Origin of the sequence: Pseudonocardia sp. Ae331_Ps2, assembly GCF_001932405.1 — a bacterium.
Lineage (GTDB): Bacteria > Actinomycetota > Actinomycetes > Mycobacteriales > Pseudonocardiaceae > Pseudonocardia.
The window spans coordinates 4,622,776-4,733,234 of record NZ_MCIM01000001.1 but is presented as its reverse complement, the minus strand read 5'-3'; the positions used below and the strand labels follow the sequence as shown (position 1 = coordinate 4,733,234).

Genomic DNA, 110,459 nt, shown 5'->3' with positions numbered 1-110,459 from the left:
GGCCGGTGGCGGATCGATCATCATCATCAGCTCGGCGGCCGGGCTGAAGGTCCAGCCCTTCATGGTGCCCTACACCACCAGCAAGTTCGCCATCCGCGGTATGGCGAAGGCGTTCGCCGCCGAGTTGGCCGCGCACCACATCCGGGTGAACACGGTCCACCCCACCGGGGTCAACACGCCCATGGGCTCGGGCGGCATGTTGGAACAGCTCGGCGAGGCCATGCAGACCTACCCGCGCCTGGGCGGCATGTTCACCAACCTGCTGCCCGTCGAGCAGATCGAGCCGGAGGACGTCGCGGACGCCGTGCTCTTCCTGGCCTCCGACGAGTCCCGGTTCATCACGGCCCACGAGATCGCCCCCGACGCCGGTGTCACCGAGTACTGACGGCGAGGGCACGTCGGCACGCGAGCGGATCCTCGCCGCCGCGGAGACGCTGTTCGCCGAGCGCGGCTTCGACCGCACCTCGACGTCAGCGCTGGCCGCGGCGGCCGAGGTCCCGCAGGGCCTGATCTTCTACCACTTCCGCACGAAGGAGGAGCTCCTGCGGTCGTTGGTCGAGGAACGGACGGCGGGCGAGCTGCGGGATCTGCTGCCCGACGAACCCGCGGTGTCGCTGGCGGCGGCGGTCGAGCTCGCCTGGACCACGGTGCTCCGTGAGTTCGGCACACCGAACCCCCTGCAGCGCATCGTCCTGCGGGAGATGCTGAGTCGCCCCGACATGCGGCGCGCGGCGCATGCGGCCCAGACCGCGATCACCGAGCAGACGGCCCGCTACCTCACGCGCAGCGCGGGCCGTTCCGGGGAGACGCCACCTGTCTTCCGGACCGTGGCCCGGCTCCTCGTGGTCGCCGCGTCGTTGTGCGAGACGACCTCCGACCCGCCACCGCCGGAGCTGGAACCGGGAGCGGTCGCCACGGCGCTCACCCGCGGACTCCCCGAGCCCGACTGACACCCGCGCCGTCGGCGAACCGATGCTCGGCCCGACCCGCGAGCGGCCCTCACCCTGACGGGGTGCCTGCCGGCGGTCGGACGTGTGCCTGCCGGCGCCCGTTCCCGGCCGCGGTGAGGCGGTCGATCGCCGGACCCGCCCCGAGCCCGTGCAGCAGCACACTGCCGACCACGCACAGGACCATGCCGGTGATGATCGTGTAGGCCGGGTCGCCGTCGGGGAGGCCGTTGAACGCCAGCAGCCCGAACACGATGGTGGTGGTCCCGCGGGGACCGAGCAGACCGGCCAGCAAGCGCTCGCGGCCGCTGAGGTCCGTGCCGATGAGCGCGAGCAGGACCGGGACGATCCGCAGCACCGTCAGCCCCCGGTCCCCCGACCTCCGCCGATCGGCGGGTCGACGCCGTCGTGACGTCGCTCCCGACACCGCTTGGGGTGGTCCCGCCCGGCACCGGGGCGGGAGCAGCGGGGACGCACGACGAGCTTGCACCTGCCGTAACGGTATGTGATGTCCTCGGGGCAACACCGAGAGAAGGGGTTCGCTCTGCCATGCCTCACCTAGTGATGTCTCCCCGTCGGGTCACGATCGGTGGCGCGGCCACGTTCGCCGGTACCACCCCGCGCGCGATCCGCCACTACCACCAGATCGGTCTGCTGCCGGAGCCCGAAAGAGGCGCGGACGGCCGCCGCCGTTACGGCTACGACGACATGATCCGCCTGCTGTGGATCCGCAAGATGGCGGAGGCCGGGATCAGCCTGCACACCATGCGGTCCGCCTTCGACGGATCGCAGGACATCGAGGAGACCCTGGGGCGACTGGCGGACACGCTGGCCGAGGAGGAGGCCGACATCAAACGACAGCGCGCGGCGGTCCAACGCCTGAAGGCGGTGGGCAGCCCGCTGGGGCTGCTCTCCTCGCTCGTGACGGACCGACTCAGCCATCTGCCCACGGGGGCGCTGCGCTCGTCCGACCTGGACGCACTGCTGGTGACGGAACGGATGTTCGGCCCGTTGGGAGCCGCCGTTCAGGCCAGCAGGTTCATCGCGTTGGCCACCCACCCGGAGCTGCGGGCCGAGGAGGACCGTCTCGACGCCGCCGACGCCGACCTCGACGACAGCGTCGACCCCCACGACCCCCGTGTCGAGGAGCTCGCTGCCCAGCATTGTGCGCACCACGAAGCCCTGATGGAGGCCATCGAGGCGGACGGGCTGGACGCGGCCGAGAAGCGTCTGCTCGAGAGCCACGACGACGGTCCGACGGACGACGGGGACGCCCGGATGAGCGTCGTCGACGCAGTGAGCAAAATGCCCTACGACTTCTCCCCCGCCAGGAAGCGATGTATGGAGCTGACGACACGACTCCTTGCCCGGCAGCAGGACGCTCCGAACGGCTCTTGATCGGGTGGTGGGCCAGGGCATCGTCATCGTCCGGCCGAGCTGTGTCCGGACAGCCGGCTTCTACGTACCGTAGAGCGCATGCGGGTTCTGGTCCTTGCTCCGGGCTCGACAGGTGACGTAGCCCCGTACACCGGATTGGGGCAGCGTCTCCGAGAAGGCGGTCACCACGTTGCCATCGCTGCGAACGAGCGGTTCCGTTCGATGGTCACCGGCGCTGGTCTCGAGTTCCGCCTGCTCCGCGGCGACCCGGAGCCGGGGAACACCGGTGAGTGCGGAAGGCGCTGGCACGCCGGCGGCACCGGCCCGCTCGGCCAGGCACGGATGGTGCGCGTTCTGCAGAACTACGTCGACTCGGTCAGCGAGGACTTCATCCCGGCGGTCCGGACCGGCACCGACTTCGTGCTGCTCAACACCGTCGCACTGTTCACCGGCTACGACGTCTGCGAGGGCCTCGGCGTCCCCTCCGCCGGCGCCTTCCCCTCTCCTGTCCACCCGACCGGAGACCTACCGCCCGCCGCGCTCGGCCTGCCGAGCCTGGGACGCACCGTCAACCGGGCTCTGGACCGGGTCGCACTCGCCGCAGGCGCACAGTCGTTCGGCCGGACCTCCCGCAGACTGCGCTCTCGGCTCGGCCTTCCCCACGTGCGGCCCGCCTCGCTGTGGTCCCGACTGCAGGCTCAGGAATGGCCGGCGTTCGACGGCTTCAGCAGCGCCATCCTGCCGCGGTTCAGCGACTGGCCGCCGTCTGCACAGGTGACCGGGACGTGGTGGCCCGCCACACCTGACGGGTGGCGACCCGACCCGCGACTGCAGGACTTCATCGACGACGGCGATCCCCCGGTGTACGTCGGACTCGGGAGCCGCTCCCTTCCCGATCCCGACGCCGCGCTCTCGGTCGTCCGCGAAAGCCTGCGCCGCGCAGGACTGCGGGGCATCGTGCAGTCGGGATGGGCCGGCCTCGACGGCGGAGAGGCCGACGACCGCATCCTGACCATCGGCGAGGTTCCCCACGAGTGGCTGTTCCCGCACATGGCGGCCCTCGTGCACCACTGCGGCGCCGGCACCACAGCGGCAGGGCTGCGCGCAGGCGTCCCCACCGTGGGCCTACCCGTCCTGGCCGACCAGCCGTTCTGGGCATCCCGCCTGGTGGAGGTCGGGGTCTCGCCCGGCGCAGTGCCGCTGCGTCACCTCAGCACAGACCGTCTCGCCGATGCGCTGACAGCCGCGACACGGGACGGCCGGTACCGGCGTCGAGCCGAGGAGCTGCAGCGGATCGTGAGAGCAGAGGACGGTGCCGGCCGTGTAGCGGAAGCCTTGCCGTCATTGGTGTGACCGCCGCAAGGTCTGGCTCAACCGCCCTACGGGCATGACGCCGGCCCCGGGGGACAGGAGGGCCCCGGGGGCCGTCGCTACTTCTGCGGCGTGGAAACCGCTGCATCGTGGCTCACGACCGGCGGCTCGATGACCGTCAGACGATGAGGGCGAACAGCCCACCGCCGACGACCGCGCCCAGCACAGAACCGACGACGACCTGGGCGGCCGTGTGGTCGTTGATCCGTACCCGTGACCAGGCCACAGCAGCAACCACCAGCAGCGACAGCCACCAGACAGGGCCGTAGGTGACGACCAGCACGACGGCGGCGCCGCCACACACCGCCGCGTGCATGGACACCTTCCACCTGGTGGTGATGGCGCCGGCGACGAAGAGGATCACCACCATGATCACGTCGAGCGCGATCACGGGCCACGGAGCGGACAGCACGACCAAGAGACCGAGGCCGAGCAGACTGAGCACGATGAGCACGAGGAACGGGATCAGGCGGCCATCGCGGTTGCGCACGTGGTGGCCGTCCCAGCGCCCGGACCGCGCTCCCCAGACGATCACGACCATGGGAAGGATGCTGCTGGTCAGCGCGACGAGCAGTCCCCAGCTCAAGGTCGGCAGGACCTGCCGTGTGGCGGCCCAGGCGACGGCGAGCGGGAGCATGGTGACCACGACCGACGGAGCGAACACCTCGGTCAGTACACGGGCCAGCCGATGAGTGGGGGTCGGCCGTGAGGCCGCTCGTTCGGTGTCGGCGTCCATGACGGTTCGGAGGTTACCGGGGTCTGCTCCTGGGCCGTCGGGCCGCCGCATTCTGGTCGTTTCTCCCCTGGTACCCGACAACGGCTCGTCTGCCGAGACGCGTGATCTGCTACGAGCTCGTTGTATCGCGGCTTTCCGAATCCGACCCACGACCAGCGAGGACGAGAACGACTACCGCAGCGACCGCCACTACGGCCGCGCCGACGAGGCTCGCGGTGCTGTAGCCGTGGACGGTCGCGGTGTCTGCACTACTGCCCGGTGCCGCGGTGAGTGCCTCGGCCGCACCGGTCGCGGCGATGGTGCCGAGCAGAGCCAGTCCGATGGAGGACCCGACCTGTTGCGCGGTGCCGGCGACCGCGCCGGCGACGCCGGAGACAGGTCCTGCGCGATGGGTGGCGGCGCTGTTGGCGGCGGGCTGGACGCAGCCGGTGCCGAGCCCGAGGAGCACGAACACGGGGAGGACGTGGGACCAGTACGGCGCATCGGGGCGGAGGAGCGACAGCACGAGCAGCGCTGCGGTGAGCAGGGCGAGGCCGAGGGAGAGGAAGACGGCGGGAGGTACGGCCGCCAGCGCCGGCCGGACCAGGCGCACGGTGACGAGGATCGCGGCGGTGTACGGAAGGAACGACAGCCCGGTGAGGAGCGGACCGAATCCGGCGACCTGCTGCAGGTACACGCTGAGGAACAGGAACGCGGGCAGGATCGCGACGCCCCAGGCCAGCATCGCCGCGAACGCCGCGCTTCGGAGCCGTTCGGTGAACAACGACAGCGGTATGAGCGGGCTCCTCGTGCGCGCCTGCCAGACCACGAAACCCGCGAGCACGATGACACCTGCGGCGAGTAGCCCGATCGTCGAGGGCGAGCGCCAGCCAGCGGTCTCGGCGGTGGTGAGCCCGAGAGTGAGCGCTGTGAGCCCGGCGATGCTGAGCACGCCACCGACCACGTCGATGCGTCCTTCGCCTCGGGCGTCGGCAGTCAGCGAGAGAAGCAGACCGACACCGGCGACGACGGCGACGGGAACGTTGATGAGCAGCGCCCACCGCCACCCCCACGAATCGGTGAGGATGCCACCGAGGAGCACACCGATCCCTGAACCTGCGCCCATGATCGTCCCGAAGACGCCGAACGCCCTGACCCGGTCCTGTCCGTCGGGGAAGGTCAGCGACAGCAGAGCCAGCGCCGAGGGAGTGACGAGGGCACCGAACAGTCCCTGCACCGCGCGGGCGGCGATCAACATCTCACCCGAGAGCGCAAGGCCACCCACGATGGAGGCGAGGGTGAACCCCGCCAGTCCGATCAGCAGGGCGCGGCGCCTGCCGATCACGTCCGAGACGCGCCCGCCGAGGAGCAGCATCGAACCGAAGGCGAGCACGTAGACGGTGAGGACCCACTGACGCTGCACATCGGACAGTCCGAGGTCGGCCTGGGCCGAGGGCACAGCGATGTTCATGACCGTGCCGTCGACGACCATCATCAGCTGCGTGGCCGACATCCATCCCAGCGCCCACCAGCGTGCGGTCGGTGCGCTCCTCCTCGACATCGCCTGATCCTGCATCCACGTCGACCTTTCGTTGGCTGAACCAATGTTGGTTGAGCCAACAATACACACCGTTGGTGGCGCCAACAATCGTGATAGGTTGACGGCATGGCGGAGGTCTTCGAGGGTGGGAGCAGGTCGCAGCCGGACAGATTGCGCCAGACCCCGAGTTGGCTCATCACCCAGACCGCGACCCTGACCCACCGGCTTGTCGGCGCAGCCCTCACGGACATCGGCGCGACGCGCTACCAGTACGCGGTCCTCGCCGCCGTCGAGGAGTTCGGACCGATCAGCCAGGCAGAGATCGGGAGGCGGTGCCACATCGACCGCAGCGACGTCGTCGCCACCCTCAACGAGCTCGCCGGCCACGGCCACGTCGACCGCACGCAGGACCCGGCCGACAAACGGCAGAACCTCATCACCCTCACCCGCACGGGGCGAGCACGGCTACGGCAGATCACCCAGGCCGTCGACGCGGCGCAGACCTCGCTGCTCGGCGACCTGCCCGAGGAGCACCGCACCCAACTGGTGGGGACTCTCCAGCGCATCCTCGACCACCACGTGCGCCCATCCGAGTAGGCGCGGGCGGGTGCCGACGAGCGATAGACCGACCCACCCGGGTCCGTACCGGCGCGCCGCGGTTCAAGCGGTCGGGGCCCCGGCCGGAGGGACAGCACATGACTGGAGCCACCGCACCCACGCACGATGAACGGCAGTCAGGAGGACCCTGTCGGCTCGCGGTCGGTGGGAGCCGGGCCGAAGGCGCGAAGGAACGTGGTGACCGCGGCCCGCACGACGGCCGACGATCGGTCGTCGGCCGGGATCCGAGTGCCCTGGGCGAAGTCGAACTCGAGTGGGCCTGCGACCAGCGCAAGGAACTGCTCGGCGGCGACATCCGGGTCCTGAGCGCGTAGCTCACCGCGCAGCGTCCAGCGCGCAATCTTGTCACCCAGCGCACGCCTGATCGGCGCCTCAGTGGCAGCCGTGACGACATGGTGCAGCTCGGGGAACTGCGAACTTTCGGCACAGGCCAGCCGCCGCAACGCCCACAGCTCAGAGTCGCGCATCGCAGCAGAAAGATCCTCGCCGACACCGAGCAGCGTCGTCTCGACATCCCCGACGGAAGAATCCAGCCGCGCCCGTACGGCTGACACCGACGGCGCCCCGATCCGCTCCGCCGCCGCCTCGACCGACTCGCGGAACAGGGTGGCCTTGTCGTTCATGTGGTTGTAGACGGTCGGCTTCGCGACGCCGGCCTCGCTCGCGATCTCCTTCACGCACGCGCTGGCATACCCGAGTCGTGCGAACACGGAGAACGCCGAGACCAGGATCGCGTTCCGCTTGTCGATCCGGCCTGACATCGGCCGTGCAGTCCGGACGCCCGGTTCGTCTGTGGTCACGCCTCGACCATACCCAGCGAGCGACTCAACTATCCTGGCTGGACAGGTCTACTGTACTCGCAGGTTCAGATAAACCTACTCTGAGGTGCGCTGCAATGACTCGAACCGACACAGCCCTCGACCCGAAGCTCCGGATGCTGATCGTGGCTGTCCTGCTGGGCGGCATCATGGCCATCCTCGACAGCACGATGATCGCCGTCGCCGTGGAGACACTCGGTCGTGAGTTCCAGACGGGCCTGGCCACCGTCGGGTGGGTCTCGACCGGTTACCTCCTGGCCCTCGTCGTGACGATCCCGGTCACCGCATGGGCGGTGAGTCGATTCGGGGCCCCCCGGATGTGGTTCGTCGGGCTGGCCGTGTTCCTGCTGGCGTCGCTCGCCTGTGCGCTGGCCTGGAACTTCCCCAGCCTGCTGGTCTTCCGGATTCTGCAGGGTGTCGGTGCGGGCATCGTCGATCCACTGGTGCTGATCCTGCTGGCCCGGCGCTGCCGGACCCGCCCGCGCCGGGCGCGTCATGGGTCTGATGGGTGTCGTTCTGTCCCTCGGTCCGGTCCTCGGCCCGGTACTGGGCGGTCTGGTTCTGGACAGCGCCGGCTGGCGGGCCCTGTTCTTCATCAACATCCCGATCGGGGCCGTCGCCGCCGTGCTGTCGTGGCGACTGATCCAACGGGACGCCCCGGCCGACCTCGGCTCGGCCGGGCGCCTCGACCTCGTCGGCGTCCTCCTGTTGGTGCCGGGCCTGGCCGGGATGATGCTCGGCTTCACCCAGATCGGAGAGACCAACACGGTCGTGGCCTGGCAGGTCCTCGTTCCCCTCGTGCTCGGAGCGGCGCTGCTGGGTGGGTACGTCCTGCACGCGGTGCACGCCCGGCGGGTGATGCCGCTGATCGACCTGCGGATGTTCGCGACGACGGGGTTCTCTCCCAGCGTCGTCGTCCAGGGGCTGGTCGGGACCGGGACGTTCAGCGTTCTGTTCGCGCTGCCGCTGTACTACCAGCTCCTCCACGGATTCTCGCCCTCCACGGCAAGGCTGCTGGTCGCGCCGCTGGGCGCCGGGGCCGCGCTGGCCATGCCGATCGCCGGCCGGCTCAGCGATCGACTCGGCGCGAAGCGCCTGGTACAGGGTGGTGGCACGCTCGCGCTGCTGGCCACACTGGCGCTCACCCAGATCGGCGGAGGGCCGGGCATCGGTACCGCGATCGCTGCAGGAGTCGCCGCGTTCGCCGTGGGCGTGGGCCTCGGGTTCGTCGGGGCACCGACGATCGGATCGCTCTACCGGATCCTCCCGCCCCAGCAGGTCCCCCAGGGAAGCTCGGTGCTCTACACCCTCAACCAGCTGGGCGCCGGGATCGGGATCGCAACCGTCGCAGTACTCGTCTCGACGGCGGGGGCGAACGACCCACTCACCGGCCTGCACGCGCTGTACTGGTTCACCTTCGCCGCCATTGTGATCATCCTGATCTGCAGCCCACGGCTTCCTGGCCGGCCCATCCCGGCCGGTGAGGGGTCCACTTAGACCACTACAGGACCCCGCGGCGTGAGCGCGGACGTCCTCAGACCGTGCTCACTCATTCTCCCGGTTGCGCTTCCGAGTGGTGGGCGAGACAGGTGGCCAGGACTCGCAATGTGGTCAGAGCCTCGTGCTCCCACTCGGTCCGGCAGGCAGGCAGGCAGGCAGGCCCACACCTCACCCGGCGCCCGTCGGTCCGGCCACTCGCTCCCGTCGCACCATCACCGCCAGCACCACGCTCACGGCGATGCCGGCGACACAGGCCCCCAGCACGAACACGAACGACGCCGCCGAGTCGCCAGCCGGCCCCTCGAGCACTCCGAACACCGACGGCCCGACGAAGGAACCGGTCAGGCCGATCATGTTCACGAAGGCCAGGCCGACGGCCGCCATCAGTCCGGACATCCGGGACATCGCGACCGACCAGAACAACGGCAGCGTGCCGATCACGAAGAAGTTCGTCGCGTAGAGCATCACGATCTGCCACACCGGGTCCGTCACCGTCAGGTACGCGCCCAGCGTGACCGTCGCCAGCACCGCGCACAGCACGATCAGGCCGGTGTCGTCGTGCACGTGGCGTCGGTGCAGCCACGGGAAGAACAGCACCCCGGCGAGCGCGCCGATCCCGAGACCGCCGGTGATCAGGCCGATCTGCAATGGGCTGTCCACCCCGAGCGCCTGGATCAGCGACGGCACGTTGAACCCCACCGCGGAGCCGATGAGCTGGTTGAGGAAGTAGAGACCGGACAGCACCAGGATCACCGGGCGCCCGAAGGCGTACCCGAGGTTGCCGCGCAGCCGGGCCGGCGACGGCCGGTCACCGGAGCCCGCCCGGGCACTGAGCTCGTCCGCCTCGGCCCGGCTGAGCCAGCGGGCGTCCTGCGGGCGGCTGGGCAGGGCGAACCAGACGACGGCGCCGATCAGCACCGTCACCAGCCCCTCGACCAGGAACATCCACTGCCAGCCGTACAGGCCCGCGGCCCCGTCGAGCAGCATCAGCGCTCCCCCGACCGGTGAGCCGATGATGATCGCCAGGGCGGGGGCGGTGTAGATCAACCCGACCACCGTCACCCGGTGCTGCGGGGCGAACCACAGCGTGACCATGTACATCAGTGCCGGGTAGAGACCGGCCTCGGCGGCGCCCAGCAGGAACCGCAGGACGTAGAACGACAGCTCGCCCTGCACGAACATCATCGAGGCCGAGACGATCCCCCAGGTCACCGCGATCCGCGTGATCCAGGCCCGGGCACCGATCCGGTGCAGGACCATGTTGCTCGGGACCTCCAGCAGCGCGTAGCTGAGGAAGAAGATCCCGGCGCCGAGCCCGTAGGCCGCGGCACTGATCCCGACGTCGGCCTCGAGCTGGGTCTTGGCCAGTGCGACGTTCGTCCGGTTCACATAGGACATGAAGTACGCGAGGCCCATGATCGGCAGGAGCCGGTACATGGCCTTTCGGGTGGCGACGGTGTGCAGCGTTGCGAGGCCGGTCGACATGGCTGGATCCCCCTGACATTCAGTGTCACCGCGTCGGCGATGACGCGACACCGAGTGCCAGCATGGACGGCGGGCGTCGTCGTGGCAAGGAGTTCGTTTCCTGTGAACGGCCGACAGCGCGAGCGACACTCGGTGCCACGAACGAACCTCGACGTGTCACACTGGCTCGATGCTGCAGCAGGACGAGGCCGCACCCGTCGTCGAGCTGCCCCAGGGGGCCGTGCGGGGGGCGCGGCACCGCGACGGCGTCGTCTACCGGGCGTTGCCCTACGCCGCGTCGCCGACCGGCCCGCTCCGGTTCCGGCCGCCCGAGGCGCCGTCGTCGTGGACCGGCGTCCGGGACGCGACGCGTCCGGGACCGACCGCGCCGCAGGCGGGCGGTCAGGGCGGGATGGGCGAGCTGATCCCGAACCGGGTCGATCCCGGGGACGACCACCTCCACCTGGACGTGTGGGCGCCGGAGGGGGCGAGCGGCGCTCCGGTGGTGGTGTTCGTGCACGGCGGCGCCTTCGTGACCGGCTCCAACGCGGTCGGCGGGTACACCGGCGGGAGCTTCTCCCGCGACGGGATCATCTACGTCGGCATCAACTACCGCCTCGGCGCCGACGGGTTCCTCTGGTTCGGTGAGGGCACCCCCAACCTCGGACTGCTGGACCAGGTCGCCGCACTGCGCTGGGTCCGCGACCACATCGCGCTGTTCGGCGGTGATCCCGACAACGTCACGGTGATGGGCGAGTCCGCCGGGGCGATGAGCATCGGCGCACTGCTCGCGATGCCCGCCGCGCGCGGGCTGTTCGGGCGGGCGATCCTGCAGTCCGGGGCCGGGCACCACACGCTCGCCCCGGACAGCGCGCACCGGGTGGGCGTGCGGCTCGCCGCGTTGCTCGGTGTGCCCGCCACCCGGGAGGCGGTCGCCGAGGTCGAGCCGGCGCGGGTCGTCGCCGCCCAGAGCCGGCTCGCCGCCGAGGTCGTGCGACGGCCGTTCCGCCGCGGCTGGGCCGAGGTCGTCGCCAACGTGATGCCGTTCGAACCCGTCGTCGACGGCGAGGTGCTGCCCCGGCGCCCGATCGACGCCGCCCGTGCCGGGGCCACCGCCCCCGTGGACCTGCTGATCGGCCATAACCTGGAGGAGGCCCGGCTGTTCCTGAGCGGTGTCGCCGAGAACGGCCTGCTCACCCGGCTGGCGACCCGGCTGATCGCCCGTCGCTACGGGCTCGGTGCCGGACTGCGGGCCTACCCGCGCACCGGCAGCGACCTGGACCGGTTCTGCGCCGTGCTCACCGATGCGGTCTACCGGATCCCCGCGCTGCGCCTCGCCGAGGCGCACGGGCGCGCCCACCTCTACCGGTTCGGCTGGCGCTCACCGGCCCTGGCCGGACGCCTGGGTGCGGCGCACGCGGTGGAGCTCCCGTTCGTCTTCGACGCCCTCGAGCACCCCGACTGGCACGGCCTGCTCGGCGACGAGCGGCCGCGTGAGCTCGCCCGGCAGATGCATGCCGCCTGGGTCGCCTTCATCCGCACCGGTGATCCCGGCTGGCCCGCCTACGGGACGGAGCACCGACACGAGCGGGAGTTCGCCGGTGCCGACCGGGTCGTCACCGACGTCGAGCCCGCTCGCCGGACCGCCTGGGACGGACGGCGATGACCGCCGCCTCGCAGCCGGACCCGGTCGACACCACGACGCACATCGCGCGGACCGCACTCGGCCTGTTCCTGGAGCACGGCTACGAGCAGGTGACCGTGGACGCGATCGCCGCGGCGGCCGGGGTGTCCCGGCGGACCGTGTTCCGGCACTTCGAGAGCAAGGACGAGATCCCGTTCGCCGACCACGCCGAGCGCCGGGAGCGGGCGCGGGTGTTCCTCGCCGCACCGGGCCGGGGCGTCGATCCGGTCCGCGACGTCATCGAGGCGACCGAGTACACCCTCGCCGACTTCCTGTCCGATCCGGACCTGGTGCTGCACCGCTACCGGCTCACCCGGGTGGTCCCCCGCCTCGCTGAACGCGAGATCCTCGAGCACGAGCGGTACCTGGTGCACAGCCGCCGGCACCTGCGGCTGCACCTGCCCAGCAGCAGCCGGACGTTCGAGCCGATGGCGATCGCCGCGCTCATCGACGGCATGCACCGCTCGGCGCTCGGGGACTGGATCTGCAGCGGGGGCACCACCGACGCGATGGCGGACCTGCGCTCCGGCACCCGCTGGGCCCAGCGGGCACTGGCCGCGGCGACCGACGACGCCGTCAGCACCTCGCTGCTGGCGGTCGTGCCCAACACCCCGACCGCCCGGCGGCTGCTGCAGGAGTTGGTGACGCTGGACGCCCCGGACCGGCCGCACCCGGCGGCCGGGGGCCCCGGCGGCGGCTGAGCGCCGTCTCACATCGTCGGCTGACACATCGTGACCGCGACATACGTGCGGCTGCGATGTGCTGGCGACATGAGCGGCTTGCTCGTCGTCAACTCCTCGGAACACCCCTCGTCATCGTGCGGAGCCCGGGGCAGCAGCTATACGCAGTCTCTCCGCAGAAGGGTCATCCGGGGATGCACTCCTTGGAGGAACTATCGACCGACAGAGCCGTCGACCTGTTCGCGCAGAATGTCAGCGTGGCCTGCATGGCGGGCGGTCTCGGTGATCATGTGCTGCAGGACCCAGCGGGCTGTTGCGCTGAGCTCACCACCTGGTGGCGGCGCCAGCACACGGTCGAGGTCGTCCCAGCAGTCGAGAACCGTGTCGGCCTCGGTGATGGCATCCCGGTAGTCGGCGACCGTGGCGCTGATCGGACGCCCCGGAGGGGGCGTCGACGCCTCCGCCCAGTCGTCGACGGCCACGCCGCAGAACCAGAACCGTTCGGACGCCGCGAGGTGGGTGACGATCCAGGCGATACTCGTCCCGGAGGGAACCCCGGCACGCCCACCGGCACCGTCGGGGACATCCAACGCCTTCCGGATCACTCCGTCCCGCATGTACCCCAGGAACTCTCTCAGTGTCGCCAACTCACCAGCGCCACCGAGAGCCTCCGTCGCCGCCTGATCGCCGGTTTCGACGGCCCGGCTCCGGGCGTCGTCATCGGACTGGTCAGCCGCGGAGTCGCTCATCCGACGAGTCTGCCCCACCGCCTAGCCTCGCGTACGGGGCCGCCTAGTGTTCCGCCCCGTCCCCACCCAGCGCCCTCAGCACCGTGCGGATGAGAAGGTCGATCCTCGCCGGGGTCGGGTCCTCGTCCGGTCCGGAGCGCGGCGGGAGTCCGGGCGAGTCCGCGGACAACGCGTTCACCTCGTCGAGCAGCGCCAGGTAGACCCGCCGGCACCAGACGGGGTCGGCCGCGGTGACGGCGCCGGACTCGCGCAGCCGGACGAACAGCCGGTCGAGCCCGTCCAGCACCTCCGGGGTCAGGGCGGCGGTCAGCCGGATGGCGAAACGGTGGCTGAGCTTGAGTTCGAAGACGATCTCGGTCACCCTGCGCAACGCGAACAGCGGCGGCGCCGAGTCGACCCGCGCCTCGGCGAGCCCGCGCCGGTAGCGTTCGCTCAGCTGCTCGGCCAGGGCGTCCAGCAACGCGGCCCGCGAGGTGAAACGCCGGTGGACGGTGGCCCGGGAGAGCTGTGCGTGATCGGCGATGCGCTCCAGGGATGCGGTCTCGTCCGCGGCGAGCACGACCTCCGCGGCCTCCAGGATGCGGGCAGTGCTGCGTTCGGCGTCGCTCCGTGTTCGACGGACCGCCTTGGTACCGGTCACCGCACCACACCTCCGCTTCTGGACGTCCACTCCACCTGCAACACAAGGGTGCCACAGCCAGCGGAAATGCGACAATCGCTCCCCACTTCGGGGACGGGGTTGCCGCTACCCCGGCACTCCGAGCGTGGCGCGGACACACTCCAGCTGGCCGAGGGCCGCCAGCCGCAGGCTGCGCTCGCGGTCCGGCTCCCGGGTGGCGGCCTTGGCCCACGCGAGTGCGGCGCGTGGGGCGCGACGGCCGCCCCGCACAGCACGTAGCCGCTCCACCACCGCGACCGACGCGGGATTCCCGTAGCGCTCCACCACTACTGCGCGCACCGCACACCTCTCGATTCGTTCCGATACAGATCGGAACGTTACCCCGTGGCTCTCGACGCGGGGTCGGGATCCTGCCGGAACGTGGACCAGCGGACCCCCGGGAGCCCGCGCCGGGCGACGAGCCATTCGGCGACGACGAGGTTGACCAGCCACCCCAGCCACGGCGCGATCGTGTGCATGGCGTTGTCGAACAGCTGCGGGAACGAGGCCCCGGGATCGAACGGCAGCTGAAGGGCGATGAGCACCGGGAGTCCGGCGCGCAGCGTGACCGCGGCGTAGGTCAGGGCGAAGTTGCGGATCGCCCAGGCCTGGTGTTCGCGGAACCGGCGACGGCGGGCCGCGCGGTAGGCCAGCCACGCCGTCAGACCCCACATGACGTCCAGCAGGGCGTATCCGATGATCCCTCGGATGCCCAGGGAGTTCCAGAGCGACGTGGGCAGCCCCGTGAGGGCGGCCGCCCCGACCGCGAGCAGGTACACCCGGCCGACGACGCGGTGGACCCGTGGGTTGCGTCTGCGTAGAGCCGAGGAGAACTGGAGCGCTCCGATCCCGAGAGCGAGCGAGGCGGTGCCGACATGGACGAGGAACAGAACACGGATGGGCGTGGGCATCGCACCGAAGTGCGACGCGGCACTGACGTTGTCCGGCGTCCGCGCCGCGACGGCGGCAAGCCCTTCGACGTACTGGCCTCCGAAGAAGCCGGCCACGGCCAACGCGGTCAGGACGACGACGATCCACGACCAGCGGCGCCGTCGCGGACAGACGGGGACCGCATCGCCGGGTGTGCCGGCGGGAGCGGGGGCGGTAGCGACCATGACAGACCTCTCGAGTGACGATGAGCCCGATTCGACGGGACGGGGCTGAGGCGGCGACACGCGGCGGAGCGCGATGGGGTACGACGCCGGCGGGCCTGCCCGGCTCGCGGCGCCGGCCCGTCGACGGGCCGGCCTCACGCCGGTAGGGACGACCAGAACTCGTGGAGCACCCGGGCGGCACGGATCGGGTCCTGCAGCATCCACCAGTGCCCCAGCCCGTCGAGGACGGCTGTCTGTGCTCCGGCCCGGGTGGCCGCGCGGCGCCGTTGCTCGATGCTGCCGACCGCGTGGTCGTGGGTCGCGATCACGGCCAGACCGTGCGGTGCCGCGGCAGGGAGATTCCTGCCCCGGTGGGCGAGGGCGGGTTGGACCGCGGACCGGTAGAGCGACAGGATCGCCTCGCCCATCCGCTCGTCCTGCCCCGCCGCGACCTCACCGGCGATGGGTTCCGGGATTCCCAGCTCGACCAGCGCGGCGGCACGCGCGGCGACGGGCGCGCCGACGAGCTGGGCGATGGCCTCCTCGCCGTCCCCGGGTGTCTGCCAGATCTGCGCCTGGGGATGCCAGACGTAGTCCGGCTCGAACACGCCGAGGACGTCGGTGACCCAGCTGCGCAGCAGCTCCGGATGCTCCATCGCCACGTTGGTCGCGTGTCCACCGCCGAAGTCGTGGCCGACGAGGTCGACCGGGCCGTCGAAGCCGGCCAGCTGCCGGGCGAGCCAGCCGCGATAGCCGTCGACGGTGGCCTCGAACCCGTACGGGACCTCGGCACCGAAACCGGGGGGACTGAGCCGGACGACGTCGTCGTGGCCGAGCTCGGCCAGCTCGGCGAGCACGGGTGTCCAGATGGCGGACGTCTCGGGCACACCGTGCACGAACACCGTGGTCATGTCGGGCCGCCCTGCCCCACGGCCCCGGGCCGGGAGCGTCGCGTGACGATGGCTCTCACACGGCCTTCAGCGAGCCGGCGTCCACCGCCCAGTTGGCGCCGATGACGCTCGGCACGACGGGTGAGGCGAGCACGAGGACGACCCGGGCGATCTCGGCGGGCTCGATGAGGTCCGCAGTGAGCATCCCGTTCTGCTTCGGCATCCCTGCCAACAGGGTCTCGTGCTCGATCCCCAGCTCGGCGGCGACATGGGCCGCGTAGGTGCCGGCCCCGGTCACCAGCGGGGTGCGCGTGGCCGAGGGCGACACCACGTTCACCCGCACCCCGGACGCCGCGGCCTTCTCGGCCAGCCCCCGCGAGAACGCGTTGAGCGCAGCCTTCGCGACCCGGTAGGGCAGGGGCTCACCCCCGACCCGCCGCGCACTGTCGGAACTGATGTTGACCACCGAACCCGAGGTCCGCTCCAGGGCGGGGAGCGCGGCCCGGGTCACGCGCAGCGCCGCGTCGAAGTTCAGCGCGAAGGTCCGGGCCCAGTCCGCCTCGCTCCCGTCGAAGATGTCGGTGAACCCCTCGGGGGGCATCTCCCCACCACCGGCGTTGTTCACCACGACGTCCAGCCGGGGGTCCCGGTCGAGCACCGCGGCCACCATGCGTGCCGGGCCCGCCGCATCGGCGAGGTCCGCGGCGACGAAGTCGGCACCGGTCGCCTCGAGCTCGGGCGAGGTCCGACGCGCGGTCGCCGTCACCGACGCCCCCTCGGCGAGGAAGGCCCGCACGATCTCGAGGCCCATCCCCCTGCTCGCACCGGTGACCAGGACGCGCTTACCACTGAGCTGAAGATCCATGACCGTCTCTCTCCCCACTGCTGTCGCTGACGGGCTTAACTACAACAACACTGTCGCAGTTCTGTCAATAGCTACGACATGTGTGTACCGTCCACGGGGTCACGGGGTGCCGCGCCGCGGAGGTCGTCGCGCACGGCCTCCACGACCCTGCCCACCACCCGCGCTCGTCGCGCGATCACACGAGGGGGAACGATGGCCGGCGCCGTCGTCACACCGAGCCGGGTCCGGCTCGCATTCGTCCTGGGAGCGCTGATCGCCCTGGGGCCGCTCACCATCGACACCTACCTGCCGGCGCTCCCGGCGGTCGGCCGGGACCTGGCCGCGCCCGGTGCCACGGTCCAGCTCACGCTGACCGGCACCCTGGCCGGACTCGCGCTGGGGCAGCTCCTGATCGGCCCGCTGTCCGACGCGTACGGCCGCCGCCCGCTGCTCCTCGCCGGGGTGGCACTGCACGTGGTCGCGTCCGCGCTGGTCACCGTCGCGCCCACGATCGAGGTGCTCGCCGTCCTGCGCGTCCTGCAGGGCGCGGGAGCGTCGGCCGGGACGGCGGTCGGGCTCGCGATCGTGCGCGATCTATTCACCGGACGCGCGGCGGTCGGCATGGTCTCGCGGCTGATGCTCGTCATGGGCGCGGCGCCGGTGCTCGCACCGACCCTCGGCGCCGGGCTGCTCACCTGGGTGTCGTGGCGCGGGGTCTTCCTGTTCCTCGCGGCGTACGGCCTGGTCATGCTGGCGGTGGTCACCTACGGCCTCCCCGAGACGCTGCCACCGTCCCGCCGACGCTCCGCGCGGCTGGGCCCGACCCTGCGCGCCTACGGCACGCTCCTGCGTGACCGGACGTTCGTCGGCCTGGTCCTCGTCGCCGGCTTCACGATGGGCGCGCTCTTCAGCTACATCTCCGGCGGCCCCTACGTCTTCCAGGAGCAGTTCGGCATCGACCAGACGACGTTCGGGCTCCTGTTCGGCGCCGGAGGGGTCTGGCTCGTCGTCGGTAGCCAGCTGAACCCGGTGCTCCTGCGCCGTCTCGATCCCCGGCAGGTGCTGAGCGGTGGCATCGCGGCGGCCGCGGGCGCCGGGCTCGTCCTGCTAGTCGTGACCATCACCGGCATCGGCGGCCTGCCCGCGATCCTGGCCGGGGTGTGGACGATGCTGCTCGCCGGCGGGTTCGCGATGCCCAACGCCCCGGCGCTGGCACTGGCCCGACACGGCGACAGCGCCGGGACCGCGGCGGCCCTGCTCGGAGCCCTGCAGTTCGGCCTGGGCGCGGCCACCTCGCCGGTGGTCGGCCTGCTCGGCAACGACGCGACGGCGATGGGCACGGCGATGTTCGCGTCGGTCGCGCTGGCGGGGCTGGCGCTGGTCCTGGTGGTGCGGCCGTGGACACTGCCGGATCTCCGCGAACGGTCCACCACCCGGACCACCACCGGTGCGGGCTCGAGGTGACGCACCGGAAGGCACGCCCGCCCGTGCGTCGACGACGAGTGGTCGTGGCCGGACTGGGCGACACCGGGATCCAGGTCATCGCCGCGCTCGCTCGACATCGCCGTCTCCTCGACGTCGTCGGAATCAGTCCGAAGCCCGGGTACCTCAGCGGGCGGCACCTCGGGGTCAGGCTCGCCCGTCCGACGCGGTGGGAGGAGAACCACCGCATCGCCTTCCACCGGTTCCGCCGGCTCGACGACGTCCGCACGGTCCACGGTCGACTGGTGGCGCTCGACACCCGGGCCCGGGAGGTCGAGGTGCGCCACGCCGACGGCAGCACCGCCCGTCACGGGTACGACATCCTCGTCGTCTGCACCGGTGTACGCGACGGCCTCGGCCGGACGCCGTCGATACAGGACGATGCCGAGATCGACCTCGCCTTCGACCGCGCCCGCGCTGCCGTCATCGCGGCCCCCTCACTGGCCGTCGTCGGCGGCGGACCGACCGCGCTGGAAAGCGCCGCCCAGATCGCGCAGGCGTGTCCCGGGAAGCGAGTGGACCTGTACTTCCCGGGCGAGCGGCCCCTCGTTCACCACCACGAGCGGGTCTGGGACGAGTGCCGACGAGAATTGCGACGCCTCGGCGTCGGCCTGCATCCCGGGCATCGCGCCGAGTTCACCCCCGGACAGACCGACCGCATCACCGCGGGCCCGCTCCGCTTCCGCACCGGACAGGCAGCGGTACCGGCCGACCTGGTCCTGTACGCGGTCGGCGGAGCCCGGCCCAACACCGAGTGGCTGCCGTCGTCGATGCTGGACGACGCCGGATTCGTGCGCGTCGACCCGGAGCTCCGGACACCCGGTCACGACGGGATCTGGGCCGTGGGGGACGTCGCCGCCACCGATCCTCTGCGCACCACGGCGCGGAACAGAGGAGCACAGCTCCTGGTGCACAACGTCCTCGCCACCGTGCGCGGGCGGAGGACACGGCGGTACACCCCTCGGACGCGGCGGTGGGGAACCGTCCTGCACGAGATCGGGACCGTGATGACCGTCTTCACCACCACCGGGCGCGCACTCCACCACACCCGGGCTTCGCAGGTGTTCCAGGAACGGTTCCTCCTGCGGCGTGTGGTCTACGGGGGTGTCCGTCCACCGCATCCGGGCGACTCGGCGAGCTCGTGAGCGGACTTCGGCGGCGGATCACCCGCCCGGGGCGTCGCGGGTCAGCCCCGGTCGTCGGTGACGGCGAACGGGTCCCAGGTGGGGTCCTGCCGGACCTCGAGCTCGATCTCCCAGGCGACCCGCTCGGCCTCGGCCGGCCCGAGGAGCTCGCCGATCAGGGCTGCCGTCATGTCCATCCCGGCGGCCACCCCCGAGGAGGTCCAGCGCGCACCGTCCTGCACCCAGCGCGCCCGCGGCATCCACTCGACCTCGCCGCGCAGCGACGACACCCAGGCGAAGGCACGCTTGTTCGACGTGGCCCGGTATCCGTCGAGCAGTCCGGCCGCGGCGAGCAGCGCCGACCCCGTGCACACCGACGTCACGAGGTCTGCACCGGCGCTCCAGGTCCGGAGCCACCGCAGGAAGTGCTGGTCCTCGACCAGGCTCCGGGTCCCGGGGCCACCGGGGACGAGGACGATGCTCGGCGTCGGCGCGTGCTCGTAGCCGTGGCCGGCCACCATCTGCGAGCCCTGTCCGCTGGACACCGGGCCCGCCTCCGGGCCGAGCAGCAGGATCTCGAACTCGTCGGGGCGTCTGCTCAGCAACTCCAACGGCCCGACCACGTCGAGCAACTCGAAGCCGTCGAACAACACGATGCCCACGGTCCGCTGCGCCATCGTTCCACCGTTCTCCTGTCGTCGGACGAGGTGCTGCTCATCGTGCCCCGGAACACCGGACCACGGCGCGGCCCGGTACCGACCGAACCGCCGGCAGGAGCGGCGACGCGACACCCTGCACCCGACTCCCCGACTTCCCGGAGAATGATCGACATGAAGTACACCGTCCTGGTCCCGGGCTTCTGGCACAGCACCTGGAGCTGGAATCTCGTCATCCCGGAACTCGCCCGGCTCGGTGTACCCGCCGTGGCCGTGGACCTCCAGGGCCAGGGCCTCGAGGCGGCGTCTCCCACCGCCCGGTGGACGCGCCCGTTCGACGCATCGGCCTTCGCCGCCGAGAGGTCCGGTGTCGCGGACGTGACCGCGACGAGCGCCGCCGAGAAGCTCGTCGCACAGCTGCAGAGGATCGGCTCCGGCGAGCCGAGCGTCGTCGTCGCACACAGCATGGGCGGTGTCGTCGCCACCCTGGCCGCGGAGATGGCACCGTCCCTGGTGTCGCACCTGGTCTACGTCGCGGCGTTCGCCCCCGTCACCGGCCGACCGGCGGGCGCCGACGTGGCGAGCGAGCTCAACGCGGGTGAGCTCGGCACGTCCCTGCTGCAGGCGGATCCGTTCGCGATCGGTGCCTCGCGCATCGACACCGGCGACCCGAGCTCTCGCGAGGCCCTCCGTGCCGCGCTCTACGCCGACGTCCCGCACGAGGCCGCGCAGGCGGTGATCAGCCTCCTCGGCACCGATGCGCCGGTCGGGATCGCCGCCGAGCCGATCTCGGTCACCCGTGAGCGGTTCGGCTCCGTACCGCACACGTACCTCGTCTGCACGGACGACCGCCTGGTACGGCCCGCGCTCCAACGGAAGATCATCTCCGACATCGACGGCGTCTCCGTGTCGGCCACGCGCACCGTGGAACTGTCCTCCTCGCACTCCCCGTTCCTGTCCCAGCCGCGGCAGGTGGCGGAGGTGGTCGCCGCGGCCTGGCGGTGAGTGGGCGTCTCCGGTGCGGCACCGCGGCCGCGGATCGGAGCTGGATCGAGCAGGGGTGCGAGAAGGGCAGAGTTCCAGCGGATCCTCTCGGTAGAAGGCCGTCCCCACCAGTGACGCCGTGTCACTTCCTCGACTGACACCTCGTGACTGCCGAGATGCGCCTGGCCGGGCTGTGCTGGAGCCATGAAGCATCCGATCCTCGTCACGCCCACCTCGAAGCCCCTCACCGACGACTCCTTCCTCCGCAGAACGGACGGGGGCCAGCGCGGACTCGTCGGGTGGGGCGAGATCGTCGCGGGCCTGGTGCTCATGGGGATCGCGGTCTACCGCATCCCGATCGCGCTGGAGCCGCAGGCCGCCGCGCTGGGACCGTGGTACGACCCGATCCTGCTGGCGCTGCCCGCCCTCGCCGCGCTGAGCGGCTTCTTCGCGGCAGCCCGGACCCGGCTCCGCGACCTCGGCGCCGTCGGGATCCGCCGGGCCTCGGGCCCCGCGCTGCTGGCGGGGGCCGGCCTGGGGGTCGTCGCGCTCGGGCTGACCGTCGGCGCGACCCTCGGCCTGGAACGCCTGGGGCTGCCGACGGGGACCGCCACGCCGAACACGACGGTCCTGGGCCTGGTGATCCTGGGCCTGGTGCTGCCGCTGACCTGGGAGCTGCTGTTCCGCGGGGTGGTGACCACGGCCCTGCTGCGCCACGGCGCGGTCGTCGGCGTGCTGGGCAGCGCGGTGTTCTCCGCCGCCGCGGCGCTGCTGGTCCTCTACTTCCTCCCCACGGCCTCGGTCGGGGTCGTGTCCGCCGTCGTCGTCGGCCTGATCGCCGCGGTCCTGCTGCGGCGCACCGGGTCCGTGTGGCCCGGCGTCGTCGCCCACGTGGTGTGCCACTCGCTCGCGCTCGGTCTGGTGGTGCTGTCGTGAAGCGGCTCCTCATCGCCGGTGTCCTGTCCCTGGTGCTGCTCGCGGGGTGCGGCGCCGCCCCCACCCCCACCGCCGCGGTCGCCACGGACACCCGGTCCGTCACGCACGCGGAGAACGACCGCGTCCCCGAGGGGGCCCGCTGGACCCAGCACTACTTCCCGACCTCCGACGGCGTCGAGCTCCACGCGGACGTCCTGCTGCCCGAGGACCTCCCCCCGGACGCGAAGGTGCCCCTCGTCCTGTCCGCGGGGACCTACTTCGGTCACTCCGGCCAGCTGAGCGTGGAGGGCTTCGCGCACACCGGCCCGTCCGCCCGGTTCGACGACCTGATCACCGAGGGCAGGCTGCTCGAACGCGGCTACGGCTTGGTGATGGTGGACCTGCGCGGCTTCGGCGGCTCCACCGGCTGCACCGAGGCGATCGGCGGGAAGGCCGACCAGACCGACGTCCGGGCGGCGCTGGACTGGGCCGCCGCGCAGCCCTTCTCCACGGGCTCGGTGGGCATGTACGGCAAGTCGATGGACGGGATCACCGCACTCGTCGGGAACAACCTGGACCATCCGGCACTCAAGGCCGTGATCGCGCAGGAGCCCATCTGGGACATCCAGCGCAACATGCGCTCCGGCGGCGTCCCGCGCTCCACGACGGTCTCCGTACCCTCGATCTACAACCAGCTCGCCACCCAGCCCCAGATGCCCGACGACGACCCCCGCTACCTCGCCAACGCCGCCTGGGACTCGCCCGCCGGGCCGCACCCGGAGTGCACGATCCTCAACACGGCGTCCTACATGGACCCGAACCCGGAGTCCGAGACCTGGCGCATCCGGAACCTGGCAGAGCACGCAAAGGGCACCGACACACCGCTGTTCGTGACCCAGGGCTTCCTGGAGTGGAACACCGACGCCGAGGGCATGCAGGAGTTCCTCGCGAACCACCAGGGCCCACAGCGCGCGTGGCTCGGGCAGTGGGACCACAAGCGCAGGGGCGAGCGCACCGCCGACGGCCGCCTGGAGCTGGGCCGCGAGGGCTGGTTCGACGAGGTGTTCTCCTTCTACGACCAGTACCTCAAGGGTGTCGCACCGACGACCGCCTACCCGAACGTGCTGGTCGAGGACAGCACCGGCGCCTGGCGGGCCGAGAAGAGCTGGCCGCGGGCCGACCGCACCGGGTCCGTGCCCTTGAAGGGCGGTTCGTACACCGACGACGGTGCGACGTCGTCGTACGTCCAGCGGTCCGAGCCGGTGGCCCGGCCCACCCGGCTCACCAGCTTCCCTCGGGTGTCACTGACCACCCGGGGCACCGGGAACGTCATGGTCCGCCTGCACGACGTCGCCCCCGACGGCAAGGCCGTCATGATCAACCAGCAGGTCTCCCTGCTCCAGCCCGGCGAGACGACGCTGGCGCTGCGGTCGACGGACTGGACGCTGCCCGCCGGGCACGCCCTCGCCGTCGAGATCGGGACGGTGCAGCCCGGCGCGCCGATGATCAACGACTGGCTGCCGACGGTGTCGAACCAGCGGGTCACGGTGCTGGGCGGACGGCTGGACCTGGCGCTCGACGACCCCTCCCGCGACACCGCGCAACCCGGGACGCCCGCGCCCTGGATGGAACTCTACCGGCTCACCCAGACGTCCACCCCCGCGGCCGGCGCCCCGACCTTCCGACTTCCCTGAGGTCCTTGACCGTGCCGCGACGGCACAGGTTCTGCTGGAGACACCGCCCCACGAGAGGAGCACACCCGGTGACCACCACCGAGCCCCGCCTGATCCCGCTCGAGGAGTTCTTCTCCGACCCGGAGTTCTCCGGCGCGAGCCTCTCCCCCGACGGCACCCGGATCGCCTACCTCGCCCCGGAGGGCGGCAGGCGCAACGTCTGGGTCCGCGGGATCGACGAGGAGCACGCCGACGCCGTGTGCGTCACCCACGACACCCGTCGCGGCGTCGGCAAGTACCACTGGACCGACGACCCGCGCTGGCTGCTGTACGAGCAGGACACCGACGGCAACGAGGACTGGCACCTCTACCGCGTCGACCTCGACGCTCCCGACGAGCCCGCCGTCGACCTCACCCCGTTGCCGCCGGGATCCCGGGTCGTCGGCGTCGATCCCCTGGAGGGCGTACCCGGCAGCATCCTCGTGCTGATGAACCGGCGGCCGCTGTACTTCGACTACTTCCGGATCGACGTCGCGAGCGGCGAGACCACGTTGCACCTGGAGCAACCGGGTCCGGGGGAGACGGTGCTGCTGGACCCGGCGGGTCTGCCCGTCTTCGCCTCCCGGCTGGTGGACGGCGAGTGGCAGTTCTTCGCGATCGACCCGGACGGGCGGCAGCGGCCGATCCACACCGCGGACGGGGCCGAGCACCCGGTGGGTGTCCTCCCCCAGCACGTCACACCGGACGGTCGGGGTCTGCTCCTGGGGTCCTACGGCGACGGTGACGACCTGCAGCTGATCCGGCTCGACCACGCGACCGGCGAGCGGACCGTCGTCGCCGCCGTCGCGGGGCACGACCTGGACACCCTCGGGGCGCTCGACCCGCGGCTGCCCCCGATCCTGTTCACCCGGCGCGGCAGCGGCGAGGTGCTGGCCGCCCGCTTCGTGGGCGACCGCGGCCACATCGAGGTGCTCGACCCGGAGTTCGCCCCGGTCTACGCGCAGCTCGCCACCCTGTCCGACGGCGTGCTGGGCACGCTGTCCTCCGACGAGGCGGGCCGCCGCTGGATCGCCACCTTCCTCCACGACCGCGAACCGGCCGTGACCTGGCTCTACGACCACGAGACGGGCGAGAGCCGGGAGCTGTTCCGGCCCTACCCGCACCTCGACGCGGCCGACCTGGCACCGATGCGAGCCGTCCACTTCCCGGCCCGCGACGGCCTGCCGCTGCACGGCTTCCTGAGCCTGCCGGTCGGCAGGCGACCCGAGGCGCTGCCGCTTGTGGTGCTGGTCCACGGCGGGCCGTGGGCGCACGACACCTGGGGCTACGACGCGCAGGCCCAGTTCCTCGCCAACCGCGGGTACGCCGTGCTGCACGTCGAGTTCCGCGGCTCCACCGGCTACGGACGGCGGCACCTCACCGCGGCCATCGGCGAGCTCGCGAGGGCGATGCACACCGACCTGATCGACGCCGCCGACTGGGCGGTGGCCGAGGGCATCGCCGACCCCGAGCGGATCGGCATCTACGGCGGGTCCTACGGCGGCTACTCGGCGCTGGTCGCCGTGACCGTCACGCCGGACTACTTCGCGGCCTCGGTCGACTACGTGGGGATCTCCGACCTCGTCGAGTTCCTGCGGTCGGTCCCGGAGTTCGCGCGGTTCGGCCTGGTCAACAACTGGTACCGCTACGGAGGCGACCCGGACGACCCCGAGCAGCACGCGGACCTGCTGGCCCGCTCGCCCATCACGATGGTCGACCGGATCCGGACGCCGCTGCTGGTCGCACAGGGCGCCAACGACGCCCGGGTGAAGCAGTCCGAGTCCGACAACATCGTCGCCTCGCTGCGCGAACGCGGGGTCCCGGTCGAGTACCTGCTCGCCGAGGACGAGGGCCACGGCTTCGAGAACCCGGAGAACCAGCTGCGGCTCTACCGGGCCATCGAGCGCCACTTCGCCGAGCACCTCGGCGAGCCCGACGCCTGAGTCGTGCGCGGTGCGACGACAGGGCCACGACGATCACACCGTCGATCGGCCACGGACCCGGCAGAGGAGCGACCGGAGCTGGCAAGGTGGCCGCCATGACGAACGCTGTCACGGTCGCGATGCTGGACGAGGACACCTGGCCCTCGTTCGCCGCGCTGGTCGAGGCGAACAACGGGGTCTGGGGCGGGTGCTGGTGCATGGGCTTCCACGTCAAGCTCGGCAAGGGTCGTAGTCCCCAGCAGAATCGGGACGAGAAGCGCGAGCTCGTCCGCTCGGGCGCCACTCACAACGTGCTGGTGCTCGACGGCGACGCGTGTCTGGGCTGGTGCCAGTTCGGCAGCCCGGCCGAGCTGCCCGAGATCAAGAGCCGGCGGCGGTACGACAAGGAGCTGACGCGACTGCCCGACTGGCGCATCACCTGCTTCTTCACCGGGAAGGGGCTGCGCAAGCGCGGAGTCGCCGACACCGCGCTCGGCGGTGCGCTGGCCGAGATCGACCGCCTCGGCGGCGGGGTCGTGGAGGGGTACCCGGAGGGGACGGACGACCGCACGGTGTCGGGCTCGTACCTGCACACCGGACCGATGGCCGTGTTCGAGCGGCACGGGTTCACCCGCACCCGGCCGATCTCCCCGCACCGCTGGGTGGTGACCCGCACCGTCTGACGCGGTGTTCACCCCCCGGCTGCCCGCGCGGTGCGGCGCCACAACGGCCCCCACGACGTGGCGAGGAAGGCGGCCAGCTCCCGCCAGGCGTCGTGCGGTCCTCGGGCGGTCCGCCACACCACGTGAGCGTCGGGGCGGACGACGACAGCACCCTGCGGGCCGATCTCCAGGCGCTGCGCCACCTCGGGATCGAGCCCGTCCGGGAGGTCGATCGACCGCACGACCAGCTCGACCGGCACATCGTCGGCGTGCTCGTCGACGAGCCGCCGCCACGGCTCCGCCGTCGGCGAGAGCAGCGTGAGTCCGCGCTGCTGCACGAGCCGGCGGGCGGGGACGACGGCGCCGTCCACCAGGACCGGGACGTGCGGAAGTCGGTGCCCGGGCCACGTGGTCGGCCGGTACTCACGGACGCCGTCGCCGATGATCGGGACGCCGCCCGGCTCCGACGCCACGAGTCGTCCCCGGTAGCCGTAGCCGAACTCCAGACCGGTGGCGACGAAGTGGTCGATCTGGCCCGGGACGGTGCGTCGGACGTGGGCGCGCAGCCGCTCGCTGCGCCGCGACGTGGGGTGCAACCCGGCCGTCCGGCCGAGCTGCAGGCGCGTGAGACGTTCGACGATGCCCGCCGCGACCGAGCCCGGCAGCCACGACAGCGGCGGACGCCCCACGCCCTTCGTCGCCACGAGCAGCGAGGCGTTGGAGACGCCGAACGGCGTGGTCACCTCGTCGAGCCGGAAGTGGTTGGTGACGCTGTAGTCGGCGAACCGCTCGATCACGGGACGCCGCTCCTCCTCGTAGGTGTCGAGCAGGGAGTCGTCGGCGGCCCCGTCGAGGACGGCCTCGAGCTTCCACGCGAGGTTCTCGGCGTCCTGGACCCCGCTGTTCAGGCCGAACCCGCCGGTGTGGGGGAACCGGTGAGCGGCGTCGCCGACGAGCAGCAGCCCGCCTTCGCGGAACCGGGTCGCCAGCTGCGAGGTCATGGACCACGTGCCGGTGGAGCGGATCGTCGCGTCGGGTCGGCCGAGGACCGACGGCACGGTGCGCTCCCAGTACGTGCGAGGGGACCGCGCGATCTCCTGCTCGGGGTGCAGGTAGATCGTCATCAGCACGTAGTGGTCATCGGCGTGCGCGATCATCACCCCGGTGAAGCCAGGGCGGTAGATCCAGGTCAGCAGCGGTCGGGTCTCCCCCGGCGCGTACAGACCGGGCGCGTGGACGAACGCGCTGCCCATGTGCGCCAGGACCGGTCCGTCGAGCTCGATGCCGGCGCGGGCGCGCAGCACGCTGTTCGCGCCGTCGGCCGCCACCACGAATCGGCTCGCGAGCGGTGTCGTCCCGCCTGCGACACGGACCTCCATCGCGCCGGCAGAGGTCGCGCGCGCGTCCTCCACGACGGCCCCGAGGCGCAGGTCGACCAACGGCTCGCGGTCCAGCGCCGCCCACAGCTCGGGCATGAGCTGATGCTGGCCGACGTGGGAGCGCAGGTACGGGCTCAGCGTCCGCAGCCGCACGAGGTCCTGAGGGTCGTCGCCCCGGATGTCCAGGTCCGCGATCGGGTCGGTGAGTTCGCTGGCCCACCGGATGGTCGTGATCTCCTCCAGCGGCGGGCTGAGGGCGGCGACCACCCGGGCGAGCTCGGGGTCGGCCTCCTCCCACGTCTCGAGCGTCGGCGCGTTGACGACGTGCGCCGCCGGGTGCTGCAGCGGCTCGGTCCGCCGCTCCAGCACGGTCGTCGCGATCCCGCGACGGGCGAGCAGGAGTGCCAGGGACGAACCGGCGGCTCCCGCACCCACGACCGTGATACGGTGCCCGCCCACCGTCAGAGCGTCTTCCAGGTGATGGTCTTCTTGTTCGCGCGCGGCTTCTGTCCGGGAGGGGTACCGGCGCCCGGCTTCAGCAGCTCGGCCGGGTCGTCGCCGCGGCGCAGCCGCGCGAGCAGGTAGTCGGGGTCGACGTTGGTCCCGATGGGGTTCCGCTCGAACTCCGCGCTGTCGAAGAAGGCCGCCGTCTCCTCGATGGTCGAGAAGTTGTCGACCTGCAGCTCCAGGCGGATGCCGTCGGGGTCCTCGTAGTACAGCGACGTCGTCGGGCCGTGGTTGATGGCCCACACCGGCTCGATGCCGAGCGGCTTCAGCCGCTCGTAGAGGGCGAGCAGCTTCTCGATCGAGAGCAGCTGGAGCGCCACGTGGTCGATCCCGTAGATCTTGCGGCGCAGGTGGGCGAAGGGGAAGAGCACCTTCAGGACGCGGGGCACCTCGATGAGTGCCAGTCGGTGGTGCTCGTGGTCCCAGGTCAGGAAGGTCAGGTCGTCGTCGGTGTGGACGACCCTCGCCCCGAAGACCTTCCCGTACCAGTCGATCATCTCCTGGCGCCGCGCGGTCTTGACGACCCAGTGCGCGACGAAGTCCGGGGCCTTGTCCCAGTCCCCGGGGGTCCTCTCGTCGGTCCGTGCGGCGGCGTCCATCGTGTTCCTCTCGTCAGCTCGCCGGCGGACCGACGATGGTGGTGCGCTGGGTCCCCAGGTCGACCAGGCCCTCGGGATGGGTGATGCTGGCCGTCACGACGCTCCCCGGCTCGAGGTAGGGGCGCTTCAGCTGCCGCGCGACGAAGGCCCGCCAGAGCTGCTGCTCGCTGAGCAGGGCCGTCGCGATGCGGCGGACGATCGCCGGCGGCGAGCTCGCGGTGATGCCCGACGGCGTGCCCGTGAGCAGGAGGTCGCCGGGGTCGAGGTCGCAGAACGTGCTGAGCTCGGTCAGGGTCTCGGCCGGCTTGTGCAGGAGGTGGGCGCTGGAGTCCTGCTGGCGCGGCACACCGTCGACCTCGAGTCGGAGGTCGAGCTCGTCGACGAGTCCGATCTCGTCGGCGTCGAGCACCGCCAGGTACGGACCGACGGGGCAGAAGCCGCGGTAGCTCTTGCCCTTGAGGAACTGTCCCTGCGGGAGCTGCACGTCACGGGCGGACAGGTCGTTGGCGATCGTGACGCCGAAGACGTAGTCGGCGAGGTTGTCGCGCGTCACGACCACGTTCTCGCGGACCCGGCGGCGCAGGACGAGGGCCAGCTCGATCTCGTAGTCCAGGAGTCGCACGTGGGCCGGGCGCACGACCGGGTCGACCGGTCCGGTGATCGCGGCGTCGGTCTTGTCGAAGAAGAGGTTGTAGGACAGGGCGTCGGGGTCCATGCCCGACTCGACGGCGTGCTCGCGGTAGTTGACGCCCTGGCACATGACGCGGCAGGGCGTGGTGACCGGCGACAGCACACGCACCGACGCCACGGGCAGCGTGCCGGTCTCGCCGCTGCGCGCGCGCCAGTCGTCCTCGCCGGCGGTGATGAGGTCGCCGGTCGTCTCGTACCGTCCCTGCAGGGGCGCGATCGCGGAGTCGTGCACCACGCCCCACGCCGGTGCGGCGCCGTCCTCGGCGACGTAGCGAGCGAGGTGGGTGACCATCCGGAAGTCCCTTCGACGGGTGCTCGTGAGCTGGTCCTCCCAGCCTGCCGACCGGGGGTCGCGCCGTCATCGGTCTGGAGTGCAAGACCGGAGGGCGTCGGTCGGACCGAAACCTCACGGCCCGATCCGTGCCATGGTCGGCGCATGACTCGCTCCCTCGTCACCGGCGCTACGGCCGGCATCGGTCACGGCTTCGCCGACGAGCTGGCCCGCCGCGGCCAGGACCTGGTCCTCGTCGCCCGCGACGCCGAGCGGCTCGCGGCGGTGTCCGACGACCTCGCGACGCGGCACCGCGTCCAGGTCGAGACGATCGTGGCGGACCTGTCCGACCGCGAGGGCACCCGAGCCGTCGCCGACCGGTTGTCCGACGACTCGTCGCCGGTAGACCTGCTCGTCAACAACGCCGGCTCAGGTCTCGCCGCGTGGTTCGGCGCGATCGACATCGCCGACGAGGAGCGGCAGCTCGACCTGCTCGTCCGCGCGCCGATGGTCCTGATGGACGCCGCGCTGAAGTCCATGGCGGGTCGAGGCGGCGCGATCATCAACGTCGCCAGCCTCGCCGCCTTCACCCCCCGGGGCACCTACTCGGCGTCCAAGGCCTTCGTGGTCAACCTGTCGCAGTGGGCCAACCTGCACTACGGCGAGGACGGGATCCGGGTCCTCGCACTGTGCCCTGGCTTCGTCCGGACCGAGTTCCACGCGCGGGGCGAGATGGACATGAGCGGCATCAAGCCCTGGATGTGGCTCTCCGTCGAGACGGTGGTGCGGGCAGCGCTCGCCGACCTCGATCGCGGGCGCGCGGTCTCGATCCCGGGCCGTCGCTACAAGCTGCTGGCCACGCTCGCACGGCACGCCCCGGCAGCGATCGTGGCTCGGCAGGCCCGGCGGGGACGCGACTGACGGCGTGTCTCCCCCTGTGCGCAGCTCGAGCAGGGAACCGGAGTCGTTGGATCCTTCCCGGTCACCCGCACGCGCCTCGGCTCACGCCAGGACGTGGTGCCCGAGTACCTCGGCGAGCATCAGTGCCACCTGGAGCTGCGGACGTCGGACCTCGATCGGGTCTCCCCTGAGCTCCTCGGCCCGGCGCACGCGGTAGGCCACCGTGCTGCGCGCCACGTGCAGGGCCTCGGCGGACCGGTTGAGGCTGCGCTCCTCCGCGAGGTAGCGCACGAGTGTCTCGCGCAGTTCCGTCGTCGGATCGTCGAGCGTCGCGAGCCCGCCCAGCTCACGCCGGACCATGGCTCTGGCGGCGGACATGTCGCGCGTGGCCATGCAGACCAGCTCCAGGTCGACGTACCGGAAGACCCGCGTGTTCCGGACCGCCAGCTCGGCGACGCGGACCGCCTCGAGCGCTTGCAGGTGCCCGGCCCGGAATCCCTCGTGCCCGGGAGCGACGACACCGAGCGCACAACGCGCGCCATCGAGGACGTCGGCATCCGTCACCTCGAATCCGGCAGCAGTGGCCCTCGAGCCCCAGGCCCACACGCGGCGACGGCCCACCGGGATCACCAGGGTGCCCGTCGCACCGGACCCGCGCAGCAACGAGCGCGCGCCGATCTCCAGCTGCGTGGCGCTGAGCTCGGACGTCACGTCCGCCCACAGCACGACCGCCAGGTGGTGGGCCTCCAGGTCGTAGCCCAGCACGGTCCTGGCGTCACCGGCCGTGACACCGGAACCGTCGGGAGCGAGGATCTCCTGCACGAGCTCGCGGCGGACCGCCGAGGACGTCGCCGACCACGCCACCTGAGCCTCGGCGAACTCCTGCGTCATGGCCTGCAGCAGGAAGTCGGTGAGCCCCAGCAGCACCTCCGCCACGCGCCGGCTCTCCTGGAACCGCAGCTCGGCCGGGACGTGCCGCCCGCACGCGTCCATCATGGCTCGCACGCCGACCGCGTGGGCCGTGTGGACGCTGCGCAGCATGTGCTCGATGCCGATGCCCCGGCTCACCAGCTCGGCCGGGCCCAGCAGCACCTCGGGCACCTCGAAGTCCGTCACCGTCCCCCGCGCGTGGAGCTCGAGCAGGCACCCGAGCACGACCGCGACGCTGCCGCGCTCCAGCTCGCGGATCACGTCGGGCACGTCGAGCTCGGGCACCGCAGCCAGCATCGCCTCGACCATCGACGACGCGAGCTCCAGCCCCCAGTCGACGGGACCGGGCCCGAGGGCCGCCACCGCGGCGGGCAGGTGCGCCTCGAGCCCGGGTGGCCCCGGCCGGGACCGTGCGCCAGGTGCGCGAGGGGCCAGGCGCAGCACCCACGACGGGTCCGGGAGGTCCTGATCGTCTGCTGGGCTCACGCGCCGACCCCGGCCAGGAGCCGGACCGACCGGAGCCCGGTGTCCGGGTCCGTCGCCCCACGCTCGGCCGTGGTCAGGAGCAGCTCCTCCCCCTGCTCCAGGAGCGCTGCGCCGATGTGGCGAGAGGTGTCCGGCGAGATCTTCTCGACCATCTGTGCCGCAGCGTCGTCGATCGCCGCGGTGTCGGGCACCTCGCCGCCGTCGACGGCGCGGCCGACCGCGGCCCGCCGGTGGGCGACGGTGGATCGAGAACGTCGGCTCACGGGCCCAGCCTAGGTTCGGCGACGGCGACGGACGCACGTCAGGTCGCGAACCCGAGACCCGCGGCGTCCTCCGAGGCCGACCACGGGCGCGCGCTCCGGAGCGCCACATGGACACCTCACCACCGCGCGATCCCGACACGGGCACGGGAGTGGCCGAGGACGGACGGCGAGGAGCGGGGCCTCATGCGGACGCTCCCGCGGTGAGGGTGGCGCGCGACAGCACGCCGGCGAGCCTGCCGTCGCGCACGACGTGGAGGATCTCGGCGCCGTCGGTCCGGGCGAGCGCCTCGGCGACCGTCTCGCCCGTGCCGACCGTGACCGGCGGTGGTCCGGCGGGCACGCCGACCGGGGCGTCCGGGTCTCCCGGCACGAGCCCGGCGCGGAGCCGAGCCGTGTCCAGCCCGCCGAGAATCTCCGCGGCGGAGGCCGCGAAGCGCGGGCTGCGCCCGGCGAGCACGACCGGTAGCACCGGCTGGCCGTCGCCCACCTCGTGGGCCAGGACGACCGCTTCGCGCAGCGTCGTCCGCGGGGTGACGGTGACGACCGGCCCGCCCGCGACCCGCTCGGCCAGCAGGTCGGGGCGGTCGTCGTCGAGGAAGCCGGAGCGGCGCAGCCAGTCCACCGAGTGGTACTTCGACAGGTAGGCGCGACCGGAGTCCGGCAGCAGCGCGACGACGACGTCGTCCGGCCCGAGGCCGCGGGCGACCCGCAGCGCCGCGGCGACCGCCAGCCCCGCCGACCCGCCCACGAGGATCCCCTCCTCGCGGGCCAGCCGTCGGGTGGTCAGCACCGACTCCCGGTCCGGGACAGCCTCGATCCGGTCGACGACGGCGGGGTCGTAGGACTCCGGCCACACGTCCTCCTCGGTATCCGGGTGGAGGTAGTGGCCGGCCGCCTCGACGAGGAACGGGCTGCCGTCGCCGCCGTTGTAGACCGAGGTCACGGGGTCGGCGCCGACGACCGTCACGTCGCCGACCTCCTTCAGGTACCTTCCCGTGCCGGTGATCGTCCCCCCGGTCCCGATGCCCGCGACGAAGTGGGTGACCCGACCCTGCGTGGCCGCCCAGATCTCCGGTCCGGTGGTGCGGTGGTGCGCGGCCGGGTTGGCCGGGTTGTCGTACTGGTTCGCCTTCCAGCCACCGGGTCGCTCGGCCGCGATCCGAGCCGACAGGTTGGCCACGTACTCGGGGTGCTCGCGGGGCAGCCGCCCCGGCGTCCGGACGATCTCGGCGCCGTACGCGCGGAGCACGTCGACCTTCTCGTCGGCGATGGTGTCCGGCAGCACCACGACGAGCCCGTACCCGAGCGCCGCGGCAGCCTGTGCCAGCCCGGTGCCGGTGTTGCCGGAGGTGCCCTCCACGATCGTGCCGCCGGGCCGCAGCGCCCCGGACGCCTCGGCCGCGCGCACCATCTCCAGCGCGGCGCGGTCCTTCACCGAGCCGCCGGGGTTGAGGTACTCGATCTTGACGAGCACGGACGCGCCGAGCCCCGCGGTCAGCCTGCCCAGCCGCACCAGCGGGGTGCCGCCGACCAGGTCGAGGACGGAGTCGTGGATCATGGCAGCTCCAGGTGGTGGCGCAGGGTGGTGCCCTCGTACTCGGTGCGGTAGACGCCGCGCTCCTGCAGCGCGGGTACGAGCGTGTCGACGATCTCGACGAGTGCGTCCGGCACCAGGTAGGGCAGCAGGTTGAAGCCGTCGACCACCCGCTCGCGGGCGTAGCGGGCCCACTCGTCGGCGATGGCGCCGGGCGTCCCGACGAACGCCGGGTGGCCCGGAGTGACCGCCAGGGCCAGCTGCCGGATCGACAGGTTCTCGGCCTCCGCCCGGTCTCGCCAGGACTGGATCAGCGCGAGCTTCCCCGAGCGCCGCTCGATGGCGATCGTGCCGCGCGAAGGGTCGAGTTCCGCGTCGCTCGCGGCGATGTCCGGCAACGGGCCGTCGGGATCGTAGCCGGACAGGTCGGTGCCCCAGTACTGCTCGAAGAAGGCCAGCGCGCGGGGCCCGGTGACCTGCTCCTCGCGTACCCAGCGGGCCTTGTCGGCCGCTTCCTCGGGCGTCTCGCCGAGGACCACGCTCGCCCCGGGCAGGATCCGCAGCGAGTCGGCCGAGCGGCCGTGGCGCGCGAGCCGTTCCCGCAGGTCGGCGGCGTACGCGGCGGCCTCGTCGAAACCGGTGTGGGCCGAGAACACGACGTCCGCGTGCCGCGCCGCGAGCTCGCGGCCGCCCTCGGAGTCCCCGGCCTGGAACAACACCGGCCGGCCCTGCCTGCTCGCGGGCAGTGTCGGGACCGCGCTGAACTCGACGAGGTCGGTGTGCCGTTCGATCGGCTCGATCGAACCGGGCCGGGCCCAGCTCCTGCCGCCGGCGATCGCGTCAGGCTGCCAGCCGGCCCAGAGCGCCGTGGCCGCCTCCACGAACTGGGAGGCCCGCTCGTAGCGACGCTCGTGCGGCAGCCAGCCGCCGTGCCGGAAGTTCTCCCCGGTCCAGGCGTTGTCGGTGGTCACGATGTTCCAGCCCGCGCGTCCGTCGGAGAGCAGGTCGAGGCTGGCCAGCCGGCGGGCGAGGTCGGCCGGGTCGTTGTAGGTGGTGTTCTGGGTGGCGACGAGCCCGATGCGTTCCGTCGCGCCGGCCAGGGCGGAGAGCTGGGTGATCGCGTCCGGGCGGCCCGCGACGTCGAGGTCGAAGACGCGACCCCGGTTCTCCCGCACCCGCAGACCCTCACCGAGGAAGAAGGCGTCGAACAGGCCGCGCTCCAGCAGCCGGGCGAGGTCGACGAAGGTCTGGATCTCCATCTGCGGGGCGGCGCGGTCGTCCGCCCAGACCAGCTGCGGGCCGACGCCGGTGAAGAAGACTCCCAGGTGGATCCTGGGCCGGTTCCCGGTCATGGACGACTCCCGGCGAAACGGTTGGTGGGGCGGGGCAGACCGAGGGACTCGCGCAGGGTCGCCCCCGCGGGCCGCCGCAGCAGCGGCAGCACCTCGGACTGCAGTATCGGCAGGTCCACGGCGTGGACGGCCGGGTGGAACCGGACGCCGTCCACCACCCCGTCGAGCTCGCGGAGCAGTGCGACCAGGGCGTCGACCGACCCGACGTGCCGGAGCCGCCCGGTCGGCTCCCACCGGGTCTCCGCGTCGAGCTCCGCGAGCCGGTCCGCCGCGGGGCGGTCGGCGTCGAGCACGACCTCCAGGTCCAGCACGGTGAGCGGCGCGTCCGCGCGGTGCGGCTGCCCGACCAGGGCCACGTCCGCCCGGGCCCCGAGCTCCAGCTCCGCGGCGGCCAGGACCACGATCTGACCCTGCGGCGGCCGCGGGGTGATCAACGGCCCCTTCACCGTGAACCGGGCCCCGACGGCGTCGACGTGGTGGACGCGGTCCGGGTCCAGGTAGCGACCGCTCGTCCGGTCGCGGATCACCGCGTCGTCCTCCCAGGAGTCCCAGAGGGCGCGGGCGGTGTCGATCACGTCCCGGGTCTCCCGCGCCAGAGCGTCGGGATCGAGGGGCACCGCGCCGATCGTGGCGGCCGACGCGGCGTCGTTCGCGGTGCCGACGACCCACCCCGCTCGGCCGCGCGTCGCGTGGTCGAGCGCGGCCAGCTGGGTGGCCAGGTGGAACGGCTCCGTCGTGGCGACGTGCAGGGTGGGCGCGAGCCCGACCGTCCGCGTGGTCGTGGCGACGAACGCGGCCCGGGTCCCCGCCTCGAGCCGGCTGGCGGCGTCGAGCCCGCTGCTGGGCGGGAGGGGTGAGTCGGCGAACGTCACGAGGGCGACGCCGGCGGACTCGGCGGTGTGGACGGCGTCGCGGAGCGCCCGGCCCGTGAGGACGGCGCCGGGTGGACGGCCCGACCACCGCCAGGCGGCGGGGTGGGCACCGTCGCCGTCGAGTTCGACGGCCGCGAACAAGCTGGTCATGACACCTCCGAGACGACGGTGACCCGTCGTCGGTCGAGAGCCGACGCCACGGTGGCGACGACGAGGGCGAGGGCTCGCCCGGCACCCCGAGCGCGCCTGATCCGGGGCCGACGGCCGATCACTCAGGGCGCCGCCAGTGCCGCGGTGGCCTGCGGATAGAGCTCACGGTAGGAGGCGATGTGACCGAACGGCGTGGTCACGGACGTGGCGGCCAGGACGGCGTGGACGATCGCGCGGGCGAAGGTCCGTTCCGCCGCGTGCGTCACCGCCGCCAGCAGCGCGGGATCGGCGGGGCCCACGGGACCGACGCCGAGGGCGAAGACCGTGTCGCCGTCGCTCGGGCCGTGCACCGGATGGACGGCCCGGGCCATCCCCCGGTGGCCCGCCTCCGCCGCCCTGCACAGCGCGACGTGGTCGAGCGGGGCGTCGGTGGCCACCACGCCGATCACGGTGTTCGGCAGCTGCAGTCCCGCGGCGGGCCGGCCCGGCTCGGCGAGCGCCCGACGGGCGGCCGTGTGTTCCAGCGTGTCCGGGGTGCGCAGGGCGAACTCGCCGTCCGCACCCAGTGCCGCGGCGTGCGGCAGCCCGTTCCACGGGTCCACGGTGGACCCGTGGGCGTTGACGACGGCGAGTGCCCCGACCACGGCGCCACCCGGGAGCACCGCACTGGCCGTGCCGACGCCGCCCTTCATCTCCGCGGTGACCGCCCCGGTTCCGGCGCCGACCGTGCCCTGCGGGACCGGGCCGCCGCTCGCGGCCTCGGCCGCGGCCCGCCCGAAGTCCGGGCCGGGGCGGGCCGTGACCTCGCCGCCGCGGCCGAGGTCGAACAGCGCCGCGGTCGGCACGAGCGGCACCCACGGCTCGTCGGGGGTGCCCCGCCGTTCCTCCAGCCAGACCTGCACGCCGTCCGCGGCGGCGAGGCCGTAGGCGCTGCCCCCGGTCAGGACCACCGCGTCGGCCCGCGCGCCGCCGAACCCGGGGGCGAGCGCCGCGGTCTCCCGGGTCGCCGGGCCGCCGCCGCGCACGTCGACCGCCGCCAGCGCGCCGCCGTCGGGGAGCACGACCACGGTGGTCCCGCTCAACCAGCCGTCCTCTGCCCGCCCGTGGTGCCCGACGAGCACACCGGGAACGTCGGTGAGCGCGTTGTGGTGGCCGGGGCGGGTCATCGGTTCTCCCGGGATCGGTGGGTGGCGGGTCGGGGCAGACCCAGGTGGTCGCGCAGGGTCCGGCCGCGGTACTCCGTGCGGTGCAGGCCGCGTCGCTGGAGCTCGGGGACGACCAGCGAGGCGAAGTCGTCGAGCGTGCCCGGAAGGTAGGGAAAGATCACGTTGAAGCCGTCCGCGGCTCCCGCGCGCACCCACTCCTCGATGTGGTCGGCGATGTCCGTGCCGGTGCCGACGAGCGTCCGGTCGTCGTCCGCCACCTGCTGGGCGAGCTGCCGGATGGTCAGCCCGTCGGCGCGGGCACGCTCCAGGACCCGGGCCTGGGTGCTGCGGCTCTGGTTGGACGGCGGCAGCTCCGGCAACGGCCCGTCCAGCGGGTAGGCGGTGAGGTCGACCCCGCCGAGCCAGTAGCCGAGGTCCTCCAGGGCGACCCGGGGGTGCAGCAGCGCGCGCATCCGCGCCGCCTTCTCCTCGGCCTCGGCCCGGCTGCGCCCGGTGATCGTGGACAGCGCCGGGAGGATCTTCACGTGGTCGGGGTCCCGGCCGTGGGCGGCGGCGCGCTCGCGGATCTCGTCGCGGAAGGCGCGGCCCGCCGCCGCGTCCGCGGGGCTGGTGAAGATCACGTCCGCGACCCGCGAGGCCAGTGCCTTCCCCGCCTCCGACGCCCCGGCCTGCACGATCACCGGATGCCCCTGCGGTGGGCGGGCGATGTTCAGCGGCCCGGCCACGGCGAGGTGGGCGCCGCGGTGGTCGAGCCGGTGCAGCGCCTCGGGCCGGAAGTAGCGGCCGGAGGCCTGGTCGTGGAGGAAGGCGTCGTCGTCGAAGCTGTCCCACAGCCCGCGCACCACGTCGACGTACTCCTCGGCGCGGGCGTAACGCTGCTCGTGCGGGACGTGCGCGTCGAGGCCGAAGTTGCGGGCCTCGCCGTCGTTCAGGGAGGTCACGAGGTTCCACCCGGCACGGCCGCCGGAGAGGTGGTCGAGCGAGGCGAAGGTGCGGGCGAGGTGGTAGGGCTCGTTGTAGGTGGTCGACGCCGTCGCGACCAGTCCGATGTGGGTGGTCACCGCGGACAGGGCGGCCAGCAGGGTGGTGGGCTCGAAGGAGTCGTTGACGACCGAGACCCGGCTCAGCACGTCCGCGTCAGCGAGCGGGACACCGACCAGGTCGGCGAGGAACACGGCGTCGAACCGGGCGGCCTCGGCGGTCCGCGCCAGGGACCGGACGTGCGCGATGTTCACCCCGCCGTCGGCCGGGGAGTCGGGGTGGCGCCAGGCCGCCAGGTACTCCCCCGGCGGCTTCAGGAAGGCGTTCAGGTGGATCACGTGAGCCCCAGGTGGTCGCGGAGGGTGGTGCCCGCGTACCCGTCGCGGACCAGGCCGCGCCTGCGCAGCTCCGGCACCACCTGCTCGACGAAGTCGACGGCGGGGCCGGGCAGGTAGGGGAAGGACACCATGAACCCGTCCGCCGCCCCGGCGTGGAACCACTCCTCGAGGTGGTCGGCGATCTGCTCGGGGGTGCCCGCGAGGGTGCCGCCGGAGAACCGCTCGGCCAGGCCGCGGATCGTGAGGTTCTCCCGCCGCGCCAGGGCCAGCATGCCGTCCCGCCGGGACTTCGAGCGGTTCGTGTCGGGGATGTCGGGCAGCGGGCCGTGGACGTCGTACCCGGTGAGGTCGACGTCGCCGATGTTGTCCTGCACCAGGCGGCGGGCGACGTCGTCGTGCAGCAGGTCGAGCAGCGCCCGCGCCTTCGCCCGGGCCTCGGTCTCGGTGGGCGCGACCAGCGGGGACACCAGCGGCCACACCCGCACCCGGTCCGGGTCGCGGCCGTGCCGGCGGACCCGGGCGTGCAGGTCGTCGACGAACGCCTTGCCAGCGGCGGCGTCGGGCTGCCCGGTGAACACGACCTCGCCGTAGCGGGCGGCGAAGTCCTTGCCGGTCTCCGAGGAGCCGGCCTGGAACAGCACCGGGCGACCCTGCGGCGGCCGCGAGACGTTCAGCGGTCCGCGGACCCGGAAGTGCTCGCCCTCGTGCTCGGTGAGCCGCAGCCCCGCGGGCTCGTAGTAGCGGCCGGACTCCTTGTCCCGCAACGGGTCCAGGCTCGCCCACAGCGACTCGACGACGTCGACGAACTCGGCCGCGCGGGCGTAGCGGGCGCCGTGCTCGAGATGGCTGTCGCGGCCGAAGTTCGCCGCCTCCAGGGGCACCACCGAGGTCACGATGTTCCAGCCCGCCCGGCCCGCGGAGAGGTGGTCGAGCGAGGCGAACTTGCGGGCCAGGTGGAAGGGCTCGTGGTAGGTCGTGGTGGCCGTGGCGACGAGCCCGATCCGCTCGGTGACCTGGCTCAACGCCGAGAGCAGGGTCAACGGCTCGAAGTGCTCGGCCCGCCCCGTGCGGTGCAGCGAGTCGAGGTGCTCGCCCCAGATCGCGACGACGTCGGCGACGAACAGCGCGTCGAACCCGCCGCGCTCCAGCGTCTGCGCGAGCTCGACGTGGAACCCGAGGTCCAGCTGCCCGTCCGGCCGGGCGTCGGGGTGGCGCCACCCCGCGATGTGCCCGCCGGAGCCGTGGACGAGGGCCCCGAGGCCGAGGTGCCGGCTCACGCCGCCACCCGCCCCAGCCGCGGCGCGATCTCGGTCGCGAGCACCTCCAGGCCGCGGCGGGCCTCGGCGAGCGAGGTGCTCTCGGCCTGCACCGCGGCGATCAGGTCGGTGGCGTGCGGCCGGAACACCGCGTCCGCGGCCAGGCCCTCGACGATGTCGTCCGGCGTGCCGTACTGCACGTTCATCAACGCGAGCAGCTCCTCGATCGACGTGTCCTCGCGGGCCCAGCCCGCGGCGACGTGGTGCGGCAGGTAGCGGGCGATGTCCGGGGCGAGCCGCTCGCGGGCGGCCCGGCGGTCGCGGTCCGGGAAGATCCCGCGCACGGCGGCGATCGGCGCGGGGCCGGTGCCGCGCCAGTGCGCGCGGTGGGTCTCGGCGAGCTCGCGTTGGACCAGGTCGTGCGGTCCCACGCCGAGCAGCAGCCCGCGCCCGGCGGCGGCGCCCGCCGCGACCGTGTCGACCCGGGTGGACGACTCCCACAGCCGCCTGCCCGCCCGGTCGCTGGACGGCTGCAGGACGAGGCCGCCGGAGCCGGGCAGCGGGCGTCCGGCCAGTGCGTTCACCAGCCGGGGCAGGGCGCGGTCGTAGTCGGCACGCCGGTCGGCGGCCACGGCGCCGAACGCCGCGAACTCGGCGGCGCTGGGCCCGCCGGAGCCGAGGCCGAGCTCCAGTCGGCCTCCGGAGAGCGCATCGAGCACGGCGACGTCCTCGGCGAGGCGCAGCGGGTCCTCCAGCGGCAGCACGCTGACGGCCGTGCCGAGCCGGATCCGGTGCGTGCGTTCGGCGACGGCGGCGAGCAGCACCAGCGGCGACGGGAGCCGCCCGTAGCGGGGCTGGAGGTGGTGCTGGGCGACCCAGCCGGTGTCGTACCCGAGCTCCTCCGCGGCGACGAACAGCTCGACGACCCCGGCGAACAGCGCGCCAGCGGGCTCGTCGCCGTGGACGTGGGTGAGGAAGCCCAGGCGCATCAGGCCACCGCCTCGCGGGCCGGGCTCCAGCCGAGGGCGGGCGCGATCTCACGGGCCACGACCTCCAGCCGCGCGATGTCCGCGGCGACCTCGGACCGCTCGTGCGACACGACGACGACCAGCTCGTCCACGAGATCACCCAGGCCGGGGTCGCGGGCGAGGCCGAGCACGATCTCGTCCGGGGCACCGAGGTGCACGTTGATCCGGCGCAGGTACTGGTCGGTCGTCAACTCCGCGAGCTCGGTGAGCCCGTGCCTCACGAACGCCTGGCGGTGCACGTCGAGGGCAGGGGCGAGGTCGTCGCGTGCGGTGGCCCGGTCCGCGGCCGGGAACACCGCGCGGACCGCGGCCACCCGACCAGGCCCGGTGAGCGCGGCCCGGTAGGCCTCGGCGAGGGGCCGCTGGACGGTCTCGGGATCGTGGGTGGCCGTGCCGAGCAGCAACCCGTCCCCCGCCCGTGCGACGGCGGCGGCACGGCTCGGGTCCGACGTGGACTGCCAGAGCCGGTCGGCCAGCCCCGGCGCGGGCGGCTGCAGGACCGCGGTGCTCGCCGCGCCCCCGGGCAGGCCCGCCTCGGCGAGCCCCTCGACCACCGGCTCGCCGCGCAGGGCCGCGCGCAGCACGGCGAGGCGTTCGTCGAACTGGGCGTGCCGGTCCTCGACGCGGGCCCCGAAGGCGCCGAACGCGTCCTGGTTCGCGCCACCGCTGCCGAGCCCGAGCTCGACGCGGCCGCCGGACAGGGCGTCGAGCACGGCGGCGTCCTCGGCGAGCCGCAGCGGGGGTTCGAGGGGCAGGACGGTCACCGCGGTGCCGAGCCGGATCCGCCGGGTCCGCTGGGCCGCCGCGGCGAGCACCAGCAGCGGCGACGGCAGCCTGCCGTAGTCCCCGCGCAGGTGGTGCTGGGCGATCCAGGCGGAGTCGAAGCCCAGCTCCTCGGCGGCGACGACCGTGTCCACGACGTCCCGGTAGACGTCTGCCGCGGGCCGGCCCGGGCCGTGGACGTGGGTGAGGAAGCCCAGCTTCATCGCAGCTCCGGCAGGGTCGGGACGGCCGCGAGCAGCCGTCGGGTGTACGGGTCCCGCGGGGCGGCGAGCACCTCGGCGGTGTCCCCGCGCTCGACGATCCGGCCCTCGTGGAGCACCACGATCCGCCGGCACAGCCGCGCCACGGCGCCGATGTCGTGCGAGACGAGCACGAGTGAGAGCCCCAGGTCCGCGGCCAGTCCCCGCAGCAGGTCCATGACCTGTACCCGGACGGCGACGTCGAGCGCGGACAGCGGCTCGTCGCCGACCAGCACCCGCGGGCCGGGAGCGAGCGCGCGGGCGATCGCGATCCGCTGCCGCTGCCCGCCGGAGAACTGGTGCGGGTAGCGGTCCGCCGCCTCGGGACCGAGTCCGACCGCGGTGAGGAGCTCCCGCACCCGTGCCCGGTGGTCGCCCGGGACGTCGAGGCATTCGAGGGGCTCGGCGACGATCCGGGCCACCCGCATCCGCGGGTCGAGCGAGGCGAACGGGTCCTGCAGGACCACCTGGACGTCCCGGCGGAAGTCCCGGCCCGCCCGCACCACGGGCGTGCCGCGGTGGATGAGGGTGCCCGCGTCCGGGCGGTCGAGCGCGAGCAGGAGCCGGACCAGGGTGGACTTGCCGGAGCCGGACTCCCCGACGATCCCGGTGCTGCCGTCGCCCTCGCCGACGTCCAGGTCCACCCCGCGCAGGGCCTCCCGGTGGCGGCGGGGCCCGAGCACGCGGGTGCGCGGCAGGGGGTAGCGGCGTTCCAGCGCACGAGCGGAGAGGATCACGGCCGCACCTCCTGCGGGTTCCAGGCACTCGCCCGGTACGCGTCGAGCAGGGCCCTGGTCGCGGGGGCCGCGGGGGCGCGCAACACCTCGGCGAGCGGACCCTCCTCGCGGAGCCTGCCCTCGGCCAGCACCGCGACCCGGTCGGCGACCTGGGCCACCACGGCCAGGTCGTGGCTGATGAACAGCAGCGCCGTGCCGCGCTCACGGACCAGCCGGTCCAGCAGGGCGAGGATGTCGGCCTGCACGGTCACGTCGAGCGCGGTGGTCGGCTCGTCGGCGATGAGCAGCGCGGGCTCGCCCGCCAGCGCGATCGCGATCCCGACGCGCTGGCGCTGGCCCCCGGAGAGCTGGTGCGGGTAGGCGCGGGCGAGGTGCTCGGGGTCCGGTAGCCCGACGGCGGTCAGCAGCTCCACCGCCCGCTCGGCCGCCGCCCGACGAGGTGTGCCGCGGAGCCGCCGAACGGGTCCGGCGACCTGGCTCCCCACCCGCATCAACGGGTCCAGCGCGGTCTGCGGCTCCTGGAACACCACCCCGACCGAGCCGCCCCGCAGGGGCGCCAGCTCGCCGTCGGGCAGCCCGAGGATCTCCCGCCCGTCGAGTCGCACGCTCCCGCTCACCACCGCCTCCTCGGGCGCGAGCCCGACCGCGGCCAACGCCGTGAGCGACTTCCCCGACCCCGAGGCACCGATCAGCCCCAGCCGCTCCCCCGCGCCGAGGTGCAGCGACACCCCGTCGACCACGGGACGGTCACCGAACCGCACGGTGAGGTCGGTGATCTCCAGCAGGGTCACACGACCACCTCCCGCTGCAGCCGGGGATCGGTGACGTCCCGGAGCGCGTCGCCGACCAGGGAGAACCCGAGCACGGCCGCGGTGATCGCCAGGCCCGGCCACAACACGGCCCACGGGTGGACGGTCACGTACTGCTGCAGGTCCTGCAGCATCCGGCCCCACGACGGGGTGGGCGGCGGGGTGCCGAACCCGAGGTAGGACAGCGCGGCCTCGGCCAGCACGGCGAGGGCCAGGGTGAGGGAGAGCTGGACGAGCAGCACGGGGGCGACGTTCGGCAGCACGTGCGTGCGCACGATCCGCCAGGTGGAGGCGCCGCTCGCCCGCGCCGCCAGGACGTAGTCGGTCCCGAGCGCCGAGCTCATCTCCGCGCGCCCGACGCGGGCCACGTTCACCCCGGTGCCGATACCGATCGCCACCACCGCCGTGGCCACCGAGCCGCCGTAGACCGCGGCGAGCACCATCGCCAGCAGCAGCGTGGGGAAGGCGACGAGGACGTCGATCAGGTGCGAGACGACGTCGCCACTGCGCCGCCCGACCGCGACCGCCGCGGCCAGTCCCACCCCGACGACGCCCGCGACCACCGTCGCGGCGAGCGCCGACGCCGCCGTGATCCGGGCGCCGGCGAGGAGCTGGCTGAACAGGTCCCGCCCGCTGCCGTCCGCCCCGAGCGGGTGCCCGCCGGTCAGCGGCGGGGCCCACGCCGCAGCCGGGTCGACCAGGGTGGGGTCGAAGGGCGTCCACACGAGCGAGACCAGCGCGGAGAGCACGAGCAGACCGACCAGGGCGGCGCCGATCGCACCCCCCGGCTCGCGCAGCACCCGCCGGATCACCGAGCTGTCCACCGGGCTGTTCACCGGGCCGTTCACCGGGCCACCCGCAGCCGCGGATCGACCAGCCGGTGCCCGACGTCGACCAGGAATCCGATGACCAGGACGGCACCGGTGAGCAGCAGGACCTCGCCCTGGACCTTGACCAGGTCCCGGTTTCCCACGTCGGTCAGCAGCATCGACCCGACGCCCGGCAGCGAGAACACCCGCTCGACGACGACGGCGCCGACCAGGAGCGCGGCCGCCTGCAGCCCGAGGACGGACACCACGGGCAGGGCGGCGTTGCGCAGGCCGTGGCGCAGCAACGCGCCGGTGCGGGTCAGTCCGGTCGCCCGTGCGGTGCGCAGGAAGTCCTGGTGCAGCACGCCGAGCGTGGCGGTGCGGACGAACCGCAGCAGCACCGCGCCCTCGGCCAGCGCGAGCGTGACGCACGGCAGCACGAGGCTGCGCAGCGCCCGACCCGGCTGCGCCCAGCCTGCCGTCGGGAAGCCCTGCGCGGGCAGCCAACCCAGCAGCACCGCGAACACGATCACCAGCACGAGCCCCACCCACAGCGTGGGCAGCGCGATCCCGAGCTGGGACACGGCGGTGATGCCGAGGCCGACCCGGCTGCGGTGCCGGACCGCGGCGAGCACCCCGAGCGGGACCGCCACCAGCACGGACAGCAGGATCGAGCCCGCGACGAGCGGCGCCGTGACGGCCAGCTTCGCGCCCAGCTCGGCGGACACCGACACCCCGGACAGCGCCGACCGGCCGAAGTCCCCGGTCGCAGCGCCTCCGATCCAGTCCAGGTACTGCACCACCCAGGGCCGGTCGGTCCCGAGCTCCTGGCGCAGCAGCTCTACCTGCTCCGGCGTGGCCTGCACCCCCGCGACCACCTGCGCCATGTCCCCGGACAGCAGCCGTAGCAGGCCGAACACGAGCAGGCTCGCCACCAGCAGCGACAGCAGCAGGAGCACCGTGCGGCGCACGAGGAAGGCGATCACGTCACGACGATTCCGTGGCGGACAGGGCGGACAGGTCCAGCCGCGAGCTGGTCGAGCTGGTCGGGAAGCCCTCCACCCCGTCGCGGATCACGGTGCGGGCGCCCGGGTTGTAGAGCCAGTCGCTCGCCGCGTCCTCGGAGATCTGCCGGGCCGCCTGCTTGTACAGGTCGTCCCGTTCCCGGTCGCTCGCCGCGGTCCCCGCGCGGGCCACGAGGTCCTGCACCACCGGGCTGTCGTAGCGCCAGTAGTACTGCGGGTTGGCGTAGTTGGCGATGTCCCGGGCCTCGGCGTGGTCGACGATGCTCAGGTCGTAGTCGGCCTGCGTGAAGACCTTGTCCAGCCAGGTCGCGAACTCGACCGGCTGAACGTTCACCGTGATCCCGACCTGCGCGAGCTGCGAGGCCACGTACGTGCCGATGGTCTCCGGGTAGATGTTCGGGACCTGCAGGGACAGCGTGAGCCCGCTGCCCACGCCCGCCTCGGCCAGCAGCCGCTTGGCGGCCTCCGGGTCGTACGGGTCGATCGCGGTGAGGTCGGAGAACCACGGGTCGGTCGGCGCCACCCCACTGCCGATCACCTGGCCCGCCCCGCCGAGGATGGTGAGCAGCCCCTTCTTGTCGATGGCCTGCCGGATCGCCGAGCGCACTCGCTGGTCCGCGAGCGGACCGCGGGAGTTGTTGAACCCGAGGACGAACTTGTCCGACGTGATCCCCTCGGCGACGCGCAGCCCCTCGCGGCCCGCGAAGGTGCTCACCAGGGTCGGCAGGACCGCCGTCTCGACGTCCGTCTCACCGGTCAGCTGCGCGTTGTTGGCGGCGTTGGGGTCGGGGATGTAGTGCAGCACCACCGAGGCGACCTTGGCCTTCTCGCCCCAGTAGTTCTCGTTGCGCGCCAAGGTGATCGTGGAGCCGCGGTTCCACTGCGCGACGGTGTAGGGGCCGCTGCCGTTCGTGGTGGCGGCCAGGCTCGCCGGGTCGGTGCCGGTCTTGTACACCGCGCCGGCCCGGTTGGTGAGCGCGTAGGTGAGGTTGGCGTCCCGCTTCGACAGGGTGAGCACCACGGTGTTCGGGTCCGGGGCGGACACCCCGGCGACGGCGGCGAAGTCCTTCTTGTTCGGGTTCCTCGAGTCCGGCGCGAGGACCCGCTGGTAGGACCACACGACGTCCGCCGCGGTGAGCGGGGAGCCGTCGGCGAAGGTCAGGTTCGGCTTCAGCGGGAAGGTGTAGGTGAGCCCGTCCGCCGAGGTCTGCACCTCCCGCGCCAGCAGCGGGACGACCTCGCCCGTGGGCGAGCGGGTGAGCAGTCCCTGGTAGACGTTGTCGAGCAGCAGTTGCTCGAGGGCCGCGCCCGACACCGTCGTCAGGTCGAGGCTGGTGGGCTCCAGCACCAGTCGGACGTCGACGGTGGTGTCCGTGCTCGGCGCCGCGCTCTCGGCGGGCCCACCACCACAGGCGGCGAGCAGCAGCACGGCAGCCGCGGCGGGGACGAGTCGGGCCAGTCTCATGCGGGCGATGCTCCGATCAGGTTGTGCGCGAAGCGCAGCAGCTCCGCGTGGACGGTCGCGCGGTCGAGCTCGTGCAGCACGTTGTGCCGGTCCTCGGGGTAGGTCACGATCCGCCCGCGGGGCAGCGCGGCCGCCACCTCACGCGCGCCCGCGACCGGGGCGAGGTCGTCCGCCTCGCTATGCAGCAGCAGCACCGGCAGGTGGTCGAGCGCGCCTTCGGCGAGCAGCGGCGCGGTGCGGGCGGTGGCCGCGACCAGCGCGGACAGGGTCTCGCGGCGCAGCCCGCCCGCCCACACCAGTGGGTCCGCTCGCACCCGCGCGGCCTGGTCCGGATCGCGCACGAGTTCGCCGGGGTCCTTGCGCAGCAGCCACGGGTCGATCCCGGGCGGCAGGCTCGGACCGCCGCGCAGCGCGGATCCGGTGAGCACGAGCCCGGCCACGTCCGCGGCCGGGTCGGCGCGTCCGCGGCCCCGGATCTCGCCGACGAGCAGGGCCGCCACGACCGCGCCGAGCGAGTGCCCGACCACCATGACCGGCAGCCCGGGCCTGCTGCGCCGCGCCTCGGCGAGGACGGTCTCGGCATCCGCCACCAGGTAGTCGACCGACTCGACGAGCACCCGGACCCCCGCGCTGTGACCGTGTCCGGCCTGGTCCGGGGCCCAGGTCTCGATCCCCTCCCCGGCGGCGGTCTCGGCGAGCGAGGCGTACTGCCCGGCGTGCTCGCCGAGCCCGTGCAGCAGGAGCAGCACCGCCCGCGGGCTCTCGGCGGGCGACCAGCGGTGAACGTGCAGCTCACCCCGCCGACCCGCGAGCCGGGACTCCTGGTGCCAGACGACCGTCGTGCTCATTCTCGCCCTTCCAGAGCGTGCTCGAGATCCGCCCGCAGGTCGGCGATCCCCTCGATGCCCACCGACAGTCGGACCAGGCCGGGGGTGACCCCGCTCGCGAGCTGGGCCGCCGGGTCGAGCTGGGCATGGGTGGTCGACGCCGGGTGGATGGCCAGGCTGCGGACGTCACCGATGTTCGCCAGGTGGGTGAACAGCCGCAGCCCGTCGACGAACCGGGCGCCCGCCTCGCGGCCCCCGCGGATCTCGAACGCCACGATGGCGCCCGCGCCCGCGGGCAGGTACCGGCGACCGGCCTCGAACCAGCGGCTCGACGGCAGACCCGGATAGTGCACGGCCTCCACCGCCGGGTGCGCCTCCAGGAACTCGGCCACGGCCTGGGTGTTCTCGACGTGCCGGGCCAGTCGCAGGTCGAGGGTCTCGATCCCCTGCAGCAGCAGGAACCCGTTGAACGGCGAGGGCGCGGGACCGAGGTCGCGCAGCAGCCGGGTCCGCAGCCGCAGGGCGTAGGCGAGCGGACCGAACTGCGCGTGGAAGGACAGGCCGCCGTAGGTGGGGTCCGGTGCGGTGAGCCCCGGCCAGAGGTCGGGATGGCGGCCGAAGTCGAACCGCCCGGAGTCGACCACGATCCCCCCGATCGCGGTCCCGTGTCCGGCGAGGAACTTGGTCGTCGAGTGCACGATGACATCCGCCCCGTGCTCGATCGGGCGCAGCAGGTACGGGGTGGGCACCGTGTTGTCGACGACGAACGGGAGCCCGGCCTGGTGGGCGACCGCGGCGACCCCGGCGAGGTCCAGGACGTTGCCCAGCGGGTTTCCGATGCTCTCGCCGAACAGGGCCCGGGTCCGCGCGGTGATCGCGGACCGCCACTGGTCGAGGTCGTCGGGATCCTCGACGAAGGTCACCGAGATCCCCAGGTCGGCGAAGGTCGAGGAGAGCAGGGTATGAGTGCCGCCGTAGAGGCTCGCCGCGGCGACCACGTGGTCCCCGGCGCGGGCCAGGTTCAGCAGCGCCAGCGACGTCGCCGCCTGCCCGCTGCTCACCGCCACTGCCGCGGCGCCCCCTTCGAGGGCGGCCAGCCGCTCCTCCACCACCGCGGTCGTCGGGTTGGAGAGCCGGGTGTAGGCGTGGCTCTCCAGGTCCTCGAGCGCGAAGGCGGCCGCGGCGTGCGCGCTGTCGGTGAAGCGATAGGAGGTGGTCTGGTAGATCGGGACCGCCCGGGCGCCCGTGGCGGGGTCGGGGACCGCCCCCGCGTGCAGCTGCCTCGTGGCGAACGACGTCACGCGCGCCTCGCCAGCACGTCCGACCAGTACTTCTCGGCCACCCGCGGGTGCGAGCGCAGCCATCCGACGACCGCGTTCTCCCCGAACTGGGCGTGCAGCGGGTTGTCCGGGTCCTCGCTGACCCCGCGGACCTGCGCCGCCAGCTCGGCGGGCAGCTCCAGGGGCTCGACGACGGCGTCGAGCCGCGGGCCGAGGAAGAAGGGCACCGAGAAGCGGTCCACCCCGACCGGCGGGCTGACCACCCGGTGCCGGGTCGCGGTCAGGTAGCCCTGGGTGGCGATCTCCAGCATCTCGCCGATGTTGACCACGAACGCACCGGGGACCGGGGTGGCGTCGATCCAGCGCCCGTCCGGGCCCTCGACCTGCAGTCCGCCGACCGCGTCCTGCTGCAGCAGCGCGAGGTAGCCGTAGTCCTTGTGGACACCCACGCCCTGGTCCGAGTCCGGTTCCGGGCGCCCGGGGTACCGCACGATCTTGACGTGCAGGGAGGACTCCTCGTCGAACCACGCGTCGAAGTAGCCCTCGTCCTGCCCGAGCGCGGCGGCGAGCGCGCGCAGCACCTCGCGGCTGACCCGCAGCGCCTCCGCCTGCCAGGTCAGCACGGTCTCGCGCAGCTCCGGCAGCGCGGTGGGCCACTGGTTGGGCCCGATCAGCCGGACCCAGTCCGGGTCGCCCGGGCCCTGGGTCACCGGCTCCCGCTCGGGGCCGATGTCGATCTGCTCGCGCCAGTCCGCGGTGCCGCCGGTGTGCTCGGTACCGGTGCGGGTGTAACCGCGGAACTGCGGCGAGTGCACGTTCTCGATCTCCAGCCGCTGCTCGACGGGCAGCGCGAAGAAGCGCCGCGCCAGCGCGTCGATCCCGGCGGTGACCTCGTCCGGGACTCCGTGTCCGGTCACGTAGAAGAAGCCGACCTCCCGCGCCGCGGAGCGCAGCTCGGCGAGCACGGCGGCACGCTCGCCGGGGCCGGCGCGGAAGCGGGAGAGGTCGATCACGGGGAGGGTGTCGGTCATGGCGACCTCACGTGTCGTGTCCCGCCGGTCTGTCGACAGATCGGCAGGACGGGAACGAGTCAGACAGCCGGACGCACCCGCGGGGTCCGCAGCAGAACGGACCGCGCGGCGGCCGGGCGGTGCGCGACCTCGGCGACGACCAGCTCGCCGAGGACGGGCGGGTCGAGGTCGGTCCTCACCGACAGAGCGCGGTCCCCGTCCGGCAGTAGTCCACGTGCCGACGCCGGGACCAGACACCCCGGATCCACTGGCGCACGGCTCCCCCATCGCTTCCGGCGGAAGCACCTGCGCCCGTGGGGACGTGGTTGCTGCGGCGTCGTCGAGCCGGTTCTCTCGGCCGCTCTGGATGGACGACTTCACCCAACCTCCGCGCCGCACCCGATGTCAAGCCGATCCCGCCCACAGACCCGTTCGCTGAACGGCGCAGACGTCCGGACGGCAGGCCAGCCGGCCACGTGCCGACATCCCTCCCAGCCGCTCCGCGAGTGCGGTGAGTTCGCCAGCGGTGCCGCGCGGCGCCCCCGACCACGACGACCCGTCCCACCATCCCGTGTCCTCCGGGGCGTCGAGGTGCCATCCGCGCAGTCACGCTGTCACCCGCGGTGCGCCCGACAAGTTCTCGTGGCTCGTCGCCGTCCCGGCCCGCGAGGTACCCGTGATCCGAGAGCGATACCCGCTGCCGATCTTCGGGTGACTCCGACCGAACAGGAAGCCCGATCACCGGAACAGCTTCACCGAATCGAGGTGAGGCGCGCCGCACATACTCGACGGTTGCCCCAACTACTGCGCGTCGGTTAGCGTCGCGGCGTGACGATTCGACTGCCGCTGACATCGCGCGCACACGTCGATTTCTGTCGCGTCTCCTCCTCGGTCTGTTGATCTTTCCGAGCTGTTCCCGCAGAGCCTGACCGGCCTGCGGCGCGAGCCGCCTTCTCTGGCCGCTGCCTGCTGATACCCCCATCTCGGCCGACACTTCTCGTGACGGTCGCTCACTGAGGTGTTCTCAGTAGCGGGTTGATCATGTCGTGCGGTCGTACTCGGTGTGGAGTAGTACGAGCGCAGCTGCGGTGATCGCGCCGGTGCGCCAGGGACATAGCGTGACTCGCCGCAACGCGGCGAAGGTGGTCTTGAGCAGGGCGTTTCCGCGTTCGGCCAGAGCACGAAGGGCTGAGTGCAGGGTGTTGACGGTGCGCTGGTTGACCGTCTGCCCGCGGCCGGGGACGGGTTTGATGGGCACGGTGAGCCGGTCGGCTTCGCCTTCGTAGCCGAGGTCGCCCAGCGCGGCGTGGGTGTCGTCGGTGAACGCGGCCAGGCCCTCGAGCAGCCCGGGGTGGGTACGGGCGCAGCGGGTGTCGTGCTCGCGGCCCGGCCGCACGTCGCTGGTCCATAGCGGCCATCCATCAGGTGCGGTGAGGACCTGGATGTTCCCGCCGTGGCGGCGGTGCTTGCCCGACCACCACAGGTCGACCCCGGGGGTGAGGCCGAGCGCGCGGCACCGGTCGGTGGCGATCAGGGTGCCGTCGAGATTCACGTGGGTGTGCCCGGCTGTGCGGGCGGCGAGCAGGGCTCCGTGCAGGCCGGGTGCGGCCGCGGCGAGGACGTCGATGCCTTCGTGCAGGTAACGGTAGGCCGTTGCAGTGCTGATCGCGTTGTCACCGGCCAAACATCGGACCCGGGTAGCATCACAGAACCAGCGGATCACCAGCACTGCCTGGGCGAACGGGGTCAACGCCCGCCGCCGGGTGCCACGTCGACGGCGTTGAAGGACCAGGAGCCGCGCCAGATAGGCCACGGTGCGCTCCCCGATCGGGAGGACAGCGGTGTAGGTGACAGGATCAGACATGCAGGACCTCGGTGACGGTGTCGATCTGTGCTGGACCGAACCGATCTACCGGGGTCCTGCCCCGTTCCCGCTCATCTCACCACCCTCGGCGTGTCGCCACGACCTGCCACCCCGCTACTGAGAACACCTCAGTGCGCCGCGGCGTCCCAGCTGCGGCCGGACCCGACCGACACCTCCAGCGGCACCGACAGGTCCGCCGCGGCCGCCATCTCCCGACGAACGAGTGCCTCCAGGGCCTCGCGCTCACCCTCGGCGACCTCGAGGACCAGCTCGTCGTGCACCTGCAGCAGCATCCGGCTGCGCAGCCCCTCGGCCTGCAACGCCCGGTACACCCCGAGCATCGCGACCTTGATGATGTCCGCGGCGCTGCCCTGGATCGGGGCGTTGAGCGCCATCCGCTCGGCCATCTCCCGGCGCTGACGGTTGTCGCTGGTGAGGTCGGGCAGGTAGCGCCGCCGCCCGAGGATGGTGGCGGTGTAGCCGTCCTTGCGGGCCTGGTCGACGACTCCCGCGAGGTAGTCGCGCACTCCGCCGAACCCGGCGAAGTAGTCGTCCATCAGCCCCTTCGCCTCCTCGGTGGAGATCCGCAGCTGCCCGGACAGGCCGTAGGCCGACAGCCCGTAGGCCAGGCCGTAGTTCATCGCCTTGATCTTGGCGCGCTGCTCGGGCGTCACCTCGGTGGCCGCGACGCCGAAGACCCGGGCGGCGGTCTCGGCGTGGAAGTCGTGCTGTGAGCGGAAGGCCTCGATCAGCGCGGCGTCCTCGGACAGGTGCGCCATGATCCGCATCTCGATCTGGCTGTAGTCCGCGGTGAGCAGCTCGGCGTACGGCGTGCCGTCCGGCGCGGACCCGACCACGAAGGCGTCCCGGATCCGGCGCCCGGCGGCGGTGCGGATCGGCACGTTCTGCAGGTTCGGGTCGGTGGAGGACAGCCGGCCGGTCGCGGCGATCGTCTGCGAGTACGTGGTGTGGATCCGGCCGTCCTCGGCGACGGACTTCATCAGCCCGTCGACGGTCACCTTCAGCCGGGTCGCGTCGCGGTGCTGCAGCAGGAACTGCAGGAACGGGTGCTCGGTCTGCGCGTAGAGGCTCGCCAGCGCGTCCGCGTCGGTGGTGTAACCGGTCTTGGTGCGCTTGGTCTTGGGCATCTCCAGCTCGTCGAACAGCACGACCTGCAGCTGCTTGGGCGAGCCGAGGTTGATCTCCTTGCCGATCACCTCGTAGGCCTGCCGCGCGGCCTCCCGGACCTGGGTGCCGAAGTCGGACTCCAGGTCGGACAGGGTCTCGCCGTCGACGGCGATCCCGGCGGCCTCGCAGTCGGCCAGTACGAACGCCAGCGGCAGCTCGAGGTCGGCCAGCAGCTCGCTGCCGCCCCGCTCGGCGAGGTCGGCGTCGAGGGCGTCGGCGAGCTCGGCGATCGCCGAGGCCGCGAGCATCTCCTGCTCGGCGGCCCGGGCGTCGGCCTCCTCCTCGCCGCCCAGCAGCGACAGCTGACCGTCGGCGGGCTCCTCGGTGCGCAGCTCGCGACGCAGGTAGCGCAGCGCGAGGTCGGCCAGGTCGAAGGTCCGCTGCCCCGGCTTGGCCAGGTACGCGGCGAGCGCGGTGTCGCTGGTCAGCCCGCCCAGGGTCCAGCCCCGCGCACGCAGCGCGTGCAGCACCGGCTTCACGTCGTGCGCGGCCTTGGGCACGGACGGGTCGGCGAGCCAGTCGCCCAGCGCCGCCTCGTCGTCCGGGGTGAGGCCGGTCAGCGCGAGGTAGCCGGCGGCCGGGACGCCCGCGGTTGCGCCGGCGGCCCGCTGCTCGACCGTCGGCTCACCCGCGGCGAGCGCGATCCCGTCGAGGTCGCGCCCGGCGATCGGGCCGGTGACCCCGGCGAAGCTCACCGCGACGCGACGGCCGTCGCGGGCGTGGGTGTCCAGCCAGGCCCGCACCGCGCCGGGGGCGACGACCTCGCCGGCGACCTCGAAGACGGACTCGGCCTCGGGCTCGGCGGAGGACAGCGTGGAGAACAGCCGCTCGCGCAGCACCCGGAACTCCAGCTCGTCGAACAGGCGGTGCACCGCGTCCCGGTCCCAGGGGCGCAGCTCGAGCTCCTCGGGGTCGGCGCCGAGGTCGACGTCGCGCACCAGCTCGGTGAGCTGGCGGTTGAGCAGCACGTTCGCCAGGTTGGCCCGCAGGTTGTCCCCGGCCTTGCCCTTCACCTCGTCGACCCGGTCGGTCAGCTCCGCGAGCGAACCGAACTCCCGGACCCACTTGGCCGCGGTCTTCTCCCCCACCCCGGGGATGGAGGGCAGGTTGTCCGAGGGGTCGCCGCGCAGCGCCGCGAAGTCCGGGTACTGGGTCGGGGTGAGCCCGTAGCGCTTGTCGACCTCGGCCGGGTCGATCCGGCCGAGGTCGGACACGCCGCGCTTGGGGTACAGGACGGTGACGTCGTCGGTGACCAGCTGGAACGCGTCACGGTCCCCGGTGGTGATGAGCACCTGGAAGCCGCGCGCCTCGGCCCGGGTGGCGAGGGTGGCGATGAGGTCGTCGGCCTCGTACCCGTCGACGGCGAAGACCGGGATGTTCAGCGCGCCCAGGACCTCCTTGATGAGGTCGATCTGGCCGCGGAAGTCGTCCGGCGTCGACGAGCGGTTCGCCTTGTACTCGGCGTAGCGCTCGGAGCGGAAGGTCGTGCGGGACACGTCGAAGGCCACCGCGAGGTGGGTCGGCTCCTCGTCGCGCAGCAGGTTGATCAGCATCGAGGTGAAGCCGTAGACCGCGTTCGTGGTCTGCCCGGTTCCGGTGCGGAAGTTCTCCGCGGGCAGCGCGAAGAACGCCCGGTAGGCCAGGGAGTGGCCGTCGAGCAGCAACAGGCGCGGCTTCGCCGGTGCCTTCTTCTTCGCCGAGGCCGACTTCTGGGTGCCCTGCGTCGCTGTGCTCATCGGCGGCGAGTCTAGAACCGACCCCCGACAGTGAACGCGGCCGCGGGTCGGCTCCCGGACGGGCCGGCCCCGGAGACGACGGTGCGGCCGCCCCACGAGGGGGACGACCGCACCGGGACGGGACGCGCCGCTCAGCCGACCTCGGCCATGACCTCGTCGGAGACGTCGAAGTTGGCGTAGACGTTCTGGACCTCGTCGGAGTCCTCGAGCGCCTCGATCAGCTTGAAGACCTTCTTCGCGCCCTCGGCGTCCAGCTCGACCTGCATCGACGGGACGAAGACCGCCTCGGCGGAGTCGTAGTCGATCCCGCTGCGCTGGAGCGCGGTGCGCACCGCGACGACGTCGGTCGGCTCCGAGACGACCTCCCAGCTGTCGCCGAGGTCGTTCACCTCCTCGGCGCCGGCGTCGAGGACGGCCATCAGCACGTCGTCCTCGGACAGGTCGGCCTTCGGCAGCACCACGACGCCCTTGCGGTTGAACAGGTACGCCACCGACCCCGGGTCGGCCATGGTGCCGCCGTTGCGGGTCATCGCGGTCCGGACCTCGGTCGCCGCCCGGTTCCGGTTGTCGGACAAGCACTCGACCAGCACGGCGACCCCGTTCGGGCCGTAGCCCTCGTAGGTGATCGTCTGGTAGTCGGCGCCACCGGCGTCGGCACCCGAACCACGCTTGACCGCACGGTCGATGTTGTCGTTCGGGACCGAGCTCTTCTTCGCCTTCTGGATGGCGTCGTAGAGCGTCGGGTTGCTGTCGGGGTCACCGCCGCCGGTCCGGGCCGCGACCTCGATGTTCTTGATCAGCTTGGCGAACATCTTGCCGCGGCGGGCGTCGATCACGGCCTTCTTGTGCTTGGTCGTCGCCCACTTGGAGTGACCGCTCATCGGCTCGTCTGCCCACCTCTCGTGCTCGCACCACGCACACGACGCGCGGTGAGGGGCAGGTCCGACGCCCCGCAGCGCGAGCTGCGGTCGGGCCGACCTGCGGGAACCCGTCAATGCTACCGACGACGCGGCTCCGCGCCGGGTCGGGCCCGAGCAGACCCCGCCCCACGAGGACACATGCATGAACCGCTATGGTTCGCCACCACGTCCCGTCGGGAACCCGGCGAGGACTACTCTGACAACCGTTGTCGGCACCTGCACCGGGCGCCGGTCGCGAGAGGAGCGCACGTGTTCGGAGCAGTGGCAGGCAAGGCCGTGGGGCTCGTCGTGAGCGGGCTGGCCGGCGCGGTCGCCTACGACGGCGTCAAGAAGGTCGCACGCTCCGGCGCCGTCCGCGAGGCCGCCGTCTCGGTGACCACCTGGGGCCTCAAGGGCGCCCGCGCCGCGGAGACCGGCGCCGAGAAGGCCCGCCTGGCGACCGCCGACATCGTCTCCGAGGCCCGCGGCCGCATCGGCGAGGAGGCCCCCGCGCCGGGCAACGGGCACGGGCACGGCCACGAGCACTGATCCCGGTCCTCCGGGCACGACGAGCGAGACGAGCGAGACCGTGAGCAGCGACACCGCCGGCCCGGAGGCCACCGTCCTCAGTGACGCCGCGGGCCGCGTCCGCTTCGCCGTCCCCGCGCTGCGCGGGCGGACGGCGCTGGCCGTGGCCGTCGAGGACGAGCTGGACCACGTCGGCGGGGTGCGCCAGGTGCACGCCTACCCGCGCACCGGCAACGTCGTGGTCTGGTACCGCCCCGGCTGCCACCGTGTCGAACTCGTCGAGGCCATCGGCAAGGGCCTGGGCGCCGAGCCGGAGGCCACCGCGGCGCGCACACCGCGCTCGGCCGACCAGCACAACGGCGAGCTGGCCCGCCTGGTCGTCGGTGGCGTCGCGCTCGCCGCACTGGGATTCCGCCGCTACGCGCTCCGCCGCCCGCCGCTGCTGGGCCCCGCCAGCCGCACCGTCGCCACCGGCGTCACGATCTTCACCGGCTACCCGTTCCTGCGCGGGGCGCTGCGCGCGCTCGCCGGCGGGAAGGGCGCGGGCACCGACGCGCTGGTGTCCGCGGCGACCGTCGCGAGCCTGGTGCTGCGCGAGAACGTCGTCGCGCTGACCGTGCTGTGGCTGCTCAACATCGGCGAGTACCTCCAGGACCTGACGCTGCGCCGCTCCCGGCGCGCCATCTCCGAGCTGCTCACCGGTGCCACCACCCGCACCTGGACCCGGACGCTCGCCCCCGACGGCAGCACCGTCGAGGTCGAGGTCGACATCGCGGACCTGTCCGTGGGCGACGAGGTCGTGGTGCACGAGCGGATCGTGCTGCCCGTCGACGGCGAGGTCGTCGAGGGCGAGGGCGTCGCCGACCAGGCCGCGATCACCGGCGAGCAGCTGCCGGTCTCGGTCGCCCCCGGCGACACCCTGCACGCCGGGTCGGTGCTGCTGCGCGGGCGGATCGTGGTCCGGGCGACGGCCGTCGGCCAGGACACCGCGATCGGCCGGATCATCGACCGGGTCGAGCAGGCCCAGGGCGACCGGGCCCCGATCCAGACCGTCGGCGAGAACTTCTCCCGCCGGTTCGTGCCGGCGTCGTTCCTGCTCTCGGCACTGACCCTGATCGCCACCCGCGACGTGCGGCGCGCGATGACGATGCTGCTCATCGCCTGCCCGTGCGCGGTCGGCCTGTCCACCCCGACCGCGATCTCCGCGGCGATCGGCAACGGCGCCCGGCGCGGCATCCTCATCAAGGGCGGCGCGCACCTCGAGGCGGCCGGGCGGGTCGACGCGGTCGTGTTCGACAAGACCGGCACCCTGACCCAGGGCCGCCCGATCGTCACCAACGTCATCTCCTTCCACGACGACTGGTCGCCCGAGCAGGTCCTCGCCCACGCCGCGTCGTCGGAGATCCACTCCCGGCACCCCCTGGCCCAGGCGGTCATCCGCTCCACCGAGGAGCGGCGGATCGAGATCCCGCCGCACGAGGAGTGCGAGGTCCTGCTCGGCCAGGGCATGCGGGTCCAGGCCGACGGCCGGGTGCTGCTCATCGGGTCGCGCGACCTGCTCCGCGCGCAGGGCGTCACGGTGCCGCGCAAGGCCGCGGACTGGGTGCGACGGCTGCAGAAGGCCTCGGAGACCCCGCTGCTGCTGGCCGTCGACGGCACCCTGGTCGGTCTGGTCTCGCTGCGCGACACCGTGCGTGCCGAGGCCCGCGACGTGCTGGAGCGGCTGCGCGCCGACGGCGTCACCCGGATCGTCATGCTCACCGGCGACCACCCGCAGACCGCGAAGGCCGTCGCCGAGGAGCTCGGCATCACCGAGTACCGGTCCGAGGTCATGCCCGAGCAGAAGCAGGACGTCGTGCGGGCGCTGCAGGAGCAGGGCCACACCGTCGCGATGATCGGCGACGGCACGAACGACGCCCCGGCACTGGCGCTGGCCGACATCGGGATCGCGATGGGCGTGGCCGGGACCGACGTCGCGGTGGAGACCGCCGACGTGGCCCTCGCCGCGGACGACCTCGGCGCGCTGCTGGACCTGCGTGACCTGGGACGCCGGTCGATCACCCTGATCCGGCAGAACTACGGCATGTCGATCGCGGTGAACGCGGCGGGGCTGCTGGTCTCCGCGGGCGGCGCGATGTCACCGGTGGTCGCAGCGATCCTGCACAACGCCTCCAGCGTCGCGGTCGTCGCGAACAGCTCCCGACTGATCCGCTACCGGCTCCCGGCCGCCGCACCGGCCACGGTCGTCGACGGCGAGGTCGTGCGGGCGGACGCCCGGTAGAAGGTCTGCGCAGCGGGGTGGAACAGCAGCACGACGGCGGCGAGCAGCTCCGCCACGTGCAGCGCGCGCAGCGCGGCGGCGGCCAGCTCGGGGCCGGTCGCGGTCGTCAGGAACAGCCCGACCGATCCCCCGCCCGCCAGCGCCCGCAGCGGCCCCACCACCAGTGACGCCGTGCCGAGGACCCCCAGGACACCGACGACGGTCCAGCGGTGCACGTCGTGCCCGGAGAGCAGCTGCACGACCAGCACGCCCAGCACCAGGTAGATCCCGCCGCGCGCGAGGATCTCCACGACCGAGGGTGGCACCGGGCCCGCCAGCCGGACCAGGGTCTCGGCGAACCCGGCCAGGATCGCGCCGAGCCACAGCGCCACGCTCAGCCCCACCGCGGACGGCAGGGCCGGGCGCGACCCGGTGGGCACGACGGTGCTGGTCATGACCCCATGCTCCCCGCGGCGGGCCGATCGGCCCACACGGCGCTCCCCCGGGTGCACCTGGGGCAACCCCCACCCCGGGGGCCCGGTGACGGAACCGAGTTGCCCCTCGCCCATCAATTCGTACTACCGTACAGATTGTGGACGGACGACACACCCGCAGCGCACGGACCCGCGCCGCGCTGCTCGACGCCGCCATCGAGATCATCTGCACCGACGGCGTCGCCGCGGTGACCCAGCGCGCCGTGGCCGCCAAGGCCGGGACGTCCCTCGCCTCGACGACCTACCACTTCCGCACCGCCGACGACCTGCTCGTCGCCGCGTTCGAGGCGACCAGCTCCCGGACCATCGCCGACATGCGCCGGACCGCGCGCGAGGCCGTCGAACGCGGGGCCGGGATCGTCGACGCGGCCATGGCCGTCGTGGCCCGCGCCCCCTACGGCGACCGACTGCCACCGGACGGGGTCGTCCAGCTGACCCTCAGCGCGATCCACAACCCGCGGCTGCGCCCGATGGCCGAGGCGTTCGTCGAGGAGCTGGCCGCGCTGTTCGCCCCGCTGACCGCGTCCCGCGACACCGCACGCACCCTCGCCCGCTCGCTGTCCGGGCTGATCCTGCACGAGATGGCGCGGGGCGCCGACGCACCCACCGCGACCATGCGCGCCGACGTCACACGGCTCTTCGCCGCGTTCGGCGTTCCCGACCACCCGACGCCCGGTCGGCCACCGGCCGACCCGCCACACCACGAGGACCAGGAGCCACGATGACCGTCACCGCCGCATGGCCGACCGCCCGGTCGAGCCGGACCGCCGTACTCGCCCAGTTCGGCGAGACCCGCGCCGACCTGATGCAGTGGGCCCTGACCACCGGCGATCCGCTCGCCGACGCCGTCGTCGACGAGATGCACGCGCTCGGGACGGCGACGGCGCGACCGCTGCTCAACCGCGGGATCGAGCACGGCCTCGACGCACTCGACGACCCGCCGCCCGCCCTCGCCGCGCTGCTGCGGCAGACCGAGACCCCGCCCGACTACGTCGACGACGAGCTGCTCGACGAGTTCCCTCGCCCCTGGTTCAGCTCGCCCACCCCGGTCCACATCCTCTCGCTCAGCGCGGGCGCCCTCGTCCGCGTGTACGAGTCACCGTCGATCGCGAAGGTCCTGTCCACCACCGGCCGCCTCGTCGACCGCGCCGACAAGCGGCTCTCCGAGACCGGGGCCTGGCTGACCCAGGCGATGCTGCCCGGCAACCTGCGCCGCGGGCGGCCCGGCTACGTCGCGACCCTGAACGTCCGCATGCTGCACGCCCACATGCGCAGGCTCGCACTCGACCGCGGGTACGACAGCACCGCCGACGGCGTCCCCATCAACCAGGTGGACCTCGGGCGGACCTGGATGGACTTCACCCTGACCTCCTTCGTCGCGGAGGAACGGTTCGGGTTCGACCTCACCGGACGCGAGCTCGACGGCCTCTACCGCTACTGGTGGTACATCGGACACCTGCTCGGGATCGATGCCCGGCTCGTCGAGGGGATCACCAGCCACGACGCGGCCCGCCGGATCGACGACGTCCTGCAGACCGTCACCGGGCCCGTGTCCGACGACTCCGCGCGTCTCGCCGCCGCGACCCTCGACTCGATCTCGGTGCTGCTCCGGGGCCTGCTCGGAGTCCCGCCGCGGCTGTCCCGGCCCGCACTCGACGCGATCACCCGCCGCATCCACGGCCCGGCGATGAGCCAGGACCTGCAGATCCGGCACGCTCCGGTCGCCGACGCCCTGCTGACCCCCGCCGTCGCCGGGTTCCGCCGTGCCCGGACCGTGCGCCGACGCTCCCCCGAGCGGTGGCACGCGGGCATCGACTCCACCGTGGCCGCGGAACGCCGGCGGACCGCCGAACCCGGCGAGCCCACCGCCTACCAGCGCGGCGCCACCGGCTCGACCGACTGACCCGCCGCGGCGCCACCCGGTGGTGGCCGCGCCGAACCACCCCGTGGCGGCCCGCACCGCATCAACCGGTGGCGGCCCGCACCGCATCAACCGGTGGCGGCCCGCACCGCATCAACCGGTGGCGGCCCGCACCATGTCGACGAACAGTGCGTGCACCCGCCGGTCCCCGGTCAGCTCCGGGTGGAACGAGGTGGCGAGCACCGGGCCCTGCCGCACCGCGACCGCGCGGCCCGAGGCCTCACCGGCATCGGCACCGGTGCTGGTGACGGCGGGGACGGTGGCGAGCACCTCGACCTCGCCGCCGGTCTTCTCCACCCACGGGGCCCGGATGAACACCGCGTGCACCGGATCACCGGTGAGCCCGGTGAACTCCAGGTCGGTCTCGAAGGAGTCGACCTGCCGGCCGAACGCGTTGCGCCGCACGACGACGTCGAGCCCGCCGAGCTGGTGCTGATCGGGCCGCCCGTCCAGGATCTCCTCGGCCAGCAGGATCATGCCGGCGCACGAGCCGTAGGCGGGCAGTCCCTCACGCAGCCGGGCACGCAGCGGCTCCAGCAGCTCGAAGGTGTCGAGCAGCTTCGACATGGTCGTCGACTCACCGCCGGGCAGGACGATGCCGTCCACCGCGGCCAGCTCGGACGCACGGCGGACCGGCACGGCCTCGGCACCCGCCCCGGTCAGCGCCGCCACGTGCTCGCGGACGTTGCCCTGCAGGGCCAGCACACCGATCCTCACCGCCATGCCGACCAGCGTAGACCCGCCCGACCTGCGGCAACCGCCCGTCCGGGGGTGAGCCGCGGCACCGTACGGCGACCTCCCCGTCGAACGCGGCCCGGCGTCCGCGCCGGTGCCCGCGCCGACCGGGGTGGTCGCCCGCCGCAGGGCCGGGTCAGCCCGCCTCGACCTCGCCGCGCTTGGCCTGCTTCGTGGCGGCGTTGCGGAGCGCCTCGGCGACGGCCGGGGCCACGCTCTGGTCGAACACGCTCGGCACGATGAACGACGGGTTCGGCTCGGCGACGACGTCGGCGATCGCCGCGGAGGCCGCGAGCATCATCTCGTCGGTGATGTCGTGGGCCTGCGCGTCGAGCAGGCCGCGGAACACGCCGGGGAAGGCGAGCACGTTGTTGATCTGGTTCGGGTAGTCCGACCGCCCGGTCGCGACGACGGCGGCGTGGCGCATCGCCAGCGTCGGGTCGACCTCGGGGTCCGGGTTGGCCAGCGCGAACACGATCGCGTCGTCGTTCATCGACCGCAGCTCGGTCTCGCCGAACAGGTTCGGCGCGCTGACCCCGATGAAGACGTCGGCCCCGACGAGCGCGTCGGCCAGCGTGCCCTGCTTGCCGTCCTTGTTGGTCTGCGCGGCGATCGAGGCGAGGTTGTCGTCCATCCCCTCGCGTCCGGTGTGGACGATGCCGTCCACGTCGACGGCGACGACGTCGGCGGTCTCCTCCGACCCGAGCAGCCGGATGATCGCCGAGCCGGCCGCACCGACCCCGCAGACGACCACGCGGACGTCGGAGAACTTCTTGCCGACCACGCGCAGCGCGTTGCGCAGCGCGCCGAGGACGACGACGGCGGTGCCGTGCTGGTCGTCGTGGAAGACCGGGATGTCGAGCAGCTCGCGCAGCCGGCGCTCGATCTCGAAGCAGCGCGGCGCCGCGATGTCCTCCAGGTTGATGCCGCCGTAGCCCGGCGCGATCAGCTGGACGGTGCGGATGATCTCCTCGGTGTCCTGGGTGTCGAGGCAGACCGGCCACGCGTCGACGTTGGCGAACTGCTTGAACAGCGCCGCCTTGCCCTCCATGACCGGCATCGCCGCGGCGGCGCCGATGTTGCCCAGGCCGAGCACCGCGGACCCGTCGGTGACGACGGCGACGGTGTTGCGCTTGATCGTCAGACGGCGGGCGTCGGACGGGTTCTCCGCGATCGCCATCGACACCCGCGCGACGCCCGGGGTGTAGGCGCGCGACAGGTCGTCACGGGTGCGGAGGTTCACCTTGGAGCGGACCTCGATCTTGCCGCCGAGGTGGAGCAGGAAGGTCCGGTCCGAGACCTTGCGGACCGAGAAGCCCTCGAGCTGCTCGATGGCGGCCTTGATCTCCTCGACGTGCTCGGTGTTGCGGGCGTTGACCGAGATGTCGACGACGAGACTCTCGGTGCGCGCCTCGACGACGTCGAAGGCGGTGACGACGCCGCCGACCTGGCCGACGGCGGCGGTGAGGTCACCGGCCGAGGTCGGGTTGGCGGGGGCGTCGACGCGTGCGGTGATGGCGTAACCGGGACCGGGAATGGACACGGCCCCGAACAGTACCGCCAGGCGTGTGGTTACCGGGGCGTCAACGATGTGACGACGCACGTCACCGGTCGTCGGGCTCCTCCGCGGGGATCCGCGGCAGCGGCCCGGTGGGCGCGTCGGCGACGGCCATCTTCGCCGCCGAGTCGGTCGGGGCACCGGCCCCGAGCGCCGCGAGTGCCGCCTCGTTGCCGACGTCGGCACCGGCCCGTTCGGACAGCAGCCAGCGCACCTCCAGCAGGTCGCAGTAGGCCTGCACCGGATCCCCGGCACCGCCGAGCGCGGCGTGCGCGCGGGCCGAGCCGGGCTCGAGACAGTGGTCGATCCAGCTGCGTGCGGCCGCGCGGTCCGAGACCGGCTGACCGGTGCGCCGCTGCATCCAGTCGCGGTGCGCGTTGAGGTCGCCGAGCAGGATCCGGGCCTGGCCCTCCCCCACCTCGACGCCGGTCAGCCTGCGCAGCGTCGCGGAGTGGTAGTTCCGGTCACCGACGGCGATGTGCAGCCGGGACCGGCCGTCGCCGACCGGCAGCAGGGAGACCTCGTCCACGGCGAAGCCCAGGTCGTTGAGCTCACGGATGGCACCCTCGACGCGGTAGCGGTCGCCGAAGGCGAAGACCGGCGAGGCGTGCAGGGCGTCCCACAGCTCCCGGTAGCGCTCGGGCAGCGCGGTGGCCTCGTCGATCAGCTGCGGGATCATCTCCGGCGGCCGCTCCAGCGAGGTCGCCAGGTCGATCATCCCGGCGGCGACGTTCTCGACCAGGATCGTCACGTCGTGCTCGCGCTGACCGTCGGACAGGCCGTCCGGGTGCACCTCGCTGGTCTCGGCGTCGACGAGGAAGGCCTGCAGGGTCTGCCCGTCGCGGGTGAGCAGGGTGTTGTTCAGCGAGCAGTCGCCCCAGAACACGCCGTGCCGGTGCAGCTCGACCAGCAGCGAGATCATCGCGTCGAACAGCCGGGCGCGGTGCCGCGGCCGGTTCGGGGGGAGCCGCAGGAACAGCCTGCGGTACTGCCAGGACCCGCTCAGGTACCGGGTCACCAGGATCGCGGTCTCGTGCGCCGGCTGGTTCACCAGCCCGGCCGGGCGGACCGCGGGCAGACACTGGTGCCCGAGCCGGCGCAGCACGTCGTACTCGCGACGGGCGATCCGCTCGGGCATGTCCTTGAGCGCCCACAGTGCACCGTCGGCCTCGACGAACCGGACGAGGTGCCGGCTGGGACCGACCTCCATGTCGCGCAAAGGGACCCGCGTCTCGTCCCAGTCCTCCAGCGGCTCGTTCCACGGCAGGGCGATCAGCTCGGGGCCGGGTGCCCGCAGCACGAGCTCCGGTGAGGCATCCATTCAGGACACTCCCCGGGCGCCGCGGGCCGGTGGGGCGGTGGAGCCGCGGATGACCAGCCGGGTCGGCAGGGTGGCGAGCGGGTCGACCGGGTCGCCGGCCAGCGTCGCCAGCGCCATCCGGGCCGCGACGGCGCCCTGCTCGGCCGCCGGCTGGGCCACGGTGGACAGATCGGTCAGCGCGGCCAGGGGATGGTCGTCGATGCCGATGACCGACACGTCGCCGGGCACCGCGAGCCCGGCCCGACGCAGCGTCCCGACGGCACCGAGGGCGACCTCGTCGGTGTGGGCGTAGACCGCCGTCGGGGGGTCGGACAGCCCGAGCAGCTCGCCCATCGCGCGCGCCCCGCCCTCCGGGCTCCACGGCACGCGGACCGTCAGCGCGGGGTCGTACCCGACGCCGGCGTCGGCGAGCGCGGCCCGGTAGGCGGCGGCCCGCCCCGCGGGCTGGCCCGGGTCCAGCTCCGGGTCGGTGGTGACGATCATCCCGATCATCCCGATCCTCCGGTGTCCGAGGTGGAGCAGGTGGTCGACGGCCTGGCGGCCGGCGACGCGCTCGTCGATCGACACCGACGGATGGTGCCCGATCCGGGTCCCCGCCGACACGATCCCGACACCGATCCGCTCCAGCCGGGCACGCTCGGCGTCGTCGACGCCGAACCCGAGCAGCACGACGGCGTCGGCGCGGCGCCGGGCGGGCAGCTCGGCGAAGAACGCGCGCCGGGCCGCGGCGTCGCCGAGGTGGTACAGCAGCAGGTCGCGCCCGGCCTCGCGCAGCACCTCGGACAGCCCCTCCAGCGCGGCCCCGAACCACCACCGGGACAGGTGCGGGACGACGACGGCGATCCGCCCCGTGGTGCCCCGCGCGAGCCCGGCGGCGTCCGGGCTGACCACGTACTCCAGGGCGCGCGCGGCCTCCCACACCCGGGCACGGGTGGCCGCGGCGACGTGGGGGTGATCGCTGAGCGCACGTGACGCGGTGGCCGGTGAGACCTTGGCCAGCCGGGCCACGTCCGCCAGGTTGACCGGCTCGGGCACGACACATGTATGCCGAAAGCTGGAAGCGATTGCAAGAGCGGATGTTATCCGTCCGCGCTGGACCAGCGCCTGTTGATCAGTAAGGATCGTCGCCTACCAGCGCGGGCGCTGTGAGCCTTGACACTCCCGAGTGAAGGGCTCACAGTCTCGGCTGGAAACGCTTCCAGCGACGCCGACGTGCGTCGGGACAGCAGCGGTATCGAACACGGGAGTTCGGAGTTGACCATGCGTCGCACACGGTGGAGGAGGACGCTGGCCGCCGGTGCGGCCGCCGTCGCCCTCGCCCTGCTGGCGGGCTGCGGAGGCGCACCCGCGGGCCCGCCGGTCCTCAACTGGTACATCAACCCCGACGACGGCGGGCAGGCCGAGATCGCCCAGCGTTGTTCGGCGGCGTCGAACGGCGAGTACTCGATCGCGGTGTCGGTGCTGCCGCGCCAGTCCGCGGAGCAGCGCCAACAGCTGATCCGCCGGCTCGCGGCGAACGACAGCTCGATCGACATCATGTCCATCGACCCGCCCTACATCCCCGAGTTCGCCGAGGCGAAGTTCCTCGCCCCTGTTCCCGAGGACGTCGCCCGGCGGACCACAGCGGGGATCGTGAACTCCGCGAAGGAGGGCGCGAGCTGGAACGGCAGGCTGGTCACGGTGCCGTTCTGGGCCAACACCCAGCTGCTCTGGTACCGCAAGTCCCAGGTCGACGGCACCGGGCTGGACATGTCGAAGCCGGTCACGTGGGACCAGGTCGTGGCGGCCGCACGGTCGAAGAACTCGATCATCGCCGCGCAGGGCATCCGGGCCGAGTCGCTGACCGTCTGGCTGAACGCGCTGGTGGAGGGCGGCGGCGGCCAGATCATCACCAACGCCTCGCCGCAGGACCCGGAGGGTGTGCAGCTCGGGCTGGACTCCCCCGCCGCGACGAAGGCCGCGGAGATCATGAAGGCCGTCTCCGCCGTCGGCGGTCCCGGGTTCTCGACCAACTCCGAGGACGAGAACTCCAACGCCTTCCAGGCCGGTGAGGCGATGTTCCAGGTGAACTGGCCGTTCGTCTGGGGCAAGGTCAACAGCGCGGTCGAGGCGGGTACCGTCCTGCAGTCCACACCGGACGACTTCGGCGCGGCGCTCTACCCGCAGACCGAGGCCGGCAGGCCCTCGTCGCCGCCCTACGGCGGCATCAACCTCGGCGTCGGCGCGTTCAGCAACCACGTCGACCTGGCCTACAAGGCCACCGAGTGCATCGTCTCGACCGAGAACCAGAAGCAGTACTTCCTCACCAACGGCAACCCGGCCGCCCGGATCTCGGTGTTCACCGACCCGGACGTGGTGGAGAAGTTCCCGATGGCCCCGGTGATCGCCCAGTCGCTGCAGCAGGCCAAGCCGCGCCCGCAGACCCCGTACTACAGCGAGGTCTCCGAGTCGATCCAGCGCACCTACCACCCGACCGCGGGCATCGACCCGCCGACCGTCGGTCCCGCGACCGCCGCGCTGATCAAGGCGGTCCTGGCCAAGGAGGAGCTCCTGTGACGACGACGGAGTCGACGACGGCGCGCCCCGCCGCGGGGGCGGCGCCCGCCCCGCGCGGTGGCAGCGACCGGGCCCGTGCCGAGCAGAAGCTCGGCTGGTACCTGGCCGGGCCGGCGTTCGCCGTGATGTTGCTGGTGACGGCCTACCCGATCGTCCAGGCCGTCTACTACTCGCTGTTCGACTACCGGCTGACCGACCCGGAGAACATCTCGTTCGTCGGCCTGAAGAACTACGCGGTCATCCTCACCGACTCGATCTGGTGGACCTCGTTCGGCGTCACGGTGTTCATCACCGTGGTCACCGTCGCGGTCGAGCTGGTGCTGGGCTTCCTGCTGGCGCTGGTGATGATGAACGCGCTCAAGGCGATCCGGCCGGTCCTGCGCGCGGCGATCCTGATCCCGTACGCCGTCATCACGGTCGTGTCGGCGTTCTCCTGGCAGTACGCGTTCTCCCTGGACTCGGGCTTCGTCAACTCCTGGTTCGACTGGCTGCCCGGGGTCTCGGCGGACACCGACTGGTTCGGCTCGACCGGCTCGTCGCTGTTCGTGATCTGCCTGGCCGAGATCTGGAAGACCACCCCGTTCATCTCGCTGCTGCTGCTCGCGGGTCTGGCCCAGGTGCCCGACGTGCTGCAGGAGGCCGCCCGCGTCGACGGCGCGACCTGGTGGCAGCGGATGTGGAAGGTGACGCTGCCGAACATGAAGGCGGCGATCATGGTCGCCCTGCTGTTCCGGACCCTGGACGCCTTCCGCGTGTTCGACTCGGTGTTCGTCATGACGGCGGGGGCGAACAACACCGAGACGGTGTCGTTCCTGGCCTACCGCCAGACCATCGCCCGGGTCGAGATCGGGCTCGGCTCCGCGGTGTCGGTCCTGCTGTTCCTGTCCGTCGTGATCATCTGCGTCGGCTTCATCAAGGGGTTCAAGGTCGACCTGTCCCAGGCCCGAGGGGAGAAGTGATGTCCACCCGCGAGCGAGTCCTCTGGATCGTGGCCGGCATCGCGATCGTCGTCTACGCCCTGTTCCCGGTGGGCTGGATCGTGTTGCTGTCGCTGAAGTCGAGCGAAGACATCGCCAACAAGCAGTTCCTGCCGACGTCGGTGTCGTGGAGCAACTACGAACAGATCCTCGTCGGCGACGCGGCCGAGCTGTTCCTGCCCGCGCTGCGCAACTCCTTCGGCATCTGCATCATCGCGACGTTCCTGGCGTGCGTGCTGTCGATGTTCGCCGCCTACGCGATCGCCCGGCTCGATTTCCGGGGCAAGAAGCTGATCCTGTCCACCGCGCTGGCGGTGGCGATCTTCCCGGTCATCTCGATCGTGACGCCGCTGTTCAACCTGTGGCGCCAGATCGGGCTCTACGACACCTGGCCCGGCCTGATCATCCCCTACCTGTCGCTGACCCTGCCGCTGTCGATCTGGACCATGTCGGCGTTCTTCCGCGAGATCCCGTGGGAGATGGAGCAGGCCGCCCAGGTCGACGGCGCCACCACCTGGCAGGCGTTCCGCAAGGTGATCGTCCCGCTGGCGACGCCCGGGGTGTTCACCACCGCGATCCTGGCGTTCTTCATCGCCTGGAACGACTTCGCCTACGGCATCTCGCTGACCTCGACCGGCGCGTCCCGCCCGGTCCCGGCCGCGCTGGGCCTGTTCTCCGGAGCGTCGCAGTTCGAGTCGCCCAACGGCCCGATCGCCGCCGCCGCGGTGATCGTGACCATCCCCGTCGTCGTGCTCGTCCTGATCTTCCAGCGGCGCATCGTCGCCGGTCTGACCAACGGCGCCGTCAAGGGCTGACACGCCCTGCCGCTCCGCAACACGGAAAGGAACCGACCGGCCATGGCGTCGATCGAGATGAAGAACATCGTCAAGAAGTACGGGGACGGCTTCCCGGCCGTGAACGACGTGAGCATGGACATCGCCGACGGCGAGTTCATGATCCTCGTCGGCCCGTCCGGCTGCGGGAAGTCGACGCTGCTGCGGATGATCGTCGGCCTGGAGGACATCACCTCCGGCGACATGATCATCGCCGGCAACCGGGTCAACGACAAGGCCCCGCGGGACCGCAACCTGTCGATGGTGTTCCAGAACTACGCGCTCTACCCGCACCTGTCGGTCTTCGAGAACATCGCGTTCCCGCTGCGCCTGGCCAAGGCACCCGAGGACGAGGTCAGGCAGAAGGTCGACGCCGCGGCGAAGGTCCTGGAGCTGCAGGAGCACCTGCAGCGCAAGCCCGCGAACCTGTCCGGAGGTCAGCGCCAGCGGGTCGCGATGGGCCGCGCCATCGTCCGTGACGCCGACGCGTTCCTGTTCGACGAGCCGCTGTCCAACCTGGACGCGAAGCTGCGCGGGCAGATGCGCACCGAGATCGCCCGGCTGCAGCGCCGCCTCGGCATCACCACGGTCTACGTCACCCACGACCAGACCGAGGCGATGACCCTCGGCGACCGCGTCTGCGTGCTGCGCAAGGGCGTCATCCAGCAGGTCGCCTCGCCCCGCGAGCTCTACGAGCAGCCGGTCAACCTGTTCGTCGCCGGGTTCATCGGGTCGCCGCCGATGAACTTCCTGCCCGCGACGCTCTCCGGGAGCACGCTGGAGACGCCGTTCGGTCCGATCGAGCTCGACACCGCGCGCGCCGAGAAGATCGCCGGTCGCGACCTGGTACTGGTGGGGATCCGCCCGGAGTACTTCGAGGACGCCTCCCTGGTCGACGAGGCGAAGAAGCACGTCGGGTCCACCTTCACCGCGAAGGTCGACGTGACCGAGTGGCTGGGCGACTCGCAGTACGCCTACATCCCCTACGAGGCCCCGGCCGAGGTGGAGACCAAGCTGAAGGAGCTGTCGCGCGAGCTCGATGCCGACCAGCTGCGTACCCAGGCGATCGTGTCGATCGACTCGACCAGCCGGATCCGGGAGGGCCGCGACGCCGAGTTCTGGCTGGACGCGCGGAAGATCCACGTGTTCGACCCGGAGTCGGGCGAGAACCTCACCCGCGACCCCGACGCCGGCGCCGAGCTGACCCGGATCGCGGCCGAGGACCGCGCCGAGCAGGTGGCGCAGGCCCGCGGCCAGGGCTGACGCGCCGCGTGGTGCCGCACCCGTGCGGGTGCGGCACCGCGGGCGGCGCTGTCCACGCGTCCCTGCGCCCGCCTCGCGCATCCCGGCAGCCGCCTCCCGGGCGCAGCAGCACCCCACACGTCGGAGCTGCGGGGGCGTGGGAGTCAGAGGGCGCGGACCTCGCGCCGGTAGCGGGTCTCGGCGACCCCGGCCAGGGTCCGGGCCATCACCGCGAACACGAAACGCTGCGAGGGGTAGGCCGCCAGCCACCCCAGCCGCCCGGCCATCCCGCGCGGGGCGAACCGCAGGGTCTGGGTGTAGCGGCTGGTCAGCCGGTCGGTCGGGGTGACGGCGAGCTCCAGCCGGGCGTCGCCGGGCAGCCGGTCGGCGGCCCGCAGCACCAGCCGGTGCCCCGGCTCGACCGCCTCGACGATCCAGCGGTCCAGGGGCTCCCCCGGGACGAGCCGGGCCGGGCCGTCGCCCTGCCGCCGCGGGACCACGCCGGGCCCGCCGGCCAGGACGTCGAGGTGGCCGGTCAGCGTCGCGACCCCCGGGACGGTGTACCAGCCGTGCGGGCCGCCGAGCGTCTCGATCACCGACCAGACGGCGTGGGCGGGGGCGGCCACGTCGCGGGTGTCGGTCGTCGACCACTCCAGCGGGCCGGTGCCGGGCGGGTCGGACGGCCCCGGTCCGGCCGCGCCGACGCCGTCGAGGGCACGGCGGACCGCGGTGCGGTACGGGGTCCGTCCGCCGGGCGGGGTGCCGATGAGCGCGTCGAGGGCCGCGAGGTCGTCGGGGTCGGCCACCAGCTCGTGGCGCATCGACTCGACCAGAGGCTCGGCCAGGCCCCGGCCGACCGGGGTGAGCGCGGCGACGGCGCGGGCAGTGAGCCGCGGCGCGGACAGCGGGACGGGCACTGGGAACGGCCGCAGCAGCCCGGCCTCGGCGGCGAACTCGCTCATCAGGGAGCGGTAGGTGTGCACGTCGGGGCCGCCGACGTCGAACGCCCGGTCCACCTCGGCGGGCAGGTCGAGGCAGCCGACGATGTCGTACAGCACGTCGTCGACGGCGATCGGCTGGATCCGGTTCCACGCCCGGTCGGGCAGCGGCAGGAGCAGGGGACCGCCCATCGCCGTCTCGGTGAGGTGGCGGATCATCTCGAAGCTGGCCGAGCCGGTCCCGACGACGATCCCGGCACGCAGCACCGCGGTCGGCACCGGACCGGCGAGCAGGATGTCACCGACCTCCCGGCGCGAGGACAGGTGCTGCGACACCCGCCGGGTGCCGGCCGCGGGCTGCAGCCCGCCCAGGTAGACGATGCGACGCACACCGGCCGCGGCGGCCCCGTCGGCCAGCGCGTGCGCGGCGGCGCGGTCGCGTGCGGCGTAGCCGGGGCCGTCCATCGCGTGCACCAGGTGGACGACGGCGTCGACGCCCTCGCAGGCCCGGCGCACGTCGGCCGCGTCCTGGGCGTCGCCGCGGGCGACGTCGACCCGGTCGCCCCACGGGTGCGCGGCGAGCTTGGCCGGGGTGCGGGCGAGCACCCGCACGTCGTGGCCGGCGTCGAGCAGGCATGGGACGAGCCGGGACCCGACGTAGCCGGTGGCACCGAGGACGAGCACGAGCATGGGGTGATCCTCGCGGTCCCCGGCGCGGGGCGCGCGCCGGGGTGACGACCGGCTCAGCCGATCCCGGCCAGGCGCAGCCCGGCCGTCGTCGCCGCGGCGAGGACGACGACCAGCACGAACGGCATCCGCAGCAGCAGCGCACCCGCGGCCACGGCCACCCCGGCCGGGCGGGCCCAGCCGGCGAACCCGGCCCCCTCGAACCATGTTCCGGTGGCGACGAGCGCGACGAGCAGCCCGGCCGCCCCCAGCTCGACGAGGCGGACGGTGCGCGGTGACAGGGCGACCCGGTCGTGCAGGACGAGCGGCAGCAGCCGCATGAGGTAGGTCCCGCCGGCGAGGACGAGCAGGGCGGCGACGGTCACGACTGCTCCTCCGTCCGTCCGGCGGCGGTGACGCCGAGCAGGCCGGCCAGCACGGGCAGCCCCGCCGGAAGGAACGGTGCACAGGCCAGCGAGACCGCTGCCGCGGCGGCACCGACCCGGCGGGCGTCGACCCGGCGCAGCATCGGGACGAGCATCGCCAGCATCGCGGCGGGGAAGGCCGCGTCCAGGCCGAACGCGCCCGGGTCCGGCACGCTCGCGCCGAGCACGAGACCGGCCGCGGTGCCGAGCTGCCAGCACAGGTACTTCACGACGCCGAGGATCCGGAACGCACGCCACCCCCTCCCGGGGACGTCGGTGCGGGCCAGCACGAACGCTGTCGACTCGTCGGTGACGACGTGGGCCGCGGGCAGCCGCGCCCAGCCCCCACCCAGGTGGCGGGCCAGCGCCAGGCCGAACGGCAGGTGCCGCAGGTTGAGCACCAGCCCCGCGGCGACGGCGGCCCACATGCCTCCGCCGGCGGCGAGCACCCCGGTGACGAGGAGCTGGGCGCCGCCCGCGAACACCAGCAGCGACATCGCCATCGTCATGGCCGGGGACAGCCCGGCGGCCGGCGCGAGCGCGCCGAAGGACACCCCGACGACGGCGACGGCCACCGAGATGGTGAGCGCATCGCGGACGTCCCCGCGGGTCGTTCGCTGTATCGAACGCATGCCCGATACAGTGAACAACACCGCCTGTGTTCGTCAAGTCGAACGAGGAGAACGATGAACCGAACGCCTGAGCCGCCGCTCGCGACGATCGCGGCGGCCATCCGCCGGGAGCGCGAACGCCTCGGGATCTCCTCGGCCGAGTTGGCCCGGCGCGCGGGGATCGCGAAGTCGACGCTGTCGCAGCTGGAGGCGGGCACCGGGAACCCGAGCGTCGAGACGCTGTGGGCGATCGCCGTGGTCGCGGGGGTGCCGTTCAGCGCCCTGGTGGAGCCGCCGTCGTCGCCGCTGCGGGTGGTGCGCTTCGCCGACCGTCCCGCGATCCGGTCGGAGGAGGCCGCGTACACCGGCGCACTGCTGTCGCGCTGTCCGCCGGGCGCTCGCCGCGACCTGCACCTCATCACCTGCGAACCCGGGCCGGCGCGGACGGCCGACGCCCACTCCCCCGGCACCGTCGAGCACCTGGTGGTGTCCACGGGCCGGTGGAGCGTCGGGCCGGACGACGAGCAGGTCGAGCTCGACCCGGGTGACCACGTCACCTTCCCCGCCGACCGGCCGCACAGTTACCGGGCGCTCACCCCCGGGGCCACCGCGGTGCTGGTGATGGAGTACCGCTGATCAGGTGCCGCTCGCGCCGCGGGTCGCCGAGCCGGGCTCGGGGTCCGGACCGCCCTCGGTGATGCGGTGCAGCAGTCCGTCGAGGAGCCCCTCGTCGTTGCCGCCCGAACCGCCCGAGCCCCCCTCGCCCTTCTCCGACTCGGGCAGCGCGTACTGACGGACCCAGTCGACCTGCATCTCCGAGGGCTTCACGTCGCCGCCGCCCTTGGGGAACCAGTCGAGCTGGATGGTCAGGTGCATCGGCCCGGGAGGCAGGATCGAGGTGTCGTCGGTGTGCCACCACTGCTTGCCGTCGACGAAGGCGGTCACGCCCTTCGGCGTCCACTCGACCGCCCAGTTGTGCCACTGGGTCGCGTCGATGTCGACCGAGCCCTGGACCTGGGAGTTGTCCTCTCCGTAGTGCAGGAACAGGTTGGTCTTCTGCCGGGTGTGGTCGGTCATCTCCATGAAGTCGATCTCGCCGCCGACCGGGAAGTTCTCCGCGGTCGGCCAGAGCAGCAGCAACGCGTTGTACGACGGGTCCGACGCGGGCGCCCGCACCCGGCCCTCCCAGCGGCCGTACTTCTGGCTGCTGTCGGACCAGGCCATGCCGCCGGTGGTGCCGTCGGCGTCGCCGTCGATGGTGAGCACGCCGTCCTTCACCGAGATCGCCGACGGGGAACGGGTCCCCTTGCCGGCGTGGCCGGGGCCGTCGTAGGGGCTCCAGCCCGTGAGGGCGTCGCCGTTGAAGTCGTCGACCTTGGTGGGCTCGCCCCAGCCGTGCTCGACGGCGGCGCTGGTCGCCGCACCCGGATAGGACGGGACCGCCGGGGCCGCAGGGCCTGCCGGGGCCGCGCCTGCGGCGCAGTCCGCGGGGGCCGGGGTCGCGCCGGGGGCCGAGGTGTCGGTCGGGGTGGCCGTGGCGCCGCCGGGCGCCGCGCCCGGGGTCGCGGTCGCCGAGGTCGTGTCCGAGGGTGAGCCCTGCTCTCCGCCCTGCTCTCCGCCGGATCCGGCCTGGTCACTCTGGTCGCCCTGGTCGCCGGCCGAACCGCCCTGGCCGTCGCCCGAGGTCGTGTCGTGGCCCGAGGTCGGGTCGGAGCCCTTGTCGTCTCCGGGGCTCTTGTCGTCTCCGGCGCTCTTGTCGTCTCCGGCGCCCTTCTCGTCTCCGGCGCCCTTGCCGCTGCCGGAGCCGCCGCCGGACCCCTGGTCGGCTCCGTGGTCGCCGCCGGAGCCGGAGTCGCCACCGGAGCCCGTGGCGCCGTCCGATCCGTGGTCCCCGCCGGAACCCTGGTCGCCGCCGGAGCCGGAGTCGCTGCCCGGGGACGTCGTACCGCCCGGGGATGTGTCGTCGCCGGGCCCCGTGTCGCCGGAGCCGGAGTCGCCCGTGCCCGAGGTCGTGTTGCCGGAGTCCCCACCGGAACCCGACCCCTGGTCTCCGCCGGAGCCCGAACCCGAGCCGGAGCCGGAGCCGGAGCCGGAGCCGGAGCCGGAGCCACGGTCACCACCCGAGCCGGACCCCGCATCGCTCCCCGAGCCACCCGACCCCGACGATCCCCCGTCGCCACCGGAGCCGCTCCCGGACGCACCGTCTCCCCCGGGCTCGGCCGTCCCGGGGGTGGCGGAGGCGCCGGGCTTCCCCGACCCGGCACCTCCGTCACCGCCGGTGGCCGGACCACCCGAACCGGCTCCCCCGCCCGGGGTGGCGCCCGTCGTGGGGCAGTCCGCGGTCGTCGTCGCAACCGCTCGACCGTCTCCGGTGTCCGCGAACGCCGCGGCCGGAAAACTGATCAACATCGCGGCGGCGATCGCCACGACCCTCACAGAGTGTCCCATCAGGCTCCTCCGTAACAGTGGTCTCCTGATCCACATCGCACGTTAGATGCCACAGCGTCACCACGAGCCCCTCTGTCACCACATCGAGTAGGCAACCCCTCCACCGAGCGACCGCGGAACGTGTCCGGAACGGACGACCCACGCGTCCGGGGGACCGATCGGGTCACCGGACCGTGGTCCCCGGAACGACGAGAGCCCCGTCCGGCGGCGTGCCGGACGGGGCTCTCGGGGCGGAGCGGGGGGTGCTTACCAGCCGCGAGCGGCGTAACGCTGCTCGTCGGGGATGTCGGCGATGTTGATGCCCACCATCGCCTCACCGAGACCGCGGGAGACCTTCGCGATCATCTCGGGGTCGTCGTGGAAGGTCGTGGCCTTCACGATCGCCGACGCGCGCTGCGCCGGGTCCCCGGACTTGAAGATGCCGGAACCGACGAACACACCCTCGGCGCCGAGCTGCATCATCATCGCGGCGTCGGCCGGGGTCGCGATGCCGCCGGCGGTGAACAGCACGACCGGCAGCTTCCCGGTGCGGGCCACCTCGGCGACCAGCTCGACCGGGGCGCGCAGCTCCTTGGCCGCGATGTAGAGCTCGGCGGCGTCGAGCGAGGCGAGCCGGCCGATCTCGGCGCGGATCGAGCGCATGTGCCGGGTCGCCTCGACGAGGTTGCCGGTGCCGGCCTCGCCCTTCGAGCGGATCATCGCCGCGCCCTCGGAGATGCGGCGCAGGGCCTCGCCGAGGTTGGTGGCGCCGCAGACGAAGGGGGCGGTGAAGCTCCACTTGTCGATGTGGTGCGCCTCGTCGGCCGGGGTCAGCACCTCGGACTCGTCGATGTAGTCCACACCCAGGGACTGCAGGACCTGGGCCTCGACGAAGTGGCCGATGCGGGCCTTCGCCATGACCGGGATGGACACGGCCTCGACGATGCCGGTGATCATGTCCGGGTCCGACATGCGGGCCACGCCGCCGTTGGCGCGGATGTCGGCCGGGACGCGCTCGAGGGCCATGACGGCGACGGCCCCGGCGTCCTCGGCGATCTTGGCCTGATCCGGGGTGACGACGTCCATGATCACGCCGCCCTTCAGCATCTCGGCCATCCCGCGCTTCACCCGCGCGGTGCCGTGCTGCGGACCGGCGGTGTCGGGGGTGTTCTCAGCTGCGGACACGGGTGATCGGAGCTCCTCACATGACGGTCGGACTGCGTCGCGATTCTACGTGAGGTCGCGCAGGTGAACGCGGCGGTTCCGGATCGGCGATCTCGAAGTACACCGGCTCCGGTGCGGTCCCGTACAACCGCAGCATCCGGACCAGCCGCCGGGACCGCAACGCACGGGTGTCGCGGACGGCGTCGTTGTGCACCCGGCGGGCCAGCACGACCAGCGCCTCCGCCTCGGCGAGGTCGCCGCAGGGCGCGGGCTCCCCCGGTCCCCGCCGGACGGCGGCGAGCTGCCTGGTCAGGGCGTTCTCCGCGGCCTCGCGGGCGGCGCGGCTCCCGGCCGGGTCGCGGCCGTCCGGCGCCGGGGCGGGCAGCGCACGCGCGGCGACGGCGGCCCGGCGCAGGTCCGGTGGCGCGGCGGGACCGAGCGCGCCGGCGACGGCGAGCGCGACCCGGGCCCTGGCGTCCAGCGCCGCGGCCAGCCCGGCGCGGGCGGCGTCGACCCGCACGTGCAGCCGGTGCAGGCGTCGGACCCGTGTCACGCACCACAGGGTGAGAGCCGCCACCAGCAGTGCCGCGAGGACCGCCGTCCCGGCGACGACGGCGGTGCTCACCGTGCGCCCCCGCGCACCAGCGGTCGCGGTGCGGCGGCGATCGCGGCCCGGTACACGCGCAGCACGTCCCCGGCGACGACCGGCCAGTCGTAGCGCTGCACCCGTTCCCGACCGGCGGCGGCGAGCCGGGCCCGGGCGGTGTCGTCGTCGAGCAGGCCGGACAGCGCGGCGGCCAGGGCGGCGTCGTCGCCGGGCGGGAACAGGGCGCCGGCGCGGCCGTCGTCGAGGACGGCGCGGAAGGACTCGAGGTCCGCGGCCAGCACCGGGGTGCCCGCGGCCATCGCCTCGGTCAGCACCATCCCGAAGCTCTCCCCGCCGCGGTGCGGTGCGCAGAACACCGCGACCGAGCGCAGCGCGGCGGCCTTGGTCTCCTCGTCGACCGGACCGAGCAGGTCGATCCGCTCGGCCAGCCCGGGCCCCGCGGTGCGCAGCAGCCGGTCGCCGTCGCCGCGGCCGACGACGAGCAGCCGCACGTCCGGCCGGTCGGCGACGACCCGGCGCAGCGCGTCCAGCAGCACCGGCATGCCCTTGCGGGGCTCGTCGAAGCGGCCGACGTAGCCGACCCGCACCGCGGGCGGCAGGTCCAGCGCCGGTCCGTGGGCGAACCGGGCGACGTCGACGCCGTTGGGGATCTCGGTGGCGTCCCCGCCCAGGTGCTCGACCTGCACCCGGCGCGCGGTCGCCGACACCGCGATCCGCGCCGTCACCCGTTCCAGCAGGGGTCGCGCCATGGGTCCGAACGCCGCGAGCGCCCGGGATCGCTCGGTGGAGGTGTGGAAGGTCGCGACGACCGGCCCGCGGGCGTCGAGCAGCGCCAGCGCCGACACCGACGGGGTCGTCGGCTCGTGCACGTGCAGCACGTCGAAGTCGTGCGTGGCGAGCCAGCGCCGGGTGCGATGGCGGGTCATCGGGCCGAACGCGACGCGGGCGACGGAGCCGTTGTAGGGGACGCCGACGGCCCGTCCGGCCGGGGTGACGAACTCCGGCGCCGTGCCGGTCGCCGGGGCCAGGACCTCGACCGTGTGCCCGAGCCCGCGCAGCGCGGCGGCGAGGTCCAGGACGTGGCGCTGCACTCCCCCGGCGACGTCGAGGGAGTACGGGCAGACGATCCCGATCCTCATCCCGCACCGACCGGTTGGAGCATGTGCCAGTCCCACGGGCGGCGGGCGATCATGTCGCCGAAGGCGTCGGCGAGGCGCTGGACGGCGTCGGGACCGGGCGGGACAGGCGCTCCGACCTCGACGCCCCAGGCGTCGTCGGTGAAGTAGGGGTAGGCCGGGTGCAGGGCGGCACCGGTGAGCCGGGCCAGCCGGGCCGGGCCGGACGGCAGCCGGGCGGGCCCCCCGAGGAAGGTCACCTCGGTGCCGGTGCCGGACAGGTCGCGGTCGGCGACCAGGCAGACCACGCCGCCGCGGCGCAGCCGCCCGGTCAGCGCCCGGTGCGCCGTGCGGGGGTCGTCGGCGGTCACGACCTCGAACCCGAGCCCGGACCGGTAGGCGAGGAACCGGCGGAACAACGGCTCCGGGCGCAGCCGTTGCACGACGGTGGTCAGCGCCGGTTCGAGCCCGAGCCGGTCGAGCTCGCGCAGCAGATAGAGCCCGGCCAGGTCCCAGTTGCCGGCGTGCGGGAGGGCGAACACGACCCCGCGCCCGGACCGGACGGCCGCGAGTGCGTCGGCGACGCCGTGGGCGTGCGGCGCCATCGCGGCGTGCACCGCGGCGGGGTCGAGCCCGGGTAGCGCGAACGCCTCCCGCCAGTAGCGGGCGTAGCTGCGCATCCCGGCGGCGACCAGCGCGTCGAGCTCGGCGAGGGTCGCGTCGGGGCGGACCCGGCGCAGGTTGTGCCGCAGCCGCCGCACCCCCGGGCCGTCGCGGCGCACCGCGAGCGCGGCGCCCGCGTCGAACACCCGCTCCACCACACCCGCGGGCAGCCGCCCCGCAACCGTCCAGCCCGCCGCGTACCCGGCGGCGCCGAGCGCGGCAGCCGTGCGTTCCCGCAGGTCAGGCACGGGGGGCCTCGCGGGAGCTCCGCCGTACCGCCAGGATCCGCTGGCCGAGGGTCACCGCCGTCCCGAGCGCCAGCACGACGAGGGTGACGGTCAGCGCCCACGGCACCCCGACGCCGGACAGGAACGCCCCGACCAGGCCGAGGATGAGCCGTTCGGCGCGTTCGACGAGACCGCCCTCGGCGGTGAGCCCGACGGACTCGGCGCGGGCCTTGACGTAGGACACGATCTGGCCGCCGACCAGCGCCACCAGCGCGGCGGCACCGGCGAGGGGCTCGGCCCCGCCGGTCAACGCCCACCAGGCGAGCCCGGCGAACAGGGCACCGTCGACGATCCGGTCGCAGGTGGAGTCGAGCACCGCCCCGAACGGGGTGCCGTGCCCCCGCGCGCGGGCCATCGCGCCGTCGATCAGGTCGGTGAGCACGAACAGGGTGACCAGCACCGCGCCGAGCGCCAGCCACCCGGTGGGCAGGAACGCCAGCGAACAGACCACGGCCCCGACGGTGCCGAGCACCGTGACGGTGTCCGGGCTGACACCGCGGTCGATCAGGGCTCGTCCGACGGGGTCGGTGAGCCGGTTGACGTGCGCGCGGGCGAACAGGTTCAGCATCGGCGGCTGCGTGCTCCCGTGCAGGACGGCAACGGTGGGGGGACCCTCCCAGCCTAGTCCGACACCGGATCCGCCCGCCGCAGGTGCGGCCGGAGTCAGCGGCGTGGCGGTTCCCACGCCTGGGCCAGCTGGTCGCGGGTCTCGGCGAGCAGCTGCGGGATGACCTTGGTCTGCCCGACGACGGCGATGAAGTTCGCGTCCCCACCCCACCGCGGGACGACGTGCTGGTGCAGGTGCTCGGCCAGCGACCCGCCCGCGACGTGGCCCAGGTTCAGCCCCACGTTGAACGCGTGCGGCGCCGCGACCTTCTTCATGGTCACGACGGCCTGCCGGGTGAACGCCATCAGCTCACCGGCCTCGGAGTCGGTGAGGTCCTCCAGGTCCGCGACGTGCCGGTAGGGCAGCACCATCAGGTGCCCCGGGTTGTACGGGTGCAGGTTCAGCAGCGCGAACACCTCGTCGCCGCGGGCGACGACGAGGTTGTCCGCGTCCGGGTCCGCCGACTCGCCCAGGGTCTCCCCCCGGGCGATCCGGCAGAACGGGCAGCCGGTGTCTCCGGCACCCTGGATGTAGGCGAGCCGGTGCGGGGTCCACAGCCGGGCGAAGCCGTCGGGCGTCCCGGTCCCCTCCTGCGGGACCCACTCCTGCTCCATGCGCCGATCCTAGGCGCCGGCCGGGAAGCTCTCCGCGGTCGGCGAGGTGTTCGTGCGCGAGCGCACCCACTCGATGATGGAGGCGACCGCCTGCTCGACCGGCACCGCGTTGGTCTGCGAGCCGTCGCGGAACCGGAAGCTGACCGCACCGGCCTCGACGTCGCGTCCGCCGACGAGCAGCAGGAACGGCACCTTCGCCAGGGTGTGGGTGCGGATCTTCTTCTGCATGCGGTCGTCACCGGAGTCGACGTCGACCCGGATGCCGGCGGCGCGCAGCCGGGCGGCGACGTCGCGGACGTAGTCGTCCTGGGCCTCGGTGACCGGGATCCCCACGACCTGGACGGGCGCCAGCCACGCCGGGAAGGCGCCGGCGTAGTGCTCGGTGAGCACGCCGAAGAAGCGCTCGATCGACCCGAACAACGCGCGGTGGATCATGACCGGGCGCTGCCGGGAGCCGTCGGAGGCGGTGTACTCCAGCTCGAAGCGGTCCGGCAGCATCAGGTCGACCTGGATGGTCGACATCTGCCAGTAGCGGCCGATCGCGTCACGGGCCTGCACCGAGATCTTCGGGGCGTAGAACGCGGCGCCGCCCGGGTCGTCGCGCAGCTCCAGACCGAAGCTCTCGGCGGCGTCGCGCAGCGCCTGGGTGGCCTCGGCCCACGACTCGTCGGACCCGATGGACTTCTCCGGGTTGCGGGTGGAGAGCTCCAGGTAGAAGTCGTCGAGGCCGTAGTCGCGCAGCAGGTCGAGCACGAACTGCAGCAGGCTGCGGATCTCGCCCTGCATCTGCTCGCGGGTGCAGTAGATGTGCGCGTCGTCCTGGGTGAAGCCGCGGGCCCGGGTCAGGCCGTGCACGACACCGGACTTCTCGTAGCGGTAGACGGTGCCGAACTCGAACAGCCGCAGCGGCAGCTCGCGGTAGGACCGCCCGCGCGAGGCGAAGATCAGGTTGTGCATCGGGCAGTTCATCGGCTTGAGGTAGTAGTCCACCGCGGGCCGCTTGAGCTCGCCGTCGGCGGTGTACTCCGCGTCGAGCTGCATGGGCGGGTACATGCCCTCGGCGTACCACTCCAGGTGCCCGGACTTCTGGAACAGCGCGCCCTTGGTCGCGTGCGGGGTGTAGACGAACTCGTAGCCCGCCTCGGCGTGCCGCTCGCGCGAGAGGTCCTCCAGCTCCTTGCGGACGACCCCGCCCTTGGGGTGGAAGACGGGCAGGCCGGACCCGATCTCGTCGGGGAAGCTGAACAGGTCCAGCTCGCTGCCCAGGCGGCGGTGGTCGCGGCGCTCGGCCTCGGCGATGCGCTCCAGGTAGGCGTCGTGCGCCTCCTGGGACTCCCACGCGGTGCCGTAGATCCGCTGGAGCTGGGCGTTGGCCTGGTCGCCCCGCCAGTACGCGGCGGCCGAGCGGGTCAGCGAGAACGCCGGGATGTACTTGGTGGTCGGCAGGTGCGGGCCGCGGCAGAGGTCCGACCAGACGGTCGCGCCGGTGTGGGCGTGCACGTTGTCGTAGACGGTGAGCTCGCCGGAGGAGTCGACCTCCATGACCTCGCCGTCGGAGTCGGCACCGCCCTTGAGGTCGATCAGCTCCAGCTTGTACGGCTGGTCGGCGAGCTCGGCGCGGGCCTCGTCGCGGGAGGCGTAGCGGCGGCGCTCGAAGCGCTGGCCGGACTTGACGATCTTCTTCATCGCCGACTCGATCTTCTTCAGATCCTCGGGGGTGAAGGGGGTGTCGACGTCGAAGTCGTAGTAGAAGCCGTCGGTGACCGGCGGGCCGATGCCCAGCTTCGCCTTCGGGAACAGCTGCTGGACGGCCTGTGCGAGCACGTGCGCCGCCGAGTGCCGGATGACGCTGCGCCCCTCCTCGGTGTTCGCCGGGACCGGCACGACCTCGGCGTCGGCCTCGGGGGCCCAGGCCAGGTCGCGCAGGACGCCCTCGGCGTCGCGCACGACGACGATCGCCTCGGGACCGCTGGTCGGCAGCCCGCCCTCCCGGACGCGCCCACCGGCCGTCGTCCCGGCCGGCACCCGGATCGGGGCGGACGCTGGCGGGGCGGACAGTGCGGACACGGGGGTGCCTCCTGCGGTGGTGCGAACGGATGGACCTCCGATGCTAGTCGGGGGGCGCGAACCGGTTTCGACCGCGGGGAACACGGGCGCCGGGTGGCCCCGGACCGGGGCGCCCGGGGATGATCGCGGACGTGAACGACGCCGCCGCCCGCTTCCGGGCCGCGATCGAGGCCGGAGACCTCGACGCGGCCGTCGCCCTCTGCCGCGACGACGTCGAGTTCCGCTCGCCCGTCGTGCACCGCCCCTACCGGGGCCGGGAGGCGTTGCGCCCCATCCTCGGCGCGGTGTTCACCGTCTTCGGCGGGTTCCGCTACGTCGCCGAGTACTCCGGCGACGACGGCCACGTGCTCGAGTTCACCGCGACCGTCGGGGAGCGCGAGGTGCAGGGGGTCGACGTGCTGCGCACCGACGACGAGGGCCGCATCCGCGAGCTGACCGTGCTCGTAAGGCCGCTGTCGGCCGCGGTCGCACTGCGCGACCGCATGGGCCCGCTGCTGTCCTGACCCTGCCCGTCGCCGCAGGTCGGGGGCGGGGTTGCCGCCGCCCGGCGACCGACGACGGCCGGTCGTCCCGCCGGATGCGGCCGTCCGGCCGTCCGGCCCCGGCTCGCTCGCGCGTCGTCGCACACAACCGGCCGTTGCTCGATGCAGTGATCGCCTCGCCTGTGCAGCCCTTCGGCCGCGGGCACGATGGTCCACATGCCGCACCATGATCGGGCGATCCGGTCACGGAGCGCGCCATCACCCCGCTGACGTGCCGACATTCGAGTGACGTCGATCAGGTGGGCACAACGCCGCCCTCCGGTCCCTCGTTGAGGCAGGGAGCTCGTTGACCGGGTGAGACCACGCCACCGTCCGGCTGCGCCGGCAGACGACCAGAAGGGAGAGCCGGTTGCCCGCAGGCCCGCCCCCACCGCCGCGGGCGCGCCGCTCTCCCGAGTCCGATTCCTACGGTGTGTCCGGCTCCCACGGTGCCTCCGCTCCCGGTCGTGCGGTCGACACCGAGGAGCGCCCGACCGGACGACACCAGACCGGACGACACAGCAGCGACGAGGTCGCCCGCGCCGACTCCGGCGCCCCGGCACGGCACGGCGCCCCCGCCGCCGACGGGCGTGTGCGGTCCGGTGACCCGGAGGCGCGGTCCTTCACCGACGTCGTGCGGGCCACCGGGTCCACCGCGCGCCCCGGCCCGGGCCGACCGCGAAACGCCGGCGCGGACGGGTCACGAGGTTCCGGCGCGAACGGGTCTCCCGGTGCCGGTGAGGACGGCCGCCGTCGACGCTCCCGGCGGGCCGACGAAGCCGTCTCCGCCGGCGCAGGGACACCGACGAACGGCGCCCCTGCGCACGGCGCCCGCACCAACGGATCCCCTGCGAACGGTGCTGCCGCGAACGGTGCTGCCGCGAACGGGTCGTCCGCGCACGGCGCCGCGACGGGCTCCGGGGCCCACGGCTCCGGGGGCAGCACGAAGGTCGGGCTGCGTGTGCGCGGCGGCACCGTGCCCCGCGAACCCGGCCGCGGCCCGCAGCCCGGCACCACCGGCGCGACGCCGGCTGGCCCGCCCGCCCCCACGGGGGCCACGCCAACCGGGGCCACGCCGACCGGGGCCACCCCGAGCAGAGCAACGCCGACCGGGAACCGGCACACCACCGGCCCACAGCGGCGCCCCGGCACCGGCAGGCCCGGCGGCCCTGCCGGGTCCGGCCCTGCCTCGCCCGGCCCTGCATCGCCCGGCCCTACCGTGTCCGGTCCTGCCGCGCCCGGCTCGGCGGCGTCCGGTTCCCCGCCCTCCGGCTCTGCGACCTCCGGCCCCGCGTCGTCCGGCGTGTCGGCAGGCCCCGCGCCGTCCCGTCCGGCCGGGACGTCCGCGCCGGCCGGCCGTCCCACCCCGCCCGCGGCCACCCCGGGGCGCCGGGACACCGGGCCCCGCCGGAACCCCGCCGCCGGCCCGCCCGCCGCCGCACCCCGGGCCGCCGCAGCCCGCCCCGGGGAGCACCCGTCGCTGCCGCCGGTCCCACGGCCCGCCGTGCCCCCGACCCGATCCGCACGGCCCGCCCCGGCGTCGGCCGCCCCGGCGACCACCGCGACACCGGCGACCACAGCGACCCCGGCTACCACCGTGACCCCGGCTACCACCGCGGCCCTCGCCGCGCCTCCGGCACCGAGCCCGGGCCCGGCGGCCCAGGGCGGCACGAGCGGCACCCTCCGCACCGGACGCCGTCGTCGTCCCGAACCGGACGGGAGCGCCGGCAGCGCCACGGACGCCCTGCCCGCGCACACCGGCGGCCGCCGCCGATCCGGCCCCGACGACGCCGCGACCGCGCTCGCCCCCGCCGCCGCGGCCCGCACCGGGCTCGTGCCCGCCGCCCGCCCCCGCAGCGACGGCGGAGCACCCACCGCGCTGGTCCCCGCCCCCGGCGACGACCCGGGCACCGAACTCGTCGACGCCGCGGCCCCCGGCCCGCGCCGCCGGCGCCGGGCCGAGCCCGACGGACCGTTCGACCGGGTCATCGCACTCGTCGGCCCCGGAGTGGGTGTCGTGCGTCGCCGCCTCGGCATCCTCGACGCCGACCAGAAGGCCGCCCTCACCCCCGAGGAGCGCCGGACCCGGCGCCGCCGGCAGATCGTGTACTCGCTGGTCGGGACGGCCGCGTCGATCGTGCTGCTGCCGCTGCTGCTGCTCGGGATCGGCTGGCTGCTGTTCCCGATCCCCAGCACCGACGACGCCGTGCAGAACCAGATCGCGACCGTCTCCTACGCCGACGGCGGGCAGCTCGCCCGGCTGGTGCCCGAGCAGGGCAACCGGATCAAGGTCGGGATGGACGCCATCCCGATCCACGTGCGCGAGGCCGTGCTCGCCGCCGAGGACCGGTCGTTCTACTCGAACCCGGGCTTCGACTTCACCGGCATCCTGCGCGCGATGGTCAACCAGCTGACCGGCGGCGTCGGCGGCGGGTCGACGATCACCCAGCAGTACGTCAAGAACACCCTGGTCGGCAACGACGCGACCTACTGGCGCAAGTACAAGGAACTGATCGTCTCGCTGAAGGTCTCCGGGCAGAAGTCCAAGGACGAGATCCTCAACGACTACCTCAACGCCATCTACTTCGGCCGCGGCGCCTACGGCATCGAGTCCGCCAGCCTCGCCTACTTCGGCAAGCCCGCGGCCCAGCTGACCCCCAGCGAGGGCGCGCTGCTCGCCGGGATCATCCAGTCGCCGTCCAACTGGGACCCGGCGAACTCCCCGGACCGGGCGAAGCAGCGCTGGAACTTCGTCCTCGACGGCATGAACGCCCAGGGCTGGATCTCCACGGCCGACCGGCAGGCAGCGGTGTTCCCGCAGACGATCCCGCCGCAGAACACCTCCCGGTCGTCGTCGCTGACCGACGCACGCGGCCACATCCTCAACGCCGTCCGCTCCGAACTGGGCTCGCTGGGCATCTCCGAGCAGGCGTTCGCCCAGGGCGGCCTCCAGGTCACGACGACGATCGACCCGCAGCGCCAGCAGCAGCTCACCGACTCGGTCGAGCAGAAGCTGCGCGGCGAGCCCGAGCTGCTGCGCACCGGTGCCGTCGCGATCGACCCGCGCACCGGCGGGATCGTCGGCTACTACGGCGGATCGAACGGCACCGGCCTGGACTACGCCCAGGTCATGAAGCAGCCCGGGTCGACGTTCAAGCCGTTCGCCGTGCTCGCCGGGCTCCTGAACGACCCACCGATCGGCCTGGGAACCACCTTCGACGGGTCCGAGCGGCCGGGGCTGCGCAACGCCGAGGGCGCCAACTGCCCGCGCTGCGACCTCAAGCAGGCGATGACGATCTCCAACAACGTCGTCTTCACCAAGCTCGCCGCGCAGGTCGGACCGCAGAAGGTCGCCGACGCCGCCCGGCTCGCCGGGATCACCGCGCCGCTGGACAACCCGGACGCGCGGCTCCCGCTGGGCAACAAGGAGGTCACGCCGGTCCAGCTGGCGTCGGCCTACGCCACCATCGCCGCGGGCGGCGTCTGGCACCCCCCGCACATGGTGTCCAAGGTCGTCGACTCCGACGGGCGCGTGCTCTACGAGTACCAGCCCGGCGAGGGCGAACAGCGTTTCCCCGAGCAGGTGGCACGCAACGTCGTCGAGGCGATGATGAACGTCGTCGACAACGACGGGCTGCAGCTGCCCGACGGGCAGGAGGCCGCCGGCAAGACCGGCACCGTCCAGTCGCGCTTCGAGGGCCAGAACAACGACGCCTGGTTCGCCGGCTTCACCCCCCAGATCGCGACGGCCGTGTGGGTCGGCACCGACCGCAACGACCCGATCCAGGACTCCTCCGGCCGCCCGATCAACGGCTCCGACCTGCCCGGATCGGTGTGGAAGGAGTTCATGTCCGACACCGTGCGCGCCACCGGCACGACCGAGTTCCCGGCGTTCAGGCCGATCGGCGAGGCACCTTCCACCCTGGCGCCCAACGAGCCGACCGCCCCGGCGACGCCGACCAGCACGCCCTCCGCCGAGCCCACCCCGGAGCCGACCGCGGAACCGGCCGCCCCCGCCGAGCCGCCTGCCCCGGCCCCCGTGGACCCGACCGGCGCCCCGGAGGCCACCGGCGACCCGCTGCCCGCCCCGCAGGACGACACCCAGCCCGGCGGCGACGCGGGCCGTGCCGCGGACCCGACCGTCGGCTGATCCGCCCCGTTCGCGCCACCGCCGGGCTACCGTGGACGGGTGACCGGTGACCATCACTTCGAGGTGGTGGCCTGGCGGGCGGACCGCAGGCTCACCCTCTACGTGCCGGGCATCGAGGCGTCGACCACCGTCGACGACCCCCGGGCGGCCGAGGACGCGGTCCGCGACCTGATCGCGGACCTCACCGGCGTCGACCGCGGGGTCATCACCTGCGACATCCGGCTCGGGCGACCCTGGCGCTCCGGGATCTGAGACCTCCCGGGCCCCGGGATCCGCGACCGGTCGGTGTGATCCGGGACCTCCCGGTCGGTGTGATCCGGGACCTCCCGGTCAGCGGGACGGCGGCACCAGGATCGTGGCCGCCGCCGCACAGACCGACTCGGTGAGCGCGTCGAGCACGGTGGTGCTGAGCTTCCAGTGCTGCCAGTAGAGCGGGACGTCGAGGTGGCGATCGGCGTCGAGCAGCACGAGCCGCCCGGCGGCCGCCGCCTCCCGCGCCGGGCCGTCGGTGAACATCCCCCAGCCCAGACCGGCGCGGATCGCCTCGTGGTAGCCGTCGGCGGCGGGCACCCGGTGGGCCGGACCGGTGCACGGCCGGTGGGTGAGCCCGCGGACGAACCGGGTCTGCAACACGTCCTTCGACCCGAAGTCGACCCGCGGCGCGAGCGGGAACGCCTCGGCCGGGTCCCGCCCGGCGAACCACCGGTCGTACACCGGCCGGGCCGCGACGGGCCGGTAGCGGGTCGCGCCCAACGGCCGGACCGCGCAGCCCTGCACCGGCGCCGACGACGTCGTGACCGCCCCGACCACCGAACCCTCGCGGAGCAGGGCCGCGGTGTACTGCTCGTCGTCGACGTGCAGATCCAGCCGGACCCCGTGCCGGGCGGCCAGGGGCACCACCGCGGACAGGAACCAGTGGGTCACCGAGTCCGCGTTCACCGCGATCGGCAGGTGGGTGCCCGCGGTGTCGGCACTGCCGAAGCCGGCCTCGACCTCCCCCTCGAGCACCGCGATCTGGCGGGCCAGCCGCAGCAGCGCGGCCCCCTCCTCGGTCGCGACGCACGGACGCGTGCGGCGCACCAGGATCCGGCGCGCCTGCCGTTCCAGGGCCTTGATCCGCTGGGACACCGCGGACGGCGTGATCGACAGCCGCGCGGCGGCGGCGTCGAAACCGCCCTCCTCGACCACGGCGCTCAGGGTGGCCAGCTGATCCCGGTCGTACATGAAGCAAAGCTACACTTCATGAAGTTCTTTCAGTTCTCGACGTCCTCCTGACGCGGTCGGCCTAGCGTCGACGACGTGAGTGTGCTGGCGGGATTCGGGACGGGACTGTCGCTGATCGCGGCGATCGGGGCGCAGAACGCGTTCGTGCTGAGGCAGGGGCTGCGCCGCGAGCACGTCCCGGCGGTGGTGCTGTTCTGCGTTCTGGCCGACCTGGTGCTGGTGACCGCGGCGGTCGCGGGTGTCGGGCTGGTGGTCGACCGCGTACCGGGCCTGGTCGAGGTGGTGCGGTGGGGCGGCGTCGTCTGGCTGACCGGCTACGGGCTGGTGGCGCTGCGGCGCGCCGTCCGTCCCGGCTCGCTCGACGCCGACGCGCACGGCTCGGCCCGGCCGCTCGTACCCGTCCTGGGGAGCGCGGCGGCGCTGACCTTCCTCAACCCGCACATGATGCTGGACCTGCTCGTCCTCGGGTCGCTGGCCGCCGCCCACGGCGACGACGGCCGGTGGGCGTTCGGCGCCGGGGTGGTCGTGGCCAGCCTGACCTGGTTCTCCGGGCTGGGCTTCGGCGCGGCGCGGCTCGCCGGGCTGTTCGCGCGGCCGACCGCGTGGCGGGTGCTCGACGGCGTCGTCGCGGCGGTGATGCTCGGGCTCGCCGCCGGCCTCGCCGTCTCCTGAGTCCCGCTCGGACCATCCCGGCGGTGCGCGACCCGGCCGATCCGGAGTAGAACCTGACCCGTGTCCGCCGAGTACGTGTCGGTGCAGCCGCCCGTCGCGCTGCGCGGCCGGGTGCTGCGCCTGCTCGGTTACCGCGAACACGCCTCCGCGCCGCGGCGGCGTCGTCAGCCCGCGGCCGGCGGGGTCGCGCTGATCCTCGGGCTGCATCCGCTGACCCTGTCCGGCCCCGCGCTCGGCACCGCGACGGCGGACGCGTTCGTCGGCGCGCCGAGCGACACCTGGGTGCTGACCGAGTTCACCGGCCCACAGGCCGGCGTGCAGGTCGACCTCACCCCGGCGGCGGCGTTCACCGTGCTCGGCGGGCGTGCGCTGCCCGGCGGCGCGGTCCCGCGCCTGGAGGAGCTGCACGACCCCACGCTGGCCGCGCTGCCCGCACGCCTCGCCGCCGAACCGACCTGGGCCGGACGGTTCGCACTGGTCAACGCACTACTGGCGGAGCGGCTGCTCGACCCGCGCGCACGCGTCGTCGCACCGGAGGTGTGCTGGGCGTGGGACCGGCTCCTCGCCACCGACGGCCGGGTCGGCGTCGCGGAGCTGGCCGCGGGGACCGGGTGGAGCACACGGCACCTGCAGTCCCGCTTCCGCGACCAGGTCGGTCTGACCCCGGGTACCGCGCGCCGCGTCCTGCGCTTCGGCCGGGCCGCGGGCCTGGTCGGGCGTGGCCGCGAGCCGCTCGCCGGGATCGCCGTCGCCTGCGGCTACGCCGACCAGGCCCATCTCACGCGCGAGTTCCGCGCGCTGGCCGGGCTGCCGCCCGCCGCGTTCCGGGCCGAGGTGTTCGCATCCGTTCAAGACCTCCCGCCCGGCCCCGGCCAGGATCGGGCGTCATGAGCATCCATCCCACCCTCCGCTACGACGACCCGCGCGCCGCGATCGCGTTCCTCACCTCCGCGCTCGGCTTCCGGGAGGCCGCCGGCCACACCGGCGAGGACGGCACCGTCGCCCACGCCGAGCTCGCCTGGGACGACGGCGACGACACCGGCCTCGTCCTGATCGGACCGCGCCGGCCCGGTGGCGACCGTTTCGACACCGACCCGGCCGTGATCTACCTGACGTGCGACGACCCGGACGCGGTGCACGCCCGTGCGGTCGCCGCCGGGGCGCAGATCGCCATGGCACCGGTCGACCAGGACTACGGTTCACGCGAGTGCGCCGTCACCGACCCGGAGGGCACCACATGGAGCATGGGGACCTACCGGCCGTCCCCGGGGCGCCCGTGACCGCACGCCACCCGGACCCCGCCGACCCGCTGCCGTGGCTGCGGGAGATCTGCCTGTCGCTGCCCGAGGTGACCGAGAAGCTCAGCCACGGGTCGCCGTCGTGGTTCGTACGCAGGATGTTCGTGTCCTACGCCGACCACCACCACGGCCACCCGCACCGGGCGTTCTGGTGCGCCGCTCCCCCGGGCGTCCAGTCCGAGCTGGTCGCCGAGGACCCGGCCCGGTTCTTCCGGCCCGCCTACGTCGGCCACCGCGGCTGGCTCGGGGTGGTGCTGGACGGCACCGGACCCGACGCCGCCGACCGCGACGAGATCACCGAGATCGTGACCGACGCGTGGCGCTGCGTCGCCCCGGCCCGGCTGACCGCCCGGCTCGAGCGCTGACTCAGGCCGCGGCGCCCGACTCCCGGACCGACCGGAGCAGCGCCGTGAGCAGCCGGGCGTGGTCGGCGTCGGCCTGGCTCGGGACGAGGAAGCGGCGGCGCAGGAAGGCGTAGGACAGCTCGTTGCGCGGGTCGGCGAGCGCCTGCTGACCGCCGGCCCCGCTGTGGCCGAACGACCCGGCGGCCAGCATCGGGTAGATCTCGGAGGAGGCGTGGAACCCGACCGCCCACGCCTTGTGCTGCCGCAGGACCAGGTCGAAGCCGGCGGTCTGGATCTGGGCGAACGCCGCGAGCGTGTCCGGGCGGAGCAGCGCGGGGCGGCCGTCGACCGGACCGGTCGCGGCCGCGTAGAGCGCCGCGAGGGCGTGCGCGGTCCCGATCCCGCCGAGCGAGGCGGGTCCCCGGGAGCGGACCACCGGGTGGGCAGGCAGCTCCCAGACCTCGCAGCCCTCGGGGTGCTGCCGGTTGAACGCGATCCCGGGCAGGCCGTCCGCTGCGCCCGCGCCCGCGGCGAGCTCCCGCAGGCGCTCGGGTGTGGCGATCATGGGCTGCGGGGCGAGGAACCGGCGCTCGGCCTCCGCAGGCAGCCCGAGGTGCAGGTCCAGGCCCAGCGGGCCGGTCAGCAGCTCCCGGACGAGCACACCCACGTCCGACGAGGTGGCCCGGCGGACCACCTCGCCGGTGAGGGCCGACTCGACCAGGGCGTGGTAGCCCGACGAAGTGCCGGGACGCCAGAACGGGCGCTGCGCCCCGAGCCGCCGGGCCACCAGCCGATCGTCGGAGAGCTCGTCGACGGAGAAGCCCTCGGGCGTACCGACCAGACCCGCCTGGTGGGCGAGCAGCTCACGCAGCAGCAGGTCCTGCTTCCCGCCGGTGGCGAACTCCGGCCAGTAGTGGGAGACCCGCTCGTCCAGGTCCAGGACCCCCTCCTGGACCAGCAGCGCGACGAGCAGGTGGGTCACGCCCTTGGTCGCCGAGTAGATGCCCAGCAGGGAGTCGGGGCCGGTCTCCGGACCGGCCCACAGGTCCACCACCGGCCGGCCCCGGTGCCGGGCCGAGACCTGGACGTCGAGCGGGGCGCCTTCGGCCGCGAGCAGTGCAGCGAACGCGTCCCGCACGGGTTCGAAACCGTCGGCGACCGTGCCCTGCACCGTGGGCCTCTCGAGTGTCCGCATCGCCTGGTCCTCCCTCTCCTTCGGTAAGTGACCATTGGATACTAACCCAGGCGGGCGGCCGTCGTGCCGTGACGGGCGCCTCGCCTACAGTCCGGCCCATGACACCGACCACGGAGGCGGGCGGTCCCGGACGCCGGCCGGGCCGGCCGCCGCGGCTCAGCCGCGACGCGATCGTCGAGGCCGTCGCGTCCGCCGCGAACCTCGACACCCTGACGGTGCGCGAGCTCGCCGCCCGGCTGCAGGTGAGCCACGGCGCGCTCTACCGCTGGGTGCGCAACCGCGACGAGCTCGTCGACCTGGTCAGCGCCACCGTGGTCGACCGGGTCCTCAGCAGGCTCGACGACGACCCCCGCGGACCGGCCCCCACGGCCGCGGACCAGCTGGAGCGGCTCGGCACCGCCATGCACGCGGAGTTCCTGGCACTACCGGGCTACGCCACGCACCTGTCCCGGCCGCACCGCCACCACACGCCCTCGGTCGAGCGGCTCCGGGACACCGCGGTCGCGGCGTTCGTGCGCGACGGCGTCGCCGAGGACCTCGCGGTGCAGAGCTGGCAGATCTTCGTGACCTGCACGGTCGGGTGGCTGGCCGCGGTGGAGAACGCGCAGCATCCCGGGGCCGGGGTGCCGGACTTCCCGGTCGTCCTCGACGTGCTGGTCCGCGGCCTGCCCGCCCGTCCCCTCGGCGGCGTGGACGGGTCGTGATCACCGGTCGTGGAGCGCGGCGTCCGCGTCACGGACGGCACGGACGGTCCGCTCCACAACCGGTGATCATACGGGGCGGGCGGACGCCGCCCGCCGCGTCACACGGTCGCGTTGTTCCCCGCCAGACCGGCGAGGTTCGACGGGTTGCGCAGCCCGGCCGGGTCGACCGCCTTCTGCGGGCGCCGGGCACGCAGCTTGGCCAGCAGGCTGCCCTCCGGCCGCTCGGCCAGCGCCGAGGTGAACCGGTCGAGGAAGATCGCCACGATGACGACGGCGAGCCCACCCTCGACGCCGGTCGCGATGTCGAGCTGGGTGACCGCGCTGACCACCGTCGTGCCCAGCCCGTCGGCTCCGGCGAGGCCCGCGACGACCACCATCGACAACGCCAGCATGATCACCTGGTTGACGCCGGCCATGATCGACGGGAGCGCCATCGGCAGCTGCACCTCGCGCAGGATCTGGCGGGGGTGGGCCCCGAAGGCGTGCGCCGCCTCGACGACCTCGCCGTCGACGCCCCGGATGCCCAGCTCGGTGAGCCGCACCGCCGGCGCGATCGAGAACACGATCGTCGCGATGACGCCCGGGACCACGCCGATGCCGAACAGCAGCACCACGGGGATCAGGTAGACGAACGCCGGGACCGTCTGCGCCAGGTCGAGCACCGGTCGCAGGGTCCGGCTCGCCGCGCGGCTGCGCGCGGCCCAGATCCCCAGCGGTACCCCGATGACCACCGCGATCAGCGCCGCGACGAGCACCAGACCGAAGGTCTCCATCGTCTCGGTCCACAGGTCGAACGAGGACACGAGGAGGAAGCCGAGCAGGGTGAACACGGCGAACCCGACCCCGCGCACGAGCAGCGCGAGCGCGACCAGCAGCACCAGCCAGACCCACCACGCCGGGGTGGTGAACACCGCGGTCACGGCCTCGACGACCGCGGTGATCACGACCCCAATGGCGTCGAGCACGACGCCGGCGTTCTGCAGCAGCCAGAGGATGAAGGCCTCGACGTAGCTCCCGAACTCGAACCTGGGCATCAGGCGTTCCTCCCGTCGGCGGTGGCCTCGTCATGGGTCGACAGCGCGGCGAGCACGGCACCCCGCGGGACCACCCCGGTGAGCCGGCCGTCGTCGACCACCGCGAGCGGGACCGGGTTGCGCCCGACCTGGTGCAGCAGGTCGATCAGCGGCCGGTCCGGTTCGGTGGTGCGGTACTCCTCGACCAGCGCGGACCGGTCGATGCCGGTGGCGTTCCGGCCCGCGGCGTGGCCGAGCCAGTCGTCGCGGACGACGCCGAGGATGCGCTGGTCGTCGTCGACGACGTAGGCGCCGGTCGCCTCGGCCTTGCCGAGCCGGACCAGCACGTCCGCCGGCCGCTCGTCGAGGGTGACGGTGATGCGGGCAGCCCGGATCACGTCGGCGGCGGTGAGGACGCGGCTGCGGTCGACGTCGGAGACGAAGTCGGCGACGTAGTCGTCGGCCGGGGACGCCAGGATCTGCGGCCCGGTGCCGACCTGGACCAGCCGGCCGTCCTTGAGCAGCAGGATGCGGTCGCCCAGCAGCATGGCCTCGTTGAGGTTGTGGGTGATGAACACGATCGTCTTCTTGAGGTCCCGCTGCAGGCGGACGAGCAGCTGCTGCATGTCGCGCCGGATCAGCGGGTCCAGCGCGGAGTAGGGCTCGTCCATCAGGAGCACCTCGGTGTCGCTGGCCAGGGCCCGGGCCAGCCCGACGCGTTGCTGCATGCCACCCGAGAGCTGACCCGGCAGCGCGTCGGCGCGGTCGCCGAGGCCGACCTGATCCAGCGCCCACTCCGCCTTCTCCCGGCGGGTGCGGGCGTCGACGCCGCGGATCTGCAGCCCGTACTCGGCGTTCTGCGCGACGGTGCGGTGCGGCAGCAGCGCGAAGTGCTGGAACACCATCGCGATCCGCTCGTTGCGCAGGGTCCGCAGGTCGGCGGCGCCGAGGGAGCCGAGGTCGCGGCCGTCGACGGTGATGCTGCCCGAGGTCGGCTCGATGAGCCGGTTCAGCAGCCGGACCAGGGTCGACTTGCCCGACCCGGACAAGCCCATGATCACGAACAGCTCGCCGTCGGCGATGTCGAAGGACACGTCGTGCACGGCGAGCGTCGCGCCGGTGCGGCGCTGGATCTCCGACCGGCCGAGACCCTCGCCGGCCAGCCGGACGGCCTCGTCGGCGGCGCGGCCCTCGCCGAAGACCTTGGTCAGGTTCCGTACCTCGATCATGCTCCCGCTCCCACCCACTGGCGGACGCGGTCCGGGTGCGCGGCCACGTAGTCCCGCGCCACCGCCTCCACGTCCTCGTTGTCCACGTCGACCCGCTGGAGCATCTGCTCGACATCGGCCAGCGGCAGCTCGAACCGGCGCAGCATCGACGCGAACCCGGGGCTGGTGCGCGCCAGGTCCGGGCTCGCCGCGGTCCAGGCCGAGTACGCCGGCATGGCGCAGGCACCGTCCCCGGTGGTGTAGCAGTCCTCGCGCGCCGGGGTCGGCTCCGTCAGCTTGGTCAGCGCGAGCTCCTCGAAGATGTAGTGCGGCCGGTACAGGTAGACCAGGATCGGCTGGCGGCGCTCGTAGGCGCGGCGCAGCTCGGCGATCTGCGCGGCCTCGCTGGAAGTGACCTGCTCCAGGTTCAGCTTGTACCCGGCGAGCCGCTTGGCGTTGTACTCGGTGGTGAGGAAGCTGGGGTCGGAGTCGACGAGCCGGTCGCCCAGGGCGTCGGCGTAGTCGTTCAGCTGGGTCACGCTGGTCAGCCCGGCCAGCGGCTGGCCCGGCTCGACCGCGTAGCTCGGGACGTACCAGCCCTGCTCGGCGCCGGAGTAGGTCGGGTGCACCAGCTCGATCCGGTCCTTCGCCTTCGCGGCCAGCTCGGACTGGTTGGGCATCGCGACCTCGGACAGGGCGTCGACGTCGCCGCGCTGGGCGCCTGCCCACGCCGTCGCGGGTCCGACCTGGATGGTCTTCAGCCGGCCGACGCCGAGCTCCGGGTGGGTCGCGACGACCTCACCGAGGATGGCGTTGGTCAGCTTCGCCGCGCTCCACGGGAACTGGGCGAGCCGGACGGTCGGACCGTCGGCACCGGCGGACGCACAGCCGGATGCGGCCACCAGCACCGCGAGCAGCGCGGTGACCAGGCGGACCGTCCTGGTCCGGGGTACGGGAACGGGCGGATCGGCCACGGGGGCACGTCCTCTCGGGGGTCGTCGGCTCTCCGCGTCCCGATCGGCTCCAGGACACGCGGGCGGGGGTCAACGACAGGCGGACGACCACATCCGGCACAGGTCGACGTGCAGCCGCGACGTCAGCCGGAGGTCGGGAATCACGCGAACGACCCTTCACGACCCTTCCGGACGGCGCAACAGCGGGCACTACGATCGTGACGTGTCTGCGACGTCGCTGCTCGAACTGGACGGTCTGCGCCACGAGTACTCCGACACCGGCGATCCGGGCGACGGCCGCGCACCCCTGCTGTTCCTGCACGAGGGACTCGGCTCGGTCGGGCTCTGGCGGGGCTTCCCCGAGCGGATCGCGGCGGAGTCCGGGCGCCGGGCCATCGCGTACTCCCGGCTCGGGCACGGCCGCTCCGACCGGCCGCGCACCCCGCGGACCACGACGTTCATGGCGACCGAGGCGACGACGACCGTCCCGGCCCTGTGCGCGGCCCTCGGCCTGGAGCGTCCGATCCTCGTCGGTCACTCCGACGGCGGCACGATCGCGCTGCTCGCGGCCGCGGCGATGCCGGCGAGCGGGGTGGTCGTGCTCGCCCCGCACGTGCTGACCGAGCCGTTCGCCCTCACCGCGATCCGGGCGGCCCGCACCGCGTTCACCGAGGGTGACCTGCGCACCCGGATGGCCCGCCACCACGACGACCCCGACACCACGTTCCACGGGTGGAACGACATGTGGCTGGCCGAGGAGTTCACCTCCTGGGACGTCCGCGACGCGCTGGCCGGGATTACCGCGCCGGTGCTGGGTCTGCAGGGCGACGACGACCCCTACGGCAGCATCGTGCACGTGCGCGCGGTGGAGGAACGGGCGTCCGGGCCGGTCACGGTGACCGAGCTGCCCTGCGGGCACGCACCCCACCTGGAGCTCCCCGACGAGACCACCGCCGCGATCACCAGGTTCCTCCACCCCCTCCCCTGACCCCCGCGCTCCCGCGTCCGCGCGCGGATTCGCGGTGCGCGCGCGACGCGACGCGCGCGGGGGCCGGTTCCGCGCGCGGACGCGCGATCACGGCGGCGGGGTGGCGGTCCAGGCGGTCCAGCGGGTCGGGGTCAGGGCGACGACCGGCCCCTCGGGGGGACGGGCGGCGTAGGGGGCGTACCGGTCGGCCAGTGCCGCGACGGCGCGGGAGTGCAGGTCGCCGTCGTCGTGGATCGCGGCGGTGGCGTCGAGGCGGACCCACCACAGTCGGGTCCAGTCGTCGTCGTAGTGGTCGGCCAGCAGCGCCACCCGCGGCTCGACCTCGATGTCGCGCAGCCGCGCGAGCCTGCGGTGCCGTTTGGGCTTGACGTCGTCGACGGCCGACACCACCAGCCCGTCGACCAGGGCGAAGGTGATCGGCACCAGGCGCGGGGTGCCGTCGGTCGCGCGGATCGTCGCGAGCCGCGCCACCCGCGCGCCGGTCAGCAGCGCGCGGGCGGCGGTCTCGTCGAGGGAGGGCACAGCGGTCAGGCCGCGGGGACGGCCACGCGCACGGCGAGCAGCTGCGCCAGGCAGGTGTCGCGGCGCTCGTGCTCGGCGAACCCGGGGGCCGTGCAGAGGAACAGGGTGCGGCCGTCGTCGCCGCCGAGGGCGCAGGCGTACGTGCCGACCTGCCCGGTGGACACCTCGCCGTCGACGAGACCGCCGGGCCGGACCCGGATCGCGCGGTTGCCGATGGCGTCGGCGACCCAGATCGCGCCCTCGGCGTCGGGGACGGAGATCCCGTCCGGGGCGACGGTCAGCTCGGCGATGGCGTCGGACGGGTCGTCGGCGGCCGACGGCGGACCGAACAGGGCCCAGTCCCGGCGCGGGCCGAGCGTGCCGTCGTCGCCGATCGCGAAGGCGGACAGCCGGTTGCCGAAGGTCTCGGCGACGACGAGGTCCCCGCCGGTCAGTGCGGGCCCGTTCGCGAAGTGCAACGGCTCGCTCGCGACCGACACGGTGCCGTCGGGCGCCACGCGCAGCAGCGGGGCCGCGGCGCGCGGGGCACCGTTCATCAGGTCGAAGCCGAAGGTGCCCACCCAGAGCCCGCCGCCGTCGTCGACGACCATGTCGTTGAGCAGGTGCTCGGTGTGGCCGGACAGGTCGGCGTGGGTGACCAGGGTGCCGTCGGACTCGCGGCGCAGGATCCGCCGGTCGCGCATGGACACCACGAGCAGCCGTCCGTCGGGCAGCCAGCCCAGCCCCGACGGCTGCTGCGGCACCTCGGCCTCGGTGCGCAGGTCCGACCCGTCGGCGCGGGCCGAGAGCACCCGGTGGGTGTAGAAGTCGCTGAGCCAGATCCTCCCGTCGTGCCAGCGTGGGCCCTCGAGGAAGGACATGTCCGACAGCACCGTCGACAGCTCCGCCATGGTGATCAGTCTGGCCTGCCGGGAATCGGGACGCCAGCACAGTCGTTGACCGTGCAACAACCACCGACCGTGGAGGTCCCGATGCCCGCCGTCTCCGTCGCCGACGTCAGCGCCCTGCCCCGCGTGCCCGTTCCGGGCCCGACCGACCTGGACCGGGGCGTTCGCAGCGTCACCACCGCCCCGCGCGGCTACGAGGGCGAGGGCTTCCCGGTCCGCCGCGCCTTCCAGGGGGTGGACCTGCGCGACCTCGACCCGTTCCTGCACATGGACCAGATGGGTGAGGTCGAGTACGCCCCGGGCGAGCCGAAGGGCACTTCCTGGCACCCGCACCGCGGGTTCGAGACCGTCACCTACATCATCGACGGGACCTTCGAGCACGGTGACAGCCACGGCGGCGGCGGGACGATCACCGACGGCGACACCCAGTGGATGACCGCGGGATCGGGCCTGCTGCACATCGAGCGCCCGCCGGAGTCGCTGGTGCGCAGCGGCGGCCTGTTCCACGGCCTGCAGCTGTGGGTGAACCTGCCGCGCGCGGACAAGTGGCTGCCGCCGAAGTACCAGGACCTGCGCGGCGGCGAGTCCGCGCTGGTCGCCACGCCCGACGGCGGCGCACTGCTGCGGGTGATCGCCGGTGACGTCGCCGGCGTGTCCGGGCCGGGCTCGACGCACACCCCGATGGCGATGGTGCACGCCACCCTCTCCCCCGGCGCGCAGCTGCGGCTGCCCTGGCCGCGGCCGTACAACGCGCTGGTCTACGTGCTGTCCGGGGCGGGCACGGTCGGTGCCGACCGGCGCCCGGTCCGGACCGGTCAGCTCGCGGTCTTCGGGCCCGGGGACCTGATCACCGTCGAGGGCAACACCGCGCAGGAGGCCCGCCACCCGTCGCTGGACGTCGTGGTGCTGGGCGGGCAGCCGATCCGTGAGCCCGTCGCCTGGGCAGGGCCATTCGTGATGAACACCCGCGAGGAGGTCCAGCAGGCGTTCGAGGACTACCAGCGCGGCCGCCTCGGCGTGGTGCCGTCGGACTACGTGCCGCACGGGTCGCTCCCCGGCTCGTTCAACTGACGGGTTGAATACGAGCCGTCCCCGCGCTACGGTCTGTTCAACCGCGAGGTTGAACGAGGAGGAGACGTGGAGGACCGGCTGAACCGGGTCTTCGCCGCGCTGGCGGACCCGATCCGGCGCGACATGGTGGCCCGGCTGGCGACGGCCGACGCGACCGTGAACGAGCTGGCCGAGCCCTACGACGTCTCCGTGCAGGCCGTCTCCAAGCACATCCGGGTACTGGAGGACGCCGGCCTGGTCCGGCGCAGCCGGCAGGCCCAGCGCCGTCCGGTGCACCTGGAGGCGGAGGTCTTCGACCTGATGACGGCCTGGATCGAGCGGTACCGGCGGCAGGTGGAGGAGCGCTACGCGCGCCTCGACGCCCTGCTCGCCGAGGAGACCGCGCCCACCGAGCACGAGGAGACGGCATGAGCACCACCGGCACCCGCGGCACCGCCATCGACACCGTCGAGGACCTGCCCGCCATCCGCGTCACGCGGGAGTTCGAGGCACCGCCCGAGCGGGTCTTCCGCGCCCACGTCGAGGTGGACGAGGTGCGACGCTGGCTCGGCCCGCGCAGGCTGCGGATGACCGTGGACCGCTGGGACGCGGTGACCGGCGGCGGCTACCGCTACACCCACGCCGACGACGACGGGGAGTACCGCTTCTTCGGCTCGTTCCACGAGGTCCGGGCCCCGGAGCGGATCGTGCAGACCTTCACCTTCGAGGGCTTCGGCGACAGCGTCTGCCTGGAGACGATGACGCTGACCCCGCTGCCCGGTGACCGGACCCGGCTGGTCGCGGAGTCGCTGTACGACTCCTGGGCGGCCCGGGACGCGATGCTGGCCTCGGGCATGGAGGTCGGGGTGAACGAGGGCTACGAGCGACTCGACGAGCTGCTGGCCTCGCGGTAGGCCGCCGGGGTCAGCCCGGTCGCGCGCTTGAACACCTGCCCGAAGTGCGACGGACCGCGGAACCCCCACCGCGACCCGATCGCCGCGGCGGGCACGTCGGCCAGCGCGGGGTCGGCCAGGTCGCGCCGGCACATCTCGACCCGCCGCGCGCGGATCCAGGCCGCGGCGCTCGTCCCGGTCCCGGCGAACAGGTTGTGCAGGTGGCGGGCGGAAACGAAGTGCGCGACGGCGATCCCGGCGGGGGCGAGGTCCGGGTCGCCGAGGTTCGCCTCGATGTGGGCCTTGATCCGGTCCAGCAGGTCGCAGTGCGGGGCGGGTTCGACCCCGGCCACGCTGCGCAGCAGCACCCCGACCAGGTCCACCGCGTGCCGCACCGCGACGGCGGCGTGCGGCCCCATGGCGAGCCGGTGGGCGTCGAGGTGCCGCAGGGTGTCGCACACGTAGCCGGCCAGGCCGGGACCCGCCTCGAACGCCGTGCCCGCCACCCCGGGGAGCGGCTCACCGCGGGGCTCGACGCGGTCGCGGGGGAACCGCACGCACAGCGCGCGGAACGCCCCGTCCGCGGTGGGCGTGCCCGGACGGGCCGGGTCCAGCAGCGCCCACCGCCCGGGGACCAGCGGCTCGCCGTCGCCGAGCAGGGCGCTGCCCGCGAGTGCCACGACCAGGACGAGACGGTCGTCGCCGGGGGCGGGCAGGTCGCCGGTGACGGTGGCGAACTCGACGCCGTCCGGGCCGGGAGCCGGGCCGGAGTGGGTGGGACGGTCGGCGACGGTCGTCATCGGCGGCTCCTGGTCGTGCTGGTGGCCGCCCCCAGCCTAGTCACGCAGCAGCCGCCCGCGGGCCGCGGCGGGCGTGCACTCCGACGACAGCGGTCTGCGCCCGTCGGCGATGTGCCGCGGCCGCGGCGTTCCTAACGTCTCCGAACGTGGCTCATGTCGAAGGCTCGCACCATGTGACCCTGTCCGTCGCCGGCGCCCAGGAGGACGTCGACTTCCACACGAAGATCCTCGGCATGCGCTTCATCAAGCGCACCGTGCTGTTCGACGGCTCGCTGCCGATCTACCACCTCTACTACTCCAACGCCGACGGCGACCCGTCCAGCGTCGTCACCACGTTCCCGTGGGCGCAGGCCGGCCAGTTCGGCACCCGCGGCACCAACCAGGCCCGCGAGGTGCTGCTGTCGGTGCCGGACGGCTCACTGGACTTCTGGGCGCAGCGGCTGCGCTCCCACGACATCGAGGTCGCCGACGTCGAGCGGTTCGACCAGCGGCGGCTCGCGTTCGCCCACCCGTCGGGCATCGAGTACCAGTTCGTCGCGAACGCCGCCGACCCGCGCCGCGGCTACGAGGGCAACGGGGTCTCGGCCGAGCACGCGATCCACGGCATCCACGGTGTCGGGGTGCACATGACCACCCCGGACCGGATGGTCGAGTTCGCCGACACCTCGTTCTTCGCCCAGGGCGCCCCCGCCGAGGACGGCGACGTGGTCGGGCTCCGGATCGGCGACGCGAAGGTCGGCAACCACCTGGAGATCACCGTCAACCGCCGCGACGACCAGGGCACCTGGCGCTACGGCGCGGGCACCTACCACCACTTCGCCTGGAACGTGTCCGACCTGGCGAACCAGGACGCGGTGAAGTTCGACATCGAGGGCGCCGGCTACACCGACATCTCCGAGCTCAAGGACCGCAAGTACTTCAAGAGCGTCTACGTCCGCACGCCGAGCGGGGCGCTGTTCGAGCTGGCCGTCACCCACGAGGAGGGCGGCTGGACCTGCGACGAGTCGCCGCACGAGCTCGGCACCCGGTTCCAGCTGCCCGAGCAGTTCGAGGACCGGCGCGAGGAGATCTTCGCCAAGCTGGAACCGATCGAGGGCTGATGACCACCTGGGGGGACCCGGACGCGCCGCTGGTCGTGCTCGCCCTGCACGGGCGGGGCCGCGACCCCGACGACATGCGGGCCACCGCGGCCCGGTTCGGGGACGTGCCCGCCCGGTTCGTCGCGCCGGCGGCACCGGGCGGCAGCTGGTACCCGAAGCCGTTCCTGGAGCCGTTCGACGAGAACCGGGACGCCCTGCTGCGCGCGCTCGACGTCGTCGACGACCGGCTGGCCCGGCTGGCGGACGACGGTGTCGGCCGGGACCGGGTCGTGCTGTGGGGGTTCTCCCAGGGCACCTGCCTGGCCGCGCACCACCTGCTGGTGCGCGACCCGCGCCCGTGCGCCGGGCTGGTGCTGTTCACCGGCGGCTTCGTCGGGCCGGACCCGGTCCCGGCGCCGCCGGGCGGCTCGCTGGCCCCGACGCCCGCGGTGCTGCGGTCGATCTCGCACGACCCGTGGGTACCGGCGCACCGGGTGGAGGAGACGGCGTCGCTGCTGGTCGCCGGAGGTGCGCGGGTGGACCTGCGGATCGACGACGGCGACGAGCACGTGATCACCGACGAGGCGTGCGCGGCCGCAGCGGGACTCCTGCACGCGGTCGCTGTCGGGGGTCGCCTCTAGCGTGGGGGTGTGTTCGTCGTCCACGCCCTGCACTCCCCCGCCCGCGGCGTCCTGCTGTGGGCGGAGGACGGCGAGCGCACCCCGCGCACCGACCGGCGGTCGCTGCGCACGGCGCGGCCGCACCCGTTCGCGGTGCCGTCGGACGAGCTGGGCGCGATCCATCCGGGCAAGCCGGCGTCGGTGACGGTGCTGCTGCCCTCGCAGCCGTCGGGCCCGCAGGACTCCCCCGGGCTGGTCCGCTCCCGGCCACGTACCCGGAGCCGGGCCACGCCGACGCTGGCGCCGTGGACGGTGCCGGCGGTGGTCGTCGACCCCTCCGAGCTGACCGACCCCTCCGACGAGGTCCGCTACGGCGCCGGGTTCGCCCATCTCGCCGACCTCGCCCGGCTCGCCGAGGAGCTCGCGGCGCGCGGCCGGGTGCTGCCGGTGCTGCTGACCGAGTCCGGGCGACCCGCGGCACGCTGGCGCCCGGTCGTCCAGGGTCTCGACGCGGTGGCCCGCGCGGACCTGGTGCGGCGGCTGCCGCCGGTCGCGCGGGCCGAGCAGCGGCGCCCGGGCGACGTCGCCGGGCAGGACCCGGACGCCCTGGTCGACGCCGCGCTGGCCCGGTTCACCGACGCCGCGGTCCGCGAGCGGCTGGGGCGCAGCGCCGCGATGCCGCTCCCGCTGCCCGCCCGCGCGGACGCCCCGGCGGCGTTGCTGCACGCGCTGACCGGGCCGTCGGCCGACCTGCCCGCGACCGGGGCCGGGCTGCAGGCGCTGCGCGAGGCGCTGTCGGTGTGGGAGGACGTCGGTCGCGAGCAGCCCGGCGCCGCCACCGCCCTGTTCCGGCTCGCCGAGGTGTCCACGCTGCACGACCCGGCGGACCCCGGCCCGGACCTCGACGACCAGACCGGTGACGGCACCCGGTGGGAGCTGCACTTCGCGCTGCGCTCCACCGAGGACCCGAGCCTGGTGTTCGACGCGGCCGGGGTGTGGGCCGGCGAGGCCGACGCCCTGGTCGCCGGCGCGCAGGACGTGCTGCTGGCCGAGCTGGGGCGGGCCGCCCAGGTGCTGCCCGGGCTGGTGCCCGCGCTGCGCCGGGCCCGGCCGACCGGCCTCCCGCTCGACGTCGCCGGCGCGCACCGGTTCCTCACCCGGGACGCGCCGGCGCTGCTGGCGGCCGGGTTCGGGGTGGCGCTGCCGCGCGGCTGGGACGGGCGCCGGCCCCTGGGGCTGCGGCTCTCGGCGTCGTCGGCCCCTGCGCCGGGGGTGATCACCCGCGGCGGGCTGGGGCGCGACGAGCTGGCGGAGTTCCGGTGGTCGCTCGCCGTCGGTGACGAGGAGCTGGGCGAGTCCGAGATCGCCGCGCTGGTGGCGGCGAAGGCACCGCTGGTCCGCCTGCGCGGGCGCTGGGTCGCCGTCGACGCCGAGGCGCTGGCGCAGGGGCTGGACTTCCTGCGTCGCCACCGGGACCGGCCGCCCACCGTCGGGGAGGTGCTGGCCGCGGCCCGCGGCGACGCGGACGCCCCGCTGCCGGTGACCGACGTGTCCGCCCGCGGGCACCTCGGGGCGTTGCTGGAGGGCACCGCCGACCAGGCGCTGACGCCGGTGCCGTCCCCGCCGGGGTTCACCGCGACGCTGCGCCCCTACCAGGAGCGCGGGGTGGCGTGGCTGGCGTTCCTGTCGTCGCTGGGGCTGGGGGCCTGCCTGGCCGACGACATGGGGCTGGGCAAGACCGTGCAGCTGCTGGCCCTGGAGGCCCACGACCGCGCCGGTGGGCCGACCGGCGCCCCGACCCTGATCGTGTGCCCGATGTCGATGGTCGGCACCTGGCAGCGGGAGGCCGCGACGTTCGCCCCCGGCCTGCGGGTGCACGCCCACCACGGTGCCGCCCGTCCGCGCGGCGACGCGCTGCACGCCCGGCTCGGCGCGGTGGACCTCGTCGTCACCACCTACGCGACCGCGACCCGCGACGCGGAGGACCTGCGGGCGTGGCGGTTCCACCGGCTCGTCCTCGACGAGGCCCAGATGATCAAGAACGCGCACGCGGCGGCGTCGCGCACGATGCGCTCGTTCGACGCGGGCCACCGGGTCGCGCTGACCGGCACGCCGATGGAGAACCGGCTGGCCGAGCTGTGGTCGGTGATGGACTTCCTCAACCCGGGGGTGCTCGGGGTCCCGGAGGTGTTCCGGCAGCGGTTCGCGGTGCCGATCGAGCGTCACCGCGACGCCGGGACCGCCCGCACGCTGCGCCGGATCACCCGGCCCTACCTGCTCCGGCGGGTCAAGACCGATCCCACGGTGATCGACGACCTGCCGGAGAAGATCGAGATCGTGGCCGACCACCGGCTCACCCAGGAGCAGGCATCGCTGTACCGGACCGTCGTCGACGACATGATGGAGAAGATCGAGGACAGCGACGGCATCGAGCGCCGCGGCAACGTGCTGGCCGCGATGACCAAGCTCAAACAGGTCTGCAACCACCCCGCCCAGCTGCTGCACGACGGGTCCCCGATCCACCGGGCCGGCGGGCGGCACCGCTCGGGCAAGGTCGCCCGGCTGGAGGAGATCCTGGAGCCGGTGCTCGCCGCCGGGGACCGGGCGCTGCTGTTCACCCAGTACACCGAGTTCGCCGCCATGCTGCGCCCGCACCTGTCGGCGCGGTTCGACACCGAGGTGCTCTACCTGCACGGCGGCATCCCGAAGAAGCGGCGCGACGAGATGGTCGCCCGGTTCCAGTCCGGGGAGGGGCCGCAGCTGTTCCTGCTGTCGCTGCGCGCGGGCGGCACCGGGCTCACGCTCACCGCGGCGAACCACGTGATCCACCTGGACCGGTGGTGGAACCCGGCGGTCGAGGACCAGGCCACCGACCGGGCGTTCCGGATCGGGCAGCGGCGCGCGGTGCAGGTGCGCCGGTTCGTGTGCCCGGGCACGGTCGAGGAGCGGATCGAGGAGCTGGTCACGTCGAAGCGGTCGCTGTCGGACATGGTGGTGACCGGCGGGGAGGACTGGCTGACGTCGCTGTCGACCGCCGAGCTGCGCGAGGTGTTCGCGCTCGGCTCCGACGCGGTGGCCGATCCCGACGAGGACACCGGAGACGGCGATGAGTGACCGGCCGTTCTGGGCGCAGGAGGACTTCACCGGTGGGCCGCCGCGCCGTGTCGAGGGCGGGATCCGGATCCACGCGACGAGGGGCGCGGTCGCCCGGACCTGGTGGTCGGGGCGGTTCCTGGCCGTGCTGGAGCGGCTCGGCGTCGGCGGGCGGCTCTCGCGTGGCCGCAGCTACGCCCGGTCGGGGCAGATCGTGTCGCTCGACGTCGACGCGGGCGCGGTGGTCGCGCTCGTCCAGGGCACCCGGCCGCAGCCCTACCGGGTCCGGATCGGGCTGCGGGTCTGGGACAAGACCGAGTGGCGGCGCGTGGAGGAGGCCCTGGCCGCCGACGCCTGGTACACCGCGGCCCTGCTGGCGGGGACCGTGCCCCCGGAGATCGAGGAGCTGCTCGACGGCCTGGGGCTGTCGCTGTTCCCGGCCGAGGGCGCCGACCTCTCGCAGGACTGCTCGTGCCCGGACCACACGGTGCCGTGCAAGCACCTGGCCGCGGTGTTCTACGTGCTGGCCGAGCGCTGCGACACCGACCCGTTCACCCTGCTCACGCTGCGTGGACGAGACCGGGACGCGCTGCTGGAGCGGTTGCGGGCCGAACGCGACCGCACCGACGGCCCGGCCGCACCGGCCGGGCCGGTGCCGCTGGCGGACCTGCTGGACCGCTTCTGGGAGGGAGCGCCCGGGTCCGCTCCCCCGCGTCCGCCGGACACCGGGCCGGGTGCGGTGCTGGACCAGGTTCCCGAGCCGCCGCTGCGGGCCGGCGGCGGGCGGCTGACCGACGCGTTGCGGCCGGTGTACGAGGCGCTGGCCCACCCGGACGCGTGAGGAGCCGGGCGGAGCAGCTGTTCGCGCTGCCCACCGCGGAGACCGACGAGATCCGTGCCCGACATGACGCACCGCAGACGGGAGGCCGGGATGCGTAGTCCGTGGACGGCCCTGCGCACGTCGCAGGAGCAGATCAGGAACGAGACCGACGAGCGCGCGGAGCTGGTGCAGCTGCGACGGCGCTGCCTGGAGCTGCAGGCGGTGGTGGTCGCCGGGGGGCTCGGCATGGTCACCCTGCTGGGCCGCCCGCTCGGACTGCGGGACGCATCGGGGGCGACCTGGTCCGGTGCCGTGCTCGTACTGGTAGCAGCCCTGCTCGCCGTGTGGCTGGTCGCGCGGGCGATCGGCCGACGGCGGTACGGGACGCACGTGACACCCGAGCGGGATCGTGCGGAGACCCTTCACGCACTGCTGCTGCTGCCGCTGTTCGTGATCGTCGCCGGGGCCGCCCACTGGTGGGTGGGTGGCGACCTCGCCGACACGGGTTTCTACGTCGTAGTGCTCGCCATCGCCATGGGTGCGGAGCTGGGGCTGCGTCTGTGGTTGATCCGGAAGCCCGCCCCGGGCGACGACCGAGCCGGAGAAATGTGAGGGCCCGGTCGCCGTGGTCGAGCGACCGGGCCCTCGTCCCGAACTGACGCGCCGCTCCCACCACGAAGCGACACGTGAAACTTAGCCAAGGCTTACCTATGTTGTCAACGGCCTCCACCGGATTCCCCCGGCAGCGCTGCCGAACGACCGACGAGCCGGCCGTGCCGTGGCGCGCGAGCAGGCCCGAGCCGACGCTCGTGACCTCGCCGTACCCGCCGGGGGCGCCGTGACACCGGGGACGTGGACACCGAGGACGTGAAGACCGAGGCCGCAGCACCGGCGACACGGCACCGGCGACACGGCACCCGCACGGACCCCGGAACGCGGGACGGCCCGGCCGCTGTGGTCGATGCGGCCGGGCCGTGTTTCCCGAACTGACGCGCCGCTCCCACCACGAAGCGACGTCCTGAAGTTAGCCTAGGCTTACCTCAAAAGTCAAGAGCGGCGCGCGGATCCGGGAGGCCCTCAGCCGGCGACGGCCCGGGCACGGGCCGGGTCGAGGCGGCCGGTGGACCCGGTGTGGCGCTCGAACCAGATCGTCGTCAGCGGCGGGATGCTGGCGAGCAGCCCGATCACCGTGGTGCGCAGGTCCCAGCGGAACAGCCGCGCGGTCCACAGCGTGACGAGCACGTAGGCGATGAACAGCGCACCGTGGATCGGCCCCATGACCTGCACCCCGACCTCGGTGGTGGCCAGCACCCACTTGACGAACATGCCGATCAGCAGACCGGTCCAGGACAGCGCCTCGGCGATCGCCACGGCACGGAAGACCTTGGCGACGAGGGACGGGTCGTTCATGACGGGGGCTTCCTCCAGTCGGGCGGGACGTCTGGCGTCCACTCTGCCGTAGTCCCCGCCCCACCTTCTACCGGGTGTCGAAATACACGTCCCGCGATGAGATCCGGCGCCGTGGCCGGTCGGAGTGGGCAGGGGCCCCGTCCGTGGGGCGCCGACCCGACCGGAGGTGGCATCCGTGCTCGATCTCGCCCCGACAGCCCGCGCCGTGGCCGACGTCGTCACGGGTGTCCGCGACGACCAGCTCCACGACCCGACCCCGTGCGACGGCATGTCCGTCGCCGCCCTGCTCGACCACCTGCACGGTCTGGCGTGGGCGTTCCGGGTCGCGGCGCAGAAGTCCCCCGAGGCCGCGGGCACCGCGCCGAGCGCCGATGCCGCGCACCTCGTCGCGGACTGGCGCACCGCGATCCCGGCCCGGCTCGACGCGCTGGCGCAGGCCTGGCGCGAGCCGGCCGCCTGGGAGGGGTTCACCGCGGCGGGCGGGCTGGACCTGCCGGCCGACGTCTCCGGGGTCATCGCCCTCGACGAGCTGGTCCTGCACGGCTGGGACCTCGCCGTCGCGACCGGGCGCCCGTTCACCCCGGACGACGACGCCGTCGCCGCCGTCCTGGAGTTCACCAGCGCCATGTCCGCACCCGGTCAGGAGGCGTCGCGGGAGGGGTTGTTCGGACCGGTCGTCGCGGTGCCGGCCGACGCGCCGCCGTTCGACCGGGCGCGGGGCAACAGCGGTCGGGACCCGCGCCGGGGCCGCTGACGCGGGTACCGTCGACCGGTGTGGTGGCCTCCCCGCACGGCAAGGTCCGCATCGGCGTCGGCTCGGTGGGGCTGCGCACCACCGACCCGGGCTCGGAGTTCGACGAGTTCGTCGACGCCCTCGACCGCGCGGGCGTCGACTCGCTGTGGCTGCCCGACCTGGTCTCCGCCCCCGGCGTCGACGCGCTGGTCGGCACCACGTGGGCGGCCGCCAGGACCCGGACCCTCAAGGTCGGCACCGGCGTCACGATCCTGCCCGGCCGCAACCCGATGCTGCTCGCGGCCGAGCTCGCATCGCTGGCGGTGCTGGCGCCGAAGCGGATCCTGCCGGCGTTCGGCTTGCGTGCGGCGACGCCGTCGGAACGCCAGCTGTTCCCCGTCCCCGGCACCCGGGCCGCGGTGTTCGAGGAGTCCCTGGTGGTGCTGCGCCGGCTGGTGTCCGAGGAGACGGTGACCCACCACGGTGAGTTCTTCACCCTCGACGACGCGTCGGTCGCACCACGCCCGACCCGCACGCTCGACCTGTGGCTCGGCGGGCGTGCCGAGGTCGGGCTGCGCCGGGTCGGCCGGCTCGCCGACGGCTGGCTGGGCAGCTTCCTCACCCCCGACGAGTCCGCCCGCGCCCGCACCGTGATCGAGGCCGCCGCCCGCGACGCGGGCCGGGCGATCGACGACGACCACTACGGCACGAACGTCACCGTCGTGCTGCCCGGCGACGGGTCCGACGCCGCCGCCGAGCAGGCGCTGCACCGGGCCGCCCAGCAGCGGCCCGACGCCGACCCCGAGCAGCTCGTCGCCCGCGGGTGGGACGGTGCCGCCGAGCAGATCCGCCGCCACGTCGAGGGCGGGCTGACCAAGTTCGTCGTGCGCCCCGCCGCCCCGGCGCGGGACTGGGCCCGGTTCCTCGACGAGTTCGTCGCCGAGCTGGGGCCGCTGGAGTCCGGGTGAGGCTTGCTCCTCCCCCGACGGGAGGTCCCACACTGCGACCATGTTGAGCATCGGGGAGTTCGCCCGGATCACCGGCCTCACGGTCAAGGCCCTGCGGCACTACGACGAGCGCGGCCTCATCAGGCCGACCCGGGTCGACCCGTTCACCCGGCACCGCTCCTACGGCAACGGACAGCTCGCTGACGCCGTGCTCGTCGCAGCCCTGCGCACGGCGGACACGCCCCTGGAACGGATCCGAGCCGCCCTGGCCTCCCCGGCCGACGCCCGCGCGGTGGTGGCCGGGTTCCGCTCCGAGCTGGCCGCGGCCCGAGCCGCACAGGACGCCGCCCTCGCCGCCGCGGAGGTCTTCGTCGACGCGTTCGCCGACCCCGGTCCGGTCGTCGAGCGGGACGTCGACGCCCGGCACTGAGGTGTTCTCAGTAGCGGGGTGGCAGGTCGTGGCGACACGCCGAGGGTGGTGAGATGAGCGGGAACGGGGCAGGACCCCGGTAGATCGGTTCGGTCCAGCACAGATCGACACCGTCACCGAGGTCCTGCATGTCTGATCCTGTCACCTACACCGCTGTCCTCCCGATCGGGGAGCGCACCGTGGCCTATCTGGCGCGGCTCCTGGTCCTTCAACGCCGTCGACGTGGCACCCGGCGGCGGGCGTTGACCCCGTTCGCCCAGGCAGTGCTGGTGATCCGCTGGTTCTGTGATGCTACCCGGGTCCGATGTTTGGCCGGTGACAACGCGATCAGCACTGCAACGGCCTACCGTTACCTGCACGAAGGCATCGACGTCCTCGCCGCGGCCGCACCCGGCCTGCACGGAGCCCTGCTCGCCGCCCGCACAGCCGGGCACACCCACGTGAATCTCGACGGCACCCTGATCGCCACCGACCGGTGCCGCGCGCTCGGCCTCACCCCCGGGGTCGACC

Annotated in this window: 107 protein-coding genes, 2 pseudogenes and 1 riboswitch (1 of these 110 running past the window's edge); of the genes and pseudogenes, 48 read left to right on the top strand and 61 right to left on the bottom strand. The window is 73.4% G+C overall.

The window, feature by feature from the left end; translation table 11 throughout:
• Window positions 1-385, top strand: the 3' end of a protein-coding gene (locus tag Ae331Ps2_RS22350; RefSeq protein WP_075306677.1) for a mycofactocin-coupled SDR family oxidoreductase. Its footprint begins 431 nt before the window's first position; 385 of the gene's 816 nt are visible here — the last part of the coding sequence; its start codon lies off the left edge, out of view; it ends in the stop codon at window positions 383-385.
• Entirely contained in the window at window positions 369-950 is a 582-nt protein-coding gene (locus Ae331Ps2_RS22345; protein ID WP_075306678.1) for a TetR/AcrR family transcriptional regulator, read from the top strand. Before Ae331Ps2_RS22350 ends, Ae331Ps2_RS22345 begins: the two co-directional genes overlap by 17 nt.
• A gap of 49 nt (window positions 951-999) precedes the next feature.
• Here Ae331Ps2_RS22345 and Ae331Ps2_RS22340 read toward each other — a convergent pair whose 3' ends face one another.
• Complete coding sequence (locus Ae331Ps2_RS22340) at window positions 1,000-1,305, bottom strand: hypothetical protein (RefSeq protein ID WP_175581803.1); 306 nt, start codon at window positions 1,303-1,305, stop codon at window positions 1,000-1,002.
• A gap of 191 nt (window positions 1,306-1,496) precedes the next feature.
• Between Ae331Ps2_RS22340 and Ae331Ps2_RS22335 the strand changes: the two genes are divergently transcribed.
• Together Ae331Ps2_RS22335 and Ae331Ps2_RS22330 are read left to right on the top strand one after the other, a co-directional pair.
• Window positions 1,497-2,345 (top strand): MerR family transcriptional regulator, encoded by an 849-nt coding sequence (locus Ae331Ps2_RS22335; RefSeq protein WP_075306679.1) that lies wholly within the window; start codon window positions 1,497-1,499, stop codon window positions 2,343-2,345.
• 78 nt (window positions 2,346-2,423) lie between these two features.
• Complete coding sequence (locus Ae331Ps2_RS22330) at window positions 2,424-3,677, top strand: glycosyltransferase (protein WP_075306680.1); 1,254 nt, start codon at window positions 2,424-2,426, stop codon at window positions 3,675-3,677.
• A gap of 136 nt (window positions 3,678-3,813) precedes the next feature.
• Here the strand turns inward: Ae331Ps2_RS22330 and Ae331Ps2_RS22325 are convergent, their stop codons facing one another.
• Together Ae331Ps2_RS22325 and Ae331Ps2_RS22320 are read right to left on the bottom strand one after the other, a co-directional pair.
• Window positions 3,814-4,431: a hypothetical protein gene (locus Ae331Ps2_RS22325; RefSeq protein ID WP_075306681.1), complete on the bottom strand. Its 618-nt coding sequence runs from the start codon at window positions 4,429-4,431 to the stop codon at window positions 3,814-3,816.
• A gap of 109 nt (window positions 4,432-4,540) precedes the next feature.
• A complete protein-coding gene (locus tag Ae331Ps2_RS22320) occupies window positions 4,541-5,986 on the bottom strand; it encodes an MFS transporter (protein ID WP_075306682.1) in 1,446 nt (481 codons plus the stop codon).
• Between the two features lie 90 nt (window positions 5,987-6,076).
• Between Ae331Ps2_RS22320 and Ae331Ps2_RS22315 the strand changes: the two genes are divergently transcribed.
• A complete protein-coding gene (locus tag Ae331Ps2_RS22315) occupies window positions 6,077-6,547 on the top strand; it encodes a MarR family winged helix-turn-helix transcriptional regulator (RefSeq protein WP_020626152.1) in 471 nt (156 codons plus the stop codon).
• A 137-nt stretch (window positions 6,548-6,684) separates the two neighbouring features.
• On the opposite strand, the gene Ae331Ps2_RS22310 is transcribed toward Ae331Ps2_RS22315, so the two are convergent.
• Window positions 6,685-7,368 (bottom strand): TetR/AcrR family transcriptional regulator, encoded by a 684-nt coding sequence (locus Ae331Ps2_RS22310; protein WP_249265570.1) that lies wholly within the window; start codon window positions 7,366-7,368, stop codon window positions 6,685-6,687.
• A gap of 95 nt (window positions 7,369-7,463) precedes the next feature.
• Between Ae331Ps2_RS22310 and Ae331Ps2_RS34360 the strand changes: the two are divergent.
• Both Ae331Ps2_RS34360 and Ae331Ps2_RS22305 read left to right on the top strand, forming a co-directional pair.
• Window positions 7,464-7,799: pseudogene (locus Ae331Ps2_RS34360) on the top strand (MFS transporter); the annotation flags it as partial.
• Between the two features lie 91 nt (window positions 7,800-7,890).
• Complete coding sequence (locus tag Ae331Ps2_RS22305; RefSeq protein WP_217695646.1) at window positions 7,891-8,883, top strand: MFS transporter; 993 nt, start codon at window positions 7,891-7,893, stop codon at window positions 8,881-8,883.
• A 171-nt stretch (window positions 8,884-9,054) separates the two neighbouring features.
• Here the strand turns inward: Ae331Ps2_RS22305 and Ae331Ps2_RS22300 are convergent, their stop codons facing one another.
• Entirely contained in the window at window positions 9,055-10,371 is a 1,317-nt protein-coding gene (locus tag Ae331Ps2_RS22300; protein WP_075306683.1) for an MFS transporter, read from the bottom strand.
• Window positions 10,372-10,540: 169 nt separating this feature from the next.
• On the opposite strand from Ae331Ps2_RS22300, the gene Ae331Ps2_RS22295 reads away from it, so the two are divergent.
• Window positions 10,541-12,016 (top strand): carboxylesterase/lipase family protein, encoded by a 1,476-nt coding sequence (locus Ae331Ps2_RS22295; protein ID WP_075306684.1) that lies wholly within the window; start codon window positions 10,541-10,543, stop codon window positions 12,014-12,016.
• The gene (locus Ae331Ps2_RS32695) at window positions 12,013-12,735 is read left to right on the top strand and encodes a TetR/AcrR family transcriptional regulator (RefSeq protein ID WP_075306685.1); all 723 of its coding nucleotides are present in this window, start codon (window positions 12,013-12,015) and stop codon (window positions 12,733-12,735) included. The genes Ae331Ps2_RS22295 and Ae331Ps2_RS32695 overlap by 4 nt, the downstream gene beginning before the upstream one ends.
• A gap of 191 nt (window positions 12,736-12,926) precedes the next feature.
• On the opposite strand, the gene Ae331Ps2_RS22285 is transcribed toward Ae331Ps2_RS32695, so the two are convergent.
• The 6 genes from Ae331Ps2_RS22285 to Ae331Ps2_RS22260 all read right to left on the bottom strand — a co-directional run bounded on the left by Ae331Ps2_RS22285 (window position 12,927) and on the right by Ae331Ps2_RS22260 (window position 16,970).
• Entirely contained in the window at window positions 12,927-13,463 is a 537-nt protein-coding gene (locus tag Ae331Ps2_RS22285; RefSeq protein WP_083695863.1) for a DinB family protein, read from the bottom strand.
• A 43-nt stretch (window positions 13,464-13,506) separates the two neighbouring features.
• Complete coding sequence (locus Ae331Ps2_RS22280) at window positions 13,507-14,103, bottom strand: TetR/AcrR family transcriptional regulator (RefSeq protein ID WP_075306686.1); 597 nt, start codon at window positions 14,101-14,103, stop codon at window positions 13,507-13,509.
• Between the two features lie 105 nt (window positions 14,104-14,208).
• Window positions 14,209-14,421 carry a hypothetical protein gene (locus Ae331Ps2_RS22275; RefSeq protein ID WP_139318737.1) on the bottom strand — a complete coding sequence of 71 codons (213 nt, stop codon included), beginning with the start codon at window positions 14,419-14,421 and terminating at the stop codon, window positions 14,209-14,211.
• Window positions 14,422-14,459: 38 nt separating this feature from the next.
• Window positions 14,460-15,236, bottom strand: a complete 777-nt coding sequence (locus Ae331Ps2_RS22270) for a DUF2306 domain-containing protein (protein ID WP_075306688.1) — start codon at window positions 15,234-15,236, stop codon at window positions 14,460-14,462.
• 134 nt (window positions 15,237-15,370) lie between these two features.
• Complete coding sequence (locus tag Ae331Ps2_RS22265; protein WP_075306689.1) at window positions 15,371-16,126, bottom strand: alpha/beta fold hydrolase; 756 nt, start codon at window positions 16,124-16,126, stop codon at window positions 15,371-15,373.
• 55 nt (window positions 16,127-16,181) lie between these two features.
• Window positions 16,182-16,970: an SDR family NAD(P)-dependent oxidoreductase gene (locus Ae331Ps2_RS22260; RefSeq protein ID WP_075306690.1), complete on the bottom strand. Its 789-nt coding sequence runs from the start codon at window positions 16,968-16,970 to the stop codon at window positions 16,182-16,184.
• Window positions 16,971-17,162: 192 nt separating this feature from the next.
• Here Ae331Ps2_RS22260 and Ae331Ps2_RS22255 point away from each other — a divergent pair, with 192 nt between their 5' ends.
• Both Ae331Ps2_RS22255 and Ae331Ps2_RS22250 read left to right on the top strand, forming a co-directional pair.
• Window positions 17,163-18,413: a multidrug effflux MFS transporter gene (locus Ae331Ps2_RS22255; protein WP_075306691.1), complete on the top strand. Its 1,251-nt coding sequence runs from the start codon at window positions 17,163-17,165 to the stop codon at window positions 18,411-18,413.
• A 44-nt stretch (window positions 18,414-18,457) separates the two neighbouring features.
• Window positions 18,458-19,576 (top strand): FAD-dependent oxidoreductase, encoded by a 1,119-nt coding sequence (locus Ae331Ps2_RS22250; RefSeq protein WP_198932164.1) that lies wholly within the window; start codon window positions 18,458-18,460, stop codon window positions 19,574-19,576.
• 41 nt (window positions 19,577-19,617) lie between these two features.
• Here Ae331Ps2_RS22250 and Ae331Ps2_RS22245 read toward each other — a convergent pair whose 3' ends face one another.
• Window positions 19,618-20,232: a DJ-1/PfpI family protein gene (locus Ae331Ps2_RS22245; protein WP_020626138.1), complete on the bottom strand. Its 615-nt coding sequence runs from the start codon at window positions 20,230-20,232 to the stop codon at window positions 19,618-19,620.
• A gap of 153 nt (window positions 20,233-20,385) precedes the next feature.
• Here Ae331Ps2_RS22245 and Ae331Ps2_RS22240 point away from each other — a divergent pair, with 153 nt between their 5' ends.
• The 5 genes from Ae331Ps2_RS22240 (at window position 20,386) to Ae331Ps2_RS22220 (ending at window position 26,427) form a co-directional block, all read left to right on the top strand.
• Window positions 20,386-21,216, top strand: coding sequence for an alpha/beta fold hydrolase (locus Ae331Ps2_RS22240; RefSeq protein ID WP_075311880.1), 831 nt, complete (start codon window positions 20,386-20,388; stop codon window positions 21,214-21,216).
• A gap of 183 nt (window positions 21,217-21,399) precedes the next feature.
• Window positions 21,400-22,131, top strand: a complete 732-nt coding sequence (locus tag Ae331Ps2_RS22235; protein ID WP_075306692.1) for a CPBP family intramembrane glutamic endopeptidase — start codon at window positions 21,400-21,402, stop codon at window positions 22,129-22,131.
• The gene (locus tag Ae331Ps2_RS22230) at window positions 22,128-23,804 is read left to right on the top strand and encodes a CocE/NonD family hydrolase (RefSeq protein WP_075306693.1); all 1,677 of its coding nucleotides are present in this window, start codon (window positions 22,128-22,130) and stop codon (window positions 23,802-23,804) included. Before Ae331Ps2_RS22235 ends, Ae331Ps2_RS22230 begins: the two co-directional genes overlap by 4 nt.
• A 68-nt stretch (window positions 23,805-23,872) precedes the next feature.
• The gene (locus Ae331Ps2_RS22225) at window positions 23,873-25,765 is read left to right on the top strand and encodes an alpha/beta fold hydrolase (RefSeq protein WP_075306694.1); all 1,893 of its coding nucleotides are present in this window, start codon (window positions 23,873-23,875) and stop codon (window positions 25,763-25,765) included.
• Between the two features lie 95 nt (window positions 25,766-25,860).
• On the top strand, window positions 25,861-26,427 hold the full coding sequence (locus Ae331Ps2_RS22220; protein WP_075306695.1) for a GNAT family N-acetyltransferase: 567 nt from the start codon (window positions 25,861-25,863) through the stop codon (window positions 26,425-26,427).
• 8 nt (window positions 26,428-26,435) lie between these two features.
• Here the strand turns inward: Ae331Ps2_RS22220 and Ae331Ps2_RS22215 are convergent, their stop codons facing one another.
• The 3 genes from Ae331Ps2_RS22215 to Ae331Ps2_RS22205 are packed head-to-tail and all read right to left on the bottom strand — an operon-like array spanning window position 26,436 to window position 29,873.
• Complete coding sequence (locus tag Ae331Ps2_RS22215) at window positions 26,436-28,220, bottom strand: FAD-dependent monooxygenase (RefSeq protein ID WP_212611723.1); 1,785 nt, start codon at window positions 28,218-28,220, stop codon at window positions 26,436-26,438.
• Window positions 28,221-28,246: 26 nt separating this feature from the next.
• Window positions 28,247-28,891 (bottom strand): VOC family protein, encoded by a 645-nt coding sequence (locus Ae331Ps2_RS22210; protein ID WP_075306697.1) that lies wholly within the window; start codon window positions 28,889-28,891, stop codon window positions 28,247-28,249.
• A gap of 13 nt (window positions 28,892-28,904) precedes the next feature.
• Complete coding sequence (locus tag Ae331Ps2_RS22205) at window positions 28,905-29,873, bottom strand: fumarylacetoacetate hydrolase family protein (protein WP_075306698.1); 969 nt, start codon at window positions 29,871-29,873, stop codon at window positions 28,905-28,907.
• Window positions 29,874-30,017: 144 nt separating this feature from the next.
• Here Ae331Ps2_RS22205 and Ae331Ps2_RS22200 point away from each other — a divergent pair, with 144 nt between their 5' ends.
• Complete coding sequence (locus tag Ae331Ps2_RS22200; protein WP_075306699.1) at window positions 30,018-30,773, top strand: SDR family oxidoreductase; 756 nt, start codon at window positions 30,018-30,020, stop codon at window positions 30,771-30,773.
• A gap of 81 nt (window positions 30,774-30,854) precedes the next feature.
• Here the strand turns inward: Ae331Ps2_RS22200 and Ae331Ps2_RS22195 are convergent, their stop codons facing one another.
• From Ae331Ps2_RS22195 to Ae331Ps2_RS22110, 18 genes are all read right to left on the bottom strand, one after another.
• A complete protein-coding gene (locus Ae331Ps2_RS22195; RefSeq protein WP_075306700.1) occupies window positions 30,855-32,168 on the bottom strand; it encodes a CdaR family transcriptional regulator in 1,314 nt (437 codons plus the stop codon).
• On the bottom strand, window positions 32,165-32,431 hold the full coding sequence (locus Ae331Ps2_RS32180) for a hypothetical protein (RefSeq protein ID WP_075306701.1): 267 nt from the start codon (window positions 32,429-32,431) through the stop codon (window positions 32,165-32,167). Before Ae331Ps2_RS32180 ends, Ae331Ps2_RS22195 begins: the two co-directional genes overlap by 4 nt.
• 181 nt (window positions 32,432-32,612) lie before the next feature.
• Complete coding sequence (locus Ae331Ps2_RS22185) at window positions 32,613-33,989, bottom strand: PLP-dependent cysteine synthase family protein (RefSeq protein WP_075306702.1); 1,377 nt, start codon at window positions 33,987-33,989, stop codon at window positions 32,613-32,615.
• Complete coding sequence (locus Ae331Ps2_RS22180) at window positions 33,986-35,317, bottom strand: NtaA/DmoA family FMN-dependent monooxygenase (RefSeq protein WP_075306703.1); 1,332 nt, start codon at window positions 35,315-35,317, stop codon at window positions 33,986-33,988. Before Ae331Ps2_RS22180 ends, Ae331Ps2_RS22185 begins: the two co-directional genes overlap by 4 nt.
• The gene (locus tag Ae331Ps2_RS22175) at window positions 35,314-36,339 is read right to left on the bottom strand and encodes an LLM class flavin-dependent oxidoreductase (RefSeq protein ID WP_075306704.1); all 1,026 of its coding nucleotides are present in this window, start codon (window positions 36,337-36,339) and stop codon (window positions 35,314-35,316) included. The genes Ae331Ps2_RS22180 and Ae331Ps2_RS22175 overlap by 4 nt, the downstream gene beginning before the upstream one ends.
• Window positions 36,340-36,461: 122 nt before the next feature.
• Window positions 36,462-37,505, bottom strand: coding sequence for a P1 family peptidase (locus tag Ae331Ps2_RS22170; protein WP_075306705.1), 1,044 nt, complete (start codon window positions 37,503-37,505; stop codon window positions 36,462-36,464).
• Window positions 37,502-38,824, bottom strand: a complete 1,323-nt coding sequence (locus Ae331Ps2_RS22165) for an LLM class flavin-dependent oxidoreductase (RefSeq protein WP_075306706.1) — start codon at window positions 38,822-38,824, stop codon at window positions 37,502-37,504. Before Ae331Ps2_RS22165 ends, Ae331Ps2_RS22170 begins: the two co-directional genes overlap by 4 nt.
• Entirely contained in the window at window positions 38,821-40,101 is a 1,281-nt protein-coding gene (locus Ae331Ps2_RS22160; RefSeq protein ID WP_075306707.1) for an LLM class flavin-dependent oxidoreductase, read from the bottom strand. The genes Ae331Ps2_RS22165 and Ae331Ps2_RS22160 overlap by 4 nt, the downstream gene beginning before the upstream one ends.
• Window positions 40,098-41,069: an LLM class flavin-dependent oxidoreductase gene (locus Ae331Ps2_RS22155; protein ID WP_075306708.1), complete on the bottom strand. Its 972-nt coding sequence runs from the start codon at window positions 41,067-41,069 to the stop codon at window positions 40,098-40,100. The genes Ae331Ps2_RS22160 and Ae331Ps2_RS22155 overlap by 4 nt, the downstream gene beginning before the upstream one ends.
• Window positions 41,069-42,094 (bottom strand): LLM class flavin-dependent oxidoreductase, encoded by a 1,026-nt coding sequence (locus Ae331Ps2_RS22150; RefSeq protein ID WP_075306709.1) that lies wholly within the window; start codon window positions 42,092-42,094, stop codon window positions 41,069-41,071. Before Ae331Ps2_RS22150 ends, Ae331Ps2_RS22155 begins: the two co-directional genes overlap by 1 nt.
• Window positions 42,091-42,867 (bottom strand): ABC transporter ATP-binding protein, encoded by a 777-nt coding sequence (locus tag Ae331Ps2_RS22145; protein WP_075306710.1) that lies wholly within the window; start codon window positions 42,865-42,867, stop codon window positions 42,091-42,093. The genes Ae331Ps2_RS22150 and Ae331Ps2_RS22145 overlap by 4 nt, the downstream gene beginning before the upstream one ends.
• The gene (locus Ae331Ps2_RS22140; protein WP_075306711.1) at window positions 42,864-43,658 is read right to left on the bottom strand and encodes an ABC transporter ATP-binding protein; all 795 of its coding nucleotides are present in this window, start codon (window positions 43,656-43,658) and stop codon (window positions 42,864-42,866) included. The genes Ae331Ps2_RS22145 and Ae331Ps2_RS22140 overlap by 4 nt, the downstream gene beginning before the upstream one ends.
• On the bottom strand, window positions 43,655-44,524 hold the full coding sequence (locus Ae331Ps2_RS22135) for an ABC transporter permease (RefSeq protein ID WP_249265571.1): 870 nt from the start codon (window positions 44,522-44,524) through the stop codon (window positions 43,655-43,657). Before Ae331Ps2_RS22135 ends, Ae331Ps2_RS22140 begins: the two co-directional genes overlap by 4 nt.
• A complete protein-coding gene (locus Ae331Ps2_RS22130) occupies window positions 44,521-45,471 on the bottom strand; it encodes an ABC transporter permease (protein ID WP_075306712.1) in 951 nt (316 codons plus the stop codon). The genes Ae331Ps2_RS22135 and Ae331Ps2_RS22130 overlap by 4 nt, the downstream gene beginning before the upstream one ends.
• A 1-nt stretch (window position 45,472) precedes the next feature.
• Window positions 45,473-46,975 (bottom strand): ABC transporter substrate-binding protein, encoded by a 1,503-nt coding sequence (locus Ae331Ps2_RS22125; protein WP_075306713.1) that lies wholly within the window; start codon window positions 46,973-46,975, stop codon window positions 45,473-45,475.
• Window positions 46,972-47,823, bottom strand: a complete 852-nt coding sequence (locus Ae331Ps2_RS22120; protein WP_075306714.1) for an alpha/beta fold hydrolase — start codon at window positions 47,821-47,823, stop codon at window positions 46,972-46,974. Before Ae331Ps2_RS22120 ends, Ae331Ps2_RS22125 begins: the two co-directional genes overlap by 4 nt.
• Window positions 47,820-49,103, bottom strand: coding sequence for an O-acetylhomoserine aminocarboxypropyltransferase/cysteine synthase family protein (locus tag Ae331Ps2_RS22115; RefSeq protein ID WP_075306715.1), 1,284 nt, complete (start codon window positions 49,101-49,103; stop codon window positions 47,820-47,822). The genes Ae331Ps2_RS22120 and Ae331Ps2_RS22115 overlap by 4 nt, the downstream gene beginning before the upstream one ends.
• Complete coding sequence (locus Ae331Ps2_RS22110; RefSeq protein WP_075306716.1) at window positions 49,100-50,113, bottom strand: isopenicillin N synthase family oxygenase; 1,014 nt, start codon at window positions 50,111-50,113, stop codon at window positions 49,100-49,102. The genes Ae331Ps2_RS22115 and Ae331Ps2_RS22110 overlap by 4 nt, the downstream gene beginning before the upstream one ends.
• 260 nt (window positions 50,114-50,373) lie before the next feature.
• Window positions 50,374-50,466: riboswitch (SAM riboswitch) on the bottom strand.
• 454 nt (window positions 50,467-50,920) lie between these two features.
• On the opposite strand from Ae331Ps2_RS22110, the gene Ae331Ps2_RS34355 reads away from it, so the two are divergent.
• Window positions 50,921-50,992, top strand: coding sequence for a putative leader peptide (locus tag Ae331Ps2_RS34355; protein WP_369804874.1), 72 nt, complete (start codon window positions 50,921-50,923; stop codon window positions 50,990-50,992).
• Window positions 50,993-51,131: 139 nt separating this feature from the next.
• Here Ae331Ps2_RS34355 and Ae331Ps2_RS22105 read toward each other — a convergent pair whose 3' ends face one another.
• The 3 genes from Ae331Ps2_RS22105 to Ae331Ps2_RS22095 form a co-directional block, all read right to left on the bottom strand.
• Entirely contained in the window at window positions 51,132-51,956 is an 825-nt protein-coding gene (locus Ae331Ps2_RS22105) for a transposase family protein (protein ID WP_075329683.1), read from the bottom strand.
• 128 nt (window positions 51,957-52,084) lie between these two features.
• The gene (gene polA, locus Ae331Ps2_RS22100; RefSeq protein ID WP_083695858.1) at window positions 52,085-54,880 is read right to left on the bottom strand and encodes a DNA polymerase I; all 2,796 of its coding nucleotides are present in this window, start codon (window positions 54,878-54,880) and stop codon (window positions 52,085-52,087) included.
• 131 nt (window positions 54,881-55,011) lie between these two features.
• Window positions 55,012-55,761 carry a YebC/PmpR family DNA-binding transcriptional regulator gene (locus Ae331Ps2_RS22095; protein WP_075306718.1) on the bottom strand — a complete coding sequence of 250 codons (750 nt, stop codon included), beginning with the start codon at window positions 55,759-55,761 and terminating at the stop codon, window positions 55,012-55,014.
• A 288-nt stretch (window positions 55,762-56,049) separates the two neighbouring features.
• On the opposite strand from Ae331Ps2_RS22095, the gene Ae331Ps2_RS22090 reads away from it, so the two are divergent.
• Together Ae331Ps2_RS22090 and Ae331Ps2_RS22085 are read left to right on the top strand one after the other, a co-directional pair.
• Window positions 56,050-56,328, top strand: coding sequence for a DUF1490 family protein (locus Ae331Ps2_RS22090; RefSeq protein ID WP_226362629.1), 279 nt, complete (start codon window positions 56,050-56,052; stop codon window positions 56,326-56,328).
• Between the two features lie 40 nt (window positions 56,329-56,368).
• The gene (locus Ae331Ps2_RS22085) at window positions 56,369-58,588 is read left to right on the top strand and encodes a cation-translocating P-type ATPase (RefSeq protein ID WP_139318738.1); all 2,220 of its coding nucleotides are present in this window, start codon (window positions 56,369-56,371) and stop codon (window positions 58,586-58,588) included.
• Here the strand turns inward: Ae331Ps2_RS22085 and Ae331Ps2_RS31430 are convergent.
• Window positions 58,519-59,022 carry a hypothetical protein gene (locus Ae331Ps2_RS31430; protein ID WP_139318739.1) on the bottom strand — a complete coding sequence of 168 codons (504 nt, stop codon included), beginning with the start codon at window positions 59,020-59,022 and terminating at the stop codon, window positions 58,519-58,521. The genes Ae331Ps2_RS22085 and Ae331Ps2_RS31430 overlap by 70 nt on opposite strands.
• Before the next feature lie 137 nt (window positions 59,023-59,159).
• Here Ae331Ps2_RS31430 and Ae331Ps2_RS22080 point away from each other — a divergent pair, with 137 nt between their 5' ends.
• Complete coding sequence (locus tag Ae331Ps2_RS22080) at window positions 59,160-59,786, top strand: TetR/AcrR family transcriptional regulator (RefSeq protein WP_075306719.1); 627 nt, start codon at window positions 59,160-59,162, stop codon at window positions 59,784-59,786.
• Window positions 59,783-60,964 (top strand): oxygenase MpaB family protein, encoded by a 1,182-nt coding sequence (locus tag Ae331Ps2_RS22075; protein WP_020621854.1) that lies wholly within the window; start codon window positions 59,783-59,785, stop codon window positions 60,962-60,964. The genes Ae331Ps2_RS22080 and Ae331Ps2_RS22075 overlap by 4 nt, the downstream gene beginning before the upstream one ends.
• A gap of 111 nt (window positions 60,965-61,075) precedes the next feature.
• Here Ae331Ps2_RS22075 and pdxT read toward each other — a convergent pair whose 3' ends face one another.
• The 4 genes from pdxT to Ae331Ps2_RS22055 form a co-directional block, all read right to left on the bottom strand.
• A complete protein-coding gene (pdxT, locus tag Ae331Ps2_RS22070) occupies window positions 61,076-61,705 on the bottom strand; it encodes a pyridoxal 5'-phosphate synthase glutaminase subunit PdxT (protein ID WP_020621855.1) in 630 nt (209 codons plus the stop codon).
• Window positions 61,706-61,853: 148 nt separating this feature from the next.
• Entirely contained in the window at window positions 61,854-63,260 is a 1,407-nt protein-coding gene (locus tag Ae331Ps2_RS22065) for an NAD-dependent malic enzyme (RefSeq protein WP_020621856.1), read from the bottom strand.
• Window positions 63,261-63,321: 61 nt separating this feature from the next.
• Complete coding sequence (locus Ae331Ps2_RS22060) at window positions 63,322-64,596, bottom strand: DUF4032 domain-containing protein (protein ID WP_075306720.1); 1,275 nt, start codon at window positions 64,594-64,596, stop codon at window positions 63,322-63,324.
• On the bottom strand, window positions 64,597-65,631 hold the full coding sequence (locus Ae331Ps2_RS22055; protein ID WP_139318741.1) for a LacI family DNA-binding transcriptional regulator: 1,035 nt from the start codon (window positions 65,629-65,631) through the stop codon (window positions 64,597-64,599).
• A 225-nt stretch (window positions 65,632-65,856) separates the two neighbouring features.
• Here Ae331Ps2_RS22055 and Ae331Ps2_RS22050 point away from each other — a divergent pair, with 225 nt between their 5' ends.
• Genes Ae331Ps2_RS22050 through Ae331Ps2_RS22035 form a run of 4 tightly spaced genes read left to right on the top strand, consistent with a single transcriptional unit; the run spans window position 65,857 to window position 70,225 of the window.
• Entirely contained in the window at window positions 65,857-67,152 is a 1,296-nt protein-coding gene (locus Ae331Ps2_RS22050; protein ID WP_075306722.1) for an extracellular solute-binding protein, read from the top strand.
• A complete protein-coding gene (locus Ae331Ps2_RS22045) occupies window positions 67,149-68,111 on the top strand; it encodes a carbohydrate ABC transporter permease (protein WP_075306723.1) in 963 nt (320 codons plus the stop codon). Before Ae331Ps2_RS22050 ends, Ae331Ps2_RS22045 begins: the two co-directional genes overlap by 4 nt.
• A complete protein-coding gene (locus tag Ae331Ps2_RS22040; RefSeq protein WP_075311884.1) occupies window positions 68,111-68,944 on the top strand; it encodes a carbohydrate ABC transporter permease in 834 nt (277 codons plus the stop codon). The genes Ae331Ps2_RS22045 and Ae331Ps2_RS22040 overlap by 1 nt, the downstream gene beginning before the upstream one ends.
• Before the next feature lie 42 nt (window positions 68,945-68,986).
• Window positions 68,987-70,225: an ABC transporter ATP-binding protein gene (locus tag Ae331Ps2_RS22035; protein WP_075306724.1), complete on the top strand. Its 1,239-nt coding sequence runs from the start codon at window positions 68,987-68,989 to the stop codon at window positions 70,223-70,225.
• A gap of 143 nt (window positions 70,226-70,368) precedes the next feature.
• Here the strand turns inward: Ae331Ps2_RS22035 and Ae331Ps2_RS22030 are convergent, their stop codons facing one another.
• From Ae331Ps2_RS22030 to Ae331Ps2_RS22020, 3 genes are read right to left on the bottom strand one after another with little or no spacing between them, the layout of a single operon-like run.
• Entirely contained in the window at window positions 70,369-71,832 is a 1,464-nt protein-coding gene (locus Ae331Ps2_RS22030; RefSeq protein WP_075306725.1) for a DUF2867 domain-containing protein, read from the bottom strand.
• A gap of 53 nt (window positions 71,833-71,885) precedes the next feature.
• Complete coding sequence (locus tag Ae331Ps2_RS22025) at window positions 71,886-72,194, bottom strand: AzlD domain-containing protein (protein WP_075306726.1); 309 nt, start codon at window positions 72,192-72,194, stop codon at window positions 71,886-71,888.
• A complete protein-coding gene (locus tag Ae331Ps2_RS22020) occupies window positions 72,191-72,865 on the bottom strand; it encodes an AzlC family ABC transporter permease (protein WP_075306727.1) in 675 nt (224 codons plus the stop codon). Before Ae331Ps2_RS22020 ends, Ae331Ps2_RS22025 begins: the two co-directional genes overlap by 4 nt.
• A 54-nt stretch (window positions 72,866-72,919) precedes the next feature.
• Here Ae331Ps2_RS22020 and Ae331Ps2_RS22015 point away from each other — a divergent pair, with 54 nt between their 5' ends.
• Window positions 72,920-73,480 carry a helix-turn-helix domain-containing protein gene (locus tag Ae331Ps2_RS22015; RefSeq protein ID WP_075306728.1) on the top strand — a complete coding sequence of 187 codons (561 nt, stop codon included), beginning with the start codon at window positions 72,920-72,922 and terminating at the stop codon, window positions 73,478-73,480.
• Here the strand turns inward: Ae331Ps2_RS22015 and Ae331Ps2_RS22010 are convergent, their stop codons facing one another.
• The 8 genes from Ae331Ps2_RS22010 to thrS form a co-directional block, all read right to left on the bottom strand.
• Window positions 73,481-75,292, bottom strand: coding sequence for a glycoside hydrolase family 16 protein (locus tag Ae331Ps2_RS22010; protein ID WP_139318742.1), 1,812 nt, complete (start codon window positions 75,290-75,292; stop codon window positions 73,481-73,483).
• A gap of 246 nt (window positions 75,293-75,538) precedes the next feature.
• Window positions 75,539-76,456 (bottom strand): pyridoxal 5'-phosphate synthase lyase subunit PdxS, encoded by a 918-nt coding sequence (gene pdxS, locus Ae331Ps2_RS22005; protein ID WP_075306730.1) that lies wholly within the window; start codon window positions 76,454-76,456, stop codon window positions 75,539-75,541.
• Window positions 76,457-76,472: 16 nt separating this feature from the next.
• Entirely contained in the window at window positions 76,473-77,060 is a 588-nt protein-coding gene (locus Ae331Ps2_RS22000; RefSeq protein ID WP_075306731.1) for a hypothetical protein, read from the bottom strand.
• Window positions 77,057-78,181, bottom strand: coding sequence for a glycosyltransferase family 4 protein (locus tag Ae331Ps2_RS21995; protein ID WP_020627808.1), 1,125 nt, complete (start codon window positions 78,179-78,181; stop codon window positions 77,057-77,059). The genes Ae331Ps2_RS22000 and Ae331Ps2_RS21995 overlap by 4 nt, the downstream gene beginning before the upstream one ends.
• Window positions 78,178-79,068, bottom strand: coding sequence for a phosphatidylinositol mannoside acyltransferase (locus Ae331Ps2_RS21990; protein WP_233147561.1), 891 nt, complete (start codon window positions 79,066-79,068; stop codon window positions 78,178-78,180). Before Ae331Ps2_RS21990 ends, Ae331Ps2_RS21995 begins: the two co-directional genes overlap by 4 nt.
• Window positions 79,061-79,675, bottom strand: a complete 615-nt coding sequence (gene pgsA, locus Ae331Ps2_RS21985; protein WP_020626619.1) for a phosphatidylinositol phosphate synthase — start codon at window positions 79,673-79,675, stop codon at window positions 79,061-79,063. Before pgsA ends, Ae331Ps2_RS21990 begins: the two co-directional genes overlap by 8 nt.
• 95 nt (window positions 79,676-79,770) lie before the next feature.
• Window positions 79,771-80,328, bottom strand: a complete 558-nt coding sequence (locus Ae331Ps2_RS21980; protein WP_075306732.1) for an HIT domain-containing protein — start codon at window positions 80,326-80,328, stop codon at window positions 79,771-79,773.
• A 9-nt stretch (window positions 80,329-80,337) separates the two neighbouring features.
• Window positions 80,338-82,395, bottom strand: coding sequence for a threonine--tRNA ligase (gene thrS, locus Ae331Ps2_RS21975; RefSeq protein WP_075306733.1), 2,058 nt, complete (start codon window positions 82,393-82,395; stop codon window positions 80,338-80,340).
• A 131-nt stretch (window positions 82,396-82,526) separates the two neighbouring features.
• Here thrS and Ae331Ps2_RS21970 point away from each other — a divergent pair, with 131 nt between their 5' ends.
• The 3 genes from Ae331Ps2_RS21970 (at window position 82,527) to Ae331Ps2_RS21955 (ending at window position 87,318) form a co-directional block, all read left to right on the top strand.
• Window positions 82,527-82,898, top strand: a complete 372-nt coding sequence (locus Ae331Ps2_RS21970) for a nuclear transport factor 2 family protein (protein ID WP_233147562.1) — start codon at window positions 82,527-82,529, stop codon at window positions 82,896-82,898.
• A 1,615-nt stretch (window positions 82,899-84,513) separates the two neighbouring features.
• On the top strand, window positions 84,514-87,066 hold the full coding sequence (locus Ae331Ps2_RS21960) for a transglycosylase domain-containing protein (protein WP_249265336.1): 2,553 nt from the start codon (window positions 84,514-84,516) through the stop codon (window positions 87,064-87,066).
• 39 nt (window positions 87,067-87,105) lie between these two features.
• Window positions 87,106-87,318, top strand: a complete 213-nt coding sequence (locus Ae331Ps2_RS21955; RefSeq protein ID WP_020626576.1) for a hypothetical protein — start codon at window positions 87,106-87,108, stop codon at window positions 87,316-87,318.
• Between the two features lie 78 nt (window positions 87,319-87,396).
• Here the strand turns inward: Ae331Ps2_RS21955 and Ae331Ps2_RS21950 are convergent, their stop codons facing one another.
• Entirely contained in the window at window positions 87,397-88,290 is an 894-nt protein-coding gene (locus Ae331Ps2_RS21950; RefSeq protein ID WP_075306736.1) for a LysR family transcriptional regulator ArgP, read from the bottom strand.
• A gap of 75 nt (window positions 88,291-88,365) precedes the next feature.
• Between Ae331Ps2_RS21950 and Ae331Ps2_RS21945 the strand changes: the two genes are divergently transcribed.
• Genes Ae331Ps2_RS21945 through Ae331Ps2_RS21930 form a run of 4 tightly spaced genes read left to right on the top strand, consistent with a single transcriptional unit; the run spans window position 88,366 to window position 90,625 of the window.
• Complete coding sequence (locus Ae331Ps2_RS21945) at window positions 88,366-88,962, top strand: LysE/ArgO family amino acid transporter (protein WP_060712024.1); 597 nt, start codon at window positions 88,366-88,368, stop codon at window positions 88,960-88,962.
• A 60-nt stretch (window positions 88,963-89,022) separates the two neighbouring features.
• Complete coding sequence (locus Ae331Ps2_RS21940; RefSeq protein WP_075306737.1) at window positions 89,023-89,853, top strand: AraC family transcriptional regulator; 831 nt, start codon at window positions 89,023-89,025, stop codon at window positions 89,851-89,853.
• A complete protein-coding gene (locus tag Ae331Ps2_RS21935) occupies window positions 89,850-90,242 on the top strand; it encodes a glyoxalase/bleomycin resistance/extradiol dioxygenase family protein (RefSeq protein ID WP_075306738.1) in 393 nt (130 codons plus the stop codon). The genes Ae331Ps2_RS21940 and Ae331Ps2_RS21935 overlap by 4 nt, the downstream gene beginning before the upstream one ends.
• Window positions 90,239-90,625 carry an MmcQ/YjbR family DNA-binding protein gene (locus tag Ae331Ps2_RS21930; protein WP_075306739.1) on the top strand — a complete coding sequence of 129 codons (387 nt, stop codon included), beginning with the start codon at window positions 90,239-90,241 and terminating at the stop codon, window positions 90,623-90,625. The genes Ae331Ps2_RS21935 and Ae331Ps2_RS21930 overlap by 4 nt, the downstream gene beginning before the upstream one ends.
• Before the next feature lies 1 nt (window position 90,626).
• On the opposite strand, the gene Ae331Ps2_RS21925 is transcribed toward Ae331Ps2_RS21930, so the two are convergent.
• Window positions 90,627-91,799: a serine hydrolase domain-containing protein gene (locus tag Ae331Ps2_RS21925; RefSeq protein ID WP_075306740.1), complete on the bottom strand. Its 1,173-nt coding sequence runs from the start codon at window positions 91,797-91,799 to the stop codon at window positions 90,627-90,629.
• A gap of 98 nt (window positions 91,800-91,897) precedes the next feature.
• Here Ae331Ps2_RS21925 and Ae331Ps2_RS21920 point away from each other — a divergent pair, with 98 nt between their 5' ends.
• Window positions 91,898-92,503, top strand: coding sequence for a TetR/AcrR family transcriptional regulator (locus Ae331Ps2_RS21920; protein ID WP_075306741.1), 606 nt, complete (start codon window positions 91,898-91,900; stop codon window positions 92,501-92,503).
• A gap of 98 nt (window positions 92,504-92,601) precedes the next feature.
• Here the strand turns inward: Ae331Ps2_RS21920 and Ae331Ps2_RS21915 are convergent, their stop codons facing one another.
• The 3 genes from Ae331Ps2_RS21915 to Ae331Ps2_RS21905 are packed head-to-tail and all read right to left on the bottom strand — an operon-like array spanning window position 92,602 to window position 95,698.
• Window positions 92,602-93,537, bottom strand: coding sequence for a proline/glycine betaine ABC transporter permease (locus Ae331Ps2_RS21915; protein ID WP_075306742.1), 936 nt, complete (start codon window positions 93,535-93,537; stop codon window positions 92,602-92,604).
• Entirely contained in the window at window positions 93,537-94,745 is a 1,209-nt protein-coding gene (locus Ae331Ps2_RS21910; RefSeq protein ID WP_075306743.1) for a glycine betaine/L-proline ABC transporter ATP-binding protein, read from the bottom strand. Before Ae331Ps2_RS21910 ends, Ae331Ps2_RS21915 begins: the two co-directional genes overlap by 1 nt.
• Complete coding sequence (locus Ae331Ps2_RS21905) at window positions 94,742-95,698, bottom strand: glycine betaine ABC transporter substrate-binding protein (protein WP_075306744.1); 957 nt, start codon at window positions 95,696-95,698, stop codon at window positions 94,742-94,744. Before Ae331Ps2_RS21905 ends, Ae331Ps2_RS21910 begins: the two co-directional genes overlap by 4 nt.
• Window positions 95,699-95,900: 202 nt before the next feature.
• Here Ae331Ps2_RS21905 and Ae331Ps2_RS21900 point away from each other — a divergent pair, with 202 nt between their 5' ends.
• On the top strand, window positions 95,901-96,665 hold the full coding sequence (locus Ae331Ps2_RS21900) for an alpha/beta fold hydrolase (protein WP_075306745.1): 765 nt from the start codon (window positions 95,901-95,903) through the stop codon (window positions 96,663-96,665).
• Between the two features lie 87 nt (window positions 96,666-96,752).
• Here the strand turns inward: Ae331Ps2_RS21900 and Ae331Ps2_RS21895 are convergent, their stop codons facing one another.
• Window positions 96,753-97,187: a TIGR03668 family PPOX class F420-dependent oxidoreductase gene (locus Ae331Ps2_RS21895; RefSeq protein WP_075306746.1), complete on the bottom strand. Its 435-nt coding sequence runs from the start codon at window positions 97,185-97,187 to the stop codon at window positions 96,753-96,755.
• 5 nt (window positions 97,188-97,192) lie between these two features.
• The gene (locus tag Ae331Ps2_RS21890) at window positions 97,193-98,077 is read right to left on the bottom strand and encodes an SMP-30/gluconolactonase/LRE family protein (protein ID WP_075306747.1); all 885 of its coding nucleotides are present in this window, start codon (window positions 98,075-98,077) and stop codon (window positions 97,193-97,195) included.
• A gap of 81 nt (window positions 98,078-98,158) precedes the next feature.
• Between Ae331Ps2_RS21890 and Ae331Ps2_RS21885 the strand changes: the two genes are divergently transcribed.
• The 3 genes from Ae331Ps2_RS21885 to Ae331Ps2_RS21875 all read left to right on the top strand — a co-directional run bounded on the left by Ae331Ps2_RS21885 (window position 98,159) and on the right by Ae331Ps2_RS21875 (window position 100,038).
• A complete protein-coding gene (locus tag Ae331Ps2_RS21885; RefSeq protein ID WP_043279172.1) occupies window positions 98,159-99,145 on the top strand; it encodes a pirin family protein in 987 nt (328 codons plus the stop codon).
• A 66-nt stretch (window positions 99,146-99,211) separates the two neighbouring features.
• Window positions 99,212-99,556 (top strand): helix-turn-helix transcriptional regulator, encoded by a 345-nt coding sequence (locus Ae331Ps2_RS21880; RefSeq protein WP_075306748.1) that lies wholly within the window; start codon window positions 99,212-99,214, stop codon window positions 99,554-99,556.
• The gene (locus Ae331Ps2_RS21875; RefSeq protein ID WP_075306749.1) at window positions 99,553-100,038 is read left to right on the top strand and encodes an SRPBCC family protein; all 486 of its coding nucleotides are present in this window, start codon (window positions 99,553-99,555) and stop codon (window positions 100,036-100,038) included. Before Ae331Ps2_RS21880 ends, Ae331Ps2_RS21875 begins: the two co-directional genes overlap by 4 nt.
• Here the strand turns inward: Ae331Ps2_RS21875 and Ae331Ps2_RS21870 are convergent.
• Complete coding sequence (locus Ae331Ps2_RS21870) at window positions 100,002-100,817, bottom strand: helix-turn-helix domain-containing protein (RefSeq protein WP_075306750.1); 816 nt, start codon at window positions 100,815-100,817, stop codon at window positions 100,002-100,004. The two genes, Ae331Ps2_RS21875 and Ae331Ps2_RS21870, sit on opposite strands and share 37 nt — an antisense overlap.
• 173 nt (window positions 100,818-100,990) lie before the next feature.
• Here Ae331Ps2_RS21870 and Ae331Ps2_RS21865 point away from each other — a divergent pair, with 173 nt between their 5' ends.
• The 5 genes from Ae331Ps2_RS21865 to Ae331Ps2_RS21845 all read left to right on the top strand — a co-directional run bounded on the left by Ae331Ps2_RS21865 (window position 100,991) and on the right by Ae331Ps2_RS21845 (window position 107,041).
• Complete coding sequence (locus tag Ae331Ps2_RS21865; RefSeq protein WP_249265338.1) at window positions 100,991-101,917, top strand: VOC family protein; 927 nt, start codon at window positions 100,991-100,993, stop codon at window positions 101,915-101,917.
• Window positions 101,917-102,537 (top strand): alpha/beta hydrolase, encoded by a 621-nt coding sequence (locus Ae331Ps2_RS21860; protein ID WP_075306752.1) that lies wholly within the window; start codon window positions 101,917-101,919, stop codon window positions 102,535-102,537. Before Ae331Ps2_RS21865 ends, Ae331Ps2_RS21860 begins: the two co-directional genes overlap by 1 nt.
• A 9-nt stretch (window positions 102,538-102,546) precedes the next feature.
• Window positions 102,547-105,630, top strand: coding sequence for a DEAD/DEAH box helicase (locus Ae331Ps2_RS21855; protein ID WP_075306753.1), 3,084 nt, complete (start codon window positions 102,547-102,549; stop codon window positions 105,628-105,630).
• Window positions 105,623-106,450 carry an SWIM zinc finger family protein gene (locus Ae331Ps2_RS21850; RefSeq protein ID WP_075306754.1) on the top strand — a complete coding sequence of 276 codons (828 nt, stop codon included), beginning with the start codon at window positions 105,623-105,625 and terminating at the stop codon, window positions 106,448-106,450. Before Ae331Ps2_RS21855 ends, Ae331Ps2_RS21850 begins: the two co-directional genes overlap by 8 nt.
• Before the next feature lie 90 nt (window positions 106,451-106,540).
• The gene (locus tag Ae331Ps2_RS21845; RefSeq protein ID WP_139318743.1) at window positions 106,541-107,041 is read left to right on the top strand and encodes a hypothetical protein; all 501 of its coding nucleotides are present in this window, start codon (window positions 106,541-106,543) and stop codon (window positions 107,039-107,041) included.
• Between the two features lie 465 nt (window positions 107,042-107,506).
• Here the strand turns inward: Ae331Ps2_RS21845 and Ae331Ps2_RS21840 are convergent, their stop codons facing one another.
• The gene (locus Ae331Ps2_RS21840; RefSeq protein ID WP_075306756.1) at window positions 107,507-107,839 is read right to left on the bottom strand and encodes a DUF3817 domain-containing protein; all 333 of its coding nucleotides are present in this window, start codon (window positions 107,837-107,839) and stop codon (window positions 107,507-107,509) included.
• 175 nt (window positions 107,840-108,014) lie between these two features.
• On the opposite strand from Ae331Ps2_RS21840, the gene Ae331Ps2_RS21835 reads away from it, so the two are divergent.
• The 4 genes and pseudogenes from Ae331Ps2_RS21835 to Ae331Ps2_RS33490 all read left to right on the top strand — a co-directional run.
• On the top strand, window positions 108,015-108,593 hold the full coding sequence (locus tag Ae331Ps2_RS21835; RefSeq protein WP_170918286.1) for a TIGR03086 family metal-binding protein: 579 nt from the start codon (window positions 108,015-108,017) through the stop codon (window positions 108,591-108,593).
• A gap of 20 nt (window positions 108,594-108,613) precedes the next feature.
• A complete protein-coding gene (locus Ae331Ps2_RS21830; protein ID WP_249265572.1) occupies window positions 108,614-109,540 on the top strand; it encodes a TIGR03854 family LLM class F420-dependent oxidoreductase in 927 nt (308 codons plus the stop codon).
• A 40-nt stretch (window positions 109,541-109,580) separates the two neighbouring features.
• A complete protein-coding gene (locus tag Ae331Ps2_RS21825) occupies window positions 109,581-109,949 on the top strand; it encodes a MerR family transcriptional regulator (protein ID WP_075306758.1) in 369 nt (122 codons plus the stop codon).
• 128 nt (window positions 109,950-110,077) lie between these two features.
• Window positions 110,078-110,459 (top strand): annotated as a pseudogene (locus Ae331Ps2_RS33490) (IS5/IS1182 family transposase); the annotation flags it as partial.

Excerpts from the sequence above, each read along its gene's own strand:
- Ae331Ps2_RS22050 (WP_075306722.1), top strand. The coding sequence starts at position 65,857 with ATGCGTCGCACACGGTGGAGGAGGACGCTGGCCGCCGGTGCGGCCGCC.
- Ae331Ps2_RS22220 (WP_075306695.1), top strand. The coding sequence starts at position 25,861 with ATGACGAACGCTGTCACGGTCGCGATGCTGGACGAGGACACCTGGCCC.
- Ae331Ps2_RS21925 (WP_075306740.1), bottom strand. The coding sequence starts at position 91,799 with ATGCGGACACTCGAGAGGCCCACGGTGCAGGGCACGGTCGCCGACGGT.
- Ae331Ps2_RS21920 (WP_075306741.1), top strand. The coding sequence starts at position 91,898 with ATGACACCGACCACGGAGGCGGGCGGTCCCGGACGCCGGCCGGGCCGG.
- Ae331Ps2_RS22120 (WP_075306714.1), bottom strand. The coding sequence starts at position 47,823 with ATGAGCACGACGGTCGTCTGGCACCAGGAGTCCCGGCTCGCGGGTCGG.
- polA (WP_083695858.1), bottom strand. The coding sequence starts at position 54,880 with ATGAGCACAGCGACGCAGGGCACCCAGAAGTCGGCCTCGGCGAAGAAG.
- Ae331Ps2_RS22260 (WP_075306690.1), bottom strand. The coding sequence starts at position 16,970 with ATGGATCTTCAGCTCAGTGGTAAGCGCGTCCTGGTCACCGGTGCGAGC.
- Ae331Ps2_RS21885 (WP_043279172.1), top strand. The coding sequence starts at position 98,159 with ATGCCCGCCGTCTCCGTCGCCGACGTCAGCGCCCTGCCCCGCGTGCCC.
- Ae331Ps2_RS21995 (WP_020627808.1), bottom strand. The coding sequence starts at position 78,181 with ATGAGGATCGGGATCGTCTGCCCGTACTCCCTCGACGTCGCCGGGGGA.
- Ae331Ps2_RS21915 (WP_075306742.1), bottom strand. The coding sequence starts at position 93,537 with ATGCCCAGGTTCGAGTTCGGGAGCTACGTCGAGGCCTTCATCCTCTGG.
- Ae331Ps2_RS22185 (WP_075306702.1), bottom strand. The coding sequence starts at position 33,989 with ATGATCCACGACTCCGTCCTCGACCTGGTCGGCGGCACCCCGCTGGTG.
- Ae331Ps2_RS22315 (WP_020626152.1), top strand. The coding sequence starts at position 6,077 with ATGGCGGAGGTCTTCGAGGGTGGGAGCAGGTCGCAGCCGGACAGATTG.
- Ae331Ps2_RS22200 (WP_075306699.1), top strand. The coding sequence starts at position 30,018 with ATGACTCGCTCCCTCGTCACCGGCGCTACGGCCGGCATCGGTCACGGC.
- Ae331Ps2_RS22010 (WP_139318742.1), bottom strand. The coding sequence starts at position 75,292 with ATGGGACACTCTGTGAGGGTCGTGGCGATCGCCGCCGCGATGTTGATC.
- Ae331Ps2_RS21875 (WP_075306749.1), top strand. The coding sequence starts at position 99,553 with ATGAGCACCACCGGCACCCGCGGCACCGCCATCGACACCGTCGAGGAC.
- Ae331Ps2_RS22245 (WP_020626138.1), bottom strand. The coding sequence starts at position 20,232 with ATGGCGCAGCGGACCGTGGGCATCGTGTTGTTCGACGGCTTCGAGTTG.
- Ae331Ps2_RS22330 (WP_075306680.1), top strand. The coding sequence starts at position 2,424 with ATGCGGGTTCTGGTCCTTGCTCCGGGCTCGACAGGTGACGTAGCCCCG.
- Ae331Ps2_RS22060 (WP_075306720.1), bottom strand. The coding sequence starts at position 64,596 with ATGGATGCCTCACCGGAGCTCGTGCTGCGGGCACCCGGCCCCGAGCTG.
- Ae331Ps2_RS22325 (WP_075306681.1), bottom strand. The coding sequence starts at position 4,431 with ATGGACGCCGACACCGAACGAGCGGCCTCACGGCCGACCCCCACTCAT.
- Ae331Ps2_RS22175 (WP_075306704.1), bottom strand. The coding sequence starts at position 36,339 with ATGACCAGCTTGTTCGCGGCCGTCGAACTCGACGGCGACGGTGCCCAC.
- Ae331Ps2_RS21890 (WP_075306747.1), bottom strand. The coding sequence starts at position 98,077 with ATGGCGGAGCTGTCGACGGTGCTGTCGGACATGTCCTTCCTCGAGGGC.
- Ae331Ps2_RS22300 (WP_075306683.1), bottom strand. The coding sequence starts at position 10,371 with ATGTCGACCGGCCTCGCAACGCTGCACACCGTCGCCACCCGAAAGGCC.
- Ae331Ps2_RS22105 (WP_075329683.1), bottom strand. The coding sequence starts at position 51,956 with ATGTCTGATCCTGTCACCTACACCGCTGTCCTCCCGATCGGGGAGCGC.
- Ae331Ps2_RS21935 (WP_075306738.1), top strand. The coding sequence starts at position 89,850 with ATGAGCATCCATCCCACCCTCCGCTACGACGACCCGCGCGCCGCGATC.
- Ae331Ps2_RS22035 (WP_075306724.1), top strand. The coding sequence starts at position 68,987 with ATGGCGTCGATCGAGATGAAGAACATCGTCAAGAAGTACGGGGACGGC.
- Ae331Ps2_RS22180 (WP_075306703.1), bottom strand. The coding sequence starts at position 35,317 with ATGACCGGGAACCGGCCCAGGATCCACCTGGGAGTCTTCTTCACCGGC.
- Ae331Ps2_RS22015 (WP_075306728.1), top strand. The coding sequence starts at position 72,920 with ATGAACCGAACGCCTGAGCCGCCGCTCGCGACGATCGCGGCGGCCATC.
- Ae331Ps2_RS21910 (WP_075306743.1), bottom strand. The coding sequence starts at position 94,745 with ATGATCGAGGTACGGAACCTGACCAAGGTCTTCGGCGAGGGCCGCGCC.
- Ae331Ps2_RS22095 (WP_075306718.1), bottom strand. The coding sequence starts at position 55,761 with ATGAGCGGTCACTCCAAGTGGGCGACGACCAAGCACAAGAAGGCCGTG.
- Ae331Ps2_RS22265 (WP_075306689.1), bottom strand. The coding sequence starts at position 16,126 with ATGACCACGGTGTTCGTGCACGGTGTGCCCGAGACGTCCGCCATCTGG.
- Ae331Ps2_RS22305 (WP_217695646.1), top strand. The coding sequence starts at position 7,891 with ATGGGTGTCGTTCTGTCCCTCGGTCCGGTCCTCGGCCCGGTACTGGGC.
- Ae331Ps2_RS22295 (WP_075306684.1), top strand. The coding sequence starts at position 10,541 with ATGCTGCAGCAGGACGAGGCCGCACCCGTCGTCGAGCTGCCCCAGGGG.
- Ae331Ps2_RS22205 (WP_075306698.1), bottom strand. The coding sequence starts at position 29,873 with ATGGTCACCCACCTCGCTCGCTACGTCGCCGAGGACGGCGCCGCACCG.
- Ae331Ps2_RS22170 (WP_075306705.1), bottom strand. The coding sequence starts at position 37,505 with ATGACCCGCCCCGGCCACCACAACGCGCTCACCGACGTTCCCGGTGTG.
- Ae331Ps2_RS21850 (WP_075306754.1), top strand. The coding sequence starts at position 105,623 with ATGAGTGACCGGCCGTTCTGGGCGCAGGAGGACTTCACCGGTGGGCCG.
- Ae331Ps2_RS31430 (WP_139318739.1), bottom strand. The coding sequence starts at position 59,022 with ATGACCAGCACCGTCGTGCCCACCGGGTCGCGCCCGGCCCTGCCGTCC.
- Ae331Ps2_RS22030 (WP_075306725.1), bottom strand. The coding sequence starts at position 71,832 with ATGCTCGTGCTCGTCCTCGGTGCCACCGGCTACGTCGGGTCCCGGCTC.
- Ae331Ps2_RS22020 (WP_075306727.1), bottom strand. The coding sequence starts at position 72,865 with ATGCGTTCGATACAGCGAACGACCCGCGGGGACGTCCGCGATGCGCTC.
- Ae331Ps2_RS22075 (WP_020621854.1), top strand. The coding sequence starts at position 59,783 with ATGACCGTCACCGCCGCATGGCCGACCGCCCGGTCGAGCCGGACCGCC.
- Ae331Ps2_RS22110 (WP_075306716.1), bottom strand. The coding sequence starts at position 50,113 with ATGACCGACACCCTCCCCGTGATCGACCTCTCCCGCTTCCGCGCCGGC.
- Ae331Ps2_RS22210 (WP_075306697.1), bottom strand. The coding sequence starts at position 28,891 with ATGGACGCCGCCGCACGGACCGACGAGAGGACCCCCGGGGACTGGGAC.
- Ae331Ps2_RS21825 (WP_075306758.1), top strand. The coding sequence starts at position 109,581 with ATGTTGAGCATCGGGGAGTTCGCCCGGATCACCGGCCTCACGGTCAAG.
- Ae331Ps2_RS22270 (WP_075306688.1), bottom strand. The coding sequence starts at position 15,236 with ATGGTCGCTACCGCCCCCGCTCCCGCCGGCACACCCGGCGATGCGGTC.
- Ae331Ps2_RS21950 (WP_075306736.1), bottom strand. The coding sequence starts at position 88,290 with ATGTACGACCGGGATCAGCTGGCCACCCTGAGCGCCGTGGTCGAGGAG.
- Ae331Ps2_RS22155 (WP_075306708.1), bottom strand. The coding sequence starts at position 41,069 with ATGCGCCTGGGCTTCCTCACCCACGTCCACGGCGACGAGCCCGCTGGC.
- pdxT (WP_020621855.1), bottom strand. The coding sequence starts at position 61,705 with ATGGCGGTGAGGATCGGTGTGCTGGCCCTGCAGGGCAACGTCCGCGAG.
- Ae331Ps2_RS22235 (WP_075306692.1), top strand. The coding sequence starts at position 21,400 with ATGAAGCATCCGATCCTCGTCACGCCCACCTCGAAGCCCCTCACCGAC.
- Ae331Ps2_RS32695 (WP_075306685.1), top strand. The coding sequence starts at position 12,013 with ATGACCGCCGCCTCGCAGCCGGACCCGGTCGACACCACGACGCACATC.
- Ae331Ps2_RS21980 (WP_075306732.1), bottom strand. The coding sequence starts at position 80,328 with ATGGAGCAGGAGTGGGTCCCGCAGGAGGGGACCGGGACGCCCGACGGC.
- Ae331Ps2_RS22240 (WP_075311880.1), top strand. The coding sequence starts at position 20,386 with ATGAAGTACACCGTCCTGGTCCCGGGCTTCTGGCACAGCACCTGGAGC.
- Ae331Ps2_RS21845 (WP_139318743.1), top strand. The coding sequence starts at position 106,541 with ATGCGTAGTCCGTGGACGGCCCTGCGCACGTCGCAGGAGCAGATCAGG.
- Ae331Ps2_RS21860 (WP_075306752.1), top strand. The coding sequence starts at position 101,917 with ATGACCACCTGGGGGGACCCGGACGCGCCGCTGGTCGTGCTCGCCCTG.
- Ae331Ps2_RS21870 (WP_075306750.1), bottom strand. The coding sequence starts at position 100,817 with ATGACGACCGTCGCCGACCGTCCCACCCACTCCGGCCCGGCTCCCGGC.
- Ae331Ps2_RS22335 (WP_075306679.1), top strand. The coding sequence starts at position 1,497 with ATGCCTCACCTAGTGATGTCTCCCCGTCGGGTCACGATCGGTGGCGCG.
- Ae331Ps2_RS22285 (WP_083695863.1), bottom strand. The coding sequence starts at position 13,463 with ATGAGCGACTCCGCGGCTGACCAGTCCGATGACGACGCCCGGAGCCGG.
- Ae331Ps2_RS22125 (WP_075306713.1), bottom strand. The coding sequence starts at position 46,975 with ATGAGACTGGCCCGACTCGTCCCCGCCGCGGCTGCCGTGCTGCTGCTC.
- Ae331Ps2_RS22320 (WP_075306682.1), bottom strand. The coding sequence starts at position 5,986 with ATGCAGGATCAGGCGATGTCGAGGAGGAGCGCACCGACCGCACGCTGG.
- pgsA (WP_020626619.1), bottom strand. The coding sequence starts at position 79,675 with ATGCTGAACCTGTTCGCCCGCGCGCACGTCAACCGGCTCACCGACCCC.
- Ae331Ps2_RS22255 (WP_075306691.1), top strand. The coding sequence starts at position 17,163 with ATGGCCGGCGCCGTCGTCACACCGAGCCGGGTCCGGCTCGCATTCGTC.
- Ae331Ps2_RS21840 (WP_075306756.1), bottom strand. The coding sequence starts at position 107,839 with ATGAACGACCCGTCCCTCGTCGCCAAGGTCTTCCGTGCCGTGGCGATC.
- Ae331Ps2_RS22150 (WP_075306709.1), bottom strand. The coding sequence starts at position 42,094 with ATGAAGCTGGGCTTCCTCACCCACGTCCACGGCCCGGGCCGGCCCGCG.
- Ae331Ps2_RS22040 (WP_075311884.1), top strand. The coding sequence starts at position 68,111 with ATGTCCACCCGCGAGCGAGTCCTCTGGATCGTGGCCGGCATCGCGATC.